Consider the following 115,343-nt stretch of genomic DNA (forward strand, 5'->3'; position numbering starts at 1 on the left):
CAATGGCCAAAATCGGCTGTCAAACGGATTCGCTCGAGAAAAGTCTATGAAATCAATAGGTTGGAACGGTATGAGACGGGATAAAACAGGATGGAATGTAAGAACAAGACTTCCCACCCTGCCGTTATCTCTCATTGGCCCTTGAGACGTTGTCTCAAGGTGGCGGCTGCTGGAATGTCACGGGCTTTCCACTCGGAGGTGGACATGCACTCTCAACACTCTCGAGGAGCCACCGGGGTTTGGTATTCAAAGCCTCAGGGACATATCGAGACTGGCGAACAGGCCAGGAAGTCTTGTCTCGATTATATCGACTGAAAAGGGAGTGATACCACCCCCTTGTTATGTCAAATTGCTATGAGAATCATGTATTTCTATGACGTTAGTACTTATAGATCCAGCTCATGATTATCTTTAAGTGCGCCGTCCAGACGATCAAGAAGTGAGTTGATCTGCTCCTGAGCCTGTTTATTCTGAGTGGAGGTCTGCATGCCGCTCCGAAGCATTTCATGGGTAATGTTTAAAGCCGCCAATACGGCAATTCGCTCTATACCGATGACTTTGCCACCGTTGCGAATTTCCCGCATGGTGTGGTCTAGGTGACGTGCGGCCTCAATAAGTGCCGCCTGCTCTGGCTCGGGGCAGCTGATGCGGTAGTCTTTATCGAGGATATTGACTGTCGTCGTGACAGGAGTGCTCATGATTCATGCTCCAATGCCTTGAGGCGGCCGATCATGGCTTCTACACGAACCCGCGCCATCTCATTTTTTTCTATCAGTTGAGCGCGTTCCTGCTTCCACTGCTTTTCACTGGCCTTGAGAATACGGTTCTCCTGGCGCAATTTCTGACACAGGGTCAGCAACTCATCAATTTTTCCGCTAAGGGATGTGATTTCGCTGGATTCCATGAATCGGACTGTTGGCTGTTCCTTTAGACACTAAATATATCCTCTATAAGGACTGACGAACAACATCTCATGGTCAATGTGACTGCAAAATCATTCGTTTCATTGCATTTTGGGGTGATTTCCTACAAATGGCATAACAATAATTAAGTACTACAGGCTCCTGAGGTACACTGCCATCAATTGATTGAGAGTACAGATAATGAATGATGTCAATGCAGATGCCAGCAGATTCGGGTTCGATCAGCTGAGTGATTTGTTTCTGGAGGTGAAATCTCTTACTTCTCCATCTGAGCTGCACGGCGTTTTATGTGGACAGTTGTGTGCAGGTCTGCGCCCCTCTCAGCAAACCTGGCTGGCATCAGCAGAAGAACAGTTGAATGTGGCTGATGGTCTGACCGCGCGAGCCAAATCGGTATTGGCCGATTTTTATGATGTGGTGATGACAAACCTGTCATCAGAGAGCCTCTCTTTTTCTCTTTTATTACCTGATGACGATGAAACCGTTGGCCAAAGAACAGAAGCGTTGGGTCAATGGTGTGCCGGTTTTCTTTCCGGTTATGGTATGGGAGGCATTGCTCGGGAAAATATGTCAGAAGAGTCTATTGGCGTTCTGACTGACCTGGCTCAGATTGCCCAGGTTGAAGCAGAAGATCTGGAAGAGTCAGAAGACTCGGAAAGGGATTTCTTTGAAGTTTGTGAATATGTGCGCATGGCAACGCTGATGCTGTTCAGCGAACACCAGAAAGACAATGCCGATACAGCAAAACAGCAAGGAAAAAGCAGACCGGTACATTAATGAAACTTGATCAAAAACATTTTGCCAAACGACGTAAGTCTCTGCTGAAAGCTATTGGCAAGCAGGGCATCCTTGTTCTTCCTTCTGCCACAGAAAAGATACGCAACAGGGATTGTGAATACCCGTTCCGCCAGGATAGCGATTTCTGGTATCTCACGGGCTTCAATGAGCCGGAAGCCGTTCTTGTTCTTGTTCCTGGTCGTAAGGAAGGAGAAGTTGTTCTGTTCTGTCGCCGACGCGACAAAGAGATGGAAATCTGGAACGGGCGTCGTGCAGGGCAGGATGGTGCTGTTGCAGATTATAGTGTGGATCAGGCTTTTCCCATTGATGAGCTGGGCGAGCGCATGCCGGATATGCTGGATAAACGAAAAACGGTTTATCACACAGCAGGCCATAACAAACAGTTTGACACTCATCTCTGGGGTTGGGTTGAAAACCTGAAGAACCGGGAGCGCCGGGGTTGTGTTGCGCCAACACACTTTGAAGATCGGGATCAACTTATTCACTCTGTTCGAATGATAAAAACGTCAGCTGAACAGAAGATCATGCGTAAGGCTGGCGATATTACTGCCAAAGCTCATATTCGGGCCATGCAGATCTGTAAACCAGGCATGTATGAGTATCAGCTGGAAGCAGCCATTCACCATGATTTTGCCGATAACGGTGCCCGCTACCCGGCTTACACAACAATTGTGGGCGGTGGTGACAATGCCTGCATTCTGCATTACACCGAGAACAGTGATGAACTGAAAGACGGTGATCTGGTACTTATTGATGCCGGTTGTGAACTGGATCATTACGCGGCAGATATCACCCGTACTTTCCCGGTAAATGGAAAGTTCTCTAAAGAACAGAAAGCCCTTTATCAAATTGTTCTGGATGCCCAGCTGGCAGCCATTGAAACCATTAAGCCTGGTAAGGCCTGGGATAGTTTCCATGATGCCGCCCTGGCAAAACTGGTCGATGGTTTGATTGAGCTCGGCATTCTGAAAGGAAAGCGCAGCAAGCTGATTGCAGATGATGCCTACAAACCTTTCTACATGCACGGCACCGGTCACTGGCTGGGGCTGGATGTACATGATGTTGGTCATCACAAGGAAAATGGTAAATATCTGCCGTTTAAGCCGGGTATGACATTGACTGTTGAGCCCGGGCTTTATATCGCTCCTGATAATGAAGATGTTGATAAGAAATGGCGTGGTATCGGCATACGTATAGAAGACGATGTACTGGTGACTGACGATGGCTGCGAGGTTTTGACTGCGGGAGTGCCGAAGTCAGTTGAAGAGATTGAAGCCTTGATGCAGCCAAAGAAAGGTTAATAGATGCTTGAACTTGCCAACGAACCGCGACTGAAAGACTTTCAGCAATATGTTGAAGAGATGGAAGACGAGCGCGGTTTTGCACAGCAGAGTGCCCGCGATAAATGTCTGCTTCTGGGTGAAGAAGTCGGTGAACTGTTCAAGGCAGTTCGGAAGGCTCAGGGGTTGAAGATGGATCCGGAATCTGAAGTTGGTGAACTGAAAGGCGAGCTGGCGGATATTCTGATCTATCTCTGCTCTATCGCCAACCGGTTCGATATCGACCTTGAACAGGCCTTTCTGAACAAAGAAGAGAAAAACAAGCAACGGGTATGGAAGTAGGCTCGGAGCGGAGCATAACGAGTATGAAGCAGTCCGTTTACGACATAGTGATTATTGGTGGGGGAATGGTTGGCGCTTCGCTGGCTTTGTCATTGAGACAGAAGCTGCCTTCAGCGATGACCATGGCTGTTGTTGAAGCCCATGAACTGGGTGACAGACATACCGGAAACTGGCAACCGAGTTACGATGCCCGCTCCACGGCTCTCTCGGAAGGAACACGGGAGATATTCCAGGGGCTGGACCTTTGGGACAAACTGTCCGGGTACTTATAGCGATGCTTACTTTTATGCAAGGCTTGCTTACCTCATGGGAACAAATCCAGCTGATCCTGGCCCAACACTCTACCTTGAGAAAGTAAGCAGATAGAGGAAATATGCGTTGAACAGTGCCCGACAAAACGCCATTACTATCCACGGCACATACTGGTCTGCACCTGACACTGTCAGCCTGTGTCCAATCTGCGTGAATGATGCTGGCAGTGTGAATACCTGCAGTTCATGTGGCGTTACCATCTGCAAAGGATGTTTTGATGAAGGTGCGCTGGAACGCTTGAAACATTGTCCTCAGGGGTGTGATCAGGCCTCTCTTTTGGACAGAACGGCAGCTGAATCAAGTATTGCATTAGGAAAAAAGATGTTGAATAGCACTCGTTTCAACTGTGTTAGTCAAGGCTGTACATGGTCTGGAGGTTACGATGAGCTTGACGACCATCGCCAATCCTGTGGAAGCAAAAAAAAGTGTGATTTTGGTTGTGGGGAAGAGCACCCGAGCGAAACAATGGCTGAGCACCGACAGGTGTGTGTTTATCGCCCTTGCCAGGAAGGCAACCTGAAAACAAACTATAAAACGCTTGAAGAGATTAAAGCAGTTAAGAGGAAAATTGAGCAGAGTTCTGAGGAAGAACTGCAATCTAAAGCACTAAAAATCGAGTTATTCGATCGTATGATGAGGGTTTACCCGTTGGCTGTTGAGGCGGCTCTTAAAGACCCCGAACCATCCCATCTGCCACAGATGACCGTAACTGTACTCAACCAGCCATGCGGATATGAATGTGGTTATATCGCAACCTCCTGCGAAGAACTGTCAACACATTATCAACGTTGCCCCAACAAAACACTGTACTGCCGTCACTGCGGTGAGGCAGTACAGCAAAAAAAGCTTGCTGGTCATGAAACGTCATGTGACCAACGACCGATAAACTGTACTTTCTGCACTGTCAGCATTCTTCAGGGTACCATGAGCGATCATATTAAAACCTGCATCAGCTACCCCGTTAACTGCTCTCTGTGCCTTAACGATATTGCCCGGTCACAGCTTGCTGAGCACAAAGCCGATGAATGCTCCAGCAGGCCCATCACCTGTGACAAATGCCTTGAACCCACAACTCCCGGTGAACTGTCGGTACACAAACAAGGCTGTCGTTTCACTCAGCCCATTTGTCTGAGTGCCAAAACAAGAAATCCGATCACGCTGCTTCCCCAGCCAGATTCCATTGGCCCGTTTTATCTGCAACGCGATAGCGATGATTCAACAATTTATATGGCATTTCCATTGGAGAAGCTGTTCAACGTGAGCAACTGCAATACAATATTTCCAGAAAAAATGAAATGCCGATATGCCGGAAAACCTGCGGAAATGAGTGAATACAGTTCCGATTACCGTGAAGTGTGGCAACTTCATTTGAATCAGAAGTGTACGTCTAGATATGAGAGTAATGAGGTGATAGAAACCTATTTTGATTTGTTGGATGAAAATCAAAACGAACTGGCATATTTCAAAATGCATTATCATGGCAATAAAAAAGTTTATGTAAATTATCCATCTAATGAAGGAAAGGCAGACTTGGATTTTGCAACCGTTCGTGTTCTTCTGCAAAATCAGTCCCCAGAATCGGCTATAGGACTGATAAGAATCAGGAAGGCCTCTTAGGTTAAGCCCCAATGGCCGGGGGCAAAAAACCATACATTTGATCAGGGCCGACTGGATTCAAGCCATAAATGACAGGCCAGATATCTCTATCAAAATATTTTGGCACTTGTTGTTTTGCTGTTACACTGCTGGCCCATGACAGCCACTGCTGCCAGTCCCGCACAGACCAAAGAGGAAGACTCAACAGGCACCCATTCAGAACACAGTATTCTGCATTCCTTGGCAATGCCTCAGGTGATACTTTTTGCCTGGATGTTTTGCGGCTGCTCAGAACGGAATTCCTCGGTGTGTTGCCACCTTCTGATTCGCCCAATGACTTGTTGATCCAGGCTCTGAAAGAAGAGAAAAACACGCAACGGGCATGGAAGCAGGCTCGGAATGGAGCATAACGAGTATGACGCAGTCCGTTTACGACATAGTGATTATTGGTGGGGGAATGGTTGGCGCTTCGCTGGCTTTTTCGTTGAGACAGAAGCTGCCTTCAGCGATGACCATGGCTGTTGTTGAAGCCCATGAACTGGGTGACAGACATACCGGAAACTGGCAACCGAGTTACGATGACCGCTCTACGGCTCTTTCGGAAGGAACACGGGAGATATTCCAGGAGCTGGATCTTTGGGACAAGTTGTCCGAAAAGGTTGAGCCCATTCTGGATATACATGTCTCTGACCGTGGCCACTTTGGGGTGACCCGCCTTCACGCCAAAGATCATAATGTTTCGGCCCTTGGTTACGTTGTTGAGAACAGTTGGCTTGGGCTGGTTCTGGTCGAAAAAATGATGGCGACAGAAGGGATTGACTGGTTGTGCCCGCTCCAGATTCAGAATATGGAACCGGATTCTGATGGCATGCTTCTGGAAACCAGTCAGAAAAACGCCAGTCTGGAATCAGGCCATGAAACCCTGAAGGCAAAACTTGTTATCCTCGCTGATGGTGGACGATCTAGACTTGCAGGTCACCTTGGGCTTGAAACCAGTGACAGCGATTATGGTCAGACAGCCATCGTAGCCAACATTACACCGGCCCGGCACCATAACAACACCGCGTATGAACGATTCACCGATGAAGGGCCAATGGCGCTTCTGCCCCGTAGTGGTGGTGATTGCGCGCTGGTCTGGACCATGCCAACAGATCTGGCAGAAGAACGTATGCAGCTGGTGGAAGAGGACTTTCTGGCAGAACTGCAGGAGCGGTTCGGTTACCGGCTTGGACGACTGCGTAAGGTTGGGGAACGCTACAGCTATCCACTGATCTTAAAGCAGGCACAGGAGCAGGTGCGTCCGGGGCTTGTGGTACTGGGAAATGCTGCCCACAGTCTGCATCCGGTAGCGGGGCAGGGTTTCAACCTGTCACTGCGGGATGTTCAGGTTCTTGCCAGTGTTATTGATAAGGCATGCAAGGATCAAAAGAACCCAGGTGAGCTCAATGTACTGATGTCCTATGTTGATGTTCGGCAGCAGGATCAGCAGCAGACAATTGGTTTTAGTGACAGAGTTGTCAGGTTGTTTTCCAATGATTCGATGGCTCTGGCTGGTGTCAGGAACTTTGGTTTGTTGGGAATGGAGCTGGTGTTTCCTGCCAAAGACTGGTTTGCGAGGCAGGCAATGGGGCTAGGGGGTGTTCACAATTAAACTTCGACTCAGTGGCTCTAAAAGCGGTCAGATGTTAGAAGGGGTTGTGAAAATCGTAGTTACTCTACATTGAGCAAGCCCGACGCAGCAGATGGCCGCTTTTAGAGCCACCCGAAGGGCGCTTCCGAGAGTTCCTGTGAGCTTCGTTGTAGCATCTTGAAAGGCAATAAGCATTCCTGCGACACTACGCCTCGCCACAGAAACTCTCGGAAGCGCTGAGTTCGATGTTTAATTGTGAACACCCCCTATCAGGTGATATATGGGAAGAGAGTTCGACATAATTGTTTTGGGTGGCGGCATCAGTGGGGCAGCCATGGCCCTTGCTCTGGCAGATACGCCTCTGAGTGTCGCCCTGGTGGATACCAGTGCCCTGGAACCTGTTGAGCATGATGGCACTTTTGATGCCAGAGTCAGTGCCCTGACAGAAGCATCCCGCCATCTGCTTAATAACCTTGGTGCCTGGGAACGGATGGTTGAGCAGCGCGTTTCCCCATACTACGGAATGGAAGTATGGGATGCGGCTGGAACCGGAACGATCAAGTTTTCAGCCCGGGAGCTGGCGGTTTCAAGGCTGGGTCATATTGTTGAAAACAATGTGACCAGGGGAGCATTGCTGGAAAAACTGGCCACAACGTCTGTGCACATGATGGGAGGCCTTGAGGTTCAGGGGCTGAAGAAGAAGGGTGATCAGGTTGAGCTGAAACTATGGGATAAAAGCCTGCTTCATGCCCGGCTGGTGATTGCTGCTGATGGCGCTAATTCCAGAGCTCGAGGCTGGGCAAGCATACCTATGCGGGAATGGGATTATCTGCATCATGCAATCGTAACTACTGTCGAGACTGAAAAGCCCCATAAAGATACAGCCTGGCAGGTATTTCAGCATACCGGTCCTCTGGCATTTCTTCCCCTGCCTTCTGAAAATGGCCGCAATTACTGCTCTATTGTCTGGTCACAGATCCCTGATGAAGCCAGGCGGTTGATGGGATTGCCTGATGAGGAGTTCTGTGAGCTGCTGGAACAGACTATTGAAGGAAAGCTGGGGCGTATTCTTTCATGTGAGAAGCGGCATAAGTTCCCACTCAGACAGCGCCATGCCCGCCAATATCACCGAGGCCACGTTGTACTGGTAGGTGATGCTGCACACACAATCCACCCCCTTGCCGGACAGGGAGCAAACCTCGGGCTCCTTGATGTGGCAAGCCTTGCGGGGGAAATAAAAAGAGCCTGTGAGCGGGATGAAGATTTCGCCTCGAAGATGGTTCTTGACCGTTATCAGCGCTCACGGGAAGGTCATAACCTTGCCATGGCCGGAATTATGGAAGGCCTGCAGCGTATTTTTGACAGCGACAATATGCTGTTCAGCTGGCTGAGAAATACCGGGCTGAATATCGTGGATCACCTGCCGGTTCTCAAGCAGGAAATCGTGACCCGGGCCATGGGAATAAAGGGGGAGATTCCTGAACTGGCCAGAGGGCGCAAGGTTAGCGTTCATTAGGGGCGACCTCAAGTAAACATCGAGCTCAGCGTTTCCGAGAGCGGCTATGACAAGGCGTAGCGCCGCAGTAATGCTTGTTGCCTTTCAAGGTGCTACAACGTAGCTCATAGGTGCTCTCGGAAGCGCCCTGCGGGTGGCTCTAAAAGCGGCCATCTGCTGTGTCGGGCTTGTTCAATGTAGAATGCTACGATTTTCACAAACCCTTCTAACATCTGGCCGCTTTTAGAGCCACTGAGTCGATGTTTACTTGAGGTCGCCCCTAAATCAGAACTTCCGTACTTTGAACTATATTGCTTCGGGCGCGTCAAAAGACGTGCCCGAGGTACCGGGGGGGTATCCCGTGGTTCAGAGATAAGAGGTACTGATATGACCCAATTTTCCAGAGCGGCGCTGTTTTCCAAAGTGGCTGTCGTGCTGCCGGCCGCGATGGCCATTATTCTTTCCTTGAGCCTTGGGGGGTGTGGGAAGAAGGACGAAAAGAAGAAAGTTGAAGCTGAAAAGGTTACTGAAGTTGAAGCTGACCAGGTAACTGTACAGGACATTGTTGCCGGTGAATCTTATGACTGTGATGACCCATCTGGCATGACAGCTGACAAACGCTTCTGGTGTAAAGGCTTCAGAGCCTGGCAGGACAGTGACAGCATTGGTGAAAACAGTGGAGCCCGGGATGAATTTATCGCAGCCTGGAAACTGGGTTATCTGGATGCTTCTCAGGGGCGTAACCCCGCCATAGACAATCTGCAAAGCCGTCCGGTTGCTGCAGAAGGTTATGAAACCGGTTATATCGCCGTGCTGGATAATCAGGGTGTGGTCGAATACGACTGTACTGAAGGTGATGAGACCGACAATGAATATCGGGATCGCTGGTGTGAAGCTTCAGCATCTTTCAACAAGAGCAACCTTGGCTCTTCGACAAATGCCGTTCTGAGAAATAACTATATCAATGGCTTTATGGCCGGGCGTGCTATTGCCCTGACCATTCCGACTTCTATGGAGTCGCTGTTTGGTGATGCCGCTCCTGATGAAAATGCCAAGAAACCTATTGATGATCCTGAAGCTGATGCACCAAAAGGTATTCAGGTGTTTTACAAAGGTTTCAATGCTGGCTTCCAGGCCATGATTGATACAGTACGCGAGTCCGTCAATCAGGTTATGGAACAGATGCAGAATATGCCTGGTATGGAGGGCATGGAAGGTATGCCGGGTATGCCTGGTATGGATGGCATGCCGATGCCGCCTATGGGAGAACTGCCTCCAGGCATGGAAAACATGATGCCTCCAATGCCGGGAGTACATGATGATATGAGCGAGTGATACTCGTTCTTCTTCAGAAACAGGCCGCAACAGCGGCCTGTTTTCTATTAGCGGCTAGCGGATATCACCCATACAGATGTACTTAAGCTCCAGATAATCATCAATTCCATACTTTGAGCCTTCCCGCCCAATTCCGGATTCTTTCACGCCACCAAAAGGAATAACTTCAGAAGTGATAGCGGTCTCATTTACACCCACCATTCCATATTCAATCGCTTCTGAGACTCTCCATGTTCTGGCAAGGTCACTGGTGTAAAAGTAGGAAGCGAGGCCAAACTCTGTATTGTTTGCCAGGTTTATTGCATCTTCCTCAGAATCAAACTGGATAACCGGCGCAACTGGCCCAAAAATCTCTTCACGGGCTATACGCATGGAGCTGTTTACATCGGTAAGTATTGTGGGCTGGTAGCAACCGTGGAAGGAGGCTTCATTTCCCCCGGTCACAATACTTGCTCCCTGCTGAACCGCATCCTCGACCAGTGAGTGCACTTTACTGATAGCTTTCTGGTTAATCAAAGGGCCGCTCGTGGTTTTCATATCAAGCCCGTCACCAGTCTCCAGCTTCTCGACAGCTGCTCTAAAGCGTTGGAGAAAGGCTGGATATATACCGCTTTGAACCAGAATTCGGTTGGCGCAGATGCAGGTCTGACCGCTATTGCGGTATTTACATGCCAGGGCTCCGGCTACGGCTTTATCAAGATCAGCATCGTCAAAAATGATGATCGGAGCATTGCCTCCCAATTCCAGTGAGACTTTCTTAACTGTGGCCGCACTCTGTTTCAGCAGGTGCTTTCCTACAGCAGTTGAACCGGTAAAAGTCAGCTTTTTTACTAAAGGGTTATCGCACAACTCCTGACCGATAGCTTGAGCATCAAGCCCAGGGACAATATTGATAACACCTGCAGGTATTCCTGCTCGATGGGAGAGCTCTGCCAGAGCCAAAGCTGAGAGAGGTGTTTCCTCAGATGGTTTAATTACGATTGTGCAACCCGCTGCCAGAGCGGCCCCTGCTTTGCGGGTAATCATGGCCGCAGGGAAATTCCAGGGAGTTATGGCTGCCACAACTCCAATTGGTTGTTTTATGACTAGTGATCGGTGATCAGGGCGGGTCTGTGGAATAATATCTCCGTATATACGTTTTGCCTCTTCAGAGAACCACTCAATAAAAGAAGCTGCGTAAGCAATTTCTCCACGGGCTTCTGCAAGTACCTTTCCCTGTTCAAGCGTCATCAAACGGGCAAGGTCATCCTGATGCGCCATGATCAACTCATACCAGTGTCTTAAAAGGGAGCCACGCTCTTTGCCAGTCAGGACTTTCCATTTTTGCAGTGCGTTATGAGCTGAAACAACCGCTTCATGAGTTTCCTGGCGGCCGCAGTCTGTAACCTGGGCAAGCTCTTTTCCCGTTGCCGGATTGATTACAGAGAACTCTTGACCAGAACCGGGCCCAATCCAGTTACTGTTAATCCAGGCACGCGTCTGTAGCAAGGACTGCTCTTTAAGCTGACAGGGCATAACGCTATCCATCAATTTGGTTTTGCAAAGCTTATCTCATATTTAACTGGTGAAAACCAGAATCCTGTTTATTCTTAACCTCCTCTTATTGCGATGGGGTTATGGAGATGCAGTGAAGAGTAGGATTGTAATTCGGGAGGGTCTTTCTTACAGGTGGCATAGTTTTTTGCTTCTGACGGCTTTGATTTATTCAAATTTTACAAGTGCTGTACATATTACAAAATTACCTCCTTATCTATTATCAGTTCTTGAGCAGCAAAGTGACATCATAGTTGATAAGAAGTATCAACATGATTTTGGGTGCACATATTGTGACTCTCATAGTTACACTTGGCTTTATTTGTTGAATAAAAAACATATTACCCCCCCTAAGAGATTAATGAATACTCAAGAAATTGGTGCGATTGAAATTCTGAAAGAATTGGAGAGGATTTCCAATGAGATGACTCGATTTCGACTTTATAGATATGTAGGGAATTGTCAGTGTGATATCGGTGGTATGTGTGTAACACACAGTCTGCACACCCTGCTCAGGGATGAAGGCATCCGTTATGTAGATCTATTCTTTGTTCCAATTATATCAAGAAAGCTGCCTCTTCCTTTTGTAAGAATAAAAATTAATAGCTTGGAATATTTTATCTTTATTGATGTGAAGCCAGATATTCCAGAAGAAAGATTGATGACTGAAACAGTTATAATGCCAGAGGATAGAGTTGAATTGGACAAAAGGCAGATTGACTTGGAGCTTCTCGATGATATTACCCTGGCACTTGAGGATCTTTTTGAACGCCAAAAATTTGTAGCTGCTGAGAAGATAGAGGTGTTTGACCATTGGGGGCATGTCGCCCCACTGGAAATAGGTGGTAGAGGAAAGCTCTTTGTTTATAAAAGAGAGGGCTTTTTCAAGGAGTGTGATGATGCGGGTAGCGACTCAGGTTTCTCAGAAGGTGGTAATTCGTTAGAGGGGGCTGACCTGACTAATGACATCTCTGATATTGAAAAGTTGGATACGAAAAAACAGAAAATGGAAAACAATAAAACGAAAACGCACAGGCAGATAAAAAAAAGAAAGGCCGGAAAAACAAGGATGAAGGCTCTATTAGAAATTGATATGGGTAGTGTCCCACAACTGGTAAAATATAAAAAAGAAGAAGGGTTTTATAATTATCCTCTTTATGCTGCTCAATCAAAAATTCCAGGCTGCAGAGGAAAGGGTGTTTTTGCCGCTGATGATATTCCTCAATGGTCTGTTATTGGCATTATAAAAAGTAAATTACATAGAAGAGGAGAGAAACCAAGAATTAACTCTGCGGCCAACAGGCACAAGATTTTTGTTGATGATGACGGCAATTACTTTGATCGAGAGCCTGGCAAGAAAAATGCTTTTCGCTGGTTAAACATGGCGCTCAATATGGAGAAGCCGGAAGAGTCACCAATAGATAACATTACCTTGTACACTCCCTGCATTACAGGTTCAGATAAAGATGGCTGGATCGGGGATACATTGGTGCTGGCAAAAGAAAAAATTAAGGCTGACGATGAACTTTTGTTCAGTTACGACACAAAGCCTGGTGCTCTGGAGCATATTCTTAAGCTAGCTGCGCAAGGGCAACTTAAATGAGGTCTATACTTTGAGCCCCTTGTTATCCGGTGAGGCTCCGATGGATGATGGTTAGTTTACTGGGTAGGAAATGGCTGCTGGCTGTTTGGTTGGTCTTTATGGCTTTCTCAATCATTCTGCAGGCTAACTCCCAGGAAACAGACCCAGTAAAAGTACCGATCGTTTTTCAGGGAGAACTGTCATCTGTCGTTGAAAAAATCGGCTTAAGTTGCTGGCTTCTTGTAGCTGGAGAAGATAAGCATTTTCACGGAGTAATAATGCAGTTCAACCCTCAGCAAAGAAAGCAGCTGCATGGCGTATTTGACAGCTTCAGTGCAAATTACTTTGAGTACCCTTGGCCTTCTCTCGCCCAGTTCGTGATGCTTGGCATTGAGATGAGTGGTCTCAATATTGGTGTGCTGGAGATTTATGCCACCCCCAGCCCCGTGGTCTCAGGAACCAAGCTTTCATTTCAAAGTGAAGATGGCAGAACTTGGGAAACACACTTAACAGGGTTGGATTTGAGCTTCAAGGTTGGTTCATACCAGCTTCAAGATCGTTCTATGGCAGCCCTGATGCCTCTCTTTCTCACATTAACTGCCATTTCTTGGGAGCAGGCTTTTTGGTATGGACAACATGAGCTGGTTTTTGCTGATACTCAGTTGATCTCAATATTAGAAAATGGTGAGGGTGTAGTTTTGTCTTTACCATGGCGAGAAACTTTTCATCAACCAGTAAATACGGAATTAGATTTCTTTAATGATGAATATGGTTTGCGTTGGGGTTTGGATCGGAATAAATTACTTTGTTACTGCTTTACACCTCTTCAATACTTGGACCCAGCTTGTCTTCCCCTGAAAAGGGGGAATATGGACGTTTATCCTATCAGTGATTCTGAGGTGGGGTTCTTTTCCGGGAATGGCAAACATTTAAACTTGATAGACAGGATAAGCTTTGAAGCTAGGAACTACGAGGAAGATATTGAGGTAAAAAAAGAAATACCAACGCCTAAAGGGCGAAAGTTTGTCACACAAGCAGTGTTTTCTACGCAAGAGGTGCCTGAGGCGGTCGTATTAACCGCGCAGTCTACCGTAATATCATCAGCACTTTCTCCCCTTGCAGCAGATAGAACCGTGACAGCACCGCTGGATATTGTTGAAGATTCAAACTCATCACCTTCTGCAGCTTCTATCTCTTTGCATTGCACTGTAACTATGAGTTTTTCGCCGGGTTCGGAACATGCAACAAGGGAAGCAACTCCAATGGTTTATGTAGAAAAAACTACCCCTTTTTCTAAAAAGGGAAAGACTCTTATCAGTTTAGAAAGTAATGAAAAAGATCAAGAGGTTGGCTCTCCCTTGAGGCTGTTTCAGTCTCAGCAATCAATGTCTGCAGATTCAACTTGCTCCCCGCCTGCCAGATGTCCAGGAGAAAACGATTTATCCCCAGAGGCTGAATTATCATCTCCATTCACACCTGTAAAGTTGACTAAGAGTCCCTATGTAGAAACACAAAAGGCAATAACATCGGGTGATAAAGACGTCAATGGCGGCAGTCGTAGTGACGCTGAACTCGCACTTCTTGAACAACCTCAAAAGCTGGTGAATGAATTTTTGGGGCTGAAAAAAAAGATTGATATGGAGGATCAGTACCGAGGTCTATATCAATTATCCAAGGACTATGACCCTTTAAAAAAAACTCCAAACGCTTGGATAGCACACCAAAAATCGCTGCTTGAAGCGTTAAGCTTTGATGCTCCAGATAAGCAAAAAATAGAGGGGCTTGGTAGAAATAGAAGACAAAGAACAGGGGCACCAAGAAAGATGAACTGGAGGACAGAGGTGGAGTGTGTCTCAAATATTAATATTGCCGAGGGGGAGGCTGTTTCTGTTATGGCTGTAGCTGTCAAAATGAGGCAGGTAAGCAAGAATCTTAAGTCATACTTAACAGAAGCCCCCGGTAGGCAAGAGTGGGGGTTCCTGTTTCGGGGGCCATACGCTTTTATTCAACAGGCTACTGGGGATGCTAATATCACAGTTACTAATATTTGGGAGGCAGAAGGAAAGGTGGTTAAGGATGATGACCTGTCTAAATTGAACTGGATGGTAGAATTGAAGGCTCTCAAACCCATTGATGTGGGAGATAAACTGAGAATGAACTACTAAAAATGGGTAAGTTATGTTGTACTTGTGGAACATGGTTTGCCTTAGAGGATTTCAAAATATAGCCCTTCCCAACCCTCTCGTTTACTCCTAACTTCGCCACCTGACCCTGTAACAATTTTCCTTTCAGTTTTCGGTTTTTTCAGCTTTTTCCCGTCTATCGGGGCGTTCGATTTGGGATAAATTTACGGCATAAGCTAAAAGTACAACTCCTTCGGTGTTCATTTTTGGTCGAAAAATGAATGTGTTGACACTTCCTATGTATAAGATTTGGCTGGCTTTTTCACCAAAACTACTACCAAAATCAATTTTTACTCAAAAAAAAGAAATAAAGGAGCAAGGAATGCTCTTTGAGTTAACGTTTGTGTACCTTTAGAATGCACATATTGATTGGCAATTAAGTGTTTCTGCCTACTTCCCTCAAAACAGGCTTTTGTGGGATTTTGTTTGATCTTTGCAGGGATGCAGCGTTGGTGGCTTTGAGCTGCATTCCTTTTTACCAGTGTTGGGGACTGTTTTATGGGTAACCGTACTCCTTTATTCGAAGTGCATGGAGAATCTGGCGGCAAGATGGTGGACTTTGGCGGCTGGGATATGCCGATCCACTATGGTTCTCAGCTGGAAGAGCACCATGCAGTTCGTCAGAAGGCCGGTATGTTCGATGTATCTCACATGACAGCCCTCGACGTGACCGGCGAGCAGGCTCGTGAGTACCTGCGCTACCTGCTGGCTAACGACGTTGATCGTCTGGCTTTCGATGGCAAGGCTCTGTACAGCGGCATGCTGAACGAGAAGGGCGGTGTTATCGACGATCTGATCGTATACCGCATGCCTTACGGCTACCGCGTTGTTGTGAACTGTGCAACCCGCGAGAAAGACCTGGCCTGGATGGGCAAGCAGGCAGAGAACTTCAAAGTGACTCTGACCGAGCGTCCTGAGTACGCCATGATCGCCGTTCAGGGCCCAGAAGCCCGCGCTATGGCTGCCAAGGCTGCTACTCCTGCACAGGCAGAAGTTATTAACGACCTGAAAGTTTTTGAAGGTCGTGAAGTTGAAGGCTGGCTGATCGCCCGTACCGGTTACACCGGTGAAGACGGTCTGGAGATCACCATCCCTGCTGATGAAGCTTCTGCGTTCTGGAAGAAGTTGGAAGAAGTTGGTGTTGCTCCATGTGGCCTCGGCTCCCGTGACACTCTGCGCCTGGAAGCAGGTATGAACCTGTACGGTCAGGACATGGACGAAGACGTAACTCCTCTGTCAGCCAACATGGGTTGGTGTGTAGCCTGGGAACCAGAAGATCGTGACTTCATAGGCCGCAAACCAGTTGCTGAGATCCGTGCCAAGAAGGGCTGGGACAAACTGGTAGGTCTGGTTCTGGAAGGTCGCGGTGTACTGCGTCACGGTCAGAAAGTTGTTGTTGAAGGTGTTGGCGAAGGTATCGTGACCTCCGGCACCTTCTCTCCAACTCTGGGTCACGCTATCGCTATGGCTCGTGTTCCTGCCGGTACCACTGACAAAGCTCAGGTGGATATGCGCGGCAAGCTGGTTGACGTTCGTGTTATCAGACCTTCTTTCGTGCGTAACGGCAAGAAAGTATTTGAATAAATTTCAGGACAGGGTCGGCTCCAGCTAATGGATGACCCGGTTTTTTAAAGTAATTTGGTAAGTCTGTACTGCATGTAAAACACATGCAGACTCAAGAGGAATTTAAGATGAGCAATATCCCTGCTGAACTGCGTTACGTTTCTTCCCACGAGTGGGTACGTCTGGAAGAAGATGGTACTGCTACCATCGGTATTACCGACCACGCTCAGGCTGCACTGGGTGACATCGTATTCGTAGAAATGCCAGAAGTTGGTACTGAACTGTCTGCTGGCGATGACGCTGGTGTTGTTGAGTCTGTAAAAGCCGCTTCTGACATGCACGCTCCTATCTCTGGTGAAGTTGTTGCTATCAACGAAGCTCTGGAAGAAGCCCCTGAGCTGGCCAATACTGAACCTTATGAAGGTGCATGGTTTTTCCGCGTTAAGCCTAGCTCTCCAGCTGAACTGGAAGAGCTGCTGGACGCCGATGCTTACGCAGCCGTTTGCGAAAATGAGTAAAAGCTAAAACAAAGCCCCTTCACTGGGGCTTTTCTTATTTCTTATAAGAACGGTATAAGCATATGAGTAAAGTATCGTCGCTGAAGCAGCTGGAAAACACCGAAGACTTTATCCGTCGTCACATCGGCCCGGGTGAAGAAGAAATCAGCTCCATGCTGGAGTTCCTGGGCGAAGAGTCCCTGGAATCCATGCTGGCCTCCACTGTTCCAGGAAGTATCCTGCAGGAAAAAACTCCTCTGGAATGGGACTCCCATACAGAACAAAACACTCTGGGCTACCTGAAGGGCCTGCTGAGCAAGAACAAGCCAGCTCGCAGCTTCATCGGTATGGGCTACCACGGTGTTGTTCTGCCTCCTGTTATCCAGCGTAACGTTCTGGAAAATCCAGGATGGTATACTGCTTACACTCCTTATCAGCCAGAAATCGCACAGGGCCGCCTGGAAGCCATCCTGAACTTCCAGCAAATGACTCTGGATCTGACTGGTCTTGACCTCGCCAGCGCATCCCTGCTGGACGAAGGTACTGCTGCCGGTGAAGCCATGTCCATGGCTCAGCGCGTCTCCAAGAACAAGAAATCCAACCTGTTCTTTGTTGATGAAGACTGCCACCCGCAGACAATTGACGTTGTAAAAACCCGTGCCAAAGGATTCGACGTCGACATCATTGTAGGCCCTGCTTCTGAAGCTGCCAGCCACGATGTGTTTGGTGCTCTTCTCGCTTATACCGGTACCTGGGGTGACGTTCGTAACCCACAGGATCTGATTGCTGATCTGCAGTCCAAGAAAGCTGTTGTTGCTGTTGTAGCTGACATCATGAGCCTGGTTCTGCTGGAAGCTCCTGGTAAGCTGGGTGTTGACATCGTACTGGGTAGCGCACAGCGTTTCGGCGTACCAATGGGTTATGGTGGTCCTCACGCTGCATTCTTCGCAACCAGCGAAAAGTACAAGCGTTCCATGCCTGGCCGTATCATCGGTGTATCCGTAGATGCCAGCGGCAAGAAAGCCCTGCGTATGGCTATGCAGACTCGCGAGCAGCATATCCGTCGTGAGAAGGCGACTTCCAACATCTGTACTTCCCAGGTGCTGCTGGCCAACATGGCTGGTTTCTTCGCTGTGTACCATGGTCCTCAGGGCCTGCGCACCATCGCTGAGCGTATCCACCGCCTGGCTGATATTCTGGCTGTTGGTCTGCAGAGCAAGGGCGTTGAACTGGCGAACGACACCTGGTTCGATACCATCACCGTTAAGACTTCTGACGCTGAAGCCATCATCAAGCGCTCCCGCGAAGCTGGCGTCTGCCTGCGTGAAGCTGGTGACAAGATCGGTATCTCCCTGGACGAAGCAACCACTCGCGAAGATATCGCTCTGCTGTGGGATGTTGTTCTGGGCGAAGGTCACGGCCTGAACGTTGACAGCATCGACGTTGACATGGCGACCAGCTCCTCCTCCATTCCTGCCGATCTGCTGCGTCACGGCAAGATCCTGGAGCACCCGGTCTTCAACAGCTATCACTCTGAAACAGAGATGATGCGCTACCTGAAGCGTCTGGAAAACCGCGATCTGGCTCTGAACCACTCCATGATTCCGCTGGGTTCCTGCACCATGAAGCTGAATGCTGCCAGCGAAATGATGCCTGTATCCTGGCCTGAAATCGGCAACCTGCACCCATTCACCCCAGTTGAGCTGACTGAAGGTGTTCGTGCCATGATTTCCGAACTGGAAGTCTTCCTGCAGGGCGCGACTGGCTTCCCAGCCATCAGCATCCAGCCTAACTCCGGTGCTCAGGGCGAATACGCAGGTCTGATGGCCATTCAGGGCTACCACGAGAGCCGTGGTGACCATGACCGTAACATCTGCCTGATCCCAGCTTCCGCACACGGTACCAACCCAGCGTCTGCCATGGTTGCAGGCATGAAGGTTGTTGTGACTCCTTGTGATGAGAAAGGTAACGTAGACGTTGCAGCTCTGAAGGCGAAAGCTGAAGAACTGAAGGACAACCTGTCCTGCCTGATGATCACCTATCCATCCACTCACGGTGTATATGAAGAAGAGATCCGCGAGATCTGTGACGTCATCCACGCCAACGGTGGCCAGGTATACATGGACGGTGCAAACCTGAACGCTCAGGTAGGTATCAGCCAGCCAGCCGATATCGGTGCAGACGTGACTCACATGAACCTGCACAAGACTTTCGCTATCCCTCACGGTGGTGGCGGTCCTGGCATGGGCCCAATCGGTGTTGCTGCTCACCTGGCTCCGTTCCTCGCTAACCACAGTGTTGTTGAGCTGGAAGTACCTAACGCCGGTAACACTGCAGTAAGTTCTGCACCTTGGGGTTCTGTAGGCGTTCTGCCAATCACCTGGACTTACATGCGTAACATGGGTGGTGAAGGACTGCGTAAGGCAACTTCCGTAGCGATTCTGAACGCTAACTACCTGGCCAAGCGTCTGAAGGATCACTATCCAGTACTGTACACTGGTCGTAACGATCGCGTTGCCCACGAGTGCATCCTGGATATCCGTCCTCTGAAAGCTGCTACCGGCATCTCTGAAGAAGATATCGCCAAGCGTCTGATGGATTTCGGTTACCACGCTCCAACCATGAGCTTCCCAGTTGCGGGTACTCTGATGGTTGAGCCTACCGAATCCGAGAGCAAGGTTGAGCTGGATAAGTTCATCAGTGCCATGATCTCTATCCGTGAGGAAATGGACAAGGTTGCCAACGGCGAATGGCCTCTGGACAACAACCCTCTGGTACGTGCTCCTCACGTGCAGGCAGAAGTTCTGTCCGCAGAGTGGGATCGTCCTTACACCCGTCAGGAAGCAACTTACCCAGTTGCTTTCGAAGACGGTGGCAAGTTTTGGCCAACTGTGAATCGTATCGATAATGTATACGGCGACCGTAATCTGTTTTGTTCCTGCATTCCTGTTGAGGAATACAAGGACTAATATTTGTCAGAGAAAGCTCTGAACAGATATTTCTAAAACCCAAAAGCTCTCCCATGTGGAGGGCTTTTTTTATCTTCGAATTCCGTGAGTTAACAGGTAAGTCCGATCAAGTTGTATGCCCAGTTTGGTTTTATACTGGTCACTTATTGCGATGAATTCGTCCCTGAGTTCTGATCTTTTGCTGTTCTCAAGGTTTTTCAGGGTAAGAATAAGTGGGCCAAAGCTGGATGAAAAAGGCTCCAGTGGTTTTCAGAATTCGGGTAGTAAACTGTTGAAGTCTTATATTCACACTTCAGATCAAATGCTGAGCCCAGCAGTTCATTGATCCGTCCTGATTTACCCCATTCCATAGGGGAAGGCGTCACAGGTGGTTTACTCTGATAGCGGCTGACCAGATTAAATACCTGTTGAACAAACTCATCTTCCTTATCTTCGGCTGGTTTGTCAGCACAACCCTGCCTCCAGGTTTGCAGACTCTGGCGATTTCACTGGCTGCTTTCCTATGGTCACTGGTGAACATAACACTAAATGTTGAAATAATGCCGTCAAATGAGCTGTCAGGAAAAGGAAGATTTTCTGTATCGGCCAGCTTGAAGTCGATATGAGGTTGGATATAGCTGGAAAAAGCTTCAGTTGATTCAAGAAGCTTATCTGCAATATCGATGGCGCAGGCTTGAGCCCCCATCATGGCGACGTTTCTGGCAGTCCATCCAGCCCCTGTCGCAATATCAAGGATATTCTCACCGGGCGTGGGAGCCAGAATCTGAGTGGCATGAGCCAGAGCATCGGAAATTGTGAAACTGACGAAATTATAATGTTGGCCGCCCAGATTCCAGACATCTGCAACAGGCTTGTTGTGTTCCTGGATCATCATTTTCTCATTGTTAAATGAAACAGGTGCATGAGTGTAGCAGTTGCATTTTTGGGTATTACTCAAAAAAATGATCTTTAAGAAAAGTGATGATGTGTTCAAAAGGTTTCTAAATAATTGTTACACCTTAAAAATAGTTGCTCTTAAGAAGAGTGTTTTTAAATAGGTGGGTTAATACTGCTAAGTTAAAATTCTAATAATTAATTTTTATGTTTTCTGATAATTGAATTGTGCAACAAATTATTTAATTAAAGTTAACTGTTTTGTTGTTGTTTGAGTTTAATTTTGCGTATCTCTTATTAATTATTTTCACCTTAAAAACATTAGTAAACATGATTTTTCAGTCGAATTGATAATTAATGTTTGACCGTTTCGAGCATTGTTTTAAATCAAAAAACCGCTTCTGATTTGCATATTAGCATTAGCTCATATTAACCGGATTACTCATTCACTACCGGAATTGCCATGTCTGCTAATGAAATCATTGCTGTTTCAGAAACAACATTAGAAAAGTTTCAACCCATAGCAGATAAATGTATGGGTGAGGCTAGTCCATACTGTCAGGCCAACTGTCCTATGCACACTGATGTGAAAGGATATGTTGGCCATATTGGCAAGGGAGAGTACTCGGAAGCCGTTTCTGTTATTCGTGAAAAACTCTTTATTCCCCGTACATTAGGCCGGATCTGCGCTCATCCCTGCGAGGAAGCCTGCAAACGAAATGAACATCATGAGCCTCTCTCAGTTGCTCAGTTGAAGCGTTTCGTCTGTGATAGTCACGATAAAGAAAAAAACTGGGATTTAACAAAGGAACAGGACAGCGGTAAAAGAGTTGCGGTTATTGGTGCTGGTCCCGCCGGTGCACAGGCTGCTCTTGATTTATGCCGAAAGGGCCATGCGGTAACAATATTTGATCGCCTTCCTGAAAAAGGTGGCATGCTTCGTGTTGGAATTCCTGCCTACAGATTACCAAGAGATATTATTGATCACGAATACTCACTGCTGGATAAACTCGGCATTGAATTCAAGATGGGCGTTGATATTGGCAAAGATATTTCTTTCGATGAAATTAAAGAACAGCATGATGCTGTTGTTCTTGCCATTGGCGCACATCAGGGCGTTGTTATTCCTGTTGAAGGCAGCCATCGACATGGTGTTTTTGATGCGGTTGATTTTCTACGTGATATCAGCCTGAAAGGAGAGTATCCAAAGGCCGGTAAAAAAGTTCTTGTTATCGGCGGTGGCAATGTCGCCATGGATTGCGCTCGCAGTGCCGTACGACTTCCTCAAGTTGAAAAGGTTTATCTCACCTGTCTGGAAGGTGATATAGCTTCCATGCCGGCCCATGACTGGGAAGTTGAAGAAGCCATCGAAGAAGGTGTTGATGTTCGTACGGGGTTCGGGCCACACGAAATTTCCGGTCATGATCATGTTACCGGAATGACTGTGAAACCCTGCCTTTCCCTGTTTGATGCTCAAGGCAATTTCGCCCCCAGTTTTGATGAAGAAAAACTGCAGGAGCTGGATGTTGATACGGTTGTTTTTGCCGTCGGACAGAAAGTTGAGAACCAGACCTTTGCCCTTGAAACTGACTCCCGTGGGCGAATTGCAGGTAATAGTCTGACACTGCAGACCAGTGACCAGAAAGTGTTTGTTGCCGGTGATGCCCATGGTACTGGCATCGCAATTGAAGCGATGGAAGAGGGCCGTAGAGCTGCGGAATCAGTTCACCGTCTGTTAACCGGACAGAACCTGGAGACTGGACGTGAACGATTCAGCCATCAAACCAAGCTGGACACAGTTATCCCCAATGCGGATGCAAGACCTCAGCGTCTGCACACGGCCCTGAGAGACCCGGAAGAGCGGGTAAAAGATTTCCATGAAGCTGATTTCGGTTTCCGGGAAGAGGATGCACTGAAAGAAGCAAGCCGCTGCCTGCAGTGCGAGTGTCGACTGTGCATGCAGACCTGCACCATGCTGAATGATTATTGTCACTCTCCACAGGAGTTAAGCTGCGCGGTTCTGAAGTCCGGCAAGCTCTCTCCGGAAGTCGCCTTCTCCTGCAATATGTGCAGCTCCTGTACGTTGGTTTGTCCGCACGATTTTGATATCAAGGGTGCCTTGATGAGCGCTCGAGTCGATATGGTGAAAGCCAACAATGGCGAGTCACCGATGAAAGGTCATAAAGCCATCAAGGTTCATCAGGCTCTGGGTTTCTCCAAGGTCTTCAACACTGTCCAGAAAGCACCGGAATATAAACCTGATAACAAGAAGAGAGTCTTTATTCCAGGCTGCTCGCTGCCTTCTTATAACCCTGAACTTGTCGAAAAAACTTTTTCCTATCTGAAGGAAAAAATGCCGGGTATCGGCAGCATCCTGATGTGCTGCGGCAAGCCAACCAAGGCATTGGGGCAGCAGGAGTTATTCAAAGAGCGTTTTGCCCAGCTGCAGAATGCTATTGATGAATCAGGAGCGGAAGAAATCATCGTTGCCTGTCAAAGCTGTTACCTGACTCTTTCCGAGTATGCCAAACAGCCTGTGCGCTCTCTGTGGCAGATTTTGCCCGAACTGGGTCTGCCCGAAGGGGTTAAAGGAGTTGGTGAGGGTAGCGATGTCACCTTTGCCATCCATGATTCCTGTTCCACCCGTCATGTGTCTTCTATCCATGATGGTGTGCGCTGGGTAATGAACGAGATGGGGTACAGAACCGAAGAACCCCCACATACCCGTGAAACCGCAAAATGCTGTGGCTTTGGCGGCATGGTTGTTCCTGCCAACCCCGGGCTGGCCAGCAGAGTGATGGATTCCCGCACCGAAGAAGTTGAATCCGGGCATATGGTGTCTTATTGCGCGGCCTGTCGGGAATCGATGGAAAAAGGCGGTAAGGACTCTGTTCATATTCTCGATCTTGTCTTCGGTGAAATGTATATGAAAGACAGCGCCGAACAGCGGAACCACGGCGCAGTAAAGAGCTGGGTAAATCGTTACAAGAGTAAGCGTGGCCTGATCCAGGTCGCCAACATTTGAAGAGTAAAAGATTTTCCATGCCCGATCAGGGCATGGCTTTGGGGGCGCAGGGCTGCAAGAAGGTTTACGCCCGGACAACTGTAAGCTGTTTAGTCTTGAGGGAAGTATGAACAAGCTATTGGCAGGTGCTGTTCTTGGTATCGCTGTTGCAGGTGCAACCTACAACTTTGTATTTAAAACACCGGAAGTCATTAAGGTTGAAGTCAAAGCTGAGAAGAATCAGCAGTACTTCAACCCAGATATCGTAATCACACCGCAGCAGGTACAGGCCATGCTGGCAGCCGGGGAAGATGTTGTGCTGATTGATATCAGCAAGCAGGCAGACTTCCTGGCCAAAGGGCATATTGAAGGTGCCCAGCAGATCTGGCGTCCGGAAATGCAGGCTGATAAAGGTGAATATGGCTTTGGTGGCATGCGCGCAACACGCGAAAAAATGGCTGAGCTTCTCGGCAGTCTGGGCGTGACCTCCAACACCACCGTTATTCCTTACGATGCCAGTAATAACTATGACGCCGCCCGTATGTGGTGGCTGCTGGATATGTATGGCCACAGCAAGGTTCAGCTAATTGATGGCGGTTACCAGGGCTGGAAGGCTGCCGGCCTGGATATGGTTCATACCGAATCAGCCAAACGTGAAGCGACCACCTATCAATTCCCGTGGGCCGAAAATGATCGTCGGCTGGCATCTATAGAAGAAGTACAGGATGCGATTAAAAACAAGAGCGCTGTGATTATCGATGCACGCTCTCTCAAAGAACATACCGGTGAAAAGATTATTGGCGGTGTTGCCCGTGGCGGACGTATTCCCGGTTCTGTCCTTGTGGACTACAGCAATACCCTGGATGCAGGCAAGAACTTTAAGGCCATAGAAGAACTGGTATCTGTGTATAAGGCTGCTGGCGTCACTCCGGATACCCCAATTATTACTTACTGCCACTCTTCCATTCGCTCTGCTCATACCACATTCGTTCTGACCCAGTTGATGGGTTTCCAGAATGTTAAGAACTATGACGGTGCCTGGATTGAATGGTCCCAGGCTTCCAACCTGCCTGTTGAATCCGGTGATGCCGTGACAGTCGCAGGGACCCTTGCCAGTTTGTAAGTGAAACCGATGTCCTCTTGGGGGAGGTGGCTCAGGCTGTTTTGAATAAGAGCTGCTTCTCCCAATCTCAAAAATGTGGAAAACCCAGGAAGTAAAATCATGACTTCTTCCCAACCAACAGCAAACAAGGGCAAATTGATTGTCATTGTTTCTGTATTAGTTATTGCTATCGCGACTCTTCATCAATTTGGTGTTTTTGATTATCTGACTCTCGATAACTTAAAGGCGATTCAAACCTGGATCACCAGTTATGGAGTGCTGGCACCGTTAATTTATATCGGGTTGTATATTGCAGCGTGTCTTTTCTTTCTTCCTGGAAGCCCTGTCACAATCGTGGCGGCCATTATCTGGGGTCCATTGCTGGGGGCATTTTATTCTCTGGTCGGTGCAAGTCTTGGTGCGGCCTGCGCCTTTCTGGTTGCCCGCTACGCAGCGCGTGATATGGTTGAGGGCTGGGCGACCAACAACACGGCATTTCGCAAGATTGATGAAGGTGTTTCCCGCCAGGGCTGGCGGATGCTGATGATTACCCGCCTGGTGCCTGTCTTCCCCTTTAATCTCCAGAATTACGCTTACGGGCTGACAGGAATCGGCTTCTGGACCTATAGCCTGTTAACCACGCTCTTCATTATTCCCGGAACTATCGCTTTCTGCTTTATGGCTGGCGCCATTTCAAGCGGTGAGGGTATGTCCAGCGAAACATTTATTTACCTGGGAATCGGTGCCATCTGCTTTGTTGGCGTGTCTCTGCTGCCTTCGCTTCTGAAGAAGAAAGGCATGGTTGCTGAAAGTCATTAGTAAGACAAAGCACGGCTAGGAGCTGTGTGACCAGTGTCTGTTATGCCTGTTCTCTCTCTGGCATAACCCAAGGGTGACAGCCGGGGATGAAGCTTTCACTCATGTTGTAAATTTCTGGGGGAAATTATGAACAAAGTACTGGCAGGTGTGACTCTTGGTCTTGTTGTTGCAGCAGGTACCGCTTATCAATTTGTTTTCAAAGCACCTGAAGTGGTGAAAGTTGAAGTGAGTGTCGGCAAGAATCAGCAATATTACAAAGCTGATATTGTGATGACACCACAGGAGGCCAAATCATTTATAGCTTCAGGAGAAGATGTAGTTGTCATCGATGTCCGCCGCATAACTGATTTTATGGGTAAGGGGCATATTCCCGGAGCCCAGCAGGTCTGGCGTCCTGATATTTCTGCAGACGATGATCAGTATCCTTTTGGCGGTATGCGCGCTACCCGTGACAAAATGGAAGAGCTTCTGGGCAGTCTGGGTGTGACTCCGGAAACCACGATTGTTCCTTACGATGCCAAAGGTAACTACGATGCGGCCCGCCTCTGGTGGTTGCTGGATATGTATGGCCACAGCAAGGTGAAAATGATTGATGGTGGTTACCAGGGATGGGCAGCTGCCGGATTTGAGATGGTGCATTCCGAGTCCGCCAAGCGTGAACCGACTGAGTACAAGTTCCCATGGAAAGAGAATGATTATCGGCTGGCGTCTTTGGACGATGTGCAGCGTGCCCTTGAAACCGGTGATGCAATTATCCTTGATACCCGTTCTATCAAGGAATTTACAGGCGAAAGTATGAAGAGTGGAGCATTCCGTGCCGGTCGTATTCCTCACTCTGTCTTTGTTGAATATAAGAAGGCTCTGGATGCGGGCAAAAACTTCAAAACTGTTGCCGAGCTGAAAGCTATCTATGAAAAAGCAGGAATAACTGCGGACAAGCCAATTATTGCCTATTGCCAGTCAGCAGTTCGTTCTGCCCACACTACATTTGTTCTGACTCAGCTGTTGGGCTACCAGAATGTGAAGAACTATGACGGCTCCTGGATTGAGTGGTCTTACACTTCAGAGCCACTGGAAACTGGTGATGCAGTGCAGATGGTTGGCCTGTAATAGCTGGTAAAGACTGTCTGTAATCAAAAGCGGTCAGCTGGCCGCTTTTTAAATTTTACTCTTCAGGCATAATCTTTTGTAACCATTTTTATGGGGTAAGAGATAATAATGAAAACTCTGCATCTTATCCGTCATGCCAAATCGAGCTGGGACTTTCCTGATCTTTCCGATCATCAGCGCCCTCTGAACCCAAGAGGTATTCACTCCTGTGAAATTATGGGGCTCAAACTGGTAGAAGCAGACTGTAGCTTTGATCATGTTTTTTGCAGCAGTGCCCGGCGGGCACAGGACACTATCACTGGAATCTACCAAAGCCTGCCAGTCTCTGCGCCTGAATGGCAGACAGATGAGATGCTTTATACATTTAGTAGCTACGAGCTGATCCATTGGTGCAGGAACGCTGAGAGCAGCATCAACAACCTCACTCTTGTTGGGCACAACCCCGCCATCACTGATTTAGTCAATGAACTGAGCGACAGCGACCTTTTGAATGTACCCACCTGTGCTTATGTACGGCTTGAGTGTGATATCAGAAATTGGTCAGAGCTTAAATCAGGCTGTGCTCATCTGGGGTGCTTTATAAAGCCCAAGATGTTTATGAAGTGATGTTTGTAGATGGTTTGGATGCAAACCATTTCAGCGCCAGCTTTTCATGATGCTGGATGAAATCATTCTTTTCATCACAATAGACCGCCATATCATTATCACAGCTCCGGGCAACAGCGAGCTTGAGAGAGGCGTACTCAGCCGCTACCTGTGGGTGAGCTATCAGGTAATCCCGAAAAGCCAGGTGCCGAACAGCTTCCGGGTTCCCTTCTGTAAAAGCGTGAATATGGTGAGTGCGGTTGTCACCACCTTTCATAAAGAACCGGCGTCCGGGAATACCAAACTCGCCTTTTGGCTCATAACCCAGCTGCTCCAGCTTTTCGTTGTAGTTGTCGATTTCTGTAATCTCCGGAAGGAGGATCATGATGTCGATTACTGGTTTGGCTGCCAGGCCGGGAACTGCAGTACTGCCAATATGAACAACCTTTGCTTCCAAAGGTGTCAGAGCGTTTTGAATAAGTGTCTGCTCCTTTTGAAACAGATCAGCCCATTCCGGGTTGTATTCAACCACTTCAATAATTCGCATAAGATTGCCCAATATCTGGAATGAAATAGTGCGCAGCTTACTCCTGTTTTCAAGCTGGGAATCTGGTCTATATCAAGCAAATCAGCACAGATTTTTTCCTTGTTATTTGTCATTTAATTTTCAAACAGCAGGAGTAGCTTGAAGAAAAGAACAATAATAAATGGAGAAAAATTATGCCTCGTCCACAAATCAGCTTTGCAACCTGTAATTTATACAATCTCAATGAGCCGGGAAGACCGATTTACTTTGACAGGGATGGTTTGAGTGAAGAGGAGTACAGCAAAAAGCTGGTCTGGCTTTCCAGGGTGCTTACTCATCACTCGGCTGATATCTGGGGATTCCAGGAACTCTGGCATGGAGACTCCCTCCAGAATGCCTTTGCCATGTCTGGGCTGGATGAGGAGTACTCCTTACTGGTTCCCTATGATCACACCGGAGGCCGAATTGTCTGCGGAGGTGCCGTTAAGAAAAAAATGCTGGTAGGTGAGCCAGAATGGATTGATGAGTTTCCTGAACATTTCAAGCTGGACAGTAAAGGTGATGATGCGCAAACACCGGATATATCCGTTCAGGTTAACAAGTTCTCCCGACCTGTCCTGCACTTCAAGGTAAAGCCCAGGCAGGATCAGCCAGCTATACATATTTATGTCTGCCACTTTAAGTCTAAAAAGCCCACCTCCATAAGAAGCGAGAACTGGTATAAAAAATCCATGTATTCAAGGCATCAGGCCGCACTGGGTAATGCCATTTCGACAATCAGGCGCACAGCAGAATCAGCTGCTCTGCGAATGATTCTGACAGAGCGTTTAAAGAAAACAGATACCCCGGTTATCGTGATGGGTGACTTGAATGACAGCCAGCACAGCAACACGCTGAATATTCTGACGGACCAGCCAAATTACCTGTTGTCTCACTCCTCCAGAGGCGGAAGCGATTCAGGTTTGTACTCAGTTGGAACGCTGCAGGAGTATCGTAGCCTGAGAGATGTTTATTACACCCATGTCTACAAGAATACCCGAGAGTCGCTTGATCACATTCTGGTAAGCCAGGAGTTTTACGACAACAGCCGTAAACGTATCTGGGCATTTAAGGGTATGGATATTCTTAATGATCATCTTAATGATGAAAACCATAAGGAAACGGGCACTACGGATCATGGTATTGTTCGAGCTCGATTTGAATTTAACCCCGCATAGCTGGATGGCCGTAAAGCTTGTGTTGGGACAGTAAAGATCAGCTCTATAGCAACAGCAAATATACAGGCTGGCATACAGGTTATTCGGATGCGCCAGTTCGAATTATTCCTTCTTCCTGTTGCGATATTTATTCCTTTGATGATCAGGAGATGAGCAGAAAGCAGAGTCCGCTTCTGTTCGGAGTTTGCCGGTTCAGCAGAATCTGTCTGCCCTCGGGGAGTTCTGCGTGGAGTTCTGAATAAATGCACTGAGATGGGCTTTCAGGCACTGTCTGCATTTGAATATGAGGTGTTTGTCTTTAATGAGACGCCTCACTCCATTAGAGAGAAAGGATTTCGAAACCTGAAACCGATCACACCTGACTGGTTTGGATATTCCATGCTTCGTAACTCCGTCTATTCAGATCTCTATCAGGATATTCTGGGGATGGCTGAGGAGATGGACTTCCCGATTGAAGGGCTCCACTCTGAAGCTGATCCAGGAGTGATTGAAGCAGTATTGGCTGTTGATGATGCCGTTGCGGCAGATAAGGCCGCTCTGTTTAAGACCTATTTAAAGGTGGCTGCCCAGATGAAAAATCTGATGGTGACTTTCATGGCACGCTGGTCGGAGGATTACCCGGGCAGCAGCGACCGTTGCCTGAACTGCTTTGTATGATGGCCCCAACCGTCAATAGTTACAGCCGCTTTGTACCTGGTTTCTGGGCTCCGACCAGTACCACCTGGGGAGTAGACAATAGGAAAACAGCTCTCAGGGCTATAGCTGGGTCACCTGGATCCCAAAAGGGTAGAGTGTCGGATTGGGGCTGCTGATGCTAATCCCTACCTGGCCCTGGCAATCAGGGCTGATGGGAACCAATAACAGGTGGGATCCTTTGGAACCAGTTACCGGAAATGCATATGAACAGGCTCTAAGAGAGGTTGGGTATCTGCTTATCTTTCTCGGTAGACAAAAAATTGGTAGTGGATCAAATGTGTGTTTCATAGGTCATCTCGTCGGTTAGCCAGAAGGGCGTCCGTTCTGGCCTATGTTTTTGGCAAGAGAAATACGCCAAAAATAGAGCGAAAGAACCTGAATGTCAGGACGTGGATTAAGCGTTTGGCCTGGAAAACTATCTGTTTTTCCAAGTTAGAAAAGATGCACGATATTGTCATCGGAATGCTGATTAACAAGGTCGAGTTTGGTAGGGATATTTACGCATGAAACACACATTTGACCCACTACCGGTGTATTGTATGCGGGCAGATTTTGTTCACTGAGCTTGTATTGAGGGTATGTCCAAACCGATCACCGTTGCACTGTTGCTGTCCGCAGCCATTCATATTGTTGTGGGTATGAGCCTGGCAGGATCATCTGTGCGCAGGCCTCCAATACCTGCAGCTTCTGCGGCAAGGCACTTTGCTGTTGATCTGTTCCGGCAGGCGGTTCCTACACCAGCTGAACCTAAGGAAGTTAAGAAAGTTGTCAGCACAGTTGCTCCTTCAGAGGTAAAGCATCTAGCTCCAGCACCTGTTCCACCTGAACAGGTTAAGCCAGTAAAGAAAGAGCCAGTGAAGCAAGAAGAAGTGGCTAGAGAGGAACATGTTCAAGAACCGGATAAAGAATTAGAAAGGAAACTAGTCAAGAAAACAGAACTCCCAAAGAGAAATCAGGAGTCGGTCGAAGACCTTCCACAAATTACAGGTCGGTCAATAAATGGCAGTGATGTTGAGGCTAATAATCCTCAACCTAAACAGTCAGGTGGTGGTAGTGAGTATCACTTGATCCAGGAACCTAATCTCGCAAGTGAGCCTACCCCTCTCCGATACCCATTCCGGGCACGTCGTATGGGGCAGGAGGGAATTGTGATTCTGGATGTAAAACTGGATACCCGTGGCTCCATCGTCAGCATGACAGTGGAAAAAACATCCGGGTATAAAATTCTGGATAAGGCCGCTTTGACAGCCGTAAGGCGTTGGCGCTTTTTACCACTGATGGAAAATGGACAGGCCATGCGCTCGCAGGTGCGCATTCCTGTCAGGTTTAAGCTGGGCTAGTCTCCACCTAGGAGCCTGTCGGATTTAACGCGCACCTACTGCGAAAAAGCCGGATTTGGCCAGTTTTTAGAACCACTTTCGTCAAATAGAACCACTATTATCCTCAAGTGCTTCTAGAAACTGACTCAAACCGGACTTTTTCTCGCTACGGTCGGTTAAGTCCGACAGGCTCCTAGAAAGCGGTTAAGCTCGTGTCTGACAGTCTGGCGGTCATCAGGCTCAGTCAGCGAAGCAAGAATTCCATCGGTACGCTCCTCACCGATCTTTTCCCTGTTACGGCCACAGATAAATGAGAACTCTTTGTTTTCAAACTCAGGATGGGGCTGCATGGTCAGGATATTGGTGCCGTTGGTGGTGATGGCCACCGGGCAGAAAGCACTGCCACCAAGAACTTCAAAACCTGGTGCCTTATCAATGACCTGGTCCTGATGGATAGCCAGAACCTTGCAGGATTCTCCTGCTTTCAGCCCGGCAAAATCTTTATAAATAGAGACTGGGTATGCACCTGCTCCCCAGCCTTTTTCTGATTTGCGAACTGTGCCGCCAAGAGCCTGATGGATAAGCTGGTGTCCGAAGCAGATGCCAGCTAAAGGAATTTTGCCGTCTATGGCAACATTGCGGACAAATGCCGAGAGGGGTTCAATCCAGGGATGTCCTTCATAAACCCCCAGACGGCTTCCGGTAATAATCCAGGCATCGTTTTCATTCGGGATGGACGGGATTTCATTCTGGTAACAGTGCCAGACTTTATAGCGCCAGAAATCAGGCTGGCAATTATCCAGCATGGCAATAAAAGCATCTGCGTAGGGGCCAAAAGCGTCGAGAGTATCCTGATCCTGTTCTCCACAAAGGAGGATCCCTAATTGTGGCATGGTATCTCCTCTTGTTTTGAACTACTTTATGGCAGTTGTCTGTCCTATGGAATACTCGGTTTGTAATTGACCGAAGAGTACCGATAAATGTAATTCAACAGTGTGTGGGTTGTAGAGGAACTTTCTGTGAAACAAGAGGTTAACTGCACTTTTGGTAAATAAAGTAAACAAATTATTAAAATATTGCACCAAAGGTAACATCTGTTGATGCAGCGCAAAGTGCCTGTAGAATGCTTCCTCTATAAAGGTTAATGACATTCTCTATGCGATTTTAGTTCTGATATGGATACAGCTAGTCAAGACAAGAATCTTGAGGCTCTTAAGCCTTATTTCATTATTGTCGATTTTGTTGCCGACTTTATCGGCCCACACTGTGAAGTGCTTCTCCACTCACTTGATTCTGTTGGAAGTTCCGTTGTTCATATTGTGAATGGAAATCTAACCAATAGAAAACTTGGTTCACCAATGACTGACCTTGGTGTAAAACAGGTCGCAGAAATGCGTAAGACCGGTAACCTGAATACCGGGCCTTATTTTACACATGGTCGTGATGGTAACCTGTTTAAATCAATTTCCTGTGGTTGCACTGATTCTAAAGGACATCTTATTGGTTTCCTGTGCATTAACATGAACCTGAACCGCCCTTTCCCTGAGATTATCAAGACTCTCATGCCTGGTCTGAGTGATCAGGACAAGGTGTTGAATGAATCCTTCAACAATAACATGGATGATCTTCTGGACACCGTAACTGAAGAAGTGATCAATGAAGTGGCTGCAGACCGCAGTATTCCTCTGAAGCAGAAGAACCGCTGTGTTGTGCATGAGCTCTATGATCGTGGCATTTTCCAGATGAAAGGTGCTCCCCAGCATATTGCCAATAAGCTGAATGTAACCAAGCATTCTGTTTACAAATACTACCGGGAAGTGAAATAATCATTACAACGTCTAAGCACTTTTCAAAACAATAAGACAAATTAATGGTATTTATCCGGTTATGTATCATTGTGAATAATCATAACCGGTTAATGATCTCTACCAGCCTGCTATTACCTCAGTTAACATGTTGGTTGTTTTTTTCTAAATGATTTAACTATGTTGTAGTTTTTTATTATTTAAGTCCACTAATATTGATTCTTTATTTGTGGTGATAAAGATTCATATGACGGTCGTTTTTAAAAATCGAAATTATTTTGCTATTTCATTCTTACAGTTGGTGGTTATTGTTGTCGGTCTCTGTTCCAATAATGTTTATTCATTACCTGTCACTGATAAGAAAGAAGTATCCCGGATTGAGACCACAGATAATGATTTAACCGATAGTAAGTATTCCGTGAACTCCTAGTCCAAACTTCCCCCTTTCGTCCCAAGAGGGCTATATTCCTTTCATGCTTTTCTCTGACACCTCTCACACATCAGAGGTTGCGCCAGATCCAGTCAAAATCCCCTTTGCCTACGCTCAGGTCATTCTCAGCAAAGTGGATTACATCGAACTGAAAGCTCAGGCTAAACAATGGCGCATCCAGTGGCAACGCACCCGGAAACGGAAACAGGAAGCTCTTGACCAAGTCAAACAGATGAAGGTCGAGCACTCGCGTGAAATAGTGACTTTCCAGGCTCAGATCGACACCCTCAAGAACCAGCTTGCAGACGTGCAACACCTGGTTTTTGGCCGATCAAGTGAAAAGAAATCCGGCTCCTCCCGAAAGCAGAAAAAGCAGGCTCGTTCCTCATCCCGGCCCAAGGGACAACAACGGGGACACAAAGGGCATGGTCGTACGACAGTGACAACGCTTCCGGTGGTCTCTGAAACACTGGATCTTGAAGAACATCAAAAACACTGTTACGGGCATTGATGGCTCGAACGGTGCAGATGACGGGGCAGTCCCCCAGGGAAATCAGTTTCAGAGCGGCACAGCAAACCGTGCGAGACTTCCACATATTACTACTGTCTACAGATGGTCTGGCAGGTGTTGTTGATATAATGCTGGGCATAATGGCCGAACATCAGGTAGGGGATCGATCAGGGCGGTCTGAACCACGGGCAGTGAAGAGGCGACCAAAAGCTTTTCCAAAGTTGCAACACTCCCGTGCAAAGGCCAGACGGCTTAAGACATACCAAGGGAAGGCGGCTTAAGTCAGTGCCATTGGGGTTTAGTCGTGTTTATCGATCCAACCGGGTAACTGTTCAAGGCTACTCAGTATGACTTCAACGGAATCTTTTAGTTGAGGATCAGGAGGCAACACATCGGGGACCATAATTGTTCTGCAACCGGCCTTAAGCGCAGAGACAACACCCGGATTTGAGTCTTCAACCGCAACAACGTTCTCAGGGTTAACACCCAGTCTCTGGCAGGCCAGAAGATAAGGTTCTGGCTCCGGTTTGGGATGATTCACATCGTCACCACAGACAATAACACTGAAGTGATCTTCACCACCGTAGTGAAGAAAGTGCTTTTGTACTGTTTCACGGTTGGATGATGTCACCAGCCCCGTTGGAATCTTGTTTGCTTCCAGCCAGTCAAACAGTTCCAGCGTGCCAGGCTTGAGGGGAATCGGGTTGCTTTTGATTTCCTGCTCGTCTTTGGTCATGGCATCAAGGAAGGTATTGATATCGAAACCCGGCCCGCCTAGCTCCTCGATAAACCCAACGCACTGGTCATAACGGGCACCGATGAATTTCTGGTAAAGCTCATCGGTCAGGTCAAGACCAAACCCGGTGGCTGTTTTCTGCCAAAGATCTTTAAAGATAATTTCCGTATTAAATAAAGTGCCGTCCATATCCAGCAGAATGGCATCGGGCTTTTTTGGTATTGCGGGCAATCTTGTGTCCTCAATGGATTTTGGGAATATGTTATTTGTCGAGTGAGGGAGAACAATAGCAGGGGACGCGGTATTTGTAAGACTAAAGTCTAAGTTGAACTCAATCTTTATATTAGATTATGCTAATGAAAAAAATAATAATATAAGGGGGATGATATGGCGCATGTTGTCGTATTGGGTGCCGGACTTGGCGGAATGCCAGCAGCTTATGAGCTTCGCGACCTTCTTGGTGAGGGGCATGCGATAACCGTCGTAAACCCAAATGCCGATTTTCAGTTTGTGCCCTCAAATCCATGGATTGCCGTGGGCTGGCGTGAGCCGGAAGAAGTTAGCTTCCCACTGGAGCCTTATCTCAAAAGAAGAAACATCAATTTTATTGCCAGTCCCATGACCAAGCTGGATGCCGATGGCTGCCGCCTGAAGCTAGGGAATGGTGAATGGCTGGAATATGATTACCTGGTTGTTGCCACCGGCCCTGAACTGGCATTTGATGAGATTGAAGGTGCCGGACCTGAGAACGGCTATACCCAGTCTATCTGCTCTTTGTTCCATGCAAAGAAAGCCAAGGAAGTTTATGACAGGCTGGTGGAAAAGCCGGGCCCTGTTGTTGTTGGTGCCTTTCAGGGAGCCAGTTGTTTTGGCCCTGCCTATGAATTTGCCTTTGTGGTGGATTCAGATCTTAAGAAGCGCAAAATTCGCCACAAAACCCCCATTACCTTTGTCACCAGCGAACCGTACATTGGCCATCTTGGGCTTGGTGGTGTGGGAGACTCCAAAGGTATGCTGGAAGCTGAACTTCGTCAGCGGCATATCCAGTGGGTAACCAATGCCCGGGTGACCAGGGTTGAAGAGAACACCATGTACGTTGAGGGTCTGAACGAGCAGGGAGAAGTGGTGCGCAATCTGGAGCTGCCCTTTGACTTCTCAATGATGATTCCGGCTTTCCGTGGTATCAAACCTCTCTGTGAAGTCGAGGAAATGGTTAATCCCCGGGGCTTTGTGAAAATTGATGATTACCAGCGTAACCCTGCCTATAACAACATCTTCTCAACCGGTGTCTGTGTGGCTATTCCTCCTTTGGAAGCAACACCGGTTCCCTGCGGTGTGCCGAAGACAGGCTATATGATTGAGTCTATGTCCAAGGCTTTGGCGCAGAATATTGCTGCTGAAATCCGCAGCGGTGTGCCAGATGCCAAAGGTGCCTGGAATGCGATCTGCCTTGCAGATATGGGCGATACCGGCGTGGCATTTGTCGCCATGCCTCAGATTCCACCCCGCAATGTGGCCTGGATGAAGAAGGGCAAATGGGTGCACTTTGCCAAGGTGGCCTTTGAAAAATACTTTATCCGCAAGATGAAGAAAGGCACTCCCGAGCCGGTGTATGAGAAGTATGTTCTCAAGGCTCTGGGAATTAATATGATGGAAGAGGTTGATTGATAACATTCGACTCTGATTCCCCCTACTGAGCCTGCTTTCAGGCTCAGTTTTCCCTCCTCATTCTTTGATTTCCTGTTAGTTATTCCAACAGAGTTGTTACAATGCATCTGATATTGCAGGCTGAGATTTGTCTTATGATGTATTAGCCCTAAGCATGGAATGCAGGGTGGGACAGATCAGATGTTAGGGAGAACAGAATGTACGGATCACACGAATCATCACCGGCAGGGAGCCTTAATAGTTACCCCACAGCAAGTGTGCAGAATAATGAAGGTACAGGGAGCAGAAAAAGAAGCCGTTCACCATCCCCATCATCAACTGATACTTCAGCTTATTTCTAAGAGCCTGCGATAAGATTATGAACAGGCTCTTACACTCCAGCAGGAGACCTCACTGTGGCCAGTTCTCAATATGCATGTAAAACGGGAAGAGCTTGAGAAGCATGATCCAGAACTGCTTACAGTATTTGCCCTCAGAATCAAAGAAAAGCTTCAACTAAAAAATATCAAGTTACGCGGTAGACCTGGGGACCTTAATATGCCCTGCTGCTCAAAGAATACGGAAATTGAAGTGGAACTGAGCATTCCACATATCCTGCTTGTAGGATATAGGAAGACGCAAAATGTAAAGATGAATGATTATCCAGCCAGGCTTCATCCAATGATTCAATCAGCAATGGAGATGTACCTGCAGAATCTGGCAGACGGAAAGATCAATGTAGCACTTAAGGTTATCCATGAATCCCGTAAAGTCTTTACTTAACTGGGAAAACTGAGGAGTAGAGGTGGATTAGCATATGACATCCTTAACCAATAAAAAAGGCAAAACCATTCGGTTTTGCCTTTTTTGATACATTGCTTATCTGACTGAAGGTCAGATAAGCCGTGATACTGAAATTACAGTACTACGATATCTTCAGCCTGAGGGCCTTTCTGACCTTGGGTCACAGTGAATTCAACACGCTGGCCTTCGGCCAGAGATCTGAAGCCGTCACCTTTGATCTGACGGAAGTGAGCGAACACGTCTGGACCGCCATTTTCCTGAGTGATGAAGCCAAAACCTTTCTCGTCGTTAAACCACTTAACAATACCGGTAGTAGTAGACATAGCTATTTCCTGATTTTCAATTACCAAATTCGCCTTGCAATGAAGGCAGTAAAGCTAGAAGTTCTGCAATCTTTTATGAAAAACGGATGGAGCTACTACGCCCGGGACGTTTTAAATCGATCATAAAGAATGTAACACACTTTTAACTTTCGCCATGGTACAACGCCTGCCCCCCTCGAGGTATAGGCATGTTGCTATTATTTTTACGCACTTAACCGCTATTCGATAGAGCAGAGTCTTGAATTCAGTTAATAACGCAGCCGTATAAAAGTAGACCAAGTCAGGCAGAGAGCTACTTTTTTAGCATTATCGCGGTTTTTTGCTGCTCTATTTGGGACTGGACTGTTTGAATGCAGAGCATTGTAAAGATTTGTAATGGAGACGAAGCTCAGGAAAAGATGACTCAGTGCCATGCCCGATTGGCCGGAACCAAAAGTGAAGGGTATTCACAATTGACAATTTTACAGTTCGCTGGGGACGCTTCTATTTATCAGACCAAACTGCAAACTCATTGCCTGAAGGTTCCGTAAAGTGGAATCGTCGCCCTCCTGGAAATGAGAAGATAACCCTGACAATTTCTCCACCGGTGCTTTCAATCCCGATTTGGCTTTGAGGCCAGTGATAGCAAGGGGTTTCATGTGTTTTCCCTGCCGCTCCTCGGGTTTCGGGCAAATGTTCGGGCCAATCCGCACTGGCACTTTGAGCCGTTAACGTACCATTGTGCCATTTTTTATCTTCCAGTTTCGGCATGCTTGGTACTGTTTTTTTCAATACAGCTACAGGCCTTTTCACAAAAAAATATCTTCTTCCTGAATCCGCTCTGAGTTTTCCACCGTAAGAGGAGGTAACTCTATTTACATCTTTGGTCGGCATTTCCGACTTTTTGGGGCTCCGGGGGATTTATGAAAAATAAGGCTGTAGCATTTTTCAGTTGGGTTGTGGCACTTTGGACTGCCAAGGTTTTTCTTGGGTCACTGCCGTATAAATTTTTAAATCACCCGGACACTCAGCATATCTTCGGTACTATCGGCGAATGGATGAAAGGCATTCTTGGTCAGGGTATCGGTGAGTGGTTTGCTCAGCATGGTGCAGTTGCTGTTGGTGCTGCTGAGCTGGCTGTATCTGCTCTGATCCTGCTGCCAGGCCTGCTGTTTGCTGCCAGTAAAGTTGTTCGTGTTCCTGCCCTGTTGAGCCGTCGTAATCTTCATGGCCTTGGTGGTCTGGCTGCGGCGGGTATTATGACTGGTGCTGCCTTCTTTCATCTTGCCACACCTCTGGGTATTGAAGTTCTGCACCAAGGTAAAAGCGACGGTGGGTCTCTGTTCTATGCCGCTGTTTCCATTCTTGTACTTGGCCTTCTGAGTGCCTGGGCAAACTTCGCCCTTATTCGCGACAAGAAGTCCTGATTCAGATTCATAACAAACAGTCCTGGGCGGGAAATACCTTTTTCTTCACCCCGAGGTGATGGAAAAGGTACTTCCAAAGAAAAAATCGAAGGAAGGCTTTTATGTTGCTGCGTGCACTCATGGTGATGCTGTATCTGTTGCACTGCCTCAGGCAAAGGGTTAAGCCCTGGTTGTTCTTTCAGTTGAATGCTGATTACTTCAATGAAACCAAGGGTATTTTTTCCAAACTTGATATTGACCGTTTTATTCCTGCGACATGGAGACTGAATCAATTTCGTGACACCGGAATTGAACAGCCCGAATCATTTCCGGTGTTTGTTAAACCGGAGTGGGGCCAGAACTCTGTTGGTATTCGCAGAGCAGGCAGCCAGGTTCAACTGGATCAGATTCGTGCACAGCGTCCGGCGGGTAATGTTCCTTACCTGATTCAGGAAGCCGCGAGTGGGTCACGGGAATTTGAGGTGTACATCATTCCTGGAGACATGGAAGAAGACTTCTCCGTTCTGTCTGTCACCGAAGCTATCAATCTGTCCGGGGAAAAGCTGCCTGTTAACAGCATTAATAACCGTGAAACCCGTTATTGGGATATGACCGGCGAGCTGTCTGAAGAGCAGCAGCAAACTCTTTGGCAGAACCTGAGAAGTGTCGGTAAGTTCCGCATGGCACGCTTTGGTATCCGTGCCAACAGCCTTGACGAGTTAATGAGTGGTCACTTCCATATTTTTGAGATCAATCTGTTTCTGCCTATGCCGCTGGTTCTTTTGTCAGACAATGTCAGCCTGGCCAGAAAAATTTCGATCATGAATAACGTTACGGCCCGGCTGGCCTATGTCACCGGAACTGTGCCAGAAACCGGCTCCCGTAAATCTGTCTTTTTCCGCAAATTAAAGGTTCACCGTGAGAACCGTGCAGCTGTCACCAAGTCACCCGTACATGAAGGAGCATAAATAATGAAGTCAGTGAAAAAAGCACTTTATGCTTGGATCAGCAAAACCTTTATGGACGGCTGCACCAGTTATAACGATCTGGATGTACGCAAAAGCTGCCGCTCCAAAGAGCAGGCTCGTGATGCTTTTGCCGGGCATGATATTCCTCACGCCAGGGGCGATATCTTTATTAATCCCCTGCGGGCTATCCGATTTGCCAAAGAGCATGGCTTTCCATTGGTTGTGAAGCCTAATGTTGGTGGTTTTTCCCGGGGCAGTTATTTTCCGATCCGTAATTTCAAAGAGCTGTGGAAAGCCATTCTTCTGGCAAAAATCTGGTGGCCGGTCAGTGTTGTTGAGCAGTACCTGGAAGGGCGTAATTACCGGGTTCTTGTTGCCAATGGTAAGGTGATTTCTGTTATCCGGCGTTATCCGCCCCAGGTGACTGGTAATGGGCAAAGCTCGGTCTTGGAACTTATTGACCAGGAGAATAAAACCCGTGAGGACATGGAGCTTTACCCCTGCATCTATCCGCTGAGCAAAGGAGAAACCACCAAACAGTTTCTGGCGAAAAGCCAACGTTCATTGGAAACCGTTCCTGCAGAGGGAGAAACCGTCAAACTGTTTCACCGTATTGCCCTGGCTCCGGGCGGTGTGGTGGAAACGATTAATAAAGACACCGTTCCCCAAGAGAATATCCAGTTAATGGAAAAGGTACTGGATATCTTCAACGCCAATATTCTGGGCATCGATGTCATTATGGAGAAAGGTATTGAGTACAGCTTTGAAGATCAAAAATGCATTCTTCTGGAAGTAAACTCCCGCCCTTATGTGAAGATGCATGACTACCCTCGTTATGGCGAGAAAGAAGATCTGACCCGACATTTCGAGAAACTGGATAACATTGATATCCAGCTGGCGGATGTTTTCTGATGATTCAGCGGCCAGCCTTTTTCTACCAGTTTGCCGGGCTACATGGTTTCCTGACCGGACTGTTGCCTTTCTTCCTGCCAGTGATTCTCTGGCGGGAATCCCAGTCCATGGCTTTGATATCAGGCTTTATTGCCATGTCTGGTCTGGTTTTTCTGGGTAGCCTGGTGGTATGGGAAAAGCTGAGAGCCAGTCGTCACGGCAAGCTGGCGGTTGCAGGTTCGTTTATCGCTGAAGGGGCTTTGACCACTGCTCTGGTTCTGCAGAATGTTGAGTCCGGTCTGTCACTGTCGGGTGTGGCTCTTCTTGCGCTTCTCAGTGGTGTTTATGGGTGCTTCTATTGGTTATCGTTCCGGGTGCTGTTTATTGATCAGCGCAATTCTCACGGGAATGCTTCCGGCAAGGGAGGCGCTTCAGGCAACCGGTTTGGCAATTTCCAGCTGATTGTGGGAATCCTGCTCAAGGTGGGCATTCTGGCAGGAGCCCTGTTGCTTGATAACGGTCAGGACCTCTGGCTTGTGGCTCTCTCATGGGTGATTGCAATAGCCGGCTTTGTGCTGGTTTACAGCCCGGTGAATCATCGAACCATACATGAAGCGTTGTCTGCACCTCCTGTCAGAATGGCCGATATTCGCTCTCTTGAACTGGGTACAAAGGTCAGGGCCATATTTGTCCTGGATGGGTTGTTCCTGTTTCTGGAAAGCTATTTCTGGGTACTTTCTCTCTATCAGCTGAGCAGTGAGAGTTATTCCCGCCTTGGAAGTCTGGTGGTTGGTCTGGCCATAGTGCTGTCCCTGGTGTTTCTGGCTATTAAAAGATGGATAGACAGAACGGATGCCACACGGGTATTTCAGCTGGCCGTTGTGCTTTACGCACTGTCTTGGGGTTTGCGGGCCTGGCTTGGAGAGACGTTTTTCTCAACGACCTTCTCTAATACGGCTTTATTCTCAGCAACAGTACTTTCGATTGCTTTTATGACCAGCTTCTTCCGCCTGGCCTTCAATAAACTGTTTTTCGACTGGATTGAGCCTGGTTGTGAACAGGTCTTTATCCTGGCCAAGAGCTGGTATTCCCAGATGGGAGTCGCCCTGTTTTTCAGCCTGCTGGCACTGTATTTCTGGGTAGAGGGCTCTTCGGAAATATCATTTGTTTACTGGATGAGTGCTCCGCTTTCGTTGGGTTACATTTGCTATACGCGGTCAACTTCCGTATTGCCTAAACCTGTCTATCTTTAGCTGCCATTACAAAAAAATGTGGAGTACTGATGGTAATGGGGCTAAGGAGCTGCAGTTCGGTAGTTGTTGGTCTTCTTATTCTGCTTGCATCAGCTGTTGCCCGGGGTGAACGGGATAGTGATACCGACGGATTAGATTTAGATCAGTCACCAGCCTTAAGCGGTCCGTTTAGTCGTTCAGGTACATCAGTTGAGATCGAGCCTCTGTTACCAATGGGGTTCAGGCACCGGGTTCGTCCTGTCGATCAGACACGCCTCGAGTGGCATCTTCGAAAAGAAGCTGTTTCGGCTTTAACCGTTAGTGGTTTTTATGTTGGAGCTTATGCGGCTCAAAGACTACTGCCCGATTACATAACGAAAGTGACGCCCGTACTGCTCAATGGTGCGGGGATTACGCTGGACTACCTCACAGCACAGGATGCGACGGACTTTGGTTTCCGCCTTGGACTGCGATCAATTCCATTTATGATGAATTTGATCATAAACCGGTCACCTTATTACATACCTAACCCGATTCTGGAAGCTCTGATCCTTGAATCTCCTGCTGTTATTAAAGGCCTGGCTGAATACAGCGGTCAGTCAAACCTGTATACAACAGGTGTGAATTCCCTGCTGCCAGGGAGTGAGTTTGACCAGAAATATTTCCGCATATTTTATTCCGCAGAAAGTGAACCCAGTATCAAGATTCAATTTCGGGAAACTCCAACAAAAGAGTCATTACAGGAATGTGATTTGCCTGATGGTGTTGATGGAAATAAAGCTGTTCATTCAGAGCTGATGAAACTCCGCTGTCAGGCCAGAAAACATCAAATCAACCATTTGGAGTTGTTGCCCTTTAATTACCAGGGGAATTGGTTGATTGCCACATTCAGTAAGGCAGATGGCAGCCGGTTTGGTTTTACCATTAAATATCCAAACACCCCTTCAAGGCTGTTATGGCTGACTGATCCACTTCGACTGAATTCAGCCGTCAGTGGATTAAAACCAGTTTTATCGCCTTTGTCCCAATGTATTTTGAATGAACTCGGAGAGCTTCTGAGTTGGAATCTGGATCGCGATTTTTCTGAGAATGTTGAGATTGAATCGCAGTGTTCGGACCTGGAAGTCTCAGTGCTGAGCACAGAAAATCTGATGATGTTTCCTCTTGGTGGAAGGGGATATTTGCTGGTTGATCATGGAATAAGTCAGGGGCTGAGTAATCCGCTTATCTGGCTGAACAGTGTCGCGGACACACAGCAGATTACCCAGGAATGGTTAAGCCGACTTGAGTATGACTTGATTCCCGGTCCTGAGAGAGGAGCGTGGCGGGCGGTGTCCATTCTGAGATCAATAGTCACACGTACTGCTGCCCAGTATGGTATTTCGTGGTTGATAGGGTTAAGAAGGCAAGTTCAGGAGCAGGATGCTGGGCAGGCAAATACGACTCTTCAGCAGCAACCATCAGGTGAGAATCGAACACCTGCACCAGCGGGTTCTTCAGCTGGCACACCGCCAATGGCACCCTCTGGTGCAGCACCAACTGCGTCTTCTGGTGTGTCTCCAACACCAGAAGCTGGTCCTATATCTACAGCAGAACCTGCCCCAGCACCGGTGAGGAATTTATCATTACTTCGTGGAGATATTGAAAACCGGTTAGCGACAGATGAAAGAGTAAGAGAATATTTAGAGGCTATTCCTGAAGACAGGAATGTGATTTTAATTCGGGGAAACCAGGCAGCTAATAACAGGTTTCTGCGCATTCTCCTGAGGAGCAATGAAGACTATGCCGAATTTGTGAATCGGAATGGTGATGGCTTGATACGCACCTTTGATCACCCGGAAACAAATACTCTTTATGTCGAGCTGCCAGATATTGATTTTGACCCGCTTAGGGAGTTAGAGCTAGGAAGCCGTCAAGGGTTTGATGAGGTTTTGCGTGGATGGATAAACCGTGCCATACGATTTATTGGAATACATAACAACGTTGACACATTTTGGGGTAGGCATGACTCAATAATTGGTGACATTACAAATTTTAGAAATCCTGAAGCAGCAGCACTGAATATTGTTGAGTTGGTGAATAATGCTCCAGATTATTTAGAGGCCACTGCAGATGAAGAATATTCTGACAATGGGAGTCTGATCAGGATACTGGGAATAACCGATGAGGATTATGAGAACCTGCCAGAAGATCTGAGAGAGGCTGTTGAACAGGGCTTCAGATAAGGGATTCGGCTCGATTGCTGCATCTGCTGGCAGTAAAAGCAATTTTCAATCTATGTTCGCACTTAGGAATTGTCTGGCCATATCTGCGCTCTACAGAGTAATAGGGGCTTTTTGTTTTCTTTTAGTGTTGTCATTACCGGTTTATGGAAAGCAAACCGATAGTACTTTCGGGGGGCAGGCAGGCAAAGATCATATCAATAATACTAATCAGCTAAGAAGATTAAATATTCTGCCTCCTGAAGGATTCGAGAAGAGACTTCTTCCGCAGTGGCAGCCAAAGGCTCTGTGGCATGCCCAAAAGGAAGGTCTGAATATACTCTCACTTGGCAGTGTGTTTCTGGGAAGCTGGGCTGCCAATAAATATTTATCACGGTACACCAATATACCCCTGCCAATGATCATGATGGGGGCTGGAGTGTCGCTGGCGGCCAGTATGTCCGGAGTCAGCCGATTGCAGGAGCAGTGTCGTCCATAACACTGTGCCCGGCAATTCAAAACTTCAGCAGCAACTGCTTACATGGATTCAGTAAAGGTCCGGGTAATAACATCTCTCTGCTGCTCAGGAGTCAGAGAGTTAAAGCGTACCGCATAACCGGACACACGAATTGTAAGGGAAGGATACTTCTCCGGATTGGCCGCAGCATCTTCAAGCATATCGCGGGACATAACATTAACGTTCAGGTGCTGCCCACCTTCACGTACCGGCTTGTTCTGCAGGGCAACTTCACGATATTCAAAATCACCCAGCTGCTCCAGTGCTACGATTTCGTCCTGTGCAAAAATCTGGTCTTTCACACAGATACAGCGTGCCTGCTTCTGCCCCTCATCGAGCAGCCAGAAAGAGTGCTCAAGACTGGTGTTGGCGGCGGATGTTATTTGAATGCCTTTAACGCTCATAAAACCCCTGCTTACCTTGCGGTGATACTGCATTGTTCAACTTGAGTTGAAATTTACATTCTTGTGTTGAGTCTGGCAATTGATTTAAGTCAATTTTTTAGGGGTGGTTCAAAGATATGTAAATTTTTGTTTGTGCGGTATAGTCCGCAGTGTTTTGCGGTATTGTATTAAAACTGATTCTGCTTCAAGCCATCGGGTAAGTGTGGCGATATTCACCCTGCTTTTCATTGGGGGAATAACTTTCTTTTTTACCAATGAATCATGCAGGTGTTCAGCTTTGGCTGTTGTGTTGTGATCGTTGAGCCAGCTGCGGGGCTCGTCGCGTAGCAAACTACATATTTTGCCGAGAACCACCCTTCCCTGTGAGATGAGACTCTGAAATGTTGATACTGATCCAATTCTTGTTGTTGGATAATCCTTCCCTGGATTGTTTCGACAGCGTAGAACTGCAGAAGTTCCCGGTCTATGAGACTTATGGTTAAGCCCCTGTTTCAGGGGCTGGGAAAGAACGTGAAGAACAGCCTTTAGTCTAATAATGGCTTGAGCCGGGGCCAGATATTCTGAAATACCTTTGGCTGGGCCTCGGCTTTCGGGTGGATACCATCAACCTGATTCAACTGGTCATTTCCAGCGACCCCCTCAAGGAAGAAAGGCAGAAGTGTGACACCTTTCCTGTCAGCAAGTTTATGGAATGTCTGGTTAAACATTCGGGTATAGGCACCACCATAGTTGGGGGGAATATGCATCTCGAAGAGCATAACCGGGATCTTTTCCTTTGAAGCTTGGGTAAGCATCTGCTCAAGGTTTGTCCTCATGGATTTGATCGGAGTTCCCCGCAAACCGTCATTGGCTCCAAGCTCCAGAAGAATCATATCGGGATTGTGTTTTTCCAGTGCATCAGGGAATCGCGACAATCCTCCTGCCGTTGTTTCACCGCTGATACTCAGGTTGATGACCTGCCAGTTGGGGTAGCTTTGTTTTAATTTGTCTTGTAATAAAGAAACCCAGCCCTTATTTATATCAATACCATAGGCAGCGCTGAGACTGTCGCCAAACACCAGCAGGGTTTTCTGAGCAGACCACGCATTCAAAGCAAATAAAGATAAAAGTACCAGAGGCAATAGGCGACAACGTACTATGAATGGCATATCACAACCTTCTTCTGCATTTTCTGATTCTATGGAAACCACATCTCCAGTTGTCGTTTCAGCCAGCAGTCTGAATAAAACCGTAGCGGCCCGGAGTGGTGCGCTCACTATCTTGTCGGGGCTGAACCTTGAGATCAAGTCCGGACAGTCTGTTGCTATCGTCGGGGCATCCGGTTCGGGTAAATCAACACTGCTTGGAATCCTGGCCGGACTCGATCTGCCAACCGAAGGTTCGGTTGCCCTGGCCGGTACCCGTATCGACCAACTGGATGAAGATGAACGGGCTCGAGTAAGAGGTCAGCATACTGGCTTTGTCTTTCAGTCCTTCCAGCTGTTGCCCAACCTTACCGCACTGGAGAATGTCATGCTTCCATTGGAACTGGCAGGCCACAAGCAGGCAAGTATGCGGGCAGAAAACCTGTTGAGTCGGGTTGGTCTTGAGCAGCGTATGGATCACTACCCAAGACAGCTGTCCGGCGGTGAGCAGCAGCGGGTTGCTATCGCGCGGGCCTTTGCCGGTGATCCCGACATTCTGTTTGCCGATGAACCGACCGGTAACCTCGATGAGAATACCGGTGAGAAAATTATTGATTTGCTGTTTGAGGTGAATCGGGAGAAAGGCACAACTCTTATCCTGGTTACCCATGACACTCTTCTTGCACAACGCTGTGACCGTGTTCTCCGGCTCCATAGCGGTAAGCTGGAGGAAGATCTATGAGGCAGTCATGGCGGTTTCTGGTTCGGGACTGGCGATCGGGCGAGCTCTGGTTGCTTGTGCTTTCCCTTCTGATGGCGATTGCTGTCAGCACTGCCATTGCACTGTTCAGTGACAGGCTGCAGCTGGCTCTTGGTCGGCAGGTAGCTGAAGTATTGGGGGCGGATCTGATGATTCGCAGTCCCCGCCCTCTGAAAAATGAAGTCACTGATCAAGCCCGTAGTCTGGGTCTGCAATCGACAACTGTACTGGAATTTCCCTCGGTTGTGTTGGCTGGTGAGGATATGCACCTTGTTTCAGCTAAAGCTGTTCAGGAAGCGTATCCCCTCAGGGGATATATGCGGGCAGCTGATCAGCCTTTCACTCCAGACCGACAGATCAGTGATACTCCAAAACCCGGTGAAGCATGGCTCGAGCCGAGATTGTTTCCTCTGCTCAATGTCAAAATTGGGGATCAAGTTCAGCTGGGCGAAACCGAGTTAACCATCACGCGGTCAATTACCCTGGAAACAGATCGTGGTGGAGATTTTTACAGCCTCTCTCCACGGCTACTGTTCAATATGGCCGACGTGGAGAAAACCGAGATTATCCAGCCGGGCAGTCGGGTTAACTGGAAAACCCTGTTTGCCGGAGACAACAACCAGCTGCAGTCCTTCCGAAAATGGACTGATGGAAAACTCGAAAGCAATGAACGGCTGGTTATGGCAGATGACAGTCGTCGTGATTTACGCAACTCGGTCGTACGCCTGAGGCAGTTTCTTGGCCTGGCAAGTATGGCGGCAATTCTTCTGGCCGGTGTGGCTGTGGCCATGGCCAGTCGACGTTTTGCCGAACGTCGTTTTGACACCTGTGCTGTGATGCGGTGTGTGGGTGCGAGCAGAAAACAAGTGGTCAGTGTTCTCCTTGGCGAGCTTTTCCTTGTCGCCCTATTGGTCACGTTACCTGGTGTATTGCTGGGGTGGGGACTGCAAGCAGGTGTCGTCAGTCTTCTGAAAGGAGTGTTACCGGCGTGGCTGCCCGAGGCGGGGTTTGTTCCGATGCTGGTCGGTGGTGCGACTGGAATAATTACCCTGGCGGGATTTGGTCTGGCACCGTTGCTAAGGCTGCATGGCGTTTCACCATTAAGAGTTCTGCGTCGTGAACTGACACCAGCACCGCCTGCTTCATGGCTGGTTTATACCCTATCGCTTGTCGCCATGGCCGCATTGCTCTGGTATCACACCGGTGAGCTGGTGATGACCGTTATTATTGTACTGACGTCCGGTATAGTGTTGATGGCCGTTTCCATGGGAATACAGGCTTTGCTGTTAGGGTTTAGCCGTCGGGCAGGTATAAGTTCCATTCCCTATTCGTGGAGATTGGGTTTACGAAGGATTGTGCAGGAAAGAGGAAAAACATCAGCCCAGCTGCTGGCCTTCTCGCTCACCTTTATGGCTATGGCGATTGTTCTGGTTCTACGTACGGACCTGTTTGATCGCTGGCAGGATAAGCTACCTGAAGATACCCCGAACTACTTTGCCATCAATATTCAACCTTCCGAGGTTGATGAATACCGGGAGTTTCTCGACAGCAACGGTATCGACAGCAGTGAGTTGTATCCCATAGTTCGCGGTCGACTGGTGAAGATCAATGGTGAGGAAGTGCGAAAGGCGGTTTCCAAAGAGCAGAGGCTCCACAACTCTTTGAATCGGGAGTTGAATCTGACCTGGTCGCCGGAACTCCCTGATACCAACAAGCTTATAGAAGGTCGCTGGTGGAAATCTGGCAGTAAGAAAGGCCTTTCAGTGGAACAAGAGCTGGCTGAAAACCTTGGGATAAAAATGGGTGATCAGCTCACCTTTATGGTGTCCGGCCAGGAATTTTCCCAGGCGGTTACCAGTATCAGGCAGGTTGAGTGGGAATCGTTCCAGCCCAACTTCTATATGATTTTTCCTGAAGCAGTTCTTGAGGAGCTTCCGGCTACCTGGCTTAACAGCTTCTATCTGCCTGAAGAAGACAAGGTTCAGCTGAATGCATTGATAACCTCGTTCCCAACCATGACCCTGCTTGACCTGGATTCCGTTATCGGTCAAGTGCGCAAGATGCTGGCTCAGTCGACCCTGGCTGTTGAGGCCATGCTCTTTGCCTTGCTTGTCGCAGGTTTGCTGGTTCTGGCTTCGGTTATTGAGTCCAGTATTGATGAGCGGTTGCAGGAAGGAGCACTGATCCGTTCCCTGGGAGGAACCCGTCGGCAGCTGATTCTTATGCAGGCTGGTGAGTTTATCCTGTTTGGTGGCCTGTCAGGGGTACTGGCTGTTGTTGGAGCAGAGTTCTGCAGCTACTGGCTGAACACCCGGGTGTTTGAGCTGAACTGGCAGCCTGCTTACTGGATGTGGATTTCTCTCCCAGTTGCGGGCGCTACTGTGATCGGAACTGCCGGATGGATGGGGGTGCGCAGGGTTATACGTAGGGCTCCGGTATCGGTTTTAAGCGCTGTTTAAAAAAACAACAATTTTAGAATTCTCAGGGATAAGTTGCCTCCTCACTTGTTATCCACAGGTCATTCAATCATTTGATAAGTGATTCTGTGGGTAACTGTGGATAAGGCCGCCTGTTGACCTGTAACCTGCTCAATTTACTGTGGATTTTCATGCTCAGGCCGATAACAGCTGCAGTACCAGTGAGCAGGAAAATATTGTGGAAGCTTTCAGGCACGCATTGGAGCGCGGGCAGGTTACTGACTACCAGAAACTTGATCACCAGGTTGATGAAAAACCGGGCGGTAACATCTTTACCCGCTGGCTGGTTCGGGTTCTTGGTCGTGAAGAAAAGAGTGACCCCCAGGTTGTCTATCAAAAGGAGTCAGTCGCAGAGCATCTGAGTAGAGGCTATGGCGATCAAGTCAGCCGTAAGGTTATGCGTGAGGTCGGCAACAAGCCTCTGACAGCCAGACGAATCGTTCTTCTCCATAATAAAGCCGTCCGGCTGAAAGATGAGATTGAGCAGTGTAACTCCAGGCATTCCAGTAAATGGGTGAACCTGGAGAAAGCTGACAGCTTGGCCAGTAAGCTTTTTACCCGCCACTATGGTTTTTCCCCAAAAGATCTGCCCGGTTATGAACGGCGTCATCTGCAGGAACATCTGCGCCAGGCGATGCATCAGGAAGGTGACCACAAGCTAGGCACGCGGGAGGCCCGTAATCTGATTAATGAAGTTATTGCCAATCACCGGTCAGCAATTTCTGTGTCAGCTTCAGAAACCATGAAGCTGGTAGGAGGTGATCTGGCAATGAACGATGGCGAGGCAATTTACTCGCAGCAGTTCAGCCAGTGGCTCAACCAGGCAGAGTTGAATGATTACGATAAAGAATATGCTCAGGAGTTTGCTCAGATTTCTTGGGTGTCTTCTGATTTACAGTGGAACTCCCCCTTTGACAGGCTTGACCAGAGCAGCTGGGAAAACCAGCTAAAGGATGCCAAAAGTCATCGTAATCGTGTAAGTAATGCCGTCAGGGCTTTGGAAGCGGGTGCAGGAGTCAGTTTTTCTGAAGAGATGCGCCAGGGAATGGCTCTGGATCTCTATCGCCAGCTCAAGGGAATGGACGGTCACATACAGTTTCTTGAACACCTTTCCAATGCCGATTTTCGTGGACAGGAGCAGCAAAGAAAACTTGAAGCCACCAAGCTGAATACTGCTCTTATTATTCTGGATGCTGATATTGAAAAGAAGGAAAGGCGTCTGGTTGATTACCCATCCCAAAAGCTAAACGAGCAGATTAGTAACATGAAGGATCTGAGAGAGGTTCTTCTCGCGAAAAGGGATGCTTTGCCACTCAAGAAATTCCCCAGTTACCTTTTTATGAAAAAGGCGGTGAAATATGATGTCAAAGATCTTCAGCGTGATCTGAAAGCTGTGGGTGTCTCTTCCTCCGGGCTGAAAAAGCGTTGGAAAAAAACGGCGGCAGCTGTATCAAACAGTCTTCCGTGGGAGACTATTTCAAAAACACTGCCTGTTCGCTGTGGTCATGGAACGCGTCTCTATCGTAGTGAGCAAACTCCGGCCGGGCAGATGCGATTGCATGATCCAAAACAGGCAGCAGGAAACCAGGATCCGTTCCCGGTCAGTTACCTGGGAAGTGGGCGTTCGTCCGCCGATCAAACTGAAAAGGTTCATGCTGTTAATCTTTATGAAACCAAACTGGTAAACAGTGAGGGCAAGGAGCTCTTCTCGGGCGTTCGGAGCGGACTGCTGCTTCCCTATAAGGCTAAGACAGCAAAGGAACAGGAAGAGGGGCTGGAGAATCGTGCCCGCGAGTTACTCTCGGCAGCGTTTACCCATAAGTTTGCCCACTTGTCAGAGGAAGAACAGAATCGAATCCTGGCCGGTGGTGTTATGCCTATGGATTTTGTCACCACCTCACTTCTCTCTCCTGACGAACTACGGTCTCGCTCGGGTATCCATGATGATGAGCTGACTTTTCAACAGAAGCAGAACCAGATCCTGCAGCAACTATGTGCTGAGCAGCCTCTTGTTCTTGAAATGAAAGACAGTCAGGGAAATCCACTTCTGGTAAAAACCCAGGTAAGGCTGGCGTCCATGAATATTCCGGTAAATGCCCTGGGATTGAACAACATGGCTTCAACTCTTGGGCAGACATGGAAATCATCCGACAGTTATAACGACTCGGGTCTGGAAGTATTGCTGGGATATCCTCACCCTGATGCAGATATGGGTGGGATGGTGCAAGAATGGCTGGAAACCTCAAAAGCATCAGAGCATGACAAAGCCATTGTTCGCCAGTTGGCAGACCAATGCCGTATTCTTTACAGCCAGCAAAAACATCATGGCGAGGGATACGACGCTTACAAGTTTGTTGAACGACTGCAGTTGCTTTCTTTCAAAATAGGTGCTGAGTGTCACTTTGGCTGTAAAAGCGGTAAAGACAGAACCGGCGAGGCTGATGCCCGTATCAAAGTCCTTGCAGCAGAGATTGATCGTTTAGGGTATGTGCCTGACCCTCTCGCTCCTCCAGATAGAGAACACCGGGAAGCTGTGCAGACATTTCTATATGGTGCAGGGGAAGTCGAAATCCAGCTTCAGAATGTTAACCTGCCCGGATATAAGACCAGTTATGGAGAAGAAGAGCAGGGCGAAGTTCTCTACAGGATTCTCCACTAAGAGCCTGTTCATAATCTTATCGCAGGCTGCAAATGCGAGTAAAAGCACCTGTTTCTCCGCTTTTGCTCGTTACATAGAACCACTATGCGCCTCACAAAACCAAAGAAACAGGCGCTTTTCTCGTCATTTTTGCTATCTGCGAAAGATCATGAACAGGCTCTAAGGAAAAATCATGGACGACAACACTCAACCACCAGAACATGAAAAATCCCGTTCAGTCTTTGAAAGCCCCGAACGAGAAGAAAGCTATGCAGATATGCGAGCTGACAGTCAGTTCGATGCCTGCAATGATCCAGTTTACGATCCCACTGAAGAGTCCTGACTCTTACGTCAACAGAACCTGGCTTTAAACAATCTTTAAGGCAGAAGCTGCTCTTTGGCGTGGCGAATCAGATACTCGCTGACCTGCTTCATAACACCGGATTCCAGTGCCCAGCGGTGCCAGAACAGTACCCGGTTGTGGCGAATATTCGGAATAATCTCGGTCAACTCACCTGAAGCCAGCTTATCCCTGATCATCAGGTCAGGAATCATGCCGTAAGCGACACCGTTGGCTGCCAGGGAAACAATCGCCTCCGAGGTTCCGACGATATGACAGGGAACTTCACCGGGTGGCAGGTCAAAATGTGTTTCCAGGTAGCGTTGGTGCAGATCATCAAAATGGTCAAATGCCGTTGCCGGTGCAGTCATCAGACTTTCACGGTCAACACCATTTTTGAAATAGCGCTCGACAAAATATGGGGAAGCTACGCAGACATATTCGATGCGACCAAGGCGATCGGCAATACAACCGGATACGGGAGACGGTTCACTACTGATAGCGCCCAAAACTTCTCCTCGTCGGAGAAGATCCAGTGTTCGTGACTCATCAGCCAGACGAATATCCAGTTCGATGGGCTCCTCTCTCAGCAGAGGAGCGAGTGCAGGCAGCAGCCAGGTTGCCAGGGAATCAGGGTTAACTGCCAGAGCCAGGGGAAGGTACTGACCGTTATTGTCGGTCTGGAGTTCTGGCATGGCCTCTTTTTCCAGCAGCTGAACCCGTCGGAACAGGGCCAGCAGGCGTTGTCCGGTTTTGGTTGGCTGGGGAGGCTGGCTCCGAACCAGAAGTGGTTGCCCGAGCTGCTTTTCCAGTTGTCGTATACGTTGGGATACAGCAGACTGGGTAATGCAAAGCTGCTCAGCTGCCCTCTCGAAACTACGCTTGTTAATAACAGCGTCCAGGGCGGCAATGAGGCGATAATCCAGATTATTCATTAGAGAAACTGAAAAGACTTAAGAACTCTTATCTGATCAAATGGTTTCTGTTAGGTTCTGAATGCATAAATTCATGCCGACAGAACCTTATGTTCTTAGTCTAATTTTTTACACTAACAAACAGAAAACCGATAAACATATGCTGTATATGCCTTTTGTTCAGGGCTTCACGCTTGGCGCGTCGCTTATCATAGCGATTGGAGCACAAAATGTCTGGGTTTTGAAAAGGGGAATTGCCAGAAATTTTCACTTTTTTGTCGCCACTATATGTGTTCTATGCGATATCGCACTGATTTTTGCAGGCGTTTTTGGTGCTGGGAGTCTCATTGCGTCGAATGAAACGGCTTTGTCGTTTATTGCAATTGGTGGTGCAGCTTTCCTCTTCTGGTACGGACTGACCTCTTTGAGAAGCGCATTGAGACCGGCTGGTAGTCTGGCAATTGCCAAGGGGGAAGTGGACAAAAAGTACTCTCAAAAAGGTGCACTGCTCACCACCCTGGCATTTACACTGCTCAATCCCCATGTTTACCTTGATACTGTCGTTATTCTCGGTGGCATTGGTGCACAGTTTGAAGGTGCTGAACGCTGGTTGTTTGCAAGTGGGACCGCGCTGGCATCAGTGATCTGGTTTTACGGGCTGGCTGCCGGTGCTGCAAAGCTGGCACCGGCATTGAGTCGTCCCAGAGTTCGTCAGGGGATCGACCTTTTTGTATGCGTTTTGATGTGGAGTATTGCGGCCACTCTCGTTATCAAGTGGTTCAATTAGCCCTTTAGGCCCAGAGATACCGTACCGTCCTGATGGAACTGCAAAGCCTGCTTGCGTTTGCGGCCAATCAGAATGCATTCGTCATCGAAGAACAGGAAGTTTTTCCAGTGACGGCTGAAAGCATCCCAGGTGGTTTCCAGAACCGCATCACTGTCGATGCAGTAGTAGACAGTGGTTTCAGGCGTCCACTGGAGATGTTTGGCAACTTCTTCCGGCAGCGCAGGATCATCTGATTCCCATTGCTCCTGCCATTGGGTTGATTCCGGCCAGTTCTCAGGGTTGAAAGGCCAGTCCCCATTGCTGAAGTCTTCCGGAGTATCACACTGCTTGCTGATATTGTTTCGCCATACATCTGTCGCGGATACCTGGGACAGAGGTTTGATTAGTGGAAGGTCTTCTGCAGGTACTGGCATATCAGCATGGCGGAAGATCCAGGCATTCTTGTAATCAGAAAGAGGGATGTACTTCATCAGGAAAGTATTTAAACGGAAGTATGAAAGGCGACAAGCTTACCAGATTGCCACCTTTCCTGCTTCTGTCGTTTTAGGTCTACAGAACCTAATCCAGGCTATTGACCATTATGCCAAGCGGATTAAGCTCGCCGGTTGCCAGATCGTACAGGCAGCCGTGAATGGTAAGCTGCTGTCCTCTCTTCCAGGCGTTTTGTATAACGGGAAGATCGGCCAGATTAAGCACCTGTTGTTCAATATTCAGCTCAACCAGTCGGTTAACACGGCCCTGGTCATCCGGAATATTTTCGATTTGATCCTTATGGCAGTCACAGAGATCACGGACAGGCTTAAGCCACTCTTCCAGTTCGCCAGAAGCATTGTTGCTGTAACCGGCCTGTATACCGCCACAATTGGTGTGGCCGGTAACAATGATATGTTTCACATGAAGGGCATCCACAGCAAACTGGATGGCGGCCATGCAGCTTGTGTCCCGGGTGGTCACCAGGTTGGCAACGTTCCGGTAAACCAGCATATCACCGGGTTCCATGCCGGTAACCATTTCGGCCGGCATACGGCTGTCGCAACAGCCTATCCAGAGATATTCAGGTGATTGCTTGCGGGCGGTGTCAGTAAAGAAGCCAGGGTGCTCCTCTTCTTTATTTTCGGCCCATTTTCTGTTTTGTTTTACGAGTCTGTTAATCTCATCCATGGCGGTCTCAATGGCTGTTTGTGGGCTGCATGACTGTTTTGCTGCAGGCTAAAGGCTTTTTCCAAGCTCAAGGCTGTTTGCGGTTAAGCAGTGCACGGAGCAGTCGGTTAAAGATCGATAGGATAATCAGCAGGAGCGTAAACAGGACGGCAACCACCGTCCACATAATCCAGGTAGCGTTTTGAAACAACAGGTTAGGATGAAGACTGTTGTTTGTAACCATTCTTGGTGTCGTGATGTTTTCATCAAGGCTGATATCAGCAATGTCATCATTATTTTTATCCGGCAGCTGGCTGAAATAGTCGAGTTGAACTTGCCACATTTTGTATTCCTGAATGCCTGGCAGTTGTAGATCACGATCAATAATAGCCTTATCCAGATCGTCGAGGATATTTCCGTTAGCGTCCTTGGGATTGACTTCCAGAAGACCATGACTGATATCGCCAACGATCCAGGCATAGCTGCCTATATAACTGCTGGCAGCAAAGCTGTAGAGCTTGTCTGTATCATTCAGGTTCAGAGATGTAAAACCGTTAATCGGATCACCCAGTTCAATACTGGCAACCCGGTCAAGGGGAGGGCGGTATTCGTTATAAGTGACACGTAAACCGGATACACGCGGGAAGTAGGACTTTCCATAAACCTGGTAGGCCAGCACCAGGATTTCCATCATATTGCGCAGCTCTTTGGCATTCATCCAGACCTTGACCAGCGGATAACCCGGCTCATCATCCAGCTTGCCAACTCCCAGTGGTTCAAGCCGGAAAATATCAGAGACGGTTTGAATGCCGGTTTCACCCTTAAGAATATCGCCCCTGATAACGCCGTTTGTGGTCAGGGCAATATCGCTGCCAGCGGCTTTGCGAATGGCATCGGCAACCAGATTGCCAAGTACCGGATTCCCGAAAACCCGATCAAGTGTTCGCGGTGTCTGCACTAATGGTTGGTCAAAGGTGTAGCCGAGAGGAGAAAGAACCTCCTCAGTTATGATTCTTTTAAAGTCGCTAACCTGGCGTGAAACGATGGGGCTTCCCGGAATACTGTCATCAATCGGGTGCAGTTTGTAACTGCGGAGCTTCACTTTCCCGGTATCGGTCAGCTCCAGTGCGAGTTCGCCCAGGTAGCGCATTTCGGAGCCAGCCTGAACGATCTGGGTGTCATTTACAGTGAGTGCTTCAAAGAGTACGGTATGGCTGTGGCCCCCAACAATAACGTCGATACCGGGCACCTGGCGGGCGTACTCCACCTCTTCGCCGCCCCAGGAGCCATCTTTGTTGCGCACGATGCCACTGTGAGACAGCAGGATAACAACATCAGCCTTCTGCTTTTCCCTGAGCAGTTTGACCATGGTTCGGGCGGTAGCCAGCTGGTCTTCAAAAACAGCAGGTTTGGCCTCGGGTGCGGACTGGTTTGCATCCTGTCCCATAAGACCGAACAGGCCAAAGCGAATACCGTTCTTCTCGATAATCTTCCATGACTCAATAACACCCTGGTCCTGAAGGTGCTTTTGTGCCGGGGGTAGAGTCAGGTTGGAAGCGATAATGGGTGGGAGTTGGTCAATATAGCGGCTGGCGCTCTCCAGCATGCGCGACAATCCGTTGGGGCGAAAATCAAACTCATGGTTTCCCAGTGTGATGGCGTCGTAGCCCAGCAGCTTCATCAGCCGGAGCTCTGGAGCATGGGTTCGGTAAAGAGTGTGAAACAGTGTTCCCTGGCTGATATCGCCGCCATCAAGAAGCAGTGTGGCTTCGTCTGTGTGAGATCTGCGTAGCTGCTCAATCTTGGTTGCCAGTCTGGCAACACCGCCGATGGTTAAATCGTCATTCAATGTGCCGGGTGAGTATTCAGCATTAGGGCCAAAGCCAAGCAGCCTGGACTGCCAGTCATTGGTATGCAGGATGGTAAAGGGTTTTCCGGCTGCAAAGCTGATAATGGGAAGCAGCAGGAAAAGGAAACAGAGAATTTGCTTTGAGCGCATCATTATTATTTTCAAAAACTTCACTGACGCCAGTTTAATCGGCTCGTAAACCGCAAGTAAACAGCCAGAGCAAACAGAAGCTGAACAGCGGCTATAGTGAAAAGATAATTTTCAGGTTCAGGGAACGAGCCAATGGGACGTCAATTACCTTTATTATCATCCACAATTTTCCTGACTTTGTGGGCAGTGAGTGGGGCTGGCTGGGCAAACACGAATCAGCAAGACAGTGATATTCTGCGGTTTCAGCTGCGCTCACTTGATTCGGGTACAGTGCGATGCATTGCTCCCAAGGCTGTTGTCGTAGCTGAAGACGAAAAAGAAACCCGCCTGTCTGTGATTCCAGACTCGGAGTGTGGGGCTGAGAAGAAGTACTTCTGGGAAATCTCTACCAACCACAAGATCATTAATGTGGCTTATCGGGGCGAAGATAGCGGGAAAGGAAAAAACCTCTGTTTAACCCGTAGCTACTCCGAGGGCGGAGCTTTGACTGTCAGCCTGGAAGCCTGTCGCTCTGAAGACAATGATTCCCAATCCTGGGCATTCGATAAAGACGGGCAGCTTTTCGAAGCGAATTATAAAGGGAAGTCTGTTCGGACTGCGTCTGTTCCTGGTGGCCCGGATGGTGTGGGTGCATTCGCAATTAATGGTAGCTTCCAGTGGGTCAGGGATTACCCACCCGGGTCTGAGTTCTGTTATATCGTCCCCTGGACCGACTGCCGCATCTGTGGCCGTTATGTAGAAGAGACTGACAGTTGCCCGGCAGGTAATAGTAATGGAAGTTCCGGTTCTGGGCAGGATAAGGAATCAGACAAAAAACCAGAGGGTGAACAGGAGCCTCCAAACAATGGAGGTGGAACCCCACCACCTCCACCCCCAAATGGTCCTTCTCCAGAAGATAAGCCAGTACCGCCGCCTGTCGCTGTTATTCATAAAAAGGCAGAGTGGTTTATTTTGAAGCAGGGTCGAACCGACCTTGCTGTTTGTCTGGATATTGCTGCAGAGGATGGGGTGACCAGGGTTGTTCAGCAGCTGTGTTCGAAATCATCCGAAAGCCAGCAGTGGGGAACTGATCTGGCAACCAAGGCTGTTTATAACAAGAAACTCGGATCTGGCGTATGCCTGACACGCAGCGGCAAGAGTGTTGTTATGTCTCCCTGTCTCGATCTCAGTGAACGCGACAACAACCAGTGGTGGTACTTCAGTCGTGGCTGGACCAGGGGCGTTCCGTGGGCTGCGTTGATGAGTTATAAGGAAAGTAATCTGAACTGGATTAACGGGTTACAGCAAAACAGTTATGGGCAACATGCATTTATGCCCAAATACACGGACTGCCAGCTGGTTGAAGGATCTCTTTGTTATGACCTGCCTACCGGTGAGTTAAGAACGGCAGTTCCGCTTTATACAAATTGAAACCTCATTTAAAAAGAGAAAAGGCACGAAGAGTTTCCCCTCCGTGTCTTTTTCAATCTGATCAGAAAGGGTTCCTAGTATTTAAGATCCTGTGCCATAACAATGGCATCTTCGCGGCCGACTTCAGCCGGGTAATATCCTTTTCTTCTGCCAACTTCTGCAAAGCCATTCTGTTCATACAGTTCAATCGCACGGATATTGGATACCCTGACTTCCAGAAATATCACTTCAGCTTGCTGTTCGCGGGTATCTTCCAGAAGAAAATCCAGAAGTTTCCTGCCAAGCCCCTGTCCCTGAAAGTCCGGGGAAATAGTAATGTTTAAAAGGTGCCCTTCACCAACCGTGATCATGACCACGGTATAGCCAACGATTCGCTGATCCTGTTCCAGAACCCAGCAGCGGTAACCTGATTTCAGGCTGTCTGTGAGAATTCCAAAAGTCCATGGATGAGAGTGAGCGCTGGTTTCAAGCTGATGTACGGCGGGAAGATCGAACTCGGTCATTGGGCGGACGTGATAACCATCAGCCCAGATAGTACTGGTCATTGTGATTTTAAGTGTTCTTTCAGAGGTGCGAGATCCTGCCAGGCGTCAGCTTTGAAATCGGGCAGGCTCATCATTTCACCCAGACTGCAAGTCAGGGCATAGTGAGTGTTGTTTCTGTTCTGGTATCCGCGGCACTGTTCAAACTCAGAGCTCTGATCCCAGAGGTAATGACAGCTGGAACGACCAAACAGGAGAACTGTTTTGCGTCGTGCCAGACCAAACTGGTTGTTAAGGTATCCGTTTAAGGCTTCGCGGGCGAAGCGCTGATCTACCTGGGAAGCCTCCGGTGTTATTGGCCAGGAAAACATACCGGATCGCTGAGTCTCGAAAGGTTTAATTCCCAAGACCAGAAGTATGTTCCGCAGTAAGCGTTCATGGTAACCGGTGAACTGGTTAAGACCGGACCAGGGAAGATCGGCGACTGCAAGACAGTGCTCGTTAATATCGATAGCCGCAATCCGGAATGGCTCCGCAGGAGTAATCTCAGTTGGTGTTTCCACCGTAGAGCTGGTGGTTTCTTTCGCTGGTTCCGCAGCTTTCCCTTTCTCCTCGCCCAGATCAACCAGAATATCGGAAGATTCTTTTGGCACAGGGGCCAACGGTTTTGATGATCGGGTCGAAAAGGGTTTGGCAGCAGCGGGGGAGTGCAACTGAGGGGAATAACCCGCCTGTAGATCGCTACGGGGGGCAGGTTGTGAGGGCGGGATTTCTCCGACTGGCTGGGAAGGAAAGTCTTCATCTCTCCATTCCCAGTTGCAGACCTGTGAGGGCTGGGCATTTGGCAGCTTAAACCGGGGGAACCATGGCTGAATACCTATGGCTGCAAGGTAGTCCTGTCTCTGGCGTTCCGTTATTGCTCCTCTCATCTGACCCTTATATCCCAATGGGGTAAATACTTCATTTTACTCGAAATGAACATGAAATACCCACAGTCAGTGCATCATATATTTGAAATCTGTGGATGAGGCTTTTCCTGTGATTCGAGCAGGTTAAGTGCATGAACGTAGGCTTTGGCAGATGCAACGATGATATCGGTATCTGCACCGCCGCCATTCACTATACGTCCGGCCCGTGACAGACGAACCGTCACATCCCCCTGGGAGTCTGTGCCGCTGGTAATAGCATTGACCGAGTAGAGCTCCAGTTTGGCACCGGAATAGACAATGGATTCAATTGCCTTGAAGATCGCATCAACAGGGCCATCGCCTGTGCTGATGATTTCATTGTCTTCACCATTTACAGCCAGAACAATCCGGGCTTCTGGTGTTCCGCCCATTTTGGATACGACTTTAAGATCTTTCAGTTGATAGACTTCTGCAACATCCTTGCGATCTGCGCTGACCAGCGCCTGCAAATCATCATCAAAGATCTCACGTTTCTTGTCCGCCAGCTGTTTAAAGCGGGTGAAAGTCTCGTTCAATTCCTCTTTGGAAGAGAAGGTGATACCCAGTTCTTCCATTCGGGTGTTGAAAGCGTTACGGCCAGACAGTTTGCCGAGAACCATTTTATTGGTATGCCAGCCAACGTCTTCTGCCTTCATGATCTCATAGGTTTCACGGTGCTTGAGTACACCATCCTGGTGAATGCCTGACTCATGGGCAAATGCATTGGCTCCAACAATTGCCTTGTTGGGCTGTACCGGGAAGCCGGTAATACCGGACACCAGTCGTGAACAGGGGACGATATGCTCCGTGGCAATACCGGTATGCAGGCCCAGGCTGTCATTGCGGGTTCTCAGACTCATCACCAGCTCTTCCAGGGACGCATTGCCGGCACGTTCCCCCAGACCGTTGATAGTGCACTCAACCTGGCGGGCACCATTCAGCACAGCTGAAAGTGAGTTGGCCACAGCCAGACCCAGATCGTTATGGCAGTGAACGGAGAAAATGGCTTTATCAGAATTGGGTATACGTACAATCAGTTGACGAATGGTTTCGCCAAATTCGTGGGGCAGGGCATAGCCAACGGTGTCAGGAATATTGATTGTGCTGGCACCGGCATCAATAGCCTGTTCAATAATGCGGCAGAGAAAATCAAGTTCCGAACGGCCGGCATCTTCACACGAGAACTCAACATTCGAGCATTGATTGCGGGCACGTTTCACGGCACGTACTGCCTGCTCAATAACTTTGTCCGGCTCCATCTGCAGCTTGTAACGCATATGAATGGGTGAAGTGGCGATAAACGTATGAATGCGTCCGTTGGCAGCAGGCTTCAACGCTTCAGCTGCACGGTCAATATCCGCATCAAGAGCCCGCGCCAGGCTGCAGATGGAGCTGTTACGGATATTCGTGGCAATACTTTTAACTGCCTCAAAGTCCCCCTCGCTGGCAATGGCAAAGCCAGCTTCGATGACATCTACCTTGAGACGTTCCAGTGCCCGGGCAATACGTAGCTTTTCGTCCTTGGTCATGGATGCGCCTGGGCTCTGCTCGCCATCTCTCAAGGTGGTATCGAAAATTACTACACGATTGTCTGTCATGGGTTTTTCCTGAGCACGGCGTGAATCTTTGAATCACTTTATTAATTGGCCGTACTGTTTATTTGGTTATCTGATTATCTGGCATTGAGCCTGTTGTTATGTTGTTTCCATGTTTTACTGGAAACCTGTTTCGGGAACTATATCTTTCTGCATGCTTATTTTCCATGCGCCGCGATATTGCACCGCTACCAATGAGGGGCGACAATCCCAGCAGGCAACAAAGTAGGGGGGTGTTTCTATGTTTGGCGATATGTTTGGACGCTATAGGCGTGTATTGATGGCCCTGGTCGTCGCCGGTGGTTTAAGTGGCTGTGCTCTAAGCCCACAGAATATTGATCTGGAGCCCGTTGTTGATATGAACTCTCCCACTGTCGGGCTGGATGGGCCTGTAACAGTGACGGTTTACGATGAACGGCTGACACCCTGGCTGGGACACCGTGGTGGTATCTATGGTGCAACCAATCGTATCGGTATTGCCAATAACCTGCAGGACTCAGTGGCCCATGCGGTTGAAAAGGCATTGCAGGAACAGGGAATGGTGCCCGGAAGCAGCAGCGCGGCTCCTCAGTTCCAGGTTTATATCGACTCTCTTAGCTACAAGGTTCCGGAAGGGAATTATGTAACCCAGGTTGATCTGAAAGCTGCCATTCGGGTTACGGTTCAGGCAGAAGGTCACAAGTATCAAGGCTCTTATTCTGCCTCTGAGTCCCACAAGGTTGTGAAAGCTCCATCTGATGCTGAAAACACTAAGATGATTAATAGCATTGTTGGCAAGGTGCTGGGGCGGATGTTTGATGATCCGGGGCTGATGCGCTTTCTGGCAAGGCTGTAAACAAACAAGGGTGTACAGGGGCAGAACTATTGTTCTGCCCAGTGTGCCAGAGTTTTCGCCCACCGCTCATCATCATTCAGGCAGGGAATCAATGTAAGATCTTCACCACCATGAGCAATAAAGTCTTCCTTTGCTCTGATACCAATCTCTTCAAGCGTCTCCAGGCAATCCACAGTAAACGCAGGGCAGATAACCAGAAGCTTTTTCACTCCTTTCTGTGCAAGCTCAATAATGGTTTGATCCGCTGCCGGTGACAGCCACTTCGCTTTGCCCAGACGGGACTGGAATGCCAGGCTCCACTTACAGTCAGGAATACCTGCCTTGTTCACAAACTCTTTCGTGGTTTCAAAAACCTGGTGCCGATAACAGGTCTTATGGGCTTCAGACGGTTTGTTGCAGCAGTCAGGGCCTAAGCAGTGATTGCCGGTTGGATCATCCTTGCGGATATGTCTTTCCGGAACACCGTGATAACTGAACAGCAGGTGATCCCAATCCTGCGCCAGGGATGGGCGGGCACTTTCAACAAGAGCATCGATATAATCCGGGTGGTTATAGAAGACCGGATGAACTGTGAGCTTTGGGGAAAGGTTGTGCTGGCCGAATATTCGTTTTGCTTCATCAATGGCTGTCTTCACAGAAGACATGGCGTAGTGAGGGTAAAGAGGCAGCAGTAAAATTTCGTTAACGCCATCAGTCTCTGCCAGCTTAAGAATTTCCTGTTCCATGGATGGATTGGCATAGCGCATGGCCAGGGAGACTGGAAGCTCAGTGTGTTGCTTTACTTTGTCCGTCAGCTTCTGGCTGAGAACTTTCAGTGGTGCACCATCAGGGCGCCAGACGCTCTGATAGGCTTCAGCTGATTTGGCCGGGCGGGAGGGAAGTACAAAGGCGCTGACGATAAAACGGCGTAATGGCCAGGGCAAATCAATAACGCAGGGATCCATCAGAAACTGGTTCAAATAACGGCGGACATCCTTTACTGACGTAGAGTCTGGAGATCCGAGGTTGACCAGAAGTACAGCCCTGCCCTTCATGTACTTTTCCTTGTTGTTTGCGTTTTGTTAATGCCAAAAAAATGCAGCTTTCACATGGGAGTGAAAGCTGCATTTTATCATCTGCTGAGATAAATGCTTCTTTACTGAACAGCAGGTTCCTTAAGTGGTGGTGCGCCTCTCAGAATCAGGAAGCCAACCACCGCTGAGAGCATAGAGCCGACAAGGATACCGGCACGGTCTGCAATCAGGTATTCGGTGCCCACATTTTCGAAGGCCAGGGAACCGATAAATAGACTCATGGTGAAACCGATACCACAGATAACAGACATGCCGTAGATGTGTCGCCATGTTGCCCCTGTCGGCAGCTTGGCGTATCCCAGTTTGATTACCACCCAAGTGAAGGTAAATACCCCCAACTGCTTACCAACAAACAGGCCGAGGATCACCCCCAGAGGGCTTGGTTCAAGCAATCCGTAAAGCTGATCCCAGCCAAGAGCCACACCAGCGTTGGCGAAAGCGAACAGCGGGATAATAAAGTAATTCACCCAGCTGTGAAGCTTGTGCTCCAGCTCCTTAAGCGGGGAGTTGCCATGTTCGTTCATAGCGCGCATTGGAATTGTGAAGGCAAGAGCTACACCTGCCAGGGTGGCATGCACACCTGATTTCAGCACGCAGACCCACATAATTACCCCGACAAGCATATAGGGTCCAAGACTGGTGACTCCGGCTCTGTTCAGGAAGATCAGCACAACCATACAGATGGAGGCCAGAACAACAGAGATGGTGGATAGCTCCGTGGTGTAGAACAGGGCAATAATGATGATTGCACCAAGGTCATCAATAATCGCCAGCGCCATCAGGAAAATTTTCACTGACGAAGGAACCCGGCTGCCCAACAGTGCCAATACGCCAAGGGAGAAGGCGATATCAGTTGCTGACGGGATAGCCCAGCCTTTGAGAGCGATGGGATTATCGTAGTTCAGAACGACATAGCAGAGGGCCGGGATAACCATGCCACCCACAGCTGCAACTGCAGGCAGTACGACCTGGCTGGGAGTTGAAAGCTCACCAGATACAAATTCACGCTTAACTTCAAGACCAACCAGCAGAAAAAACAGTGCCATCAGGCCGTCGTTTATCCACAGCAGCATGGGCTTGGAAATTTCCAGCGAGCCAACAGCGACTGTAATTGGTACATCAAGAAGCAGGTTGTAGTAGGTGTCCAAAGGGGTGTTGGCAGCTAGCATTGCCAGCGCAGTTGCCCCGATTAAAAGTATTCCGACAGATGTCTCTTGGTGAAGAAATCTTTGGATAGCTGTGACCATGTGTGTTGTGCAGCTCCGAGTCTGTAAATGTACCCGATGGTGTTTCGGGTTGTGCAGGGAGTATTTCGCATTTACGGAGCCAAAATTCAATAGCAAATTGATATTTATGAAAAAATAATATGACCTAAATTATAAAAAATTGGTTTTTTTCTTGAAAAAAGGCGCAGTAATATAACTTTTGTACCTGTAAATTTACAAAATATCCAGGTATTTTTCTGCTGACCTGTAGCTAGTTAAAGTTGTTTTTGCTGAATTGCGTGCTTCTCGCAAAAAAATATGTAGAAGTCGCAAAAAACTTCTAGCCGGTTTCAAGATTGGTCACAGAATAAACACCTGACATATCGATTGATCTTGGTGTTCCAATGTGCATTCGCACCACTTCACCCGTTAACTCCATCCTCAGTTCTGATGCCAGATTGACTGCCCGATAATTTGGTTCGGGAATATCCAGAATAAGTGGCCAGCGAGTAGATGATTCTGTCGCGGCCGAGAGAAGTTCCCATGCCGCTGCTTTTGTTCTGGCGAACAGCGGACCAACCTTGCTGCCGAAAACACAGGGGCGTACCACGATGTATCCAACCAGCTCTCCATCATTAAGTGCGCAAAGAGCAGTTGCCCCCGGCTGATAACACCAGATATCAAGAAACCGGCTACGGCAGGCAGGAAAATAGGTGTAATCAAAAGAACATAACTGATGCCTTGGCACATTGGTTATTGGGGTGATGGCGATATCGAAGTTTTGGGGGTAGGGAGCATTTTCCCGTGAAAGTAAGTAGCGCAGGTTTCGATAGGTTGGGCGGAACCCAATCTTTGCATACATATTAATATTGTTGGTCACGCCATCCAGACCAATGCAACGTTTACCTGCAAGGGAGAGGCACCTTCTGGTCATTTCCATGCCATGACCCTGACCACGAAACTCCTTATAAACCAGGTAAAGCCCAAAGAATGCATAGTGCTGGTCATAGATCATGACCGAAGAGAAGCCTATTGGCTTTCCACCAATGTGTGAGCATAAAAGGCCATTTGGATTAACCTTGTTGAAGGTTACTGCATCCCGGATACCCGGGTTCCAGCCTTCCTGCCTGACCTGCTCCATCATCAGTTCCGCTTCAGCAGGTGTCATTGCTGAAATAGACGTTTGCATTGTTTTCTCAGACATCATGGTGGTGACACCTTGCGCCAGTGGTGGGCAATCTGTCTGCGCTGGCAGAACCACACACCCTTGTGATGCTGTGCATAATCAATAAAGCGCTTCAGGGTATCTGCCCGCCCCGGATGACCTGACAGACGGGTATGAAGTCCGACTGTCATCATACGAGGCTGGCTTTTGCTTTCCCTGTACAAAGAGTCGAAAGTCGCTTTCATCGTAAACCAGGCATCTTCTGGGCTGTTCCAGCCGGGAGACATGGAATAGCGGCAGTCATTGCACACCAGTGTGTAGGGGATGACCATATGAAAGCGGTTATCCAGCAGTAGGTAGTAAGGCAGATCATCATCATAGGCGTCAGAGTCATACAGAAGCCCTGCCTGAATAACCAAGGCCCGGGTGTGAGGGCTTTTTCGACCGGTATACCAGCCTTCAGCTTTCTGGCCGGTAAGGTTGAAGATTGAGTCCAGTGTTTTTTGGATATGGATTTTCTCAATCTCGGGTGAGAACTCACTGTAGTCAATCCAGCGCCAACCATGTCCTGCAATTTCCAGATCGGCCTGGGTGAAAGCTTCTGCCAGTTCCGGGTTGCGCTCAAGCGCCAGGCCACAGGCAAATACTGTTGCGGTAACTCCTGTCTCTTTAAGCAGATTCAGAATCCGCCAGCCACCGCTACGGGCTCCATAGCTGAAGAGAGATTCACAGCTGTAATGGCGACTGTTCCTGGGTTGTATGCCTGGAAGATCTGTCAGCCACTGCTCAGAATAAGGGTCGCCATCCAGTGGACAAAGCTCTGATCCCTCCTCGTAATTCAGAACAAGGTTAATTGCTAGTTGGTTATCATCTGGCCACTGCACAACGGGAGGTTGCTGCCCATAAAGATTCATTATTCTGGGATAGTGGTCAGTCATGGTCGTGCAAAGAGATATCAAACGTCAGTATTGAGAGTTGGGGATGGTATAGGCCACATCCGATCTGTTGGCAAAAATGGAGCACTCTGGCAGAACCTGAAAGCAGGGTTTGAGGCTTCTTAAATCTGGTAACTTGTTGATTTTTTTGTTTGAATGCTTCTTCGTATACGCTTTGTCTGATGTGTCTATCATTAAACGGTTAGGGAGAGAGCAACTCAGGGATGAAGCGATGCGGTGCAAAAATAAAGCATCCCCCGGGGCAAGCCCTCCTCGCTTAGGCTCGGACTTTCGCTTCGCAAAAGCGGGGTATTCATATTAGGGTTAGACTCCCTCAACCATCATTACAGCTTTGCAATCAGAAAAGCCTTCTTCAGACCATTGTAAGCTGGTGATTCTCGAGCCTATCGGATCGAGGCAATGATTGAGAAAAATAAATTTCCACCAGATATTCCGGATTACTCACGACTGGTTCTCTTTCCTGTTGTAGCCAACGGTTCCATCAAATGGCATTGTGGCTATCACCACAATGCGGAAATTCTATCAATTTATCTGCCAACGGTTTGCCGAAGGAATTACCATGGATGGGGACTCATTTTATGTTGATGGTGTAGATGTTACTTCAGACGAGCTTTACAACTGAGCTCTTATATTAACTGCAGGTTTTGCACTCAACATCTCGGGAAAGGTTCATGGAACGGAACTCCATGGACAGACCATCAAACACTAGCAGGCGTCCTGCCAGCGGTTTACCAATTCCAGTAATGACTTTAATGGCTTCAGTGGCCTGGAGTGAACCAATCACGCCAGTAATGGGAGAGAGTATCCCTGCTTCACTGCAGGTCAGCTGCTGCTCATCAACATCGCTGTAAAGGCAGTTGTAGCAGGGAACGTCTTCCTCTTCTGTATTGAAAACCGCAACCTGGCCGTTGAAACCAATAGCCGCACCGGAAACCAAAGGAGTGCGGTATTTGACGCAGATGCGGTTGGTGTTAAACCGGCTGGGGAAGTTATCGGTGCAGTCAATCACCAGGGTTGCCAGTTTGACCTGTTCTTCCAGGACTTCACCCTCCAGCTTGTTGGTAATTGCCATAACGTGCGTATCCGGATTCAGAGCGTGGACACTCTCATTCACGGAAATAACCTTATCCTTGCCGATATCCCGAGTGGTATGGGCAATCTGGCGCTGGAGGTTGCTGAGATCGACATGATCATCATCAGAAATCACCAGAGTGCCGACACCGGCAGCAGCAAGGTAGAGGGCAACCGGGCAACCCAGTCCTCCGGCACCTATTATCAACACTCTCGCTTCAAGAAGTTTTTCCTGACCGGCAATATCAAATTCCGGGATCATGATCTGACGGTTGTAACGCAACAGCTGGTCATCGGTCATCATATAGCTTGCTTGACACCTCGGGTAATTCGGTCATGTCCAGACAGATCCTGAGCGGTGGATACCTGTTTGAAACCATTTTCAGTAAATATTCTGCGCACGTCTTCGCCCTGATCATAGCCGTGCTCGACCATCAGCCAGCCATCGTCGTTCAACCAGCGTATGGATTCCTGCGCTATGTGACGAATATCATCCAGACCATCTGAACCGGAAGTGAGGGCGCTGACTGGCTCGAAGCGCACATCCCCCTGAGAAAGGTGTGGATCATCATCACGAATATAGGGAGGGTTGCTGACGATCAGATCAAAGGTCTGCTCTGGTAATTCTGCAAACCAGTTACTCTCAAGAAACTGAACACGCTCCAGCTTATTGTGAGTGGCATTCTTTCGCGCCAGCTCAACAGCTTCTGGTATGCGGTCACAGCCAAACACTTCCCAGCCTGGGCGTTCTGATGCTAAAGCAAGAGCAATTGCACCGGTACCTGTTCCAAGATCCAGAACCTGTCTGGGGCGGTGATCACAGCACTCCAGTGCCTGCTCAACCAGAATCTCGGTATCGGGTCTGGGAATAAGAGTGCTGGGCTCTACAAGTAATTCGAGAGACCAGAAATCCCGTGAACCGGTCAGATGGGCAATCGGGTGGCCAATCAAACGATGCTTCAGTAATGACTCAAGATGGAGAGCCTGCTTTTCAGTCAGAGTGTATTCGGGATGAGAAAACAGAAAACTTCTGGGTCTGTTGATTACATGACAAACCAGAAGTTCCAGATCAAGGCGGGGTGTTGAGCTGACCCGGGACAGATCAACTGTCCGGGTCAAAATATCAGAAATCTGCATCAGGGAATTAATCCTGTGACAGTGCTGCCAGCTGTTCGGCCTGATGCTCCTGCATCAGCGGCGCAATAACCGGTTCCAGATATCCTTCGATGATATCCGGCAGCTTGTACAGTGTCAGGTTGATACGGTGATCTGTCACCCGACCCTGAGGATAGTTGTATGTGCGAATACGCTCGGAACGGTCACCACTGCCCACCAGGTTTTTACGGGTTTCGGAAATTTCCTTGGCAGCGGCATCCTGTTGCGCAGTTTTCAGGCGGGCAGACAGCAGGGCCATCGCTTTGGCCTTGTTCTTGTGCTGAGAACGCTCGTCTTGACACTCAACCACCAGACCTGTTGGCAGGTGAGTAATACGAATCGCAGAGTCGGTGGTGTTAACGTGCTGACCACCAGCACCGGAAGAACGGTAGGTGTCGATGCGCAAATCTTCCTTGCGGATATCGATCTCTTCCTGCTCATCGGGTTCTGCCATGATCGCCACGGTACAGGCTGATGTGTGAATACGACCTTGGGATTCTGTTGCTGGTACACGCTGAACACGGTGAGCACCGGACTCGAATTTCAGCTTGGCGTAAACATCCTCACCAACAACACGGGCGATGATTTCACGGTAACCGCCATGTTCTCCATCGCTGGCGCTGATCACTTCCACTCTCCAGCGGTTGGTTTCGGCGTAGCGGGAGTACATGCGGAACAGGTCGCCAGCAAAGATAGCGGCTTCATCACCACCGGTACCGGCACGGACTTCCAGGAATACGTTGTTGGAGTCGTCAGGGTCTTTTGGCAGCAAAAGAATCTGCAGCTCTTCTTCCTGGGATTCCAGACGCTCGGTGGCATCCTTGATTTCTTCCTGGGCCAGCTCTTTCATCTCCGCATCACCGTCGGAGAGCATGGAACGGGCTTCTTCCAGATCTTCCTGGGTCTGGCGGAACGCCTGGTAGCACTTGGTGACTGGCTCAAGCTCGGAGTACTCTTTGGAGAGTTTGCGGAAACGATCCTGGTCGCCGATAACTTCCGGGTCGCTGAGCAGGGCGCCCAGTTCTTCAAAACGGTCAACCAGACTGTCGAGTCTGGCCAGCAGAGATTCTTTCATCAGTATTTAGTAATCAGTACAAATCAAGTGGCGCAGATAAACCGTTTTCAGACGGGTTCGTCTACGGGTAAATCCAATTCCAGCAGTTCCCGGGCCCAGTCAATTTTATCTGTCTGGCCTTTGCTGCCAGCCTGGCGCAGCTGAACACAAGGTGAATGGATCAGTTTATTGGTCAGTCCACGGGCCAGTTGCTGGACCACCAGTTCAGGCGGGCGGCCACTCTCCAGCATGCGCAGAGCCTTGTCGAGCTCCTGGGACTGTATTGCCTCGGCCTGTGAGCGGTAAGCGCGGACAGCGTCGACAGCATCCAGAGCGCGCAGGCGAGCCAGAAAATCATCAGCTCCGGCTTCTATCAGCTTCTCTGCTTCCAGGGCGGCTTCCTGTCGGTTGCGGACATTGTCCTCTATTACCTGGCGCAGGTCATCCACGGTATATAGGTAAACATCTGCGAGATCACCAACCTCTGGCTCGATATCACGGGGAACGGCGATATCCACCATAAACATGGGGTTGTGACGACGACGCTTCAGCGCCCGCTCAACAGCACCTTTACCCAGTATGGGAAGCTGACTGGCCGTGGAAGCAATAATGATGTCTGCCCGGTGCAGAGACTCGGGAATATCAGACAGCAGGATAGCCTCACCATTAAACATATCCGCAAGCCGCAGGGCGCGTTCCAGTGTACGGTTGGCAATAATGAGTTTGCCAATGCCCTGGTCCTTAAGGTGGCGGGCAACCAGTTCAATGGTTTCTCCGGCACCAATCAGAAGGGCAGTGTTGGAACTCAGGTTGCTGAAAATCTGCTTGGACAGGCTGACCGCAGCAAAAGCCACGGAAACCGGGTTCTCGCCAATCGCAGTCCGGGTGCGGACAGTTTTGGCTGTTGTGAATACGCTTTGAAACATTCTGCCCAGCAGGCCATGTGTGGTACCTGCTTCCTGGGCAACTGCATAAGCGGACTTCATCTGACCCAGTATCTGGGGTTCACCCAGCACCAGTGAGTCAAGTCCGGAAGCCACGCGCATCATATGGCGCACTGCATCCCGGCTGCTATGACAGTAAGAATGGTCAAGCAGTAATTCAGATTCTGTGTGGTGAAAAGCGCTAAGCCATTCCAATATCCGGTCTGGTTCCGTCTGGCCATTGGAATAGATTTCGGTGCGATTACAGGTGGAGAGAATCGCAGCTTCCTGAATACCGCCAAGCTGGTGGAGATCCCTCAGAGCCGGTATCAGCTGCTCAGGGGTAAAGGACACTGTTTCTCTCAGACTAACCGGCGCTGTCCGATGATTAATGCCGACTGCGAGAAATCCCATAACCTACCATAGTGTCAATACAACATATCCTGAACTGGGAGCTTTCAACAGAGTTCAACATCCCGAGATTATCTTTTTTTCGGTAACAGAACCTACTCTTAAGAAAGGCATTCTTATAGCCCTTAAAGCAGCCATGAGCGGGAAATCGGTTTTTCATCACCTTAAGGTGATGTGAAAAGCGTTTCCATGATAAAAGATTACGCAGGCAATGTCCTGATCCGGGAGAGATTGTCCTACGGATATTGCATGACTGCAAACCCTGAATTCAACAAGCCCCTGAATTCAACAAACCATTGTGTCATCATTATGAGGCAGTCCTATTACATGTATGTGGGAACCGATCAGGCAAAAATGAATTTCAATACTCCGTCAGGCTTCAGGTCTAAAGTCCCCGTTTGGTTGAACCATTCAAAACTGAGGGCTTTGGGGGTTGCCGTTACACTGTTGCTGTCCGGTTGTGCCGGACTGGAAGTGCAGGATAGCTTCTTTACGGATAACCAAGGGGAGGAAGCAGCTGCTCAGCCTGAAGTAGTCAGCCAGATTCCGGAGCGTCCTTTTGATCCGGAAACCCTATACGATCTGATGGTTGCCGAAGTCGCGGCTTATGATCATCGCTTTGATCTGGCCCTGGGCAACTACCTGCAACATGCCCATCACACCAAGGATGAAGGTGTAACGGAGCGAGCCTATCAGATTGCTTCCTTTATGAATGCCCGCCAGGCAGCTGGCGATGCTGCCAGATTATGGATGCGGATTGCGCCGAAGAATCCGGAAGCTATTAAGGCTGATTCCATCGAGAAAGCCTGGTCTGGAGATCTGGTTGGTGCGCTGGATGGATTAAGTAAGGCGCGGGAATCAATAACAGCTGTCCCTTTCAACTTTGTAGCCGTTCAGGCTGCAGGAACGACAGAACCTATTCGCCGCAAGCTTCTGGTGCGCTTTGACAGTCTCCTGAAAAAGTATCCTGGTGATGAAAGCTTGCAGATAGGGCGAGCCATGTTGCTGCATCAGCTGGATGAACTGAATGCGGCTTTATCTCAAGTGAACTCGCTGCTGGCGAAAAGCAAAGAGCAGCCCCAGGCCCTTCTATTAAAAGGACGAATCCTGCATCAGCAGGGCAAGGAAGAACAGGCTGTTAACCTGCTGAAAGATGCCGTAAAGACCCATCCCGATGTCCCCAGACTTCGGCTTCTCTATGCCAGGGTTCTGGTCAAGCTTGGTGATCTGACCGGTGCTCAAAAAGAATTTGAAATTCTTGTTCAGCAGCAGCCATCCAACCCTGAGCTGTTGCTATCAGTTGCCCTGATTGCTATGGAAAATGGTATGCCGGGTGAAGCCGGTTTCTATCTGCACCGCCTGAGCAAGATTAAGGGTAATGAAAATGTCTCTGAGTTTTACCTTGGCCGACTTGCTGAACAGATGGATGACTGGAAGGAAGGTCGGAAGCATTATCTCAAGGTGACACCGGGCAAGCAGTTTATTTCTGCCTACGCTTCTCTTGTTCGCATGCTGACTGATCATGAGCAGTGGGCGATGGCTCGTGAGGATCTGAAAGAAGGGCGGGAGAAGTACCCTGAGCATGCCGTCCAACTTTATATGCTTGAAGGGGAAAACCTGATTGAGCAGCGGGAATATGATGCAGCAGCAGAAGTTTATGATGAGGCGATGAAGAATTATCCCGATGATGTTTCCCTGCTGTATGCCCGGGCCATGCTGGCAGAGAAACTGAATGATCTGGATCGGCTGGAGTCTGATCTGAAAAAGATCATTGCTTCTGACCCCGACAATGCGGCAGCACTCAATGCGCTGGGTTATACCCTGGCTGACCGAACAGACCGTTATGCTGAAGCCCAACGGCTGATCAGTCAGGCTTATGCACTCCAGCCGGATGACCCTTCAATTATTGATAGCCTGGGCTGGGTCGAGTACAGGCTGGGCAATTATGAGAAGGCTCTTGAGTATCTAAAGAAAGCCTATAGCCAGTTTCCAGATGCGGAAGTGGCCGCTCATCTCGGTGAGGTGCTGTGGGCTATGAATAGAAAAGATGAGGCCCGCAAAGTTTGGGATGAAGCACTGGAGCGCCAGCCTGACAGTGAAATTCTCAAGGCGACAACGGAACGGTTACTGAACTCTGGCAGTGAATAGTTATTCTGAGATCAATGGAATGGCTTGGATATGTGATTCTATGAAAAAGAGATTATTGGGCTGCCTTATGGCAGCAATGGTGCTGGCAGGCTGTTCTACCGCACCACAGAAACCGGAAATGGCCGAACCTGTTCTCTCAGGTCAGGCTCTGGAGCAGGCATGGTCCACTAACCATGCCCGAGCAAAGTCTATAGATAAATGGCAGGTTTCAGGACGTGCCGGGGTAAAGACCAAGGCTAAATCCGGAGTGGTTTCCATCAACTGGGATAACAAGCCGGAAGCCTTTTCTATATATATGTCGGGTCCATTGGGTCAGACACTGGCACGCCTTGAAGGTGAAGGTGACACGGTAATCCTGGATGTGCCAGGTCAGGAACCGACTAAAGCCCGAACCGCAGAAGATCTTTTGTATCGCCAGACCGGCTGGTGGCTGCCGTTCTCATCCCTGAAATACTGGATGAGGGGGATTCCTGCACCGGGGAAAGATTATGTCCGGACACTAAATCCGCAGGGATATCTTGCTGAGTTGAAGCAGGATGGCTGGCGCATTGTATTTGGCAGTTATCGTGATGTTTCCGGTGTTCAGCTTCCTGAAAAAATCCGTGCCGAGAGGGACGGTGTCAGTGTGATTCTGTCTATCAGGGAATGGACTCTCTCTTCCCTGAATCTGGTAATGAATGATTCCTGATCTATCCTTCTCCACCTCCTTCGGGGAGGAAGTGGGAAATTAACTCACCTTTTTTATAAAAAATCAACAAAAGCGCGGGGGTGAGCCGCACTGATGTTTCGATTTTCCTGTTTGACTCTGGAACGCCTGAGCAAGTACAGTAGCGCCGCCTTCGGGAGAGGGACTCTCTCGATTCGCTGAAGTTCAGATCTATCTGGTAAGACAAGCAGGTTGCGAAGTCTTTACTGATCGGTGTAATCTTTCAGCGTTCGGGTGCAGACGATAATTAGAAAAAACCGTTAATGGGGTGTCGCCAAGCGGTAAGGCAACGGGTTTTGATCCCGTCATGCGCAGGTTCGAATCCTGCCACCCCAGCCATATTTTTTTTCGTGGTAATTATACTCCCGAAAGCTTGGTTTATTTGATCACCCAACCTATGACCCAAGGTATCTGTCGTGTCCAAAATGATGGTGTTCGCCGGTAACTCAAATCCGGAACTCGTTCAGAAAGTTGTCGATCACCTGCACATCCCTCTCGGCAAAGCCTCCATCGGCCGTTTCAGTGATGGCGAAATCGCTTTCGAGATCCAGGAAAATGTCCGCGGCAAAGATGTCTTCATCATCCAGTCTACCTGTGCACCAACCAATGATAACCTGATGGAACTGCTGGTTATGGCAGACGCGATGCGTCGCTCTTCAGCCCACCGTGTTACTGCCGTTATGCCTTACTTTGGTTATGCCCGCCAAGATCGCCGCCCCCGTTCTTCCCGTGTACCTATCAGTGCCAAAGTTGTTGCCGACATGATCGCCAGCGTTGGTGTTGACCGTGTTCTGACTGTTGACCTGCATGCCGACCAGATCCAGGGCTTCTTCGATATCCCTGTTGATAACATCTATGGTTCCCCGGTTCTGCTGGATGATATTGAGCGTCGTGGTTTTGAAAACCTGATGGTCGTATCCCCTGACCACGGTGGTGTAGTTCGTGCCCGTGCATTTGCGAAACACCTGAATACTGGCCTGGCTATCATCGATAAGCGTCGTCCTGAAGCTAACAAGGCTGAGGTTATGAACATCATCGGTGATGTTGAGGGTCGCACCTGCATCCTGGTAGATGATATGGTTGATACCGCCGGTACCTTGTGTCAGGCAGCCAAAGCCCTGAAGGCCAAGGGGGCTATCAAGGTTGTGGCATATGCCAGCCACCCTGTTCTGTCTGGTCGTGCTCTGGAAAATGTAACCAATGCCGAGTTGGATGAACTGGTCGTTACCAACACTATTCCTCTGAGTCCGGCTGCTCAGGCAGTGGATAAAATTCGTGCTCTGGATATGTCTCCGCTGGTGGCTGAGTCCGTGCGCCGTATCAGCAATGCAGAATCTATCAGCGCCATGTTTCGCTAATTAGCTCACGCTAATCCGGCGAACAAAATGCTGTAAGAAAAAGCCTGGTTATCCGGGCTTTTTGTAACTGAACACCCTCAAAAATTTTCAAAAGCTATGTGCCAAATGCCAAGAGCTGCCAAAAGTAAGCGAAAGAGAATTATGTATTCTCTATTACAAGACCATATCTGAACGGAAACTGTATGTAGATGTTTCAATTACCCCCTGTTAGTCGTAATTACCTGCGCCTGTCTGGAGGGCTCTGACAAATGTCTTGAGCTGGCTGGTATCCATAGTATCGAGGAACTCCTTAAAACAGGTGGCCAGAAAATCGACATCAAGCACCAGAGCCTCTGGGTCGTTAAAGGCTTTCTTTATACGGAGAGGGTTCAGGTCATCAGTGCATATTGCGACATTCGAATAATTAGTACATGTATCTATAGGCAAAAAGGCTTTGGCCTCATCATCCAATAATCTGACTGATGGGTAGCAGCCATCAGTCAGGCATTGGGCGCTGTTAGTTACCCTTATGTTGTTAAGCAGTGTACGCCACTCAACTGTTGCGTCTTGCTCGAGCAACCAGTTGAAAAATAAACCTCTAGTAGCTTCTTGCTCCAAACGAGATAACTCACTTTCAAGATGACCAGGTATTCTCATGAGCATCAGCTTCTCTGAAAGCACAAAATAGACAGGCCGCATCAATGACGTTTTTCGGGACAGGGGGAAGGAAGGTTGTTTTCTGACCATTCGCTCCAGACTGGGAGGTGCTCCCGTCGCTACACGGCTCCATTGCGTGTCTATATCCGTTCGTTGTAATGCTCTGGCCAGGGTTGGGGAGTGCCCACCCAGGTCTGGGAGTGGCTTTAACCGCTCCTTCATCAGCTCCTGCTTCAGGGCAGCAGGCCAGATCTGCGATTGGGTCAACTGTTGATAATGTGCTTCGAGTAATTGCTCCGCTTCCTGAATCTTATGGTCAGCCAGGCTTTCAAGTATCTGGAGTGCAGCGCCGGTTGGGACTATACCCTGCTGAACCAGGGGCAGATACTGCTTCAGGGTTTCGACGTACTTCGAATCCGGTATCTCCCCTAAAAGCCAGTGATAGTAAAAAGCAGCCATGACATTAAGAGCTCCCTTGCCTAGTCGCTTCTGCATCTCAGCCTGTTTGTCCGCGCTGCTTTCTGCCAGGGTTTGGCGGTGCCAGTGCGTCAGAATATCCAGCCAGGGCGGGTTCAGGGTGCTTACCCTGGAATCTTGCTTAACGGCGAAATAATAAACTTCATGAAAAACATTAGTGGGAGGCTTATTTTTTAAAAAATCGACCAGCTCTGAGTATTCCTGTTGCTCCTGCCCCTTCTGAAACAGGCGATGAATGGTTGTATCAACCGATTTGCCAGCAAAATGTCCAGTTCTGGCGGTTAACTCCACCCTTTCCGACAAAACTATGTTTACAGGGTGGTGCTGCGAGCGTTCATTCGAAGAAGATTCACCACCACCCCCCAGATCAATCTTTCGCCAGTGACAGCCTCTATCAGGACTGAACTCGACATATCGGTGCGCAACATTGCTTACCATTCGGGCCGGAACCCCAAAGTACTGGCTCAAAACCTGAAACACCTGAGAGCGATGACGGCATACCCCCTGTTTTTCCCGCATCAGGTTGAGCAGCAGGTTCAATCCCTCACCTGGTACGTCATGGTCAGCTCTGAACGTCTTACACCATTGCGCCAGGGCATTAAGTTGAGAGGCCTTGTCCGGTATATCTTTTATGTCCTGAAGCTCGCAAAAAGCAGGATGGACTCTGCCATTCAGGCTGAACAGCTCTTTATCCAGTCGTTCTCGTACCTGAGGGGGAAGCAGTGCATCGACAGTTTCTATCGGCTCCCCGCCCTGTAAAGGGGCAAAGTAGTCCTGGTCAGGCTCAATAATAAACGCCAGATGCATTCTGGCAGATTGAACCGAAGCGTTATCCGCCAGCCTCACCAGCAGCTGTCCTGTTTCTTTGTGCCGGGCAGTCCCCAGTGGCTGTGAAGGGGTGCACCGTAGATGCAGTAGCTGATCTACAGCGCTGAGCCCTGGCAATGGAGTCCAGCGGCTCTGTTTCAACACAAAGTATCCACCGCCCAGCTGCTGCATTCCGGTCAGCCTGAGCCGGGTCTTCGGCCATCCCGGAGACTGAATGCTTTCGACTTCCCCATGGTCACAGGACAGGGTGACTTCCCGCAACTGATCGTCCTGCATGACTAACTGTCTGAGTGAGAGCCGGTAATCGTTTGTAGCGAACTGATTGCCAGCAAAGAATTTCCGGATCTCATAATGCTTATGGGTGGTGATGTTGCCCCCCAGCGGCCCGGATATAATGGATTCTGTTTCAGGCTGCTGGAAAAAGGCCAGGATAGAGCGCGCCATATCCAGCAATTCAACCTCATCAGAAATATCAGGCAGATGCAGAGTAAGGCGGTCAGCATACCATGCCGGGTTAGCGTCCGGTGTCAGCAGCCGTATGGTCAGCGGCTCAGGCTGCTCAGTGTTCAGGTGCCGGGAAAGCCGTTCGCTGCGTTCATTGCGACCGTCGTCCATGGCAACTGTGGATTCGGCAAGGCGTTGTTCCAGCGCCTCCATGGTCAGCCCAACCGATTGCAGGGCCAGACCAAAGGTGGTTTTAAAAGCCTGAGGCCAGTCATTCTTTGGCGTCTGGTTCAGTATATCCGCCGCCCTGAACAGGTCATCAAGGCTTAGCTGGATCGGCGCATGTTGTAGCCTGAGCGATTCCAGCAGGCTCTGGTAGCGAATGGATAACCAGCCTGGCAGCGAATCATTCTCGGTGCGGCGCACCAGCATTCCCCGCAGGTCAGGCTCCGACAACGGCGTCAGCTGAACTTCGGTACAGCGGCTTTTCAGGGCGGTGGACAGGGTTTCCCTGCCTCCGAAAGAGGCGGGGTTTACGGTAGCGATCAGAACAAACTCCGGGTGTGCCGTGCTACTGGTCAGTACCTCGTTAAATAACCCCTCCAGAAAGCGGCTGGGCAGCAGGTTTAATTCACTGATGACCAGTTTTTGCCCCTGTGCCATAGCGGTTTGGGTGGTTTCTTTCAGGGCGTCCCATTGGTCGGGGTTGGCATTAATATGGACAAACGGTGCCGGAGCCAGTGATTGCTGCTCCCAAAGCGTTAAAACACGCTTGAGGATGAGGTCCTTGCCCCATCCGGCGGGTCCTTCAACCAGCAGACTGCGACGCCCCCGGGGTTGATCCCGCTGCTGGTCCAGAAACTGCCAGTAGTGTTGCACCAGCTGAACCACCGGGGCGCTGTGGAGATCGACGTCGGGATTGTTGTTGCGCAGCTGTTCAAGAAAAGACTGAAACGCACTTTGTTTGCTTTGTGTCAGGCTTTTATCACAGGGAAAGTGAGCGGTGTACCAATGCTCAAGGGCATGAAGGCGTTCACGGTTGTCTGCCGGGATGCGCCCCGCCAGGCTGCCGGAAAAAGCATCAAAGACGACCTGGTGAAGTGACTCAGGACTCAGAACAGCATCGGTTTCCATCGGTTCTTCCCCCTCAGGGGCTTGCTGGTGATGACGCAACGTCTGGCTGATGCGGCATAACACATCCTGCAAATCTCTCGGCGACAGGGCATCGGGCAATAACTTTCCGTACTGGCGATAGAGACTGAGTATGGTCTGAACGCCCCGGTCTTTGAGTCCATCGGGCCAGTGAGCGGGAAGAGCGGGCCGAATAATAAACTCAGCCAGCATGTCCTGGTCCAGTGGCCGGTAATACAGGGTCAGCAGGTGTTTTTTGAGGGTGCTGTCCATGTGTCGGCCACTATAATGCACCGGGTTGCCCGTCAGGATGACCCGGTGCCGGTCACTGAGCACGTAGTCCTTTCCCTGATAGCTGATCCGGGGCGGGGTTTCCATCAATCCCGCCAGGGGTGCCAGCACACCCTCTCTGGCCAGATTGGCTTCATCCAGTACCAGCAACGGCGGATTCCCGCTCATGGCCCAGCGCAGGATGGGACCCGGCTTAAAAGTCGTTGTGGCATCATCGCGGATATCTTCAATGACGGCCTGCCCGAATAGCTGCTCTGCCGAGGTTTCCGGCCCCAGGCTGAGGACTTGCGATGGCGGGGAGTTCTGATCGGGAGCCTGCCTCAGCTGTTCGGCTACCGCCCGGGCCATATGGCTCTTACCGGCACCAGCCTCACCCTGCAGAAAAACCAGCGGATGCCGTCGTACCCGTTCGGTCAGGCGCCGCATACGTCGTTGCTGACGATGACGTTGCCCCCGGGAGCCCTGTACCAGAGCCTCGGCCAAGTCACTGAAGTCATCCTGAAGCAAGTCTTTCGGGAAGTAGTCCCCTAATGCCTCTTTTGTCTTGTCAATCGCCTGCTGTTGATCCTCATTCTGCCTGATTATCTGATCGATACGTTGATCCAACGAGCGCACCTGCTCGCTGACAGCCTCAGAGCCTTTGCGTTGGAAACCCGCTGCCAACAGGGCATCCCTGAGCCGGGTGCGCCGGGTACCCCGGTAATACTGAAGTGACGAAGTTACCTCCGGTGCCACTCCTAAAGACTGCGCCAGAGCCTTGCGCTGCTGCGGTTCTGCGGCCCCAACCAGATAACGGGCCAGCTGATCCAGTGCGGACTCGTCAGGTGTATTAAAACCATTTGGTAAGAGCTGCGAAAAAGCCGAAACCGGGCAATAGCGCGCCAGGGACCAGAAGTGCTGCTCCAGCACCCGGCGACTTATCCTTGGGTGCTGGTCAAGCCACTGTTGCAGGGCATTCCGATCGGCGGCGGTTTGTGGGGGATCATCCGGATGATGCTGCCTGATCTGGTATTTCAAATAGCCATACACCTCGTTATCGCCCCGGTAAGCCTTTGCCAGCAGGGTATGCAGAGCTTTTCGATGATGAACAGGCAACACCTGTTGTGCGCCATCCTCAATCCTTTCCTGCTCAACCTGGCGGTACAGCAGGGTATCAAAGTCCTGCCCCTGCCAGGGCAGTTTCGCCGGGTAACTCTTTCTGGTGGGGAATGGAAGGTTGTCCAGTACCATCATCCACGGGCACGGGTTATCTGCAGAGCAGGGGACTGGTGCCTGTTGCAGGGCGTGTTGCCACAGAGGGGATGCAGGCGGTGTTGCCTGCTCCGGCCAGAGAAAGGTCACCTTGGCATGGGGTAACTGTATTTTCTGGCCATTAACCAACAGGTAAGGGGGTTGAGCCAGCAGGCTTTCCAGTTTCGCCATCAGCTCCGGAGCTGTTTCCAGACCGTGGAAGGCGATGGGCTTTCCCTGTTTCAGAGCCGTTAGCAGCGGGGTATCCCGGGTCTCAAAAAACATCTTATTCTGACTGACCAGCTGGGTGTCCTGCCACAGACTCTCCCATTGGGTTTGCGCGGTGACCCGACAGGTTTTATGGGTTTCGTCCAGCTGTGCCAGCGCTACAGTTTCGTGGCGATATCTCTGACACCGGCGGTCTGGCTGAAGCGCTGGCTCGAACCCCTGGTTGTTCTGAGTAAGGTCAATCAGGCGAGGAGGCTGCTTCAGACGTTCCAGGCGCCGTAACAGCCGCAGCCACTGGGTGTTATTCAGTGGTTGTGTGAGGCAGAGTGTCCCGGCACCTGAGAGCAGTTGCTCCAGAGTGTCGGCACTGTGAATGATTCCTTTGTGTATTTGCGTATCACGCAGGGCATCTTCCAGCGAGGCGGCATTCAGGTACACCGTCGGATAAAGGTCTGCGCCCTTCGCTGTACCTTTTTGTGCAAACTGTTGCCTGAGTGATTCCAAGGCTTCAGGATCGGTGTCCTGTCGAAACCAGCGCAGCGAGTCCGGCAGCGAAACCCAGGCACCATTGGCCTCAAAGCCACCTTCACGCAGCGTTGTGGCCAGTGCGGCAGTAAAATCCGGATTATCCCAGGGCGCATCCTGCAGGATGACAGCTTGATGTTCCTCCAGCCCGTGCAGTTGGCCTGCCTTGAAATAGAGCTTGCCCCGGTCATTCAGGGCCAATCCGCCAAATAACCGGGTTCGCCAGGCGTCCCTGTCAGCAAAGTCAATAACTTCAGGGAGAGCCTGAAGCGGTGCCTGCTGTTCGGCCAGAGCATGTTTCTGTACCCGTTCCTGTAACAGCGCATCATTGCTTTTAACGGGCACAGCCCTGTCTGCCAGGGACTTTGAGAACACTTCGGCGGGAAACAGTGCCGGAAAGGCCTGAAGGCGTCGCCAACAGTCCGGCCCCGGCTTGTCGGGACCGGGCTCAAGCATTGCCGGGCTGACCAGTGCGACCAGACGCACCTGCTTTCCCAGCCGCTTAGGTCGTTCCAGAAGATCATTCAGGCTGGCGATCTGGCCGGGAGACATAAGGGTTAAATCCAGTACCAGGGTGAGGGGCTGCTCACTGAAAAGTCGACCGGCAGTTTGATGACAGACCCCTTTCTCATCACAGGTGATCGTGTGCAACAGATTATGGTGCTCAAGGTCTGCAGGAGAGCGCAGGGTAATGACCGGGCCATGGTTCATTTGTCGGCAATTTTCCAGTACTTGCTGCCGCTGGGTATCGTCCTCAATAAAAAAAACAGCATCCTCAGAAAAGTGCTGACTGGGGTGACCTTCCTGAGACTCAAGGGCTAAGCGCTTGAGAGCGGGCTCCGACTGGTGTTTAACAGCCTTACGCTTTCCGTCCTGATGGGTTTTTTGACTGCTAACCGGCTCTTCTTTGTTCTGAAAATCTGACAAAGGGCTTTTCGAGCGATTTGGACCGGGAGGAACATCCATAAGGTTAAAAAATATTAATCAACTTGTCGGTGTTATCGGCACAGGGTGGGAATGGTTTTGTTTGATGTGCATAATCATAAGTAGTCGGCCATGTGTAAGCTATATTTCTGGCCAACAAACAGGTTGTCCAGCTATGTGACTGGAGCTGCGGATTTTTTGGTTCTTTATCTGCACACTATTTTAGGTACCCTGATTTTTCATCGTAGACAATCTGGGATGGTGGATTTACCTGCTCGGGTAGCGGAAAACCCCTGCGACCCGAGGGGCGAAATAGTCTTGGGATGTTTGGCAAAACAGTGCTGAGCCGGTATCATACGCCGCTTGCTTTTTTCATGAAGGTTTGGATTTAATCCGGGTTTTCATGGTTTCAAGTGAGCGACTATGATTTTTGTGGTTGCTCACAGCTGTTGGATCAGTCTGGTCGCGGTCTGATCCGTTATATTTTTTGGAGACTATTATGTCCGAATTTGCTCTGAACGTTGAAGCGCGTAAAGACGTAGGGAAAGGTGCGAGCCGCCGCCTGCGCCACGCTGACCTGGTACCTGGCATCATCTACGGTGGTGAAGAAGCTCCTGTCCAGATCACTCTGGATGGCAAAGCTGTTCGTAAGGTCCTGGAGGCTGAAGCGTTCTACTCCTCTATCGTTACTCTGAGCGTTGAGGGTAAGGCTCAGCAGGCTATCCTGAAAGACATTCAGCGTCATCCTGCCAAGGGTCACGCCATGCACATGGACTTCCTGCGTGTTGACGCTACTCACGAAGTAACCACCACTGTACCTCTGCACTTCATCAACGAAGAAACTTCTGTTGGTGTTAAGGCAGGTGGCGCTGTCGCTCACAACCTGAACGAAGTTGAAGTTCGCTGCTTGCCAGCTGACCTGCCTGAGTTCATTGAAGTTGACATGGCTGCTGTTGAACTGGGCGCTTCCCTGCACCTGTCTGACCTGGTTGTACCTGCCGGTGTGACCCTGGTTAAGCTGGCTCACGGAGAAGAGCACGACCTGCCAGTAGTAAGCATCGCTGCTGCTCGCGGTGGTGAAGAAGCTGAAGAAGCTGAAGGCGAAGAATAAAGTTAGACGGACGGCATTAAGGTACTGAGGGTATCGTGACGAAGGCAGCAAACGCTTCCATTGACTTGATCGTTGGTCTGGGTAACCCCGGCCGTGAATACGATGATACCCGCCATAATGCCGGTGTCTGGTTTATCGAAGAGCTGGCCCGAACCTGCGGTGCCACTCTTCAGCCCGAGAAGAAATTCCACGGGCTGACCGCCAGGGTATCCCTGCATGGCAGGGATGTCCGCCTCCTCTTTCCGACCACATTTATGAATCGCAGTGGTCAGGCGGTATCGGCAATCTCCAACTTTTACCGCATCTCCCCCGAACAGATTCTTGTTGCTCATGATGAGCTGGATATTCCTGTGGGAACCGCACGCCTAAAGCAGGGTGGTGGTCACGGTGGCCATAATGGTTTGCGGGATATCATCAGCAGCCTGGGTAATCACAAGAACTTCCATCGACTGCGTCTGGGTATTGGTCACCCTGGCGACAGCAGCAAGGTTGTTGGCTACGTGCTTAACAAACCTTCCCGAGAAGAAGATCGCAAGATTCGTGAAGCGATTGATGAGGCTGTACGTGTTATGCCGGAAGCCATGAATGGTTCATGGGCCAAGGCAGTGCAGGAACTTCATACCTTTAAGGCCTGATTAGGATCTCATTCTTTACCTTTATTCTACATCAGGAATGCTATGACGATTGTCATGGGCATGTTTGGCTGTGCGTGATGAATACGTTTGGAAAGGGAGACAGCAGAGAAGGGGGAAAGGAAGTAAAGGCAGGCCAAGAAGCCTGCCTGGAAAATAATCTGTGATCAGTCCTTCTTGAGGAAAACGCCCCAGTTAAACAGACCGATCAGAATACCACCGCCGATGATGTTGCCAATGGTCACAGGGATCAGGTTCATAAACAGCATGTTGGAGAAGTTGATGTTGGAGAAATCTGCAGCAGTTTTGCCAATTTCCATCCAGAATCCAGCATCTGCAACGCTCTTGATAGCCAGGCCGATAGGCATCAGGTACATGTTGGCAATGGAGTGCTCAAAGCCAGAGGCGATAAACATGGCAACAGGCAGGACCATAGCCATCATTTTACCGCTTGCGGTGCGGGCACTGTAGCTCATCCATACGGCAATACATACCATGATGTTACACAGGATACCGAGCACCAGAGCCTGGCCAAAAGAGTGGCCCATTTTGCCATTGGCGATTTTCAGCGCTGTGTAGCCAATAGAACCGTGACCACCATGCCACTGATCTGTGTAGAGAATCATGGCAACCATCAGCAGGGAACCAATCAGGTTGCCCAGATAAACAATGCCCCAGTTCTTGAGCATTTTGCCCATACCAACTTTACCGTTTGCAGCAGGGATGGTGATCAGTGTGCTGCTGGTAAAGAGGTCTCCACCACACAGTACAACCATCATCAGGCCAACACTGAAAGAGATGCCGCCAATAAGTTTGGCGATACCATAAGGCAGCACACCAGCACCTGCAGATACTGTTGTGTAGAACACGCCGGCAAGGGCGATCATCATGCCAGCCATAATTGCCAGTGCCAGGGTTTTGGCAGGAGCCTTATTGGCTTTACCCAGTGCGATAGTCTCGCCGAGTTCTGCCATTGCATAAGGGGTGCGGGCCCCGTGTTCCAAAGCTTGATCAGTCATAATGGTAATGCGCTAGTGTTTCAGGTTTGTGGTATTCGACAGGAGTGCCATCAGGCAACTAAGGAGTTTTATTTAATTAATCTCTGAACTTTAAGGTGGTTATAGATTCAAACAAATACGTACTATAACTAGAAAAAAGCGACATATCTGTTTTCAAATAAATAATCAAAAGTTGGGCGGCGCAGGAATGATGTCTCTTGTCCCCACTTTAACGGTGTAATCGTAGAGGCCTTCGAAGCGGGTTCCGGGTTCATGAACGCTGAACTTTATCATCAGCTGCTCACCGAATATGGTCGCAGGTAAATGCACTGTCGCGCGGTAATCCTGGCTTTCCGGATGGAACACCAGTGGCAGGTTTTCCAGCCAGGGATCGCTGCCTTTCTCCTGCAGCGTTATTGAAACCCGGATATTCTTATGAGCGCGCCCATCCTTCTTGACCCGAACGACAGGTATAAATGGAGCTCGGGTTGAGATTCTGTCACCCAGATAGCCGATAGAGAGAGCCAGGTCACTTAAAAAAGCGGGGTCTTTCAGCCAGATAATGTCGCTATCGTCATCCATTGCTATCATGCTGTCAGCATCATCGGTACCCGCCAGGGTAACGTCTGTTATCTGATTATCCTGATTTTCTGTTAGCTCTCCTTTCATAGTGTTCATGCCAAGCCTGTTATTGCTGACTATGGAGGGTTCAGGAGCAATGGGAGCAATTCTGGGCAGAGTCTCAACTGTCATATCTGCCATGGAGTCATTAATAAAACGAACCATCAGGGCATTCTCAGGCAGCATGTCCAGGCTTTCTGATGGATTGGTGCCGGTCATGATGATTTGCCACTTGCCGGTAACAGTCATCAGGTTGACCAGGAGATCTTTGTTGTGACCGGTGTGATAGAGAAGAGGTAAATCTCCAGCCCAGGAAAGCCTGATACCGGCAAGATCAGATGTTTCTGTAAAGTCCAGATGGCCGCGTAACTGCAGAATCAGCATTTTTACCAGATGACGCCCCTGAGCAGTAAGATCATCAAGAGTTATGCCTTCTGAGCTATTCATATTTATGGATTTGAGCGGGCAATTCATATCAGAACGTGAAACGTTCAAACAGGCCTTCTTCTTTAATACAGAGGGAAGCTCGTTGATGACCCGAATCGCCAGACGGGCTGTTTGCCCGAGAGGGCTGATACCAACAGATTCATTCCAGCGCGTATAGGGATAGTGAATTTCCGGGCGAGACAAATCGGGCTGAGGTGCTTCACTGATCTGACGAGGCCAGTGTCCCATATAAAAGGATGTAACTGCCCAAGTATCACCCTCTTGCTTAAGAGTGATGGAAAAAGTTGAGCTCATCAGAACCAGCTCCTGCATACCATCCATCTGGTTGATCTGGAGGAAACCCGGATCTCCGGCTTTTCCCATTTCCCGATGAACCCCCTGAAGGCCAATCAATGAGGTGGCGCGTAGATAGCCTAAAGGCGTCAGGGCTGTGGCAAGCAGGTTATGAAGACCTGAGCTTTGATCTGGAGACAACCTGGTCAGCTCTATGCCTGTTCCTGACTCCTCCATCTGCTTCAGTTCATTGCCTGTGAAATGATTTTTCAGCTGGTTGAACTTCAAATTCATCTGTTCCTGCCAATGGGTCTGCTCCTGTCGGTCAATTTCCCGATTCAGGTCGTCTATTCGATTATCTGCAGCTGACAATAAAGGAAGGGACGTTAGAAGCAGCGTGAAGATAAGAGTTTTCGCCAGCATAAGGTGGTACCAAGGACAATTCAGCGTAGAAGATGTATCGGCTGAAAAGTGTGCGGTTCTTAGTGGTTATGAATATTTAGTGGGCACAGGAGCAAATAAAGTTCGTTCTGCTATGCCAATAACGTATATACCGAGTTGTTTTTAGAAGCATTTTTTTCCACAATGGCGACACTTGGCATACCACCCATTTGCCTTGCCGCCTCTTATATCCAAGCGCCACCCCTGCTGTTTATAAGATGCTCTCTCGCACAACGAAATTGCGGCTCTACAGCCATGAATCAGTCAACGCTTCTGCCATTGATATGGCGGCGTGTATTCATGGTCAAAATCTAAAAAAACTTGTTTGTAGTCATACGCATACTTGGAGTTGCAATGAAACGAGAGCAATGGGGTTCACGCGCAGGATTTATCCTTGCAGCAGTCGGTTCAGCCATCGGGCTGGGCAACATCTGGCGATTCCCTTATATGGCTTACGAGAACGGCGGCGGTGCCTTCCTCGTACCTTACCTGTTTGCCATGCTGGCCGCCGGTATTCCTTTCATGATCCTGGAATTCACCCTGGGACATAAACACCGTGGTTCTGCACCGCGCACTCTGGCAGCACTGATGCCCAAACTGGAAATTCTTGGCTGGTTCCAGGTTATGATTGCCAGTGTCATTGCTGTTTACTATGTCGCAGTTATTGGCTGGGCTATTTCTTATTTCGGGCTGTCCTTCAGCCAGGGCTGGGGCACCGATGCCAACGCCTATTTCTTCTCTGAATACCTGCAGCTTGGAGAAAACAGCCCTCTGAACCTGGGTTCTCTTCAGAGCCATATTGTTATTCCGGTGATGATTGCCTGGGCCATTAGCTTCCTGGCGCTGTTCACTGGTGTTAAAGGCGGTATTGAGCGTTTCGGCAAGATCATGATGCCGGTTCTGTTCATCATGGTTGTTGGCCTGACTCTGCGTGTACTGTTCCTGCCTGGAGCAGTTGATGGTGTTCACTGGCTGTTCGAACCTGACTTCAGCGCACTGACCAACCCGAAAGTATGGTCTGCTGCCTTCGGTCAGATCTTCTTCAGTATCAGTGTTGGTTTCGCGATCATGATCGCTTACTCCAGTTACTTGCCAGAAAAGTCTGATATCAACAACAATGCCTTTATGACTGTACTGATCAATTGTGGCTTCTCCATGCTGGCCGGTGTGATGATCTTTGCGGTACTGGGTTACATGGCTGCCGAACAGGGTAAGCCTATCCAGGAAGTTGTTAGCGGCGGTGTTGGTCTGGCATTTGTTACCATTCCTACTGCAATTAACCTGCTGCCTCTGCCATGGCTGCTGGGTCCACTGTTCTTCGGTGCCCTGGTAGTAGCTGGTGTCAGCTCCCATATCTCTATCATGGAAGCCATCGCATCTGCGATTATGGATCGTTCCGGCTGGAGCCGTAAGAAGACTGCATCCGTAGTTTGTGGTGGTGGCGCGGCCATTTCCCTGCTGTTTGCTACCAATGGTGGCCTGTTGCTGCTGGACGTTGTCGACTATTTCATTAACAACATCGCTATTCTGGGTAGCTGCTTCGTTGAGCTGGCTGTTATCGGCTGGTTGCTCAAGCCTGTTGAGCTGCGTGACTACGCCAACGTTCGCTCCGATTTCACTATCGGAAGCTGGTGGGAAAACAGTATCCGCTTTATCTGCAGCACCTTCCTGGCGGTTCTGGTCGGCAACAACATCATCACTGCCCTGACTGAGAACTACGGTGGCTACAGCGATAACGCCATCCTGATTTGTGGCTGGGGTCTGCTGGCTGTTCTGCTGCTGATCTCCGTTGCTATGACCCGTGGTTCCGGTTTCTCTGTTCCTGCAACTGCTAGCGCTGAGGTGTAAGTCATGACTATATCTGCAATTGCCATGATGGTTTTCGGCCTTGGGGTGACCTGGGGAGGAGCCGCTCTCTGTATCCGTAAGGCTATGGAAAGAAAAAGCTAAAGGCTGATATTTAGCCAATAAAGGCGCAGTTTGCTGGGGGAGTAAACTGCGCCTTTATTGTGAGTATTAAGGTATTAACTCATTTACCCTGCCTGCACGTATTCCTGATGTAGATCGATATAAAGCGCAAGCTCCTTACGGAGCACATTTGGGTCAACATAATGAACAAGACGATCTCTGTCTGTGTGGGGATCAAACCCTAACGTGTCAATAACACACTGGCTGTGCTCGTTCTCCAACATACTAAGAATCTCATGATCACTCTTGCTAATCAGCATTGCGCACTCGTTTAAGCTCATGGTATCGCCATATTGCACCTGGAGACTGCTAAACAGGTTCAGTGCAACATCAGCGGTTGCTTTCGCCTGCAATTGGGCGTAAACCCTTTGATTTGTAACATCTTCTGGTCTGGCACCTTCACTGGAACGGGCTGCCAGAAGGTTTTCAAAAAGGTGGTAATCATTACTGGCAGCCAAGAATAAGTCGAGGTCTAGTGCTCCCTCTCGTGCAACTGTCATAGCTTGCTCAAGTGTGTATTCAATATCCCCAACGGCTAGTTTTTCGTTAATTTTATGTATCAGGCATGTATGAATTGACTCAGCATCCACAAATTGTGCGAACTTGCCTGCAGCCGTTTTAAAGTACTTTTCTTTTTTTCTGCAGGCATTGAGAGAGCAGTGTTGATCATAATCCTTTTGAAGCTCTCCTTTTCGCTCAAGTGCTGTTTGATATTTTTCGGCAACCAGATCTGCTGTTTTCCATATCATCAGTTCTTTTAGAGCTGCAAGTTGTTTCTGTGAAGGAGAGCGTCGTATTACACCCAAGTAAAGTGTTTCCATTTCTTCGGGGTCACGACTTTTATCGATCCGATCATAGCTTGACTCAAAATCAAGCTCATGAGAGTGAGTTCTTTTATGAAGATCCTTTGAATGTGGATGTGCAGGGCTTTTAGACGAAGATATATTCTTTTTGCCTTTCGCATGACTTACGGTATTGGGGCCGGATTTACCTCTGGGTTTTGCCGGAGATGATGGCGGTTTGTTTGGTGAAACCCCTGCACCACTCCCTGAATGTATGCCTTTATTGCCTTCCATTGGCATGCAGCTCCGTATCCTGTTCTCAATAGAATTAGTCTAGGACAAGTGACTTTTTTGCCTAGTTTATTTCCCCTTCGGTATAATGCATCGTTTTGCTTTTTCGATTTTCTGACAGGATCTCATCATGGGTTTTAAATGCGGTATCGTCGGCCTGCCGAACGTGGGCAAGTCTACTCTGTTCAATGCTCTGACCAAGGCAGGCATTGATGCGGAGAACTTTCCGTTCTGCACCATCGAGCCGAACTCCGGTATCGTGCCAATGCCTGACCCCCGTCTGGACAAGCTGGCCGCTATTGTAAGCCCCGAGCGGGTTCTGCCGACCACTATGGAATTTGTGGATATTGCCGGTCTGGTGGAAGGTGCTTCCAAGGGCGAAGGTCTGGGTAACCAGTTCCTGGCCAATATTCGTGAAACCGACGCGATTGCTCACGTTGTTCGCTGCTTCGAAAACGAAAACGTGATCCACGTTGCCAACCGTATTGATCCGATTTCCGATATTGAAATCATCAATACCGAACTGGCGCTGGCTGATCTGGATAGCTGTGAAAAGCAGCTCAAGCGTGTTGTACGTGTCGCCAAAAGTGGTGACAAGGAAGCCAAGGCTCAGGTAGCACTTCTGGAAAAAATCATCCCTGCACTGGAAGAAGGCCGCCCGGCCCGTGCCCTGGAGCTGAATGATGCCGAGAAGGATCTGATGAAGCAGCTGTTCCTGCTGACCTCCAAGCCCACCATGTATATCGCCAACGTTGACGAAGACGGTTTTGAAGATAACGAGTACCTGGAGAAGGTGCGTGAGCTGGCTTCAGCCGAGGGTGCTGTGGTTGTTCCAGTTTGCAACAAGCTGGAAGCGGAAATCGCTGAGCTGGATGATGAAGAAAAGGGTGAGTTCCTGGCTGACCTGGGCATGGAAGAGCCTGGCCTGGATCGCGTTATCCGTGCCGGTTATGAGCTTCTGAATCTGCAGACTTACTTCACCGCCGGCGTTAAGGAAGTTCGTGCCTGGACTGTTAAGATTGGTGCCACAGCTCCTCAGGCTGCAGGTGTTATTCATACTGACTTTATGCGTGGCTTTATCCGTGCGGAAGTGACCAGCTACGACGATTTTGTTCAGCACAACGGTGAACAGGGCGCCAAGGAAGCTGGCCGTCTGCGTTTGGAAGGTAAGGAATACATCGTTCAGGATGGCGATGTGATGCACTTCCGTTTTAACGTTTAATCGTAAACCTTACCAGGCAGTCCTGTTCAGGGCTGCCTCATAATTCCTTAAGATTTTCGGCTGTCTTCTTTCCCTCTATATTTAACTAACGGCATCACGGAAAGAATAAGGCTTCTCAGGAATGAGTGGAGACGGCGGAGTATTAATAGGGCAGAAGAGAATTGGCGGAGTTATTCCCTCTTCTCCCGAAGTCGAAAAAGATCTTCCCGCAGGAAAGAGCCATGGCCGCCGTGTACAGATTACTCAACCACGTTCCTCCGTATTTTCCGCTCTTGGCAAGTTATCTTCCCAGCATAAAAATGAACCACAGGTAAAGCTGTTATCTGCCAGAAAAGTTGATGTGGACGCTTTTTCCGGTCCGGGAGTTCTGAAACAAAAAACCTCGGGTGATCCTGTCAAATTAGCTCGATCCCAGAGTCTTCCTGTATCTCTGACTGAACCCACGCCAGCACAGCTGTTAGGGCCTGCAAGGTACTCTGTTGATGATTCAATGATTGATCGGTCCAGTACTTCCGGTAAAGACAATATATTTCTTGCCGGAGAGGGGCGGGAGCTGAAATCTACAGCCCCCACCGAGCAGGAAAAAGTCACCAAACCCAAAAGAAGAAGGCTTGGCTCAGTCGCCAAAAAGCTCAAAACAGCCAAAGCCTTTCTCTCGGCAAACGGTAAAACACCCAAGCTGTCTGATCATGTGTTGATGGGAATGGATAAGGTGGCTAACTATGAAAATCAGGGGATCCCCCGCAGTTATCTTGAGAAGACCCAGAAGGTTGCTGATGAACTGGGTATTATCGTTGCCATTCGTCCGGTAGAGCTGATCTGTAAAACTTTAATAGAGGAAGGTGCAGAATCAAAAGGCTTGAATATCAAGGGTAAGAGTTCCAATTGGGGGCCAATGGCTGGCTTTATCCCCTTTGATCAGAAGTTCAGTAAAGTTGCTGCCATTAAAGACCCAGCAGAAAGAGCAGCTGCAATTGAAAAGTACAATACCAAAAATGAAGCATCAGTCCGTGAGGGGCACGCTACAGTTGAACATCTGGCCTTATCCCAGAAACGAATGGATGAACTGACAGGAATGGGCATTCTTCATGGAGCTGTAAGAATTAACCCTTCAGAAGGGTACACCAGCGCGCTCACTTTTCAGTCGCACCCCAATGGGGGAAAAGATCAAACCTTTGAAGCCCAGTTAAGGCCGGATGGAAAGTGGGATATTTTTTCCGGCACTGGTGACCAGAGAGAAGAGCTTATGGTTATCCCAAAAACAGCAGACTTTGATCTGTTGTTTAACTTCTCACCCTTTGATCAGGTAGATCTCGGAAGTTCAGACAGGTTGCAGGCAGCTGATTCAGAACTCGGAATCTATTCCAAGCGAACTCTCAAACTTATTGATGCCATGAATGCTGAGTATGATCGAGGAGAGGGGAAGAATATGGTGCACCACGGTACGGATATCAACAATCCGGTCACGGATATGGATGCCAATCTTCCGGCCACGGTTATGATTCCCAAATCGATGCAGGGGAAAATGGGAATCTATCAGAAATCACCATTATTAATTAAAACCTACGATGAACTGGAAAAACTGTTCCGAACCATGCGGGACGCAGGCATCAAGGTTGAATCAAACCCTCTGTGGGGCAAAATGACCGGTGTGGTTAAGGAGAACTTTGATAAGAAGGTTGATTTCTTTGAGCGGCGCTCAAGCCTTCCCCCGGATTCTTCCGATTTATAGAAAGGCATTTGAGCGACCTTTAAAGATTCTAAGAATCGAACCCGCTGATTACATTAAAAACATTTTGCCCAATCGGCCCAATATCGAACCCGCCTTCCATAACGAAGACTGTCGGAAGGTTAAGTAGCGCAATAGTTTGCCCCAAGTCCCGATAATCGTTTGTTTTAAACAGGAACTTTGATATTGGGTTTTCTTCAAAAGTATCAACGCCCAGCGAAACCACCAGAAAGTCGGGCTGGAAGTCCTGAATTTTTTTGAAGGCTGTTAACAGATTGTCTTTCCACTCAGCATAACTGGTGCCGCCAGGCAGCGGGCAGTTGATATTGAACCCTTCACCTTCTCGCTCACCATGTTCGTCCTTGTAGCCAAGGAAGAACGGGAACTCCGTTTGTGGGTCACCATGGAGTGATACTGTCAATACATCGGAGCGGTTATAAAAGATATCCTGGGTCCCATTACCGTGATTTCATTGGAATCATTCTTTGAGGAAGCATTATACGGCTGCAGATGGCGGGTATGTATTAACCGGAGGCAGTGAAAAGCAAAAAACCAGCCAGCAATTCTTCAAAATTTGTCTACAGTTACTGGCCAGGAAATGACGGTTGGTTGCTGAAATGAATCTTAAAGTTAGAGAACATCTTATGGGACGAACTGGGCCAGTTACTGCGGGATTGGCAGTCTTTGGAGCTGCTATTTTTCTTCTATCACAGGTATCTCTGGCTGCAGGAGAAGGCTATAACTTTACCGGTTTATGGAACAACCAGCGCGGTTCAACCCTTGAAGTTGTGCCGGAAGGTAACAGAATTATCGGTACATTTACGACGGCTGTCGTAAAAACGAAAACCTGCATTGGTTATGGTGCCCCGGTTATTGGTTTTACTAATGATAATGCACTTTCCATCAGCATGACGCTGGAGGGGTGTGGTTCACCTGTAACGATTGGTCAGACAGGAATTTTGATGACGGGTGAAGATGGTAAAGAGAAAATCAAAACACAGGCACTGGTGCAATATAACGGGACAGAAAACTGGAATTCCCAGATTCTGGTAGCAGACTATTATCAACGCGTTAAATAAACTGCGGTCTCTCAGGTCGTGTGTGATAATATCTCATTCGATCCTGAGAGCAATAAAACCTAATAAAAACCTGATGGGATTATCAATGAAACTTCTGCCTGCTAGTAATACCAAACTCTGCCGAACTCTTTCTGCGTTTATTTTCACTGCTCTGGCTTCAGCAACTGTTCAGGCCGTAGAGTTTGCCAAGGATGACGATGCCGTTTATCTTCGCAAGGCTCATATGGCTCTGGTAGGAACCTACTTTGGTGAAATGGGGGCAATGGTTAAAGGCAAGCAGCCCTTTGATGCCAAGCAGTTTCAGACTGATGTTGAAAGACTTGCTACTGTCACCCGCTGGGCCTATGAAGGTTTTAAAGGGAAACACCTGACTTCAGATTCCAAAGCCAAGCCGGAAATTTGGGAGAATAAGGCCGAATTTAATAAGCTGATGGATGATCTGGCAAAAAAATCAGAGACGTTGAAAATTGCTGCTGCCAGCGGGAACTTGAGCGATATCAAACCTGCTTTTAAAGATGCTGCAGATAGCTGTAGTGCATGCCACAAAAAATTCAAAAACAAATAGTATTAGCTGTTGAGGTTACTCAGGTCAGAATTTCTTGGTTCTGGCCTTTCGGCCTGGTTTTCTCTTTGGCTTGGGGGCTTTTGAACGGATGTTTTGAATGGCTGCAAAGAGGTGATCAAGGTCTTTCTGGTAACTGACCAGTGCCTTGCAGAAGCCCGGTTTTTTATTTTTGAACTCTGTTGGATTTATTGTTGCCAGATCATCCACATCACCAATGTGCGCTTTCAGCTGTTCCAGGCTCTGCTCAGTTTTGGCAACGAGTCCCAAAAGGTCATCAGGCAGGAATGTGTTTGTTTCTGGGTTGTTGGTTGATGCAGTTAAGCCGGACATATCAAGCAGTGAATTGATATCGTCATAGTGTTTTTTATAGTGTTTATAAACGTGTATTGCTGAGCGACCAATATCTGCGGCCATTGTCGATTGCTCCAATTATGCTCTAGGGGATTGTTTCAGATCCTGAATAGAGGTTTTTAATACACTAATTTGAGGTTTGAATAAAACAGCGGACAGAGGGTTTGTTTTCGCAAGGTTTTCCATTTTGCCAACCTTTTCTTTTAAATCGTTAATTTTCTGAGCGTTTTTGATTTCTTGAACCCGTTCTGGGGCAGGCTTAAACCCCGCCTGTTCAATTTTCTTCATTTGACCAACAACATCGTCTCTTAGTCTGACCAGGTTATTCAGCTTCTGCTTGAATTGGCTGCCTTGCAGCATAAACATTGGAGAAATGATCTTCCGTAACTTGTCTATCTGTCCATCGAGCTCCTGAACTTTGTCGGTCAAGAGAACATATCGTACTTCGTTTTGATTTCTAGCTGCATTCAGGGCCGAGTTAGAAACAGTTTCGGGATTGCTGTTCCCCATTTCCTCAAAAATTGACCCAATCTCACCAATTGGTCCAAATGGCCCTCTGCCAGGTTCTGGGGCTGGCTTGGTCGTGCGCCATTGAATAGGTGTAGTTTGAAGACCAAGTTCCTTCATCATTTTGCGCTGGCTAACAATTGAGTCGATATTGTTTGTAGAAAGGCTTAATGCTCCCTTACCATGTTGAGCCTCAACAGACTCGAACATATTGAGAAGGTCCTGAGAATTTCTCTCCAGACCAAACTCTTTGGCCTGATCAACATAGCCTGACAACCCGCCGTCAACCAATGCAGCAACCAATTGGAGAGACTGCTCACCACTGAGACCGAAGTTTCTACCAGCTCCTTCAAGTTGCCGCTGTACCATGGTGTCTCTGGTGTGACGCAGGATCTTCTCACCAGTGAAAGCCGGTTTGGCTCGAAGAGTGGCTACTCCACGAGTAATCTGCGGAAGTAGCGCTTGTATTTTGCCCCGGCTGAGGCCGCCACGTGCACCAATTTCTATAAATTTAGCTGTGTCTTTTACCAGCACAGCATTTGCCAGGTCATTAAATACCTCAAGAGGTAGCCCCAGTTTGCCAGCCTCCTTTTTCATAGCTTGACTGAGGCTTGCATTAACGACAGCTGAGGCATTGCCAAGACTCTCATCAAGCTCTCTGGCATCCAAATCGTACTGTTCTCCCAGCTTTTCAAAACCATCCAGTAGTTTGATAGCTTTCTCTTTTGGAACCCCGGTTGCCTGTGCCAGCTCCACGAAGCGATCTTGCTCATTGTAAGTTAATGCTCCCAAGTCCACCGCTAGGCTAGGAGCAATATTAGCTGCCTTCGCTAGCCTGCTGACATCATCAATCACAACCAGCTTTGAAACCTGATCAGCAATGGCTTCCCCTGGAGCTTTGATGGCAGAAAAAAGTTTCTCAAGACCTGCTTCCAGTAATCGCCCTTTGGCACTGGTCGGGGGAATATCCAGTTTACCCAGCTGGAAGTTGTAGTAAGCGTCATTTCCAGAGGCTTTGGCATGGGCCAAACGGGCAAAATCGGCTTCCTTAATGCCAACTTTGTCAGCCAGTTTCTTAATACCGGTATGTAACCGTTTTTTCTGGGTACTATCCAGCTCTTTGGGTAACTCGGGAGGAGGTGGTTTATCAGTGTCTGGTTTTGACTCTACTTCGGTATGGCTTGTTTGATCGGCTCTGTTTTCTGTCTGAATCTGTTGTGGTGGCGCGGATGGCTGGGTTGGTTGAGCAGGTGATGGTAATGGTTTGGGCTCTGGTACCGACCCTTGGGGTCTGCCACCAGCCTCTTGAAAAGCTTGCTGTGGAGCAGGCTGGTCTTTGTTCTTCAGTCCATTCAGCCATTGCTGAAGTTGTTCCAGATCTGTTGTGACAGGCTGGCTGCTGAAGTTGTTGACATTATTAAGCGCCGAGCCAGCTCGCGCCGGAGTCTGCGACTGAGGCGCCTGGGGTTTGTTTCCAACCTGCTGCTGTTGAGCCGGTGGTTGCTGAGTGACGGGTTGTAAGGGGCGAACCCCTCCACCTCCACCAACTGGCGTCGACACGATAACTATCCTGCTGGAGCTTGACGCTAGATGTTATCGGCAACTGTCAGGTTCTGTTGATATAAGTGGTCTATGAACAGGCTCTAAATCAGATCAGTCAGCCACGAAATAACCATGGTGGCGAATAAAATCAGAGTTGTGAATATTTCCCATGGGCCTGAGTCTGGCTGAGGATAGCGTGAACTGACCTTGCGTTTGCCTGTTATCATGCCCTGTATCAGATCTTCCCGCTTAATCAGGGAGTGAAACAGTACTGCGGCAATATGCAGTCCAATCAGTCCGAGGAGAATATCAAAATTAAAGGAGTGAACGGTTGTCAGCCAGTCGCTGGTGGAGCCGCTGACAAAACGCACCAAAGGGCCTTCTGTCAAAATGCTGTCATTGGCAAACAGCCCGGTCCCAACTTGAACAGAAAGGCTGGTAAGCAGAGCAACAACTGCCCAGCTTCCCAGAGGGTTATGGCCTGGATAGTCAGTGTTCAGTCCTTTGCGGAGGTAGCCAAGAACGTGGGAGGGGGACAACTGAAGAGCCTTGAACCGGCTGAAGTGGCCGCCTGCAAAGCCCCATCCTATCCGGAACAGTATTAACCCCACCATGGTAAAGCCAAGGATAAAATGGCGCTCCATATCTCCATCTTTACCTGTGTACCAGAGACCGGCAAAACAGAGAACCAGCAGCCAGTGAAACAGGCGTGTTGGAAGATCCCAGACGCGAATTATTCTTTTATTATCCATCTGCTAATCCTGATCATGGTAAAAGCCTGTCCTGATCAGAAAACAGGACAGGCTAAGGATATTAGCTCACGGAGGCAGCCTCTTCTTCAAGCTGCTTCTTCAGGGAATCAGGTATTCCGACAATGGTGATAGTGTCACGCTCCCGGTCATACTGAATCCGGGTGCCAAGAACATCGGAGTCAAATGCAATATTGATACCTTTATCACGACCGGAATAGCGAACCAGCTTTTTCAGCTGACTGCGGCTTGGCTGAATATCCGGGCTGACATCATAATCACGTGTATTCACAAACCGGGCAAAGCTGTCGGGAGATTCTTCGCTGATATGGGCTGAAAGCTCATCCAGAGAGATAGCGTTATATTCCTGCAACTGGTTGTCGCAATACTCAAATACCTTTTTCTTAACGGTATTTTTGGTGCCATCTTCGTCAATAGTTTTGCAGTAGTCGGATACTGCACTCATCAGTTGTTTGGTGTCGTTTTTGGTATCGCCGTTTTCTTCACACCCCAGAAAGGTGGTCAGACAGTCACTTAACCTGCGACCTGCGCGGGGTTTGATCCAGGAGATATAACGGGCACTGTTTTGATGGCCCTGCCATTCGGTCAGGTTGATACGGGCCGCAAGACTCAGGCGGGCCAGATCAAGATAAGTTGTGTCAGACAGCTCAAGTTGTTCGGTCACCGTCGTGCTGGTTGCTGGAGGAAGAGTACCAACCAGCAGGTAACTGGTCAGGCCGCTGGTGTAATGGGCGACTAGAATAAAGCCACCGGGAAACATACCGGCTTCATCCAGTTTGGACTTCAGGCCTTCTGCAACCGTTAGGCTGAAATCTGTAAACGACAGGCGTTCTTCGAGGTAATCTTCCAGCTGGGAGCGAAACTCTGTCGCTTCTCCTCCGAATGAACCATGACCTTTGTCGCCTTTCTTATTGTAAGCAGCAATCAGATCTTCAAGAAACGCTTCGCTGGTATTGTTACTGTCCAGAGGAGTGGCGCGGGTGCGCAGTTCGGAACTCTCAGCATCAGGGCGGCGCTCGATCCGGTGAACGATCAGATTGTTAATGCTCATTTCAAAGAAAAGCCAGTCGGAAAAAAGAGGAATTATACCTCTCATAAAGATTAAGTTGTTGCCAGTCTGGCAAATATCTCTTTCACGTACTGATCCAGGTTTTTGCGGCTGCTGAGCAGGTGTCCGGAAAGCTGAAGAGCAATATAACTATCCAGCAGCATTCTTGAGGTGGATGGGTCACAGCCCCCTGCCTCAAGAGCCATGGAGAACCCTTGTTCAACTCTGCCAAGGGCTTCTTTCAGAATTGGAGCAAGTGTGTTTCGGTGGCTTTCAGTTAATGCCAGAACCAGCAGACAGCCACAGCGATAGTTTTTCACATCCTCCTGCCGGTAGCTGGTGGTGAAGAACAGGCGCAGGCTTTCAAGAGGAGCATGGCGATTCATATAAAAAGCCAGGCGGGATAACAGGCGGTTCTCGATGTAATGAATCAACACCGCCTGAAACATCTGACTTTTGTTGTGAAAGTGGTAATAGATACTGCCAGGATTCAGTCCCGTGGCTTCTTCCAGCTGACGCAGTGAGGTTTCGCTGAAACCATTACGCCAGAACAGATCCATTGCTCTCTCCAGTACATCAGACCGGTCAAAGCCGGTTGATCTTCCCATGGTAAACCTGTCCGTGGTTTAAGGGGCTGTTGGCGTTTCACCATAGGCTCAGTTGTCACCCTATGGGCATTCCCTAGTGCTTTCAGGGCTGCGTTGCAACGTCTTGAAAGGCAATCAGCATTCCTTCGACGTCGCGCCTACCCCTGAAAGCACTAGAAAATGCTGAGCTCTATGATGAAACACCAACAGCCCCTGGGGTCATTTATCTCCCTTTCATGTCGATAACTTCAGCAGGAAAGGAGATTCCATTATGCGCCATGAGTATCAGCACATTCTCAATGGGCCTGCCATGGCCATGATTGAGTTTATTAAGAGTCACAACATAAATATTGATATTCGACGACTGGAAAATATGGATACCAATATTCGGGTGAAAAAACTTCCGGTTACGCCTGACTTCCTTATTGAATCCCGCAATGTTCGGGAATATCTGAAAAAATGGTTTGAAGAAACTGAGTAAAGAACAACCAGTCTTTACTCAGTTTGCCATCACTCATTTCCCGAATGCAAACTCTACTCAAACCGGCTGAAATCAGGCTTTCTTTTCTCCATAAATGCCTGGAAGGCTTCTTTGGCCTCCGGTGAACCAAGCCTCTCTGAAAATGCCTGAATCTCTTCTGAAATTCGGTGCTTGAGAATATCCCGTTCCCCCTGGCGAAGCATGGACTTACCCAGGCGTACGGACGCTGGAGGAAGCTTGGCAATCTGCCTGGCTTTATCCAGAGCCTTTTCCTGATGATTATTGCTGACAACATTCACCAGCCCATACGCCAGGGCCTGATCAGCCGTCATAACATCTCCGGCAATCAACATTTCAAAGGCTTTCTGGTGACCAAGAAGGGCAGGCATAGTTATGCTGGAGGCATACTCCGGGCAAAGGCCAAGGCGGGTAAAAGGTGTCTGAAGTTTGGTGTCAGGGCCGGCAAAAACCATATCGCAGTGAAGCAGCAGGGTGGTACCAATACCGACAGCAGCTCCATTGATAGATGCGATAACTGGCTTGGGGCAATCCATCAGGGCGTTCATAAACCGGCACACCGGTGTACTGTCACCAGTAGGTGGCGACTTGAGAAAGTCCCCCACATCATTACCACTGGTAAAACATTCAGCAGTTCCCGTTAGCAATAAAACCCTGACCTCGGGATTCTTTTCAGCTTCACCTATTTGGTGGGCCAGAAAATCATACATTTCATGGGTGAGGGCATTCTTCCGCTCCGGGCGCTCAATGGCCAGAATCAGGATGTTATCAAGATGCTTGACCCGTATTGCGTTGGACATGGTGACTTCCTCGTTACATTTGTCATTGTTTTATTGCAGAGGCACGACTTTTCTTTAACGGGATTATTGCATGGCTGTGACTAGACTTCCCGCCCAAAAGTAGAAGGGTGGTTGACCCAGTGCAGAATCTCTTTCAATGCCGTTATGAAAGACTGTGGATCCTGCTGATTCTGACCTTTCAGACATCAGCTTTTGCCACCAAGGCTCAGGGAGAAGAGAGAAATAGAAATATAGTCACGAAGTCAGCGCTGTCTGATTATATCAACCTGAAAGACAGCAGCTATCGCTGGGAAGTGAAAGGGCTGGAAAAACACTCGGGAATGTCCCGGATTATCCAGGCAGAAATGGTTTCGCAACTCTGGCAGCCCGACACTCTGGTTGTTGATGAACCGCTCTGGAAACATCGCCTGACAATCTATATTCCGGAACAGCTGAACAATCATCTTGGCATCATGCATGTGAATGGGGGAATCAGTCACCCGACCAACAGCATTCATGGCGTCGGACCATCTGATGAGCTGGAGTTCGCTAATCTGGCTCAACTGACAGGTTCTGTTGTGATTGATTTGAAGGATGTACCAAATCAGTTCCTGACCTTTGAAGGAGAGAAGCCAAGAAAGGAAGATGACCTGGTTGCCCGAACCTGGGCAGAATTTCTCAAAAAGCCTGATGCTTGCACCGACTGCCCTATTCATATTGGTATGAGTAAGGCAGTGGTGCGTGGAATGGACGCTGTACAGGAAATTCTGAAAGAGCATTCAATGGCTTCCGATGGATTTATTCTGAGTGGCGGTTCCATCTGTTCAGAGATCCCTCGTTGGTTGTCACCGACACTATCGCCAGTTTTGTGGGAGCTTATATCTCAGGCAAGTCTCTTCCTGAAATTGATAGTCGGGATTTGGATGTTAATGGTGGAAAAGTCATGATATCAGGAGTTCCCAAGCAGTCCCGATTGTGGCAGGTCACTAACCCTGATGCCAGGGATTTTAGAATGACGACACTGGAGCCTGCAGGGCTAGAACATCAGGCTCTTCCACTTTTCCCGAAGTGTTCAGCAAAAGGGGATGATCAGGGACAGTGTGAATTCAATATCAAAGTGAATAATCCATCGGTAGGCTGGACGGCCTGGTTTGCGGAGTTCGTTTTTTCCAACAACCCTTATCCTGATTTTGTGGTCACAACGCCTGTAAAAGTGACGCCCGATACCTATCCAGAGAAAAAGAGCTAATTCATATATTCAACAACTTCTGGTGTCAGCCCTGTAAGCTAAAGGCTGCACCAGCGTGGAAGGAATGTTGTGTTCACCAAGAAGAGCTGTCATGGAATGTACTTTCTTGGATTTTCCAAACAATACCCAGCGGGCACCAGAAAACTCATGGTTGCTGTGCAAGTCATTGATGGCTGATTCAAAATCTGCGGTTTTTACGGCTCTAATATTCTGTTCAGGGACAGAATGGCTCTGATAATCCAGACTGTCATCACCATGAATTAATACCTGCACGGCATTTCTGTGATTGTGCCAGAGTGCATCATCAGCAACAGCCAGCGCAGCCCCGGCTCCAGGCCCTGATCCAAAGAGAATAAGTGCTTCCTGCCTCTCCGGAAGATAGCAACATTCCCCCCCCAGCCCCTGCAGCCAAAACTTCATCCCCTGTTTTGCCTCTTCAAAAAGCCAGGAGGAAAAGTCACCTCCGGCTCTGCGGGCAATATGAATCCGTAAATCCGGTTCAGCCCAGGGACGTGAAATCAGTGTGTAACGATGGCCATCTTCATCTTTCTCTCTGGACAGAGTAATAAACTGCCCCGGACGGTAGTTGACCGGGAGGCGGGGAGAGAGGGTAAGTTCAAGAAGTGTCGGGTTTATGGTTTCCAGTTTTGAGATAACGGCATGAACCGGCTGCAGTTCTCTTCTCAGCATCTGTACAGTTAGTGGGGCTTCCGGCTTACACTGGCAGGCGAGCAACAGCCGCTGCTGAATCTGATCCTGGGTAAGACCGTGTTGTGCTTCAGGGGGAATGGTGCCTTGTGTCGCCTGAACAAGGCAGGAGTGACAGAGACCTGCCCGACACGACCATGGAACCCTGATATTCTTCCGAAGAAGTGTATCCAGAAGTGTTTCATCAGGGGCATTATTAATTTGTTGTTCCCCAAACTGAATCAATGCCATAGTTTTTTATCCTGAGAGTTATTCACGGATATTTCTGGCTGCTTTATCACCCTCAAAAATATTATTTCACCAACCGGGGACGAAACAATATTTTTGCACACGGCTGATTCTATTGTATTAGAGCTTTGTTCTTTGGGGAAATAATGGCTTCTTTTTGGGAAGCCGCTTGTAGCTGGAGTAGCAACTTGGTTATTATGCCGCCCCATAATTCTATCTGCGATTTAGACTCGGTTTGTTAATCAAATATCCGAGTGTGTAGACCTGCGCCCACTGTTATACCTCTCCGTATGACGACTCACTATCAGAGTCGCCTTATCAGCTAGAGTGGATCTACCTAATCTCGCTTTCCTCAATTTACGATTTGGTTCCCGGAGGAACACGATCATGTCTGATGATGCACAGCAGCAACAGTGCCCCAAATGTAATTCACCTTATGGCTACAGTGACGGACAACTCTGGGTTTGCCCTGAGTGTTTTCATGAATGGTCAACTGATGAGCAGGAAGAGGAAGTGGCTCCCGGTTTTGCCGATGTGAATGGTAATCCGCTGAGCGATGGTGATTCCGTGACTGTAATCAGAGACTTGAAAGCAGGTAACAGCACGATTAAATCCGGCACTAAAGTCAAAAAAATTCGCCTGCTGGACGAACCTGTGAACGGCCACGATATTTCCTGCAAGATTGATGGCCACGGTCATATTTATCTCAAATGTTCTGTTGTTAAAAAGGCCTGAATAGCCCCCGCTGGTTAGTTCCTGCAGGATCAGAAAACATAATGCTCTTACCGAAAAGATGTTCCCAATGTTGGCTGATCCTGTGGTTTAGGGAACAGAATTCGAAATCAAAATTCATGGATGGCGATTTCAAACCATTGTTTTTGGTGAGGCACTAACAGACCTGTTAGTAAGCGTTGTTATTCCGCTCAAGCGCTGGGTAAAAACTCGGATAGCATTTTTCCCGGTGATATAATTTTCCCGCCCAAGACAATAATGATCATAATGCTTTTGCCTGATGACAGGGACCTGATTCATGACAGTAATACGCGAAGATGATGTCATACAGAGTGTGGCCAATGCTCTGCAGTTTATTTCTTATTACCACCCCGTAGATTTTGTTCAAGGCGTTCATGAAGCCTGGAAGCGTGAAGAATCTCAGGCCGCCAAAGATGCCATGGCCCAGATTCTTATTAATTCCCGCATGTGCGCAATGGGCAAACGCCCTCTGTGCCAGGACACGGGAATCGTGACCATTTTTGTGAAGGTGGGAATGAATGTCCGTTTTGATACCGCTAAAAGCCTGGATGACCTGATCAATGAAGGTGTTCGTCAGGCTTATACCCATCCAGACAATGTGCTGCGGGCATCAATCCTGGCCGACCCTGCCGGTAAGCGTCAGAACACGCGGGATAATACCCCGGCGGTAATTCATACCGAACTGGTTCCCGGTGACACTGTTGATATTCAGGTTGCTGCCAAGGGTGGTGGTTCGGAAAACAAATCCAAGATGGCCATGCTTAACCCTTCTGACTCTATCGTGGACTGGGTTTTGAAAACCGTTCCAACAATGGGAGCCGGATGGTGCCCGCCCGGAATGCTGGGTATTGGTATTGGCGGCACTGCAGAGAAAGCCGCTGTTATGGCCAAAGAATCCCTGATGGACCCGATTGATATCCATGAACTGCAGGAGCGAGGCCCACAGAACAGAGTTGAAGAGTTACGTCTCGAATTGTTTGAAAAGGTGAACAAGCTGGGTATTGGTGCCCAGGGCCTTGGTGGTTTGACCACTGTTCTTGATGTGAAGATCAAGGATTACCCAACCCACGCCGCATCTTTGCCTGTTGTGATGATTCCCAACTGTGCTGCAACCCGGCATGCCCATTTTGTACTGGATGGCTCTGGTGCTGCCGAACTGACTCCACCAAGCCTGGATGAATATCCTGAAATCAGCTGGGAAGTCGACGAGAATGTTCGCAGGGTTAATCTCAATACAGTTACCAAGGAAGAGATGGAAGCCTGGCAGCCAGGTGATACCGTTCTTCTCAGCGGTAAGATGCTGACCGGACGAGATGCGGCCCACAAGAAGATTGTCGATATGCTGGCGAAAGGTGAAGAGCTGCCGGTTGATCTGACCAACCGCTTTATCTATTACGTTGGGCCAGTTGATCCTGTGCGTGATGAGGTTGTTGGCCCTGCTGGTCCGACAACGTCAACCCGTATGGATAAGTTCACCCGTACCATGCTGGAGCAGACCGGCCTGATCGGTATGATCGGCAAGGCCGAACGGGGTTCTGTTGCCATTGAAGCCATTAAAGATAACAAAGCGACCTATCTGATGGCTGTTGGTGGTGCTGCTTATCTTGTTGCCCAGGCAGTAAAAAAGGCGGACGTTGTCGCCTTCCCGGAACTGGGAATGGAAGCGATTTACGAGTTTGATGTTAAGGATATGCCGGTCACTGTGGCAGTGGATACCCGAGGCAGTTCCGTGCATGAAACCGGGCCTGCTGAATGGCAGGCAAAGATAGCCGAGTTTGAGCCTGTGAAAATTCAGTGAAAAGTACTCTTTGAAAGGGCCTGCGGGCCCTTTTTTTTTGCAAATAGTATCAGTCGTCTATTCTGGATGCTTTGTCGGAATAAAGGGCTGTTTTTCTATGCTTGCTAAAGCAGAACCAAGAACTTGGGGCTGGGCCATAAAGACATTAAGTTTTGCATTCTCACTGTTTGTCTCGGGGTATGCACTTTCAACCGGAGTTTCATTTACGCGCTATGAATATACTCCGAGCGGAGGGGAGAGCACTCTGGCGGTACAAATGGCTCAGATGAGTCTATCTGGAGCCAGCTCAGGCAACTATGGTCATTTGACACCTTTGGCAAAAATGAGTGTTGACCCGCTTATTGATGAGACAACCAGCCATGCACATGCATATTGGACATCATCCCGTACAGATGGGAAGCCGAGAATAGTGACTAGAGATGTCGAACGTCATGCGGTTTTTAGTGGTGAATCAAAAGCAGGCAAACCCAGATGGATTGTATATGAGGATGTAGCACCAAGCTGGGATTTCCCTGATAGCATGCACTCACGCAAGATTGGTGAAGCATGGAATGAGCTTGGGAAAGGACATACGACTTCTGAATTATTATCAGAAGGATATGTTTTGCAGCATGATGAGCAGTCGAAGTCTCCAGCCTCAGATATACCAGATTTAGTTAATTTAAGGGTGAGTTACTTTTTTGCAAAAGTTAAAACTTATCTTGATAGAGATAGCCTCACTCTTAGAAGAAAGTATGACAGGCTGAAAGAGCTCGTTGCCAAGCAATTAGAAATGTGGCAGAAGCATCCGGTTCTTGATGATATCGCTGGGGATGAAGTTATTGAAATGAGTCTTCTCTTCGCAAAGGTGCCGAAAGCTCGCTCTTATACAGATCTCCCTGGTTTGAGTAAGGGGGCATCTGCAGAAAGGGCTGTACATGAAAGGCATTGCATTGGCTTTGAGACAAAAAGAAGAAATAAAATAACTGCAGTCATAGAAGTGCGATGGGATATTTTGGCTGGGAAAGAGCATTTGTGTTCTCAGGAAGACCTAACCAGTGAAGGAATACAGCTTGCTGGATCATCCGAAAAGCTAAGAGATGAAAGAGAGAAACATACAAGTAAGGCTCAAAAAATGAACACGGCTCACCTGCGGCAGGCTGGACTATCCTCATCAGCAATTCCAGTCACAAAAACTGCCGTGTCTGATGGACATACAGCAGTGTCTCTTGAGGTGCCTGTTACTGGAACTTATACAGCAACTAAGCAAAGCAGGTGAACTCACAAAAACGTCATGATTTATCCCAACATGTAGTGGATTACCCCATAACAAAACAAACCAGCCATAACAGTGATCATCAGGCTGTTTGTAACCCTTGAAACCACAAAAGCAACAATTGCTGATACAAGAAAATGCGGATTTATAGCCCAGCCTTGCACCGGGCTTGTTCCCGAACTCACCATAATGGTCTGCACAACAATCGCACTCAAAACAGCAATCGGCACATACTTCAATCCACGCTCAATGGTTGAAGGGATGTGCCAGCGTCCGGCAGAGGCGATAAGAACATAACGAATTGAGAAGGTGATCAGGGCCATCAGGAAAATAAGAGTCCACTCGTTCAAGGTGCCACCTTCTTGTTTTCTTCCAGTTTTTCCATCACAACACCGGCTGCAACGCCCACAAGCCCGGAAATAATCAGCCCGCTTTGGTTGCTCCAGCCCCAGGTCAGAACAGCGCAAACACTGGCAGCGGCGGCACAGGCCCACATTGGTGGGTTGGTAAGTGCCGGAGCAACTATGCCCACGAAGGCCACTATCATCGCCACTTCAAGCCCCCAGCTTTCCATTCCGGGTAGAGACTGGCCCAGTGTTAGCCCAATAAATGTGCAGAGAATCCAGTTTCCATACATCAGCAGACCGGAACCAAAGTAATACCATTCCAGTCCGGGTTCATCGCTGTTTTTTCTTAACCAGTCGGATACAACTGCGAAGGTTTCATCAGTCAGCCAGAATGCCATTTTGGCTTTAACCAGCTCTGGCAAATGACGTACATGGGGAACAAGTGCTGCTGCGTAAAGCATATGACGAAGGTTAACGAAGAAAGTCGTCAGCAAAATGGCTGGCCAGGCAACAGCGGATGCCAGCATGGTGACGGCGATAAACTGTGAAGAACCTGCAAACACCAGAACAGACATGCCAATAGTGGCCCAGGCGGAAAGACCGCTGGCTTTGGCCAGAACCCCATAAAGAATTCCAAATGGAACGGCGGCTAAAATCAGGGGAAGGGTATCCCTTGCCCCAAGAAACATTTTCTGGACAGGCTGGACGGAGTCGCTGGACATACTACTTCTTGGCTTATTAACTTGGTTTTTTCTTTGTTGGCACAAATTAACCCATAACAGAAAAAAATAACAATTATATTTTCTGAGAAATGTATCTTTGAAAGATTAACGATCTCCAAGCAATGGAAAGATAGCTTTCAGCCCTTTTTTCACAGTGAACTGAGCCTGTCGGGCAAGCTGGCGCGAGTCCTGCTCGAAAGACATTATCGGAGGGTGATATTGCAGATGAACATGGATAGATCTTTCTCCCAGCAGCTTCCAGATACTGGGCACCAGGCTGTCATCGCCGATAAAGGGAACCCGGGGGTGAGGTTTGCCAGCTTCGCAGTAGGCCAAAGTAATGGGCTGCAGGGCAACGTGACTGCTGATAGCGCTTTTCAGCAACCGATCATGGAAAGGCTTCACCTGGTAACCATCCGTTGTTGTCCCTTCTGGAAAGACCAGAACACCATGACCCTGACCAAGGTAACGGGCGAGATCACGGCTGACTTTGCCACTGTCTCCGGATTTTCTGCGGATAAACAGTGTTCCCGTGACATTTGCCAGCCAACCGATTATTGGCCATTTCCGGATTTCTGACTTAGCCAGAAAGTGGAACGGGACGCTGGCTCCCAGAACAGGAATATCCAGCCAGGAGATATGGTTGCAAACCATCAAAACGGGATTGGTCCACGGGCCGCCCTGACGGTGGATTTTGACTCCCATAATCAGACAGAGAACTTTCAGCCACCACTGCTTTAAAGACAGACGGATGGAGTTGGTGCGCTCGGAAACCTGGTTCTGTTTTCCACTCCAGTTCAAAATCTGGATCCAGCAGGCCAGCAGCAGGCCTGTCAGGATCAGGCCTGCGAGAAGAACAACTCTGACCAGCCTTAATGGAAAAGCCAGAGGGTCGAAGCCAATTGCCTGATCATGATCTGATCTGGTATTCGCATCTTGAGCTTCTGTTGCAGAATTCACGGTCTCGCTTTTAATAACGACCGGATTCTCATTCATGGGCACCAACCTTCAAGGTGAAATCGACGGGCGTAGCGCGGACAGAGTTCATGAGTGTCGAGAAGGATAAACACATCAGCGCAGCCAAAACTTTTATCCCAGCAAGGTTCCCCTGCGACCTTTGCTCCCAAACGCAGATAGGTTTTCAGCAGGGCGGGCATACGCGCAACAACATTTTCTGGCAGGGAAATATCGGGAACAGGAGTTTTAGGAATGGCTTTAACACGCGAGTTATCAAGATACCGGTGCCGAATCTCTTTCATAATGGCTTCAGTCCGGACACCGCCGTCATCCATGCTGATGCTGGCGCAGCCAACCAGGAACCGGTAATTGTTCTGAGTCAGAAACCGGGCCAGAGCCTGCCACAGGCTGAAGATTGCAGCACCATCACGGTACTCTTCGTGAATGCAGGTACGGCCAAGTTCGAGAACACGACCTGGCAGCTCGGTCAGTCCGGGAAGAAAAAATTCCTCCTGGCTGTAAAAGTGCCCGATCATGCCAGCCTCCTCATCTCCAAGCAGGCGCGTTGTGGCAATGGCCTGGCCGGTTGAGTTGTCCCGAACGATCAGGTGTTGGCAGTAAGCATCATAAAGGTCGATATCCAGCACACCTTTCCCATTACGGTTTTGAGCCAGTCCGGTAAATGTTTTGGTGAAAACATCATGCCGCAGGCGGAACACGTCATTCATATCCTGTTCCGTGACGGCAACTGTAGCGGAGAGTCCTGTCTCCCGAACCACTTCACCTTTTGCAAGCACATGGCTTTTTGTAACAGTTTTCATCCGTGTTTCCTGAATACAATGAGCACTCATAACAAGCTTATGAACTGGCTTTTACGGACATGTGACAAGTGTGTGACAGATTTATGAATCCTGATGAGGTAGGTTTAATTATTAATGGCAGAAAAGGAGAGTAAACCTGAGGTGGAGAAGTCGGGCGACTCTGTTCCATATTAGTGATGAAGCATCCGCTGCTAACTTGATAAGCTTAGCTCTCTGATTGGGCTGGAGAATAAAAATGAAAGAGCTGTCAGATATCCTTCGCAAACCGGCATTTCACTGTCCGGATATTCAGATCTGGAAATCCCAGCGACTGTTTACGCAGCCCTCCCGCCCTCTCTCTACCTTGAAGGAAGCTTTTCTGGCAGGTTGCCGTGCTGATCGTATGGCCTGGGCTTTTTGCGGAGGTTATCAGTGGGCTATCCGCAGTCTGCTTCCTGAGCTGACTGAAAATACGGATGTTCTGGCTCTTTGTATCAGTGAATCTGGGGGAGGGCATCCCCGCAAGATACTGTCATCTCTTGAACCTGTTGAAGGAGGGTATGTTCTTTCCGGGAAAAAAACCTTTATTACCTGTGGTACAGAGGCAGACAGGCTTTTGATAGCAGCCAGAACCGGTGAGCAGGCAGATGGAAAGCCTGATCTGAAGATGCTTATTCTGCCAGCCAGAGGTGAAGGTTTCTCGGTGTCAGCCATGCCCGCCCTTCCCATCGTGCCGGAGTTGCCCCATGCATCAGTCGTGATGGATCGGATCACAGTTTCTGAAAAAGATGTGCTGCCGGGTGATGGTTATCTGCAATATATCCGCCCCTTCCGAATGCATGAGGATCTTCATGTCCAGGCGGCTCTGGCAGGTTTGATAGCCAGGAAAGGCTTTGAGCTGGAACAGCAGGAAATACTCGAGGAGTCTCTGTCCTGTTTCTATGCCCTTCAGGGAATAAAGCTTATGGGTGAGGAGCCATCAAATGCCCTGGCTCTCAGTGCAGTGGAACCCCGACTTAGAGAGCTGGCTACTCGGACAATCAACCTGATTTCAAATAGTGAAGAGAAAAGCAACTGGCAGCGGGATGTTCAGATTATGGAAGTCGCTGGAAAGGCAAGAGCTATCCGACGTAAGAAAGCCTGGGATCAGCTTGTGTCTTAGGGTTTACGTCAACAGAACATAGGAAAACCGGAAGAAACTGGCACGCCTGCTATATTACTGTGTTTAAAGAGAGCGGCGAGAGGTTCCAAATGAATCCGATCCGAAAATATCTCCTTTGGCTTTTTCTGTTTTCAGCTGCTTCTGTCATTTCCCAGTACGGTTCTGCAATTCCATTTCCGCTTGGAACCTGGCTGGGAATTGATGTCTGGGTTCCCCTTTCGGCTTTAAGCGTAATCCCTCTTCTGGATGTCTCGCGCTCATTTGTTCAGCACTATGCAGAGCTGGCGGATGTCGAGTTTCGCAAATCCCTCTGGCATATGCTGATTATTCCATCGGTTGTGGCTTTTATCTGCTCATTAACCGCAGGCCTTCCCTTTACGATCTTCCTGGGGGCCCTGGTGGCGGTTAATGTTGGTGGGTATATCGACATTCGGGTCTTTCGCTGGGCAAAGGTACTGAGCCGTAAGCCCCACGTTCGTATGCGTTTCTCGAATGCTGCGGCCACCATAAGCGGAACAACCGCATTTTTCATTATTGCCTTCACCGACTGGCCAATGCTGATCGGTTTCCCCCACAATGAGCTGGCCAAGCCTGCCAGTGCTCTACTTGTTGGGGGTATAGCTCAGGCAACCGTGATCTGGACCGCTGGCGTTATCATGGCGCATATTATGGCAACGGTTATTTCATGGCTGGAAAAGAGAGCAGAGAAAACTGCCCAAAGCCCTCAGGTTTCCTCAGATAATCTTTCAGAAATGGATTAGTCCATTCCATGTGTTTTCAGAGTGAAACCTGCGTCCGGGGTTTCGCTCAGCATGGAGGTCAGCTGAGGCAGTGTCTCTTTCAGTTGCTGCTCAAGCAGCCATGGGGGGTTAACGACAAACATGCCACTGCCAAACATTCCCGCCGTATTATTTCCACGAACATCCAGCGTTACATGCAGCCACCTTTGAGCGCCGCACTTTTCCAGCTTGTGACCAAAGCGTCTTGAATGCTCGCTGTCCAGCCGTGGGTACCACACAGCATAAACACCAACGGCAAACCGCTTAAAGGCTTCCTTCAGGCTCTTGATGACGGTGTTGTAGTCATCCTTGACTTCATAAGGAGGGTCGATAAGAATCAGTACCCGCTTCTCCAGTGGAGGTAATAACGATTTCAAACCTGCAAAACCGTCTCCCTGGGAGACGCGAACTCTGCGGTCGTGCTCAAAATTGCGGGCCAGCTGGCGGCTATCGGCCGGGTGGAGTTCAAACAGGCTGAGACGATCCTGTTCCCGCAGAAGGTTGGCTGCTATGGACGGAGAACCGGGGTAAAGCTTGAGCTTTTGATTGTTGTTATTGAACTTGCTGACCGCCTCAAGGTAATCGCTTAGCGCTTCAGGCAGATCCGGTTTTTGCCAGATTTTGCCAATCCCTTCCTTCCACTCTGCAGTCTTCTTGGCGAAATCATCTTCCAGAGAGTAGCCACCCGTTGCGGAGTGGGTATCAATGTAACGAATCGGCTTGTCTTTACGCGTCAGGTACTCAATAACCAGTGACTGCACAAGGTGCTTGAGAACGTCGGCATGATTGCCGGCATGAAAACCGTGACGGTAACTGAGCATAGGGAGAGTCTGTTTAAGATTAATAGCGGAGGGGGAATATACCCTATGTTGTTGGCTTGGGTAACGTGTATATGTCACGAAATGTCATAGCCACAAGGCCTGGGTTTTGGCAACGTAACGAAAACACTGAATCAGGAGTGGGAAATGACGAAACCGTATACTGTCTATGGGTGGACCGTTTCCCCTTATACCCAGAAAGTGCTGGCTTATCTGAGGTATAAAGGCATAGAGCATAAAGTTATAGCACCGAGCATTCTGTCATTTGCTGGAAAAATTAGCCGTAAGGTCGGCCGACCGGTTATGCCAGTTGTTAGAACCCCTGAAGGGGAGTGGTGGCAGGATTCAAGTGAAATAATCGATAAGTTTGAAAACCTTTTTCCTGAACGCCCTGTTTTCCCTGAATCATCCCGCCAGAAAATTTCAGCCAATCTTTTTGAGCTTCACGGCGATGAATGGCTTTGTATGTGTGCACTGCATTATCGCTGGCGCATTCCTGAAAATTATAACTTTGCCCTGAGTGAGTTCAGTCGCAATAGCTGGCCCTGGTGGCCTGGACTTATTGGAAAGGCTATCGGAGAACGCCTGGGAAAACAGATGCGCAGCTATTTGCCAAAACTGGGTGTTGAGGGTGACGTTATTCATGGGCTTGAAAGATACACAGTTAATTTTCTGGAACTCCTGGATCAACACCTTGGTCATCATAACTTCCTGCTAGGTGGTAAACCCTGTGTTGGTGATTTTGCTTTGTTCGGTCCACTCTGGGCGCACTTGTATCGTGACCCAGGGTCAACCTTCCTCTTTGATCAACATCCACATGTCAGAGGCTGGCTGGAACGATTGCTGAAGCCTCAACCAGAGTTTGAGGGAGAGTACCTTTCTTCTGATGAAGTACCCGTAACACTGGAACCATTACTATCAGGAATTCTGGGGGAGCAGTTTGAGTATTGCCGTTCTGTTATTGGCGCTATTGATCAGTATATGAACCAGCATCCCGATGCCGGGCGGGTGCCGCGTATTGTTGGGGAAGGGGAGTTTTCAATGGGAGGAGCAAAAGGCAGGCGTTGTCTTCTGGCTTATGTGCAGTGGATGGCACAGCGTTCACTGGATGCTTATCAGCAGGTTTCTGATAACGAAAAAGAATCGGTGAGTAACTGGATGGTTGATCTGGGTGGAAATAACTTTATTAAAACCCAGGTTAACCACCGAATGGCACGTAAAAACTATAAAGAGATTATGCTGCAGGAGTAGGCTGAAACCATTGTTTCAGCCTCTCTGTAGTTGGGCTCTTACGTCAACAGAACCTAGTTACCCAGCATGGCTTTTTTCAGGCCTTTGTCTGCAGGCTTGTTGCCCAGCCAGATACCGAACAGAGCCTTGCGGAAATCATCCCCGTTCACCAGAGCGACTTCTTTGTCATTCTTGAAGGCAGTAACACCCACACCAGGTTTGCTGACCAGTGTGAACTGATCGCCTTTTTTAATTTCTTCGCTGTTGAAGACATTCAGGAAATCATTGATACGATCCTGAAGAGGGCCAACATTGCCACCTGTTACGGTTTCAAAACCTTCCTGAACTGTGCTGACCATTTTGTCTGAAGTAATCAGCCCGGAGATGATATTCAGTCTCACAGCCGCAGGCTGTTTGCCGGAGAGAATGTTTTCACCATCGGTTTCTGCAGCAACGGTGTAGAGCGAGCCGACATAGAGATCAATAAAGAACTTGGAGCGAACACCTGCACCGTTAAGTTGCAGTTTGCTGCCATGAATCGTCAGTGAATCCTGAAGAGGTACACCTTCGACTTCTTTTGCCTGGGCAGAAAGGCTCAACATGCAGGCTAAAACAAAAGCTGTAAAACGTTTCATGGGTACTCCGACCATTTGTTCTTCTGGTTCCGCAGGAATACTAGCATTGCCTGTTCATTGAAAACGACTATTTTCATTTGAAGTGAATACATTGCTTCTTTTGATGCTCTATGAAGGTTTTGCACAAAATACTGTTTGCTGTCTTGGGGGCAGGGTATCTCTATTCAGGTATTACCCTGGCGGGTGATCTGGATAGATACAAAGCGATTATATCGCTGGTTAATAACGGCGGAACGCCAGTGGTTGTGTCCGGCTGTAATGCCGTGGATAAAGATGAAAATACCTGCCATGTGTTCAGTTCGGGTTCCCCGCTACAGATAAATCCAGGCAGTACAGTGACTATTGGGGACGCCTCTAACAAAGAGCACTCTTCTGAAGGGTATTTTGTATTTTCAGAAGCAGCCCTTCCTGATTTATTCCACCTGAGTTACAAGTTTGATAAAAAACTGGAGAGTTCTTCCCTCGATGTCTCCCATACCCATGGAAATAGCGCTGTGACCTGGGTGATTGATGACTCCACTTGCACATCGTCTTCAGGTGATGGCGGGATCAAGTGTTGCACGTATAAAGCCCATAAACACCACCTGTATACAGAATATGAATACAATTGTGTTCTTCCGGTTCGAGCTCAATAAGACCCTTCCAGAACTATAATGATGTCGAACCTGGTTTGTTGTAGAGTTCGGTAAGAGTCTCTTTGATTTTGTCTTGTCGACTCAGGGACTTCATGCTCAACAAGCCCGGTCACCCTGTCATCATCTGGGATGGGTTATCAGCCCAATAAACCAACCGGTTGATAAGAGGCCACTTGTCATAAGACTCCGGGTGGTGAGAAAAGGAGCCAGTTGCAACCGTGAATTTGCCATTTGGACTGATGCTTGTATCTTCAATTTTCTCAATCAACTGTGAATCTTTTGATGCTTCGATTGTAAACATTCGGTGAACCCTTTTGCTGAGCTCGCAATCCCTTGGTACCAGAGGAGTTCTTTTTTTGGTACGAAGTAACTATGTTGCTACAGCCCTTGAAAACTGGGGATATGACATGGGTTCATCGAATACTTACCTTCAGTGAAATGACCGGCCAACCATTTTCCTGGGCAATGGTTTTCAGAATGTCGTCAGCATCAACA

General features: G+C 48.9%; 103 protein-coding genes, 1 tRNA gene, 1 other RNA gene and 3 pseudogenes (1 of these 108 running past the window's edge). 61 read left to right on the forward strand and 47 right to left on the reverse strand.

The genetic code is table 11. The annotated features are described in order from the left end of the window. Positions 1 to 106: 106 nt before the first annotated feature. The 3 genes from ssrS to M3P05_RS10135 all read right to left on the reverse strand — a co-directional run bounded on the left by ssrS (position 107) and on the right by M3P05_RS10135 (position 904). Positions 107 to 293: non-coding RNA, 6S RNA (ssrS, locus tag M3P05_RS10125), on the reverse strand. Between the two features lie 93 nt (positions 294 to 386). Next, complete coding sequence (locus tag M3P05_RS10130; RefSeq protein WP_249699464.1) at positions 387 to 698, reverse strand: cell division protein ZapA; 312 nt, start codon at positions 696 to 698, stop codon at positions 387 to 389. Next, positions 695 to 904 (reverse strand): TIGR02449 family protein, encoded by a 210-nt coding sequence (locus M3P05_RS10135; protein WP_249699465.1) that lies wholly within the window; start codon positions 902 to 904, stop codon positions 695 to 697. Before M3P05_RS10135 ends, M3P05_RS10130 begins: the two co-directional genes overlap by 4 nt. Positions 905 to 1,103: 199 nt before the next feature. Between M3P05_RS10135 and M3P05_RS10140 the strand changes: the two genes are divergently transcribed. The 8 genes from M3P05_RS10140 to M3P05_RS10175 all read left to right on the forward strand — a co-directional run bounded on the left by M3P05_RS10140 (position 1,104) and on the right by M3P05_RS10175 (position 9,711). Beyond that, positions 1,104 to 1,700, forward strand: coding sequence for a UPF0149 family protein (locus M3P05_RS10140; RefSeq protein ID WP_249699466.1), 597 nt, complete (start codon positions 1,104 to 1,106; stop codon positions 1,698 to 1,700). Next, entirely contained in the window at positions 1,700 to 3,022 is a 1,323-nt protein-coding gene (gene pepP, locus M3P05_RS10145) for a Xaa-Pro aminopeptidase (RefSeq protein ID WP_249699467.1), read from the forward strand. The genes M3P05_RS10140 and pepP overlap by 1 nt, the downstream gene beginning before the upstream one ends. 3 nt (positions 3,023 to 3,025) lie before the next feature. Next, positions 3,026 to 3,343: a MazG nucleotide pyrophosphohydrolase domain-containing protein gene (locus M3P05_RS10150; RefSeq protein ID WP_249699468.1), complete on the forward strand. Its 318-nt coding sequence runs from the start codon at positions 3,026 to 3,028 to the stop codon at positions 3,341 to 3,343. A gap of 23 nt (positions 3,344 to 3,366) precedes the next feature. Further along, on the forward strand, positions 3,367 to 3,615 hold the full coding sequence (locus tag M3P05_RS10155) for an FAD-dependent oxidoreductase (protein ID WP_249699469.1): 249 nt from the start codon (positions 3,367 to 3,369) through the stop codon (positions 3,613 to 3,615). Between the two features lie 106 nt (positions 3,616 to 3,721). After that, the gene (locus M3P05_RS10160; RefSeq protein WP_249699470.1) at positions 3,722 to 5,272 is read left to right on the forward strand and encodes a hypothetical protein; all 1,551 of its coding nucleotides are present in this window, start codon (positions 3,722 to 3,724) and stop codon (positions 5,270 to 5,272) included. A gap of 394 nt (positions 5,273 to 5,666) precedes the next feature. Beyond that, positions 5,667 to 6,902 carry a 2-octaprenyl-6-methoxyphenyl hydroxylase gene (gene ubiH, locus M3P05_RS10165; RefSeq protein WP_249699471.1) on the forward strand — a complete coding sequence of 412 codons (1,236 nt, stop codon included), beginning with the start codon at positions 5,667 to 5,669 and terminating at the stop codon, positions 6,900 to 6,902. A 259-nt stretch (positions 6,903 to 7,161) separates the two neighbouring features. Next, complete coding sequence (locus tag M3P05_RS10170; protein WP_249699472.1) at positions 7,162 to 8,397, forward strand: FAD-dependent monooxygenase; 1,236 nt, start codon at positions 7,162 to 7,164, stop codon at positions 8,395 to 8,397. A 366-nt stretch (positions 8,398 to 8,763) separates the two neighbouring features. Then, positions 8,764 to 9,711: a hypothetical protein gene (locus M3P05_RS10175; protein ID WP_249699474.1), complete on the forward strand. Its 948-nt coding sequence runs from the start codon at positions 8,764 to 8,766 to the stop codon at positions 9,709 to 9,711. A 54-nt stretch (positions 9,712 to 9,765) separates the two neighbouring features. On the opposite strand, the gene M3P05_RS10180 is transcribed toward M3P05_RS10175, so the two are convergent. Beyond that, positions 9,766 to 11,226, reverse strand: a complete 1,461-nt coding sequence (locus M3P05_RS10180) for an NAD-dependent succinate-semialdehyde dehydrogenase (protein ID WP_249699475.1) — start codon at positions 11,224 to 11,226, stop codon at positions 9,766 to 9,768. A 166-nt stretch (positions 11,227 to 11,392) separates the two neighbouring features. Between M3P05_RS10180 and M3P05_RS10185 the strand changes: the two genes are divergently transcribed. From M3P05_RS10185 to gcvP, 5 genes are all read left to right on the forward strand, one after another. After that, positions 11,393 to 12,847, forward strand: a complete 1,455-nt coding sequence (locus M3P05_RS10185) for an SET domain-containing protein (protein WP_249699476.1) — start codon at positions 11,393 to 11,395, stop codon at positions 12,845 to 12,847. Positions 12,848 to 12,891: 44 nt separating this feature from the next. Further along, positions 12,892 to 14,991 carry a hypothetical protein gene (locus tag M3P05_RS10190; protein ID WP_249699477.1) on the forward strand — a complete coding sequence of 700 codons (2,100 nt, stop codon included), beginning with the start codon at positions 12,892 to 12,894 and terminating at the stop codon, positions 14,989 to 14,991. 516 nt (positions 14,992 to 15,507) lie between these two features. After that, positions 15,508 to 16,593, forward strand: a complete 1,086-nt coding sequence (gcvT, locus tag M3P05_RS10195; RefSeq protein ID WP_249699478.1) for a glycine cleavage system aminomethyltransferase GcvT — start codon at positions 15,508 to 15,510, stop codon at positions 16,591 to 16,593. Positions 16,594 to 16,700: 107 nt separating this feature from the next. Further along, the gene (gene gcvH / locus M3P05_RS10200; RefSeq protein WP_249699479.1) at positions 16,701 to 17,090 is read left to right on the forward strand and encodes a glycine cleavage system protein GcvH; all 390 of its coding nucleotides are present in this window, start codon (positions 16,701 to 16,703) and stop codon (positions 17,088 to 17,090) included. 62 nt (positions 17,091 to 17,152) lie between these two features. Beyond that, positions 17,153 to 20,038 carry an aminomethyl-transferring glycine dehydrogenase gene (gene gcvP / locus M3P05_RS10205; protein WP_249699480.1) on the forward strand — a complete coding sequence of 962 codons (2,886 nt, stop codon included), beginning with the start codon at positions 17,153 to 17,155 and terminating at the stop codon, positions 20,036 to 20,038. Between the two features lie 361 nt (positions 20,039 to 20,399). Here the strand turns inward: gcvP and M3P05_RS10210 are convergent, their stop codons facing one another. Continuing rightward, positions 20,400 to 20,909, reverse strand: a complete 510-nt coding sequence (locus M3P05_RS10210) for a class I SAM-dependent methyltransferase (RefSeq protein ID WP_249699481.1) — start codon at positions 20,907 to 20,909, stop codon at positions 20,400 to 20,402. A gap of 465 nt (positions 20,910 to 21,374) precedes the next feature. On the opposite strand from M3P05_RS10210, the gene M3P05_RS10215 reads away from it, so the two are divergent. The 5 genes from M3P05_RS10215 to M3P05_RS10235 all read left to right on the forward strand — a co-directional run bounded on the left by M3P05_RS10215 (position 21,375) and on the right by M3P05_RS10235 (position 27,552). Beyond that, positions 21,375 to 23,936 carry an FAD-dependent oxidoreductase gene (locus M3P05_RS10215; RefSeq protein WP_249699482.1) on the forward strand — a complete coding sequence of 854 codons (2,562 nt, stop codon included), beginning with the start codon at positions 21,375 to 21,377 and terminating at the stop codon, positions 23,934 to 23,936. Between the two features lie 106 nt (positions 23,937 to 24,042). Then, positions 24,043 to 25,038 (forward strand): sulfurtransferase, encoded by a 996-nt coding sequence (locus tag M3P05_RS10220; RefSeq protein WP_249699483.1) that lies wholly within the window; start codon positions 24,043 to 24,045, stop codon positions 25,036 to 25,038. A gap of 99 nt (positions 25,039 to 25,137) precedes the next feature. Continuing rightward, complete coding sequence (locus M3P05_RS10225; protein WP_249699484.1) at positions 25,138 to 25,836, forward strand: TVP38/TMEM64 family protein; 699 nt, start codon at positions 25,138 to 25,140, stop codon at positions 25,834 to 25,836. A gap of 126 nt (positions 25,837 to 25,962) precedes the next feature. Continuing rightward, on the forward strand, positions 25,963 to 26,946 hold the full coding sequence (locus M3P05_RS10230; protein ID WP_249699485.1) for a sulfurtransferase: 984 nt from the start codon (positions 25,963 to 25,965) through the stop codon (positions 26,944 to 26,946). Positions 26,947 to 27,054: 108 nt separating this feature from the next. After that, on the forward strand, positions 27,055 to 27,552 hold the full coding sequence (locus M3P05_RS10235; protein WP_249699487.1) for a SixA phosphatase family protein: 498 nt from the start codon (positions 27,055 to 27,057) through the stop codon (positions 27,550 to 27,552). On the opposite strand, the gene M3P05_RS10240 is transcribed toward M3P05_RS10235, so the two are convergent. Then, positions 27,542 to 28,078, reverse strand: coding sequence for a GrpB family protein (locus tag M3P05_RS10240; RefSeq protein WP_249699488.1), 537 nt, complete (start codon positions 28,076 to 28,078; stop codon positions 27,542 to 27,544). The two genes, M3P05_RS10235 and M3P05_RS10240, sit on opposite strands and share 11 nt — an antisense overlap. A gap of 173 nt (positions 28,079 to 28,251) precedes the next feature. On the opposite strand from M3P05_RS10240, the gene M3P05_RS10245 reads away from it, so the two are divergent. The 4 genes and pseudogenes from M3P05_RS10245 (at position 28,252) to M3P05_RS10260 (ending at position 31,310) form a co-directional block, all read left to right on the forward strand. Continuing rightward, entirely contained in the window at positions 28,252 to 29,274 is a 1,023-nt protein-coding gene (locus tag M3P05_RS10245; protein ID WP_249699490.1) for an endonuclease/exonuclease/phosphatase family protein, read from the forward strand. Positions 29,275 to 29,526: 252 nt separating this feature from the next. Then, positions 29,527 to 30,086 (forward strand): annotated as a pseudogene (locus tag M3P05_RS10250) (hypothetical protein). 214 nt (positions 30,087 to 30,300) lie between these two features. Further along, positions 30,301 to 30,477, forward strand: a pseudogene (locus tag M3P05_RS10255) (IS1 family transposase); the annotation flags it as partial. 71 nt (positions 30,478 to 30,548) lie between these two features. Then, positions 30,549 to 31,310, forward strand: coding sequence for an energy transducer TonB (locus M3P05_RS10260; protein ID WP_249699491.1), 762 nt, complete (start codon positions 30,549 to 30,551; stop codon positions 31,308 to 31,310). Positions 31,311 to 31,465: 155 nt separating this feature from the next. Here the strand turns inward: M3P05_RS10260 and M3P05_RS10265 are convergent, their stop codons facing one another. Next, positions 31,466 to 32,182 carry a type 1 glutamine amidotransferase gene (locus M3P05_RS10265; RefSeq protein WP_249699492.1) on the reverse strand — a complete coding sequence of 239 codons (717 nt, stop codon included), beginning with the start codon at positions 32,180 to 32,182 and terminating at the stop codon, positions 31,466 to 31,468. A 282-nt stretch (positions 32,183 to 32,464) separates the two neighbouring features. Between M3P05_RS10265 and M3P05_RS10270 the strand changes: the two genes are divergently transcribed. Both M3P05_RS10270 and M3P05_RS10275 read left to right on the forward strand, forming a co-directional pair. Continuing rightward, positions 32,465 to 33,115, forward strand: coding sequence for a helix-turn-helix transcriptional regulator (locus tag M3P05_RS10270; protein ID WP_249699493.1), 651 nt, complete (start codon positions 32,465 to 32,467; stop codon positions 33,113 to 33,115). Positions 33,116 to 33,567: 452 nt separating this feature from the next. Next, positions 33,568 to 34,035, forward strand: a complete 468-nt coding sequence (locus tag M3P05_RS10275) for a hypothetical protein (RefSeq protein ID WP_249699494.1) — start codon at positions 33,568 to 33,570, stop codon at positions 34,033 to 34,035. A 298-nt stretch (positions 34,036 to 34,333) separates the two neighbouring features. Here M3P05_RS10275 and M3P05_RS10280 read toward each other — a convergent pair whose 3' ends face one another. Then, on the reverse strand, positions 34,334 to 35,002 hold the full coding sequence (locus M3P05_RS10280; RefSeq protein WP_249699495.1) for an HAD family hydrolase: 669 nt from the start codon (positions 35,000 to 35,002) through the stop codon (positions 34,334 to 34,336). A 156-nt stretch (positions 35,003 to 35,158) separates the two neighbouring features. On the opposite strand from M3P05_RS10280, the gene M3P05_RS10285 reads away from it, so the two are divergent. After that, positions 35,159 to 36,439 (forward strand): NAD(P)/FAD-dependent oxidoreductase, encoded by a 1,281-nt coding sequence (locus M3P05_RS10285; RefSeq protein WP_249699496.1) that lies wholly within the window; start codon positions 35,159 to 35,161, stop codon positions 36,437 to 36,439. Between the two features lie 411 nt (positions 36,440 to 36,850). Continuing rightward, complete coding sequence (locus M3P05_RS10290) at positions 36,851 to 37,201, forward strand: hypothetical protein (protein WP_249699497.1); 351 nt, start codon at positions 36,851 to 36,853, stop codon at positions 37,199 to 37,201. 134 nt (positions 37,202 to 37,335) lie between these two features. On the opposite strand, the gene cspE is transcribed toward M3P05_RS10290, so the two are convergent. Continuing rightward, the gene (gene cspE / locus M3P05_RS10295) at positions 37,336 to 37,545 is read right to left on the reverse strand and encodes a transcription antiterminator/RNA stability regulator CspE (protein ID WP_249699498.1); all 210 of its coding nucleotides are present in this window, start codon (positions 37,543 to 37,545) and stop codon (positions 37,336 to 37,338) included. Between the two features lie 483 nt (positions 37,546 to 38,028). Then, positions 38,029 to 38,418: a VOC family protein gene (locus M3P05_RS10300; protein ID WP_249699499.1), complete on the reverse strand. Its 390-nt coding sequence runs from the start codon at positions 38,416 to 38,418 to the stop codon at positions 38,029 to 38,031. 29 nt (positions 38,419 to 38,447) lie between these two features. On the opposite strand from M3P05_RS10300, the gene M3P05_RS10305 reads away from it, so the two are divergent. From M3P05_RS10305 to M3P05_RS10330, 6 genes are all read left to right on the forward strand, one after another. After that, the gene (locus M3P05_RS10305) at positions 38,448 to 38,951 is read left to right on the forward strand and encodes a hypothetical protein (protein ID WP_249699500.1); all 504 of its coding nucleotides are present in this window, start codon (positions 38,448 to 38,450) and stop codon (positions 38,949 to 38,951) included. 101 nt (positions 38,952 to 39,052) lie between these two features. Beyond that, positions 39,053 to 39,898, forward strand: a complete 846-nt coding sequence (locus M3P05_RS10310; protein WP_249699501.1) for a D-alanine--D-alanine ligase family protein — start codon at positions 39,053 to 39,055, stop codon at positions 39,896 to 39,898. A 3-nt stretch (positions 39,899 to 39,901) separates the two neighbouring features. After that, positions 39,902 to 40,810: a cyanophycin synthetase gene (locus tag M3P05_RS10315; protein ID WP_249699503.1), complete on the forward strand. Its 909-nt coding sequence runs from the start codon at positions 39,902 to 39,904 to the stop codon at positions 40,808 to 40,810. Beyond that, complete coding sequence (locus tag M3P05_RS10320) at positions 40,810 to 42,042, forward strand: hypothetical protein (protein WP_249699505.1); 1,233 nt, start codon at positions 40,810 to 40,812, stop codon at positions 42,040 to 42,042. Before M3P05_RS10315 ends, M3P05_RS10320 begins: the two co-directional genes overlap by 1 nt. 29 nt (positions 42,043 to 42,071) lie before the next feature. Further along, positions 42,072 to 44,246: a hypothetical protein gene (locus tag M3P05_RS10325; protein WP_249699506.1), complete on the forward strand. Its 2,175-nt coding sequence runs from the start codon at positions 42,072 to 42,074 to the stop codon at positions 44,244 to 44,246. 124 nt (positions 44,247 to 44,370) lie between these two features. Beyond that, on the forward strand, positions 44,371 to 44,721 hold the full coding sequence (locus M3P05_RS10330; RefSeq protein WP_249699507.1) for a hypothetical protein: 351 nt from the start codon (positions 44,371 to 44,373) through the stop codon (positions 44,719 to 44,721). 38 nt (positions 44,722 to 44,759) lie between these two features. On the opposite strand, the gene grcA is transcribed toward M3P05_RS10330, so the two are convergent. Beyond that, positions 44,760 to 45,143 carry an autonomous glycyl radical cofactor GrcA gene (gene grcA, locus M3P05_RS10335; RefSeq protein ID WP_249699508.1) on the reverse strand — a complete coding sequence of 128 codons (384 nt, stop codon included), beginning with the start codon at positions 45,141 to 45,143 and terminating at the stop codon, positions 44,760 to 44,762. Between the two features lie 524 nt (positions 45,144 to 45,667). Further along, a complete protein-coding gene (locus M3P05_RS10340; RefSeq protein ID WP_249699509.1) occupies positions 45,668 to 46,291 on the reverse strand; it encodes an arylesterase in 624 nt (207 codons plus the stop codon). A gap of 31 nt (positions 46,292 to 46,322) precedes the next feature. Between M3P05_RS10340 and M3P05_RS10345 the strand changes: the two genes are divergently transcribed. From M3P05_RS10345 to M3P05_RS10360, 4 genes are all read left to right on the forward strand, one after another. Further along, the gene (locus M3P05_RS10345; protein WP_249699510.1) at positions 46,323 to 47,009 is read left to right on the forward strand and encodes an ABC transporter ATP-binding protein; all 687 of its coding nucleotides are present in this window, start codon (positions 46,323 to 46,325) and stop codon (positions 47,007 to 47,009) included. Next, positions 47,006 to 49,486, forward strand: a complete 2,481-nt coding sequence (locus M3P05_RS10350) for an ABC transporter permease (RefSeq protein WP_249699511.1) — start codon at positions 47,006 to 47,008, stop codon at positions 49,484 to 49,486. Before M3P05_RS10345 ends, M3P05_RS10350 begins: the two co-directional genes overlap by 4 nt. Positions 49,487 to 49,625: 139 nt before the next feature. Then, positions 49,626 to 52,163, forward strand: a complete 2,538-nt coding sequence (locus M3P05_RS21130) for an inositol phosphate phosphatase SopB (RefSeq protein WP_249699512.1) — start codon at positions 49,626 to 49,628, stop codon at positions 52,161 to 52,163. A gap of 172 nt (positions 52,164 to 52,335) precedes the next feature. Beyond that, positions 52,336 to 52,485: a hypothetical protein gene (locus tag M3P05_RS10360; protein ID WP_249699513.1), complete on the forward strand. Its 150-nt coding sequence runs from the start codon at positions 52,336 to 52,338 to the stop codon at positions 52,483 to 52,485. Positions 52,486 to 52,520: 35 nt separating this feature from the next. On the opposite strand, the gene M3P05_RS10365 is transcribed toward M3P05_RS10360, so the two are convergent. Beyond that, the gene (locus M3P05_RS10365; RefSeq protein WP_249699514.1) at positions 52,521 to 53,417 is read right to left on the reverse strand and encodes a LysR family transcriptional regulator ArgP; all 897 of its coding nucleotides are present in this window, start codon (positions 53,415 to 53,417) and stop codon (positions 52,521 to 52,523) included. Between the two features lie 73 nt (positions 53,418 to 53,490). On the opposite strand from M3P05_RS10365, the gene M3P05_RS10370 reads away from it, so the two are divergent. Next, positions 53,491 to 54,183 carry a LysE/ArgO family amino acid transporter gene (locus tag M3P05_RS10370; RefSeq protein ID WP_249699515.1) on the forward strand — a complete coding sequence of 231 codons (693 nt, stop codon included), beginning with the start codon at positions 53,491 to 53,493 and terminating at the stop codon, positions 54,181 to 54,183. Here M3P05_RS10370 and M3P05_RS10375 read toward each other — a convergent pair. The 3 genes from M3P05_RS10375 to M3P05_RS10385 all read right to left on the reverse strand — a co-directional run bounded on the left by M3P05_RS10375 (position 54,180) and on the right by M3P05_RS10385 (position 57,325). Beyond that, the gene (locus M3P05_RS10375) at positions 54,180 to 54,653 is read right to left on the reverse strand and encodes a DUF2947 domain-containing protein (RefSeq protein ID WP_249699516.1); all 474 of its coding nucleotides are present in this window, start codon (positions 54,651 to 54,653) and stop codon (positions 54,180 to 54,182) included. The genes M3P05_RS10370 and M3P05_RS10375 overlap by 4 nt on opposite strands. An 88-nt stretch (positions 54,654 to 54,741) precedes the next feature. Then, the gene (locus M3P05_RS10380) at positions 54,742 to 55,344 is read right to left on the reverse strand and encodes a carbonic anhydrase (protein ID WP_249699518.1); all 603 of its coding nucleotides are present in this window, start codon (positions 55,342 to 55,344) and stop codon (positions 54,742 to 54,744) included. Positions 55,345 to 55,411: 67 nt separating this feature from the next. Continuing rightward, positions 55,412 to 57,325 carry a bifunctional metallophosphatase/5'-nucleotidase gene (locus tag M3P05_RS10385; protein ID WP_249699519.1) on the reverse strand — a complete coding sequence of 638 codons (1,914 nt, stop codon included), beginning with the start codon at positions 57,323 to 57,325 and terminating at the stop codon, positions 55,412 to 55,414. Positions 57,326 to 57,454: 129 nt separating this feature from the next. Between M3P05_RS10385 and M3P05_RS10390 the strand changes: the two genes are divergently transcribed. Continuing rightward, positions 57,455 to 58,732, forward strand: coding sequence for an RICIN domain-containing protein (locus tag M3P05_RS10390; RefSeq protein WP_249699520.1), 1,278 nt, complete (start codon positions 57,455 to 57,457; stop codon positions 58,730 to 58,732). A gap of 74 nt (positions 58,733 to 58,806) precedes the next feature. Here M3P05_RS10390 and rimI read toward each other — a convergent pair whose 3' ends face one another. The 3 genes from rimI to M3P05_RS10405 form a co-directional block, all read right to left on the reverse strand. Further along, positions 58,807 to 59,277 (reverse strand): ribosomal protein S18-alanine N-acetyltransferase, encoded by a 471-nt coding sequence (gene rimI, locus M3P05_RS10395; protein WP_249699521.1) that lies wholly within the window; start codon positions 59,275 to 59,277, stop codon positions 58,807 to 58,809. Then, a complete protein-coding gene (locus M3P05_RS10400; RefSeq protein WP_249699522.1) occupies positions 59,274 to 60,143 on the reverse strand; it encodes a hypothetical protein in 870 nt (289 codons plus the stop codon). Before M3P05_RS10400 ends, rimI begins: the two co-directional genes overlap by 4 nt. A gap of 74 nt (positions 60,144 to 60,217) precedes the next feature. Further along, a complete protein-coding gene (locus tag M3P05_RS10405) occupies positions 60,218 to 61,759 on the reverse strand; it encodes a 2-isopropylmalate synthase (protein WP_249699523.1) in 1,542 nt (513 codons plus the stop codon). 238 nt (positions 61,760 to 61,997) lie between these two features. Here M3P05_RS10405 and M3P05_RS10410 point away from each other — a divergent pair, with 238 nt between their 5' ends. Continuing rightward, the gene (locus M3P05_RS10410; protein WP_249699524.1) at positions 61,998 to 62,591 is read left to right on the forward strand and encodes a YajG family lipoprotein; all 594 of its coding nucleotides are present in this window, start codon (positions 61,998 to 62,000) and stop codon (positions 62,589 to 62,591) included. A gap of 26 nt (positions 62,592 to 62,617) precedes the next feature. On the opposite strand, the gene hemH is transcribed toward M3P05_RS10410, so the two are convergent. From hemH to hemA, 8 genes are all read right to left on the reverse strand, one after another. Next, a complete protein-coding gene (hemH, locus tag M3P05_RS10415; RefSeq protein WP_249699525.1) occupies positions 62,618 to 63,625 on the reverse strand; it encodes a ferrochelatase in 1,008 nt (335 codons plus the stop codon). 101 nt (positions 63,626 to 63,726) lie between these two features. Beyond that, positions 63,727 to 64,911, reverse strand: a complete 1,185-nt coding sequence (gene nhaA / locus M3P05_RS10420; protein ID WP_249699526.1) for a Na+/H+ antiporter NhaA — start codon at positions 64,909 to 64,911, stop codon at positions 63,727 to 63,729. Between the two features lie 298 nt (positions 64,912 to 65,209). After that, positions 65,210 to 66,058 carry a GNAT family N-acetyltransferase gene (locus M3P05_RS10425; protein ID WP_249699527.1) on the reverse strand — a complete coding sequence of 283 codons (849 nt, stop codon included), beginning with the start codon at positions 66,056 to 66,058 and terminating at the stop codon, positions 65,210 to 65,212. A gap of 14 nt (positions 66,059 to 66,072) precedes the next feature. Beyond that, positions 66,073 to 66,972: a polysaccharide deacetylase family protein gene (locus M3P05_RS10430; protein ID WP_249699528.1), complete on the reverse strand. Its 900-nt coding sequence runs from the start codon at positions 66,970 to 66,972 to the stop codon at positions 66,073 to 66,075. 649 nt (positions 66,973 to 67,621) lie between these two features. Next, on the reverse strand, positions 67,622 to 68,365 hold the full coding sequence (locus M3P05_RS10435) for a HesA/MoeB/ThiF family protein (protein ID WP_249699529.1): 744 nt from the start codon (positions 68,363 to 68,365) through the stop codon (positions 67,622 to 67,624). Beyond that, entirely contained in the window at positions 68,362 to 69,198 is an 837-nt protein-coding gene (gene prmC / locus M3P05_RS10440) for a peptide chain release factor N(5)-glutamine methyltransferase (RefSeq protein ID WP_249699530.1), read from the reverse strand. Before prmC ends, M3P05_RS10435 begins: the two co-directional genes overlap by 4 nt. Positions 69,199 to 69,205: 7 nt before the next feature. Further along, a complete protein-coding gene (gene prfA / locus M3P05_RS10445; protein WP_249699531.1) occupies positions 69,206 to 70,291 on the reverse strand; it encodes a peptide chain release factor 1 in 1,086 nt (361 codons plus the stop codon). Between the two features lie 47 nt (positions 70,292 to 70,338). Next, positions 70,339 to 71,607, reverse strand: coding sequence for a glutamyl-tRNA reductase (hemA, locus tag M3P05_RS10450; RefSeq protein ID WP_249699532.1), 1,269 nt, complete (start codon positions 71,605 to 71,607; stop codon positions 70,339 to 70,341). A gap of 186 nt (positions 71,608 to 71,793) precedes the next feature. Here hemA and M3P05_RS10455 point away from each other — a divergent pair, with 186 nt between their 5' ends. The 4 genes from M3P05_RS10455 to M3P05_RS10470 all read left to right on the forward strand — a co-directional run bounded on the left by M3P05_RS10455 (position 71,794) and on the right by M3P05_RS10470 (position 75,816). Then, on the forward strand, positions 71,794 to 73,752 hold the full coding sequence (locus tag M3P05_RS10455; RefSeq protein WP_249699533.1) for a tetratricopeptide repeat protein: 1,959 nt from the start codon (positions 71,794 to 71,796) through the stop codon (positions 73,750 to 73,752). Between the two features lie 40 nt (positions 73,753 to 73,792). Then, positions 73,793 to 74,440, forward strand: a complete 648-nt coding sequence (lolB, locus tag M3P05_RS10460; protein WP_249699535.1) for a lipoprotein insertase outer membrane protein LolB — start codon at positions 73,793 to 73,795, stop codon at positions 74,438 to 74,440. A 282-nt stretch (positions 74,441 to 74,722) separates the two neighbouring features. Then, positions 74,723 to 74,797: transfer RNA gene (locus tag M3P05_RS10465), tRNA-Gln, on the forward strand. A gap of 77 nt (positions 74,798 to 74,874) precedes the next feature. Continuing rightward, positions 74,875 to 75,816: a ribose-phosphate pyrophosphokinase gene (locus M3P05_RS10470; RefSeq protein ID WP_249699536.1), complete on the forward strand. Its 942-nt coding sequence runs from the start codon at positions 74,875 to 74,877 to the stop codon at positions 75,814 to 75,816. Positions 75,817 to 76,023: 207 nt separating this feature from the next. Here M3P05_RS10470 and M3P05_RS10475 read toward each other — a convergent pair whose 3' ends face one another. Next, a complete protein-coding gene (locus M3P05_RS10475; protein WP_249699538.1) occupies positions 76,024 to 82,533 on the reverse strand; it encodes an AAA family ATPase in 6,510 nt (2,169 codons plus the stop codon). A gap of 496 nt (positions 82,534 to 83,029) precedes the next feature. Between M3P05_RS10475 and M3P05_RS10480 the strand changes: the two genes are divergently transcribed. Beyond that, the gene (locus tag M3P05_RS10480) at positions 83,030 to 83,641 is read left to right on the forward strand and encodes a 50S ribosomal protein L25/general stress protein Ctc (protein WP_249699540.1); all 612 of its coding nucleotides are present in this window, start codon (positions 83,030 to 83,032) and stop codon (positions 83,639 to 83,641) included. A 35-nt stretch (positions 83,642 to 83,676) separates the two neighbouring features. Then, positions 83,677 to 84,276, forward strand: coding sequence for an aminoacyl-tRNA hydrolase (pth, locus tag M3P05_RS10485; RefSeq protein ID WP_249699542.1), 600 nt, complete (start codon positions 83,677 to 83,679; stop codon positions 84,274 to 84,276). Positions 84,277 to 84,440: 164 nt separating this feature from the next. Here the strand turns inward: pth and focA are convergent, their stop codons facing one another. Both focA and M3P05_RS10495 read right to left on the reverse strand, forming a co-directional pair. Then, on the reverse strand, positions 84,441 to 85,292 hold the full coding sequence (gene focA, locus M3P05_RS10490; protein WP_249699543.1) for a formate transporter FocA: 852 nt from the start codon (positions 85,290 to 85,292) through the stop codon (positions 84,441 to 84,443). 165 nt (positions 85,293 to 85,457) lie between these two features. Next, positions 85,458 to 87,035: a DUF3500 domain-containing protein gene (locus M3P05_RS10495; RefSeq protein ID WP_249699545.1), complete on the reverse strand. Its 1,578-nt coding sequence runs from the start codon at positions 87,033 to 87,035 to the stop codon at positions 85,458 to 85,460. A gap of 372 nt (positions 87,036 to 87,407) precedes the next feature. Between M3P05_RS10495 and M3P05_RS10500 the strand changes: the two genes are divergently transcribed. Further along, a complete protein-coding gene (locus M3P05_RS10500; RefSeq protein WP_249699547.1) occupies positions 87,408 to 88,901 on the forward strand; it encodes a sodium-dependent transporter in 1,494 nt (497 codons plus the stop codon). Between the two features lie 3 nt (positions 88,902 to 88,904). Next, positions 88,905 to 89,003: a MetS family NSS transporter small subunit gene (locus tag M3P05_RS10505; protein ID WP_249699548.1), complete on the forward strand. Its 99-nt coding sequence runs from the start codon at positions 88,905 to 88,907 to the stop codon at positions 89,001 to 89,003. A gap of 83 nt (positions 89,004 to 89,086) precedes the next feature. Here M3P05_RS10505 and M3P05_RS10510 read toward each other — a convergent pair whose 3' ends face one another. Beyond that, positions 89,087 to 90,097 (reverse strand): hypothetical protein, encoded by a 1,011-nt coding sequence (locus tag M3P05_RS10510; protein WP_249699549.1) that lies wholly within the window; start codon positions 90,095 to 90,097, stop codon positions 89,087 to 89,089. A 127-nt stretch (positions 90,098 to 90,224) separates the two neighbouring features. Between M3P05_RS10510 and ychF the strand changes: the two genes are divergently transcribed. Together ychF and M3P05_RS10520 are read left to right on the forward strand one after the other, a co-directional pair. Further along, positions 90,225 to 91,316 carry a redox-regulated ATPase YchF gene (ychF, locus tag M3P05_RS10515; protein WP_249699550.1) on the forward strand — a complete coding sequence of 364 codons (1,092 nt, stop codon included), beginning with the start codon at positions 90,225 to 90,227 and terminating at the stop codon, positions 91,314 to 91,316. Between the two features lie 121 nt (positions 91,317 to 91,437). Further along, on the forward strand, positions 91,438 to 93,048 hold the full coding sequence (locus tag M3P05_RS10520) for a CyaA/EF/ExoY family adenylyl cyclase toxin (protein WP_249699551.1): 1,611 nt from the start codon (positions 91,438 to 91,440) through the stop codon (positions 93,046 to 93,048). Between the two features lie 28 nt (positions 93,049 to 93,076). Here M3P05_RS10520 and M3P05_RS10525 read toward each other — a convergent pair. Further along, positions 93,077 to 93,499: pseudogene (locus M3P05_RS10525) on the reverse strand (histone deacetylase family protein); the annotation flags it as partial. A 151-nt stretch (positions 93,500 to 93,650) separates the two neighbouring features. On the opposite strand from M3P05_RS10525, the gene M3P05_RS10530 reads away from it, so the two are divergent. Both M3P05_RS10530 and M3P05_RS10535 read left to right on the forward strand, forming a co-directional pair. Further along, complete coding sequence (locus M3P05_RS10530; protein WP_249699553.1) at positions 93,651 to 94,124, forward strand: avidin/streptavidin family protein; 474 nt, start codon at positions 93,651 to 93,653, stop codon at positions 94,122 to 94,124. 85 nt (positions 94,125 to 94,209) lie between these two features. Beyond that, positions 94,210 to 94,689 (forward strand): c-type cytochrome, encoded by a 480-nt coding sequence (locus M3P05_RS10535; protein ID WP_249699554.1) that lies wholly within the window; start codon positions 94,210 to 94,212, stop codon positions 94,687 to 94,689. Between the two features lie 24 nt (positions 94,690 to 94,713). Here M3P05_RS10535 and M3P05_RS10540 read toward each other — a convergent pair whose 3' ends face one another. From M3P05_RS10540 to M3P05_RS10560, 5 genes are all read right to left on the reverse strand, one after another. Beyond that, on the reverse strand, positions 94,714 to 95,103 hold the full coding sequence (locus M3P05_RS10540) for a hypothetical protein (protein WP_249699555.1): 390 nt from the start codon (positions 95,101 to 95,103) through the stop codon (positions 94,714 to 94,716). 15 nt (positions 95,104 to 95,118) lie between these two features. Beyond that, the gene (locus M3P05_RS10545; protein ID WP_249699557.1) at positions 95,119 to 97,107 is read right to left on the reverse strand and encodes a hypothetical protein; all 1,989 of its coding nucleotides are present in this window, start codon (positions 97,105 to 97,107) and stop codon (positions 95,119 to 95,121) included. An 83-nt stretch (positions 97,108 to 97,190) separates the two neighbouring features. Beyond that, positions 97,191 to 97,841 (reverse strand): cytochrome b/b6 domain-containing protein, encoded by a 651-nt coding sequence (locus M3P05_RS10550; protein ID WP_249699558.1) that lies wholly within the window; start codon positions 97,839 to 97,841, stop codon positions 97,191 to 97,193. Between the two features lie 61 nt (positions 97,842 to 97,902). Beyond that, entirely contained in the window at positions 97,903 to 98,910 is a 1,008-nt protein-coding gene (locus tag M3P05_RS10555; protein WP_249699560.1) for a nucleoid-associated protein, read from the reverse strand. Between the two features lie 50 nt (positions 98,911 to 98,960). Next, positions 98,961 to 99,515, reverse strand: a complete 555-nt coding sequence (locus tag M3P05_RS10560; RefSeq protein WP_249699561.1) for a TetR/AcrR family transcriptional regulator — start codon at positions 99,513 to 99,515, stop codon at positions 98,961 to 98,963. Positions 99,516 to 99,765: 250 nt separating this feature from the next. Here M3P05_RS10560 and M3P05_RS10565 point away from each other — a divergent pair, with 250 nt between their 5' ends. Then, positions 99,766 to 99,975, forward strand: coding sequence for a hypothetical protein (locus tag M3P05_RS10565; protein WP_249699563.1), 210 nt, complete (start codon positions 99,766 to 99,768; stop codon positions 99,973 to 99,975). Positions 99,976 to 100,028: 53 nt separating this feature from the next. Here the strand turns inward: M3P05_RS10565 and M3P05_RS10570 are convergent, their stop codons facing one another. Further along, positions 100,029 to 100,793 carry an enoyl-CoA hydratase gene (locus tag M3P05_RS10570; protein ID WP_249699565.1) on the reverse strand — a complete coding sequence of 255 codons (765 nt, stop codon included), beginning with the start codon at positions 100,791 to 100,793 and terminating at the stop codon, positions 100,029 to 100,031. 119 nt (positions 100,794 to 100,912) lie between these two features. On the opposite strand from M3P05_RS10570, the gene M3P05_RS10575 reads away from it, so the two are divergent. Together M3P05_RS10575 and M3P05_RS10580 are read left to right on the forward strand one after the other, a co-directional pair. Beyond that, a complete protein-coding gene (locus M3P05_RS10575; RefSeq protein WP_249699566.1) occupies positions 100,913 to 101,719 on the forward strand; it encodes a PhoPQ-activated protein PqaA family protein in 807 nt (268 codons plus the stop codon). Beyond that, the gene (locus M3P05_RS10580; protein ID WP_249699568.1) at positions 101,716 to 102,021 is read left to right on the forward strand and encodes a hypothetical protein; all 306 of its coding nucleotides are present in this window, start codon (positions 101,716 to 101,718) and stop codon (positions 102,019 to 102,021) included. Before M3P05_RS10575 ends, M3P05_RS10580 begins: the two co-directional genes overlap by 4 nt. A gap of 9 nt (positions 102,022 to 102,030) precedes the next feature. Here M3P05_RS10580 and M3P05_RS10585 read toward each other — a convergent pair whose 3' ends face one another. Next, positions 102,031 to 102,960 (reverse strand): 2Fe-2S iron-sulfur cluster-binding protein, encoded by a 930-nt coding sequence (locus M3P05_RS10585; RefSeq protein ID WP_249699570.1) that lies wholly within the window; start codon positions 102,958 to 102,960, stop codon positions 102,031 to 102,033. Between the two features lie 384 nt (positions 102,961 to 103,344). On the opposite strand from M3P05_RS10585, the gene M3P05_RS10590 reads away from it, so the two are divergent. The 3 genes from M3P05_RS10590 (at position 103,345) to M3P05_RS10600 (ending at position 106,766) form a co-directional block, all read left to right on the forward strand. Continuing rightward, on the forward strand, positions 103,345 to 103,692 hold the full coding sequence (locus M3P05_RS10590; protein WP_249699571.1) for a zinc ribbon domain-containing protein YjdM: 348 nt from the start codon (positions 103,345 to 103,347) through the stop codon (positions 103,690 to 103,692). A gap of 295 nt (positions 103,693 to 103,987) precedes the next feature. Further along, the gene (locus M3P05_RS10595; RefSeq protein ID WP_249699573.1) at positions 103,988 to 105,508 is read left to right on the forward strand and encodes a fumarate hydratase; all 1,521 of its coding nucleotides are present in this window, start codon (positions 103,988 to 103,990) and stop codon (positions 105,506 to 105,508) included. A gap of 97 nt (positions 105,509 to 105,605) precedes the next feature. Continuing rightward, entirely contained in the window at positions 105,606 to 106,766 is a 1,161-nt protein-coding gene (locus M3P05_RS10600) for a hypothetical protein (RefSeq protein ID WP_249699574.1), read from the forward strand. A gap of 20 nt (positions 106,767 to 106,786) precedes the next feature. On the opposite strand, the gene M3P05_RS10605 is transcribed toward M3P05_RS10600, so the two are convergent. The 4 genes from M3P05_RS10605 to M3P05_RS10620 form a co-directional block, all read right to left on the reverse strand. Further along, on the reverse strand, positions 106,787 to 107,113 hold the full coding sequence (locus M3P05_RS10605; RefSeq protein ID WP_249699575.1) for an AzlD domain-containing protein: 327 nt from the start codon (positions 107,111 to 107,113) through the stop codon (positions 106,787 to 106,789). Next, entirely contained in the window at positions 107,110 to 107,832 is a 723-nt protein-coding gene (locus tag M3P05_RS10610; protein ID WP_249699576.1) for an AzlC family ABC transporter permease, read from the reverse strand. Before M3P05_RS10610 ends, M3P05_RS10605 begins: the two co-directional genes overlap by 4 nt. Before the next feature lie 105 nt (positions 107,833 to 107,937). Next, a complete protein-coding gene (locus M3P05_RS10615; protein ID WP_249699577.1) occupies positions 107,938 to 108,828 on the reverse strand; it encodes a lysophospholipid acyltransferase family protein in 891 nt (296 codons plus the stop codon). Then, entirely contained in the window at positions 108,825 to 109,610 is a 786-nt protein-coding gene (locus M3P05_RS10620; RefSeq protein WP_249699578.1) for a GNAT family N-acetyltransferase, read from the reverse strand. Before M3P05_RS10620 ends, M3P05_RS10615 begins: the two co-directional genes overlap by 4 nt. A 235-nt stretch (positions 109,611 to 109,845) precedes the next feature. Here M3P05_RS10620 and M3P05_RS10625 point away from each other — a divergent pair, with 235 nt between their 5' ends. Together M3P05_RS10625 and M3P05_RS10630 are read left to right on the forward strand one after the other, a co-directional pair. Further along, positions 109,846 to 110,751: an acyl-CoA dehydrogenase family protein gene (locus tag M3P05_RS10625; RefSeq protein WP_249699579.1), complete on the forward strand. Its 906-nt coding sequence runs from the start codon at positions 109,846 to 109,848 to the stop codon at positions 110,749 to 110,751. A gap of 89 nt (positions 110,752 to 110,840) precedes the next feature. After that, on the forward strand, positions 110,841 to 111,512 hold the full coding sequence (locus M3P05_RS10630; protein ID WP_249699580.1) for a hypothetical protein: 672 nt from the start codon (positions 110,841 to 110,843) through the stop codon (positions 111,510 to 111,512). On the opposite strand, the gene M3P05_RS10635 is transcribed toward M3P05_RS10630, so the two are convergent. Then, positions 111,509 to 112,351: a 23S rRNA (adenine(2030)-N(6))-methyltransferase RlmJ gene (locus M3P05_RS10635; protein WP_249699581.1), complete on the reverse strand. Its 843-nt coding sequence runs from the start codon at positions 112,349 to 112,351 to the stop codon at positions 111,509 to 111,511. The genes M3P05_RS10630 and M3P05_RS10635 overlap by 4 nt on opposite strands. A 144-nt stretch (positions 112,352 to 112,495) precedes the next feature. On the opposite strand from M3P05_RS10635, the gene M3P05_RS10640 reads away from it, so the two are divergent. Then, on the forward strand, positions 112,496 to 113,599 hold the full coding sequence (locus M3P05_RS10640; protein WP_249699582.1) for a glutathione S-transferase family protein: 1,104 nt from the start codon (positions 112,496 to 112,498) through the stop codon (positions 113,597 to 113,599). A 53-nt stretch (positions 113,600 to 113,652) separates the two neighbouring features. On the opposite strand, the gene M3P05_RS10645 is transcribed toward M3P05_RS10640, so the two are convergent. Beyond that, positions 113,653 to 114,213, reverse strand: coding sequence for a chalcone isomerase family protein (locus M3P05_RS10645; RefSeq protein ID WP_249699583.1), 561 nt, complete (start codon positions 114,211 to 114,213; stop codon positions 113,653 to 113,655). Positions 114,214 to 114,323: 110 nt separating this feature from the next. Here M3P05_RS10645 and M3P05_RS10650 point away from each other — a divergent pair, with 110 nt between their 5' ends. Further along, on the forward strand, positions 114,324 to 114,848 hold the full coding sequence (locus M3P05_RS10650) for a hypothetical protein (protein ID WP_249699585.1): 525 nt from the start codon (positions 114,324 to 114,326) through the stop codon (positions 114,846 to 114,848). Between the two features lie 109 nt (positions 114,849 to 114,957). Here the strand turns inward: M3P05_RS10650 and M3P05_RS10655 are convergent, their stop codons facing one another. Beyond that, positions 114,958 to 115,149, reverse strand: coding sequence for a hypothetical protein (locus tag M3P05_RS10655; protein WP_249699586.1), 192 nt, complete (start codon positions 115,147 to 115,149; stop codon positions 114,958 to 114,960). Positions 115,150 to 115,261: 112 nt separating this feature from the next. Beyond that, positions 115,262 to 115,343, reverse strand: the 3' portion of a protein-coding gene (locus M3P05_RS10660; protein ID WP_249699587.1) for a histidinol-phosphatase. Its footprint extends 587 nt past the window's final position; 82 of the gene's 669 nt are visible here — the last part of the coding sequence; its start codon lies off the right edge, out of view; its stop codon occupies positions 115,262 to 115,264.

Source organism: Parendozoicomonas callyspongiae, assembly GCF_023502345.1.
Taxonomy (GTDB): domain Bacteria; phylum Pseudomonadota; class Gammaproteobacteria; order Pseudomonadales; family Endozoicomonadaceae; genus Sansalvadorimonas; species Sansalvadorimonas callyspongiae.

Bases quoted from the DNA above. Each gene is read 5' to 3' on its own strand.
- M3P05_RS10350 (WP_249699511.1), top strand. From the start codon at position 47,006: ATGAGGCAGTCATGGCGGTTTCTGGTTCGGGACTGGCGATCGGGCGAG.
- M3P05_RS10580 (WP_249699568.1), top strand. From the start codon at position 101,716: ATGATATCAGGAGTTCCCAAGCAGTCCCGATTGTGGCAGGTCACTAAC.
- M3P05_RS10505 (WP_249699548.1), top strand. From the start codon at position 88,905: ATGACTATATCTGCAATTGCCATGATGGTTTTCGGCCTTGGGGTGACC.
- M3P05_RS10130 (WP_249699464.1), bottom strand. From the start codon at position 698: ATGAGCACTCCTGTCACGACGACAGTCAATATCCTCGATAAAGACTAC.
- gcvH (WP_249699479.1), top strand. From the start codon at position 16,701: ATGAGCAATATCCCTGCTGAACTGCGTTACGTTTCTTCCCACGAGTGG.
- M3P05_RS10455 (WP_249699533.1), top strand. From the start codon at position 71,794: ATGATAAAAGATTACGCAGGCAATGTCCTGATCCGGGAGAGATTGTCC.
- M3P05_RS10385 (WP_249699519.1), bottom strand. From the start codon at position 57,325: ATGATGCGCTCAAAGCAAATTCTCTGTTTCCTTTTCCTGCTGCTTCCC.
- M3P05_RS10430 (WP_249699528.1), bottom strand. From the start codon at position 66,972: ATGACTGACCACTATCCCAGAATAATGAATCTTTATGGGCAGCAACCT.
- ychF (WP_249699550.1), top strand. From the start codon at position 90,225: ATGGGTTTTAAATGCGGTATCGTCGGCCTGCCGAACGTGGGCAAGTCT.
- cspE (WP_249699498.1), bottom strand. From the start codon at position 37,545: ATGTCTACTACTACCGGTATTGTTAAGTGGTTTAACGACGAGAAAGGT.
- M3P05_RS10150 (WP_249699468.1), top strand. From the start codon at position 3,026: ATGCTTGAACTTGCCAACGAACCGCGACTGAAAGACTTTCAGCAATAT.
- M3P05_RS10210 (WP_249699481.1), bottom strand. From the start codon at position 20,909: ATGATCCAGGAACACAACAAGCCTGTTGCAGATGTCTGGAATCTGGGC.
- M3P05_RS10630 (WP_249699580.1), top strand. From the start codon at position 110,841: ATGAATCCGATCCGAAAATATCTCCTTTGGCTTTTTCTGTTTTCAGCT.
- M3P05_RS10495 (WP_249699545.1), bottom strand. From the start codon at position 87,035: ATGCTGGCGAAAACTCTTATCTTCACGCTGCTTCTAACGTCCCTTCCT.
- M3P05_RS10220 (WP_249699483.1), top strand. From the start codon at position 24,043: ATGAACAAGCTATTGGCAGGTGCTGTTCTTGGTATCGCTGTTGCAGGT.
- M3P05_RS10325 (WP_249699506.1), top strand. From the start codon at position 42,072: ATGGTAATGGGGCTAAGGAGCTGCAGTTCGGTAGTTGTTGGTCTTCTT.
- rimI (WP_249699521.1), bottom strand. From the start codon at position 59,277: ATGACCAGTACTATCTGGGCTGATGGTTATCACGTCCGCCCAATGACC.
- M3P05_RS10135 (WP_249699465.1), bottom strand. From the start codon at position 904: ATGGAATCCAGCGAAATCACATCCCTTAGCGGAAAAATTGATGAGTTG.
- M3P05_RS10260 (WP_249699491.1), top strand. From the start codon at position 30,549: ATGTCCAAACCGATCACCGTTGCACTGTTGCTGTCCGCAGCCATTCAT.
- M3P05_RS10620 (WP_249699578.1), bottom strand. From the start codon at position 109,610: ATGAAAACTGTTACAAAAAGCCATGTGCTTGCAAAAGGTGAAGTGGTT.
- M3P05_RS10655 (WP_249699586.1), bottom strand. From the start codon at position 115,149: ATGTTTACAATCGAAGCATCAAAAGATTCACAGTTGATTGAGAAAATT.
- M3P05_RS10140 (WP_249699466.1), top strand. From the start codon at position 1,104: ATGAATGATGTCAATGCAGATGCCAGCAGATTCGGGTTCGATCAGCTG.
- gcvT (WP_249699478.1), top strand. From the start codon at position 15,508: ATGGGTAACCGTACTCCTTTATTCGAAGTGCATGGAGAATCTGGCGGC.
- M3P05_RS10235 (WP_249699487.1), top strand. From the start codon at position 27,055: ATGAAAACTCTGCATCTTATCCGTCATGCCAAATCGAGCTGGGACTTT.
- M3P05_RS10300 (WP_249699499.1), bottom strand. From the start codon at position 38,418: ATGCCGACCAAAGATGTAAATAGAGTTACCTCCTCTTACGGTGGAAAA.
- nhaA (WP_249699526.1), bottom strand. From the start codon at position 64,911: ATGGTCACAGCTATCCAAAGATTTCTTCACCAAGAGACATCTGTCGGA.
- M3P05_RS10225 (WP_249699484.1), top strand. From the start codon at position 25,138: ATGACTTCTTCCCAACCAACAGCAAACAAGGGCAAATTGATTGTCATT.
- M3P05_RS10615 (WP_249699577.1), bottom strand. From the start codon at position 108,828: ATGAATGAGAATCCGGTCGTTATTAAAAGCGAGACCGTGAATTCTGCA.
- M3P05_RS10585 (WP_249699570.1), bottom strand. From the start codon at position 102,960: ATGGCATTGATTCAGTTTGGGGAACAACAAATTAATAATGCCCCTGAT.
- M3P05_RS10560 (WP_249699561.1), bottom strand. From the start codon at position 99,515: ATGGGAAGATCAACCGGCTTTGACCGGTCTGATGTACTGGAGAGAGCA.
- M3P05_RS10390 (WP_249699520.1), top strand. From the start codon at position 57,455: ATGGGACGTCAATTACCTTTATTATCATCCACAATTTTCCTGACTTTG.
- M3P05_RS10380 (WP_249699518.1), bottom strand. From the start codon at position 55,344: ATGGATGAGATTAACAGACTCGTAAAACAAAACAGAAAATGGGCCGAA.
- M3P05_RS10425 (WP_249699527.1), bottom strand. From the start codon at position 66,058: ATGCAAACGTCTATTTCAGCAATGACACCTGCTGAAGCGGAACTGATG.
- M3P05_RS10245 (WP_249699490.1), top strand. From the start codon at position 28,252: ATGCCTCGTCCACAAATCAGCTTTGCAACCTGTAATTTATACAATCTC.
- M3P05_RS10405 (WP_249699523.1), bottom strand. From the start codon at position 61,759: ATGACAGACAATCGTGTAGTAATTTTCGATACCACCTTGAGAGATGGC.
- M3P05_RS10590 (WP_249699571.1), top strand. From the start codon at position 103,345: ATGTCTGATGATGCACAGCAGCAACAGTGCCCCAAATGTAATTCACCT.
- M3P05_RS10520 (WP_249699551.1), top strand. From the start codon at position 91,438: ATGAGTGGAGACGGCGGAGTATTAATAGGGCAGAAGAGAATTGGCGGA.
- prmC (WP_249699530.1), bottom strand. From the start codon at position 69,198: ATGCAGATTTCTGATATTTTGACCCGGACAGTTGATCTGTCCCGGGTC.
- M3P05_RS10265 (WP_249699492.1), bottom strand. From the start codon at position 32,182: ATGCCACAATTAGGGATCCTCCTTTGTGGAGAACAGGATCAGGATACT.
- M3P05_RS10370 (WP_249699515.1), top strand. From the start codon at position 53,491: ATGCCGACAGAACCTTATGTTCTTAGTCTAATTTTTTACACTAACAAA.
- M3P05_RS10375 (WP_249699516.1), bottom strand. From the start codon at position 54,653: ATGAAGTACATCCCTCTTTCTGATTACAAGAATGCCTGGATCTTCCGC.
- ubiH (WP_249699471.1), top strand. From the start codon at position 5,667: ATGACGCAGTCCGTTTACGACATAGTGATTATTGGTGGGGGAATGGTT.
- focA (WP_249699543.1), bottom strand. From the start codon at position 85,292: ATGACTGATCAAGCTTTGGAACACGGGGCCCGCACCCCTTATGCAATG.
- M3P05_RS10320 (WP_249699505.1), top strand. From the start codon at position 40,810: ATGATTCAGCGGCCAGCCTTTTTCTACCAGTTTGCCGGGCTACATGGT.
- M3P05_RS10650 (WP_249699585.1), top strand. From the start codon at position 114,324: ATGAAGGTTTTGCACAAAATACTGTTTGCTGTCTTGGGGGCAGGGTAT.
- grcA (WP_249699508.1), bottom strand. From the start codon at position 45,143: ATGAGCGTTAAAGGCATTCAAATAACATCCGCCGCCAACACCAGTCTT.
- M3P05_RS10365 (WP_249699514.1), bottom strand. From the start codon at position 53,417: ATGAATAATCTGGATTATCGCCTCATTGCCGCCCTGGACGCTGTTATT.
- lolB (WP_249699535.1), top strand. From the start codon at position 73,793: ATGAAAAAGAGATTATTGGGCTGCCTTATGGCAGCAATGGTGCTGGCA.
- M3P05_RS10540 (WP_249699555.1), bottom strand. From the start codon at position 95,103: ATGGCCGCAGATATTGGTCGCTCAGCAATACACGTTTATAAACACTAT.
- M3P05_RS10310 (WP_249699501.1), top strand. From the start codon at position 39,053: ATGTTGCTGCGTGCACTCATGGTGATGCTGTATCTGTTGCACTGCCTC.
- M3P05_RS10480 (WP_249699540.1), top strand. From the start codon at position 83,030: ATGTCCGAATTTGCTCTGAACGTTGAAGCGCGTAAAGACGTAGGGAAA.
- M3P05_RS10215 (WP_249699482.1), top strand. From the start codon at position 21,375: ATGTCTGCTAATGAAATCATTGCTGTTTCAGAAACAACATTAGAAAAG.
- M3P05_RS10270 (WP_249699493.1), top strand. From the start codon at position 32,465: ATGGATACAGCTAGTCAAGACAAGAATCTTGAGGCTCTTAAGCCTTAT.
- M3P05_RS10360 (WP_249699513.1), top strand. From the start codon at position 52,336: ATGGACGACAACACTCAACCACCAGAACATGAAAAATCCCGTTCAGTC.
- gcvP (WP_249699480.1), top strand. From the start codon at position 17,153: ATGAGTAAAGTATCGTCGCTGAAGCAGCTGGAAAACACCGAAGACTTT.
- M3P05_RS10625 (WP_249699579.1), top strand. From the start codon at position 109,846: ATGAAAGAGCTGTCAGATATCCTTCGCAAACCGGCATTTCACTGTCCG.
- hemH (WP_249699525.1), bottom strand. From the start codon at position 63,625: ATGAAGGGCAGGGCTGTACTTCTGGTCAACCTCGGATCTCCAGACTCT.
- M3P05_RS10410 (WP_249699524.1), top strand. From the start codon at position 61,998: ATGTTTGGCGATATGTTTGGACGCTATAGGCGTGTATTGATGGCCCTG.
- M3P05_RS10400 (WP_249699522.1), bottom strand. From the start codon at position 60,143: ATGAGAGGAGCAATAACGGAACGCCAGAGACAGGACTACCTTGCAGCC.
- M3P05_RS10155 (WP_249699469.1), top strand. From the start codon at position 3,367: ATGAAGCAGTCCGTTTACGACATAGTGATTATTGGTGGGGGAATGGTT.
- M3P05_RS10290 (WP_249699497.1), top strand. From the start codon at position 36,851: ATGCATGTAAAACGGGAAGAGCTTGAGAAGCATGATCCAGAACTGCTT.
- M3P05_RS10500 (WP_249699547.1), top strand. From the start codon at position 87,408: ATGAAACGAGAGCAATGGGGTTCACGCGCAGGATTTATCCTTGCAGCA.
- prfA (WP_249699531.1), bottom strand. From the start codon at position 70,291: ATGAAAGAATCTCTGCTGGCCAGACTCGACAGTCTGGTTGACCGTTTT.
- M3P05_RS10435 (WP_249699529.1), bottom strand. From the start codon at position 68,365: ATGATGACCGATGACCAGCTGTTGCGTTACAACCGTCAGATCATGATC.
- M3P05_RS10645 (WP_249699583.1), bottom strand. From the start codon at position 114,213: ATGAAACGTTTTACAGCTTTTGTTTTAGCCTGCATGTTGAGCCTTTCT.
- M3P05_RS10345 (WP_249699510.1), top strand. From the start codon at position 46,323: ATGGAAACCACATCTCCAGTTGTCGTTTCAGCCAGCAGTCTGAATAAA.
- pepP (WP_249699467.1), top strand. From the start codon at position 1,700: ATGAAACTTGATCAAAAACATTTTGCCAAACGACGTAAGTCTCTGCTG.
- M3P05_RS10240 (WP_249699488.1), bottom strand. From the start codon at position 28,078: ATGCGAATTATTGAAGTGGTTGAATACAACCCGGAATGGGCTGATCTG.
- M3P05_RS10190 (WP_249699477.1), top strand. From the start codon at position 12,892: ATGATGGTTAGTTTACTGGGTAGGAAATGGCTGCTGGCTGTTTGGTTG.
- M3P05_RS10565 (WP_249699563.1), top strand. From the start codon at position 99,766: ATGCGCCATGAGTATCAGCACATTCTCAATGGGCCTGCCATGGCCATG.
- M3P05_RS10305 (WP_249699500.1), top strand. From the start codon at position 38,448: ATGAAAAATAAGGCTGTAGCATTTTTCAGTTGGGTTGTGGCACTTTGG.
- M3P05_RS10285 (WP_249699496.1), top strand. From the start codon at position 35,159: ATGGCGCATGTTGTCGTATTGGGTGCCGGACTTGGCGGAATGCCAGCA.
- hemA (WP_249699532.1), bottom strand. From the start codon at position 71,607: ATGGGATTTCTCGCAGTCGGCATTAATCATCGGACAGCGCCGGTTAGT.
- M3P05_RS10550 (WP_249699558.1), bottom strand. From the start codon at position 97,841: ATGGATAATAAAAGAATAATTCGCGTCTGGGATCTTCCAACACGCCTG.
- M3P05_RS10600 (WP_249699574.1), top strand. From the start codon at position 105,606: ATGCTTGCTAAAGCAGAACCAAGAACTTGGGGCTGGGCCATAAAGACA.
- M3P05_RS10170 (WP_249699472.1), top strand. From the start codon at position 7,162: ATGGGAAGAGAGTTCGACATAATTGTTTTGGGTGGCGGCATCAGTGGG.
- M3P05_RS10275 (WP_249699494.1), top strand. From the start codon at position 33,568: ATGCTTTTCTCTGACACCTCTCACACATCAGAGGTTGCGCCAGATCCA.
- M3P05_RS10555 (WP_249699560.1), bottom strand. From the start codon at position 98,910: ATGAGCATTAACAATCTGATCGTTCACCGGATCGAGCGCCGCCCTGAT.
- M3P05_RS10635 (WP_249699581.1), bottom strand. From the start codon at position 112,351: ATGCTCAGTTACCGTCACGGTTTTCATGCCGGCAATCATGCCGACGTT.
- M3P05_RS10595 (WP_249699573.1), top strand. From the start codon at position 103,988: ATGACAGTAATACGCGAAGATGATGTCATACAGAGTGTGGCCAATGCT.
- M3P05_RS10510 (WP_249699549.1), bottom strand. From the start codon at position 90,097: ATGGAAGGCAATAAAGGCATACATTCAGGGAGTGGTGCAGGGGTTTCA.
- M3P05_RS10175 (WP_249699474.1), top strand. From the start codon at position 8,764: ATGACCCAATTTTCCAGAGCGGCGCTGTTTTCCAAAGTGGCTGTCGTG.
- M3P05_RS10610 (WP_249699576.1), bottom strand. From the start codon at position 107,832: ATGTCCAGCGACTCCGTCCAGCCTGTCCAGAAAATGTTTCTTGGGGCA.
- M3P05_RS10180 (WP_249699475.1), bottom strand. From the start codon at position 11,226: ATGCCCTGTCAGCTTAAAGAGCAGTCCTTGCTACAGACGCGTGCCTGG.
- M3P05_RS10640 (WP_249699582.1), top strand. From the start codon at position 112,496: ATGACGAAACCGTATACTGTCTATGGGTGGACCGTTTCCCCTTATACC.
- M3P05_RS10315 (WP_249699503.1), top strand. From the start codon at position 39,902: ATGAAGTCAGTGAAAAAAGCACTTTATGCTTGGATCAGCAAAACCTTT.
- M3P05_RS10535 (WP_249699554.1), top strand. From the start codon at position 94,210: ATGAAACTTCTGCCTGCTAGTAATACCAAACTCTGCCGAACTCTTTCT.
- M3P05_RS10340 (WP_249699509.1), bottom strand. From the start codon at position 46,291: ATGCCATTCATAGTACGTTGTCGCCTATTGCCTCTGGTACTTTTATCT.
- M3P05_RS10230 (WP_249699485.1), top strand. From the start codon at position 25,963: ATGAACAAAGTACTGGCAGGTGTGACTCTTGGTCTTGTTGTTGCAGCA.
- M3P05_RS10570 (WP_249699565.1), bottom strand. From the start codon at position 100,793: ATGTCCAACGCAATACGGGTCAAGCATCTTGATAACATCCTGATTCTG.